This is a genomic window from Azospirillum picis (assembly GCF_017876115.1).
Lineage (GTDB): Bacteria > Pseudomonadota > Alphaproteobacteria > Azospirillales > Azospirillaceae > Azospirillum > Azospirillum picis.
On record NZ_JAGINO010000013.1, the window covers coordinates 1 to 115,343 of the forward strand.

At 69.4% G+C, this 115,343-nt stretch carries 79 protein-coding genes, 3 tRNA genes and 2 pseudogenes (1 of these 84 running past the window's edge); 49 read left to right on the top strand and 35 right to left on the bottom strand.

Features of this window, described 5'->3' with window-relative positions; genetic code table 11:
- Positions 1-37: 37 nt before the first annotated feature.
- The 6 genes from J2850_RS17505 to J2850_RS17530 all read left to right on the top strand — a co-directional run bounded on the left by J2850_RS17505 (position 38) and on the right by J2850_RS17530 (position 19,233).
- Complete coding sequence (locus J2850_RS17505) at positions 38-157, top strand: hypothetical protein (protein ID WP_370878968.1); 120 nt, start codon at positions 38-40, stop codon at positions 155-157.
- Positions 158-901: 744 nt separating this feature from the next.
- Complete coding sequence (locus tag J2850_RS17510) at positions 902-12,694, top strand: DUF4347 domain-containing protein (protein WP_209983954.1); 11,793 nt, start codon at positions 902-904, stop codon at positions 12,692-12,694.
- Between the two features lie 184 nt (positions 12,695-12,878).
- Positions 12,879-14,741: a TolC family protein gene (locus tag J2850_RS17515; protein ID WP_209983956.1), complete on the top strand. Its 1,863-nt coding sequence runs from the start codon at positions 12,879-12,881 to the stop codon at positions 14,739-14,741.
- The gene (locus J2850_RS17520) at positions 14,741-15,607 is read left to right on the top strand and encodes an efflux RND transporter periplasmic adaptor subunit (protein WP_246513170.1); all 867 of its coding nucleotides are present in this window, start codon (positions 14,741-14,743) and stop codon (positions 15,605-15,607) included. The genes J2850_RS17515 and J2850_RS17520 overlap by 1 nt, the downstream gene beginning before the upstream one ends.
- Positions 15,604-17,007 (top strand): efflux RND transporter periplasmic adaptor subunit, encoded by a 1,404-nt coding sequence (locus J2850_RS17525; RefSeq protein WP_209983958.1) that lies wholly within the window; start codon positions 15,604-15,606, stop codon positions 17,005-17,007. The genes J2850_RS17520 and J2850_RS17525 overlap by 4 nt, the downstream gene beginning before the upstream one ends.
- A 6-nt stretch (positions 17,008-17,013) precedes the next feature.
- Positions 17,014-19,233 carry a site-2 protease family protein gene (locus tag J2850_RS17530; protein WP_209983960.1) on the top strand — a complete coding sequence of 740 codons (2,220 nt, stop codon included), beginning with the start codon at positions 17,014-17,016 and terminating at the stop codon, positions 19,231-19,233.
- A 54-nt stretch (positions 19,234-19,287) separates the two neighbouring features.
- Here the strand turns inward: J2850_RS17530 and J2850_RS17535 are convergent, their stop codons facing one another.
- Both J2850_RS17535 and J2850_RS17540 read right to left on the bottom strand, forming a co-directional pair.
- The gene (locus J2850_RS17535; RefSeq protein ID WP_209983962.1) at positions 19,288-20,760 is read right to left on the bottom strand and encodes a UdgX family uracil-DNA binding protein; all 1,473 of its coding nucleotides are present in this window, start codon (positions 20,758-20,760) and stop codon (positions 19,288-19,290) included.
- A 13-nt stretch (positions 20,761-20,773) separates the two neighbouring features.
- Positions 20,774-21,985: a putative DNA modification/repair radical SAM protein gene (locus J2850_RS17540; protein ID WP_209983964.1), complete on the bottom strand. Its 1,212-nt coding sequence runs from the start codon at positions 21,983-21,985 to the stop codon at positions 20,774-20,776.
- A gap of 448 nt (positions 21,986-22,433) precedes the next feature.
- Between J2850_RS17540 and J2850_RS17545 the strand changes: the two genes are divergently transcribed.
- Positions 22,434-23,117, top strand: coding sequence for a DUF2076 domain-containing protein (locus tag J2850_RS17545; protein ID WP_209983966.1), 684 nt, complete (start codon positions 22,434-22,436; stop codon positions 23,115-23,117).
- 95 nt (positions 23,118-23,212) lie between these two features.
- On the opposite strand, the gene ypfJ is transcribed toward J2850_RS17545, so the two are convergent.
- The gene (gene ypfJ / locus J2850_RS17550; protein ID WP_209983968.1) at positions 23,213-24,130 is read right to left on the bottom strand and encodes a KPN_02809 family neutral zinc metallopeptidase; all 918 of its coding nucleotides are present in this window, start codon (positions 24,128-24,130) and stop codon (positions 23,213-23,215) included.
- Between the two features lie 334 nt (positions 24,131-24,464).
- On the opposite strand from ypfJ, the gene J2850_RS17555 reads away from it, so the two are divergent.
- The 5 genes from J2850_RS17555 (at position 24,465) to J2850_RS17575 (ending at position 30,521) form a co-directional block, all read left to right on the top strand.
- On the top strand, positions 24,465-24,683 hold the full coding sequence (locus J2850_RS17555) for a hypothetical protein (RefSeq protein ID WP_209983969.1): 219 nt from the start codon (positions 24,465-24,467) through the stop codon (positions 24,681-24,683).
- A gap of 40 nt (positions 24,684-24,723) precedes the next feature.
- A complete protein-coding gene (gene infC, locus J2850_RS17560; protein WP_209984208.1) occupies positions 24,724-25,257 on the top strand; it encodes a translation initiation factor IF-3 in 534 nt (177 codons plus the stop codon).
- Between the two features lie 354 nt (positions 25,258-25,611).
- Positions 25,612-27,660, top strand: coding sequence for a hybrid sensor histidine kinase/response regulator (locus tag J2850_RS17565; protein WP_246513171.1), 2,049 nt, complete (start codon positions 25,612-25,614; stop codon positions 27,658-27,660).
- Positions 27,661-27,717: 57 nt separating this feature from the next.
- On the top strand, positions 27,718-28,932 hold the full coding sequence (locus J2850_RS17570; RefSeq protein WP_209983971.1) for a D-alanyl-D-alanine carboxypeptidase family protein: 1,215 nt from the start codon (positions 27,718-27,720) through the stop codon (positions 28,930-28,932).
- Between the two features lie 263 nt (positions 28,933-29,195).
- Positions 29,196-30,521, top strand: coding sequence for a solute carrier family 23 protein (locus J2850_RS17575; RefSeq protein WP_209983973.1), 1,326 nt, complete (start codon positions 29,196-29,198; stop codon positions 30,519-30,521).
- 78 nt (positions 30,522-30,599) lie between these two features.
- On the opposite strand, the gene J2850_RS17580 is transcribed toward J2850_RS17575, so the two are convergent.
- The 3 genes from J2850_RS17580 to J2850_RS17590 all read right to left on the bottom strand — a co-directional run bounded on the left by J2850_RS17580 (position 30,600) and on the right by J2850_RS17590 (position 32,974).
- The gene (locus tag J2850_RS17580; protein WP_209983975.1) at positions 30,600-31,835 is read right to left on the bottom strand and encodes an acyltransferase family protein; all 1,236 of its coding nucleotides are present in this window, start codon (positions 31,833-31,835) and stop codon (positions 30,600-30,602) included.
- Positions 31,836-32,115: 280 nt separating this feature from the next.
- Positions 32,116-32,604 carry a DUF5615 family PIN-like protein gene (locus J2850_RS17585; protein WP_209983976.1) on the bottom strand — a complete coding sequence of 163 codons (489 nt, stop codon included), beginning with the start codon at positions 32,602-32,604 and terminating at the stop codon, positions 32,116-32,118.
- Positions 32,605-32,818: 214 nt separating this feature from the next.
- A complete protein-coding gene (locus J2850_RS17590) occupies positions 32,819-32,974 on the bottom strand; it encodes a hypothetical protein (RefSeq protein WP_209983978.1) in 156 nt (51 codons plus the stop codon).
- A 285-nt stretch (positions 32,975-33,259) separates the two neighbouring features.
- On the opposite strand from J2850_RS17590, the gene J2850_RS17595 reads away from it, so the two are divergent.
- The 9 genes from J2850_RS17595 (at position 33,260) to rfbG (ending at position 44,595) form a co-directional block, all read left to right on the top strand.
- Positions 33,260-33,811, top strand: a complete 552-nt coding sequence (locus tag J2850_RS17595) for a hypothetical protein (protein ID WP_209983979.1) — start codon at positions 33,260-33,262, stop codon at positions 33,809-33,811.
- A gap of 16 nt (positions 33,812-33,827) precedes the next feature.
- The gene (gene dapA / locus J2850_RS17600; RefSeq protein WP_246513172.1) at positions 33,828-34,742 is read left to right on the top strand and encodes a 4-hydroxy-tetrahydrodipicolinate synthase; all 915 of its coding nucleotides are present in this window, start codon (positions 33,828-33,830) and stop codon (positions 34,740-34,742) included.
- A 644-nt stretch (positions 34,743-35,386) separates the two neighbouring features.
- Positions 35,387-35,635: a hypothetical protein gene (locus tag J2850_RS17605; RefSeq protein ID WP_209983981.1), complete on the top strand. Its 249-nt coding sequence runs from the start codon at positions 35,387-35,389 to the stop codon at positions 35,633-35,635.
- A gap of 94 nt (positions 35,636-35,729) precedes the next feature.
- On the top strand, positions 35,730-35,858 hold the full coding sequence (locus tag J2850_RS17610) for a K(+)-transporting ATPase subunit F (protein WP_209983984.1): 129 nt from the start codon (positions 35,730-35,732) through the stop codon (positions 35,856-35,858).
- Between the two features lie 13 nt (positions 35,859-35,871).
- Positions 35,872-37,581 carry a potassium-transporting ATPase subunit KdpA gene (gene kdpA / locus J2850_RS17615; RefSeq protein ID WP_209983986.1) on the top strand — a complete coding sequence of 570 codons (1,710 nt, stop codon included), beginning with the start codon at positions 35,872-35,874 and terminating at the stop codon, positions 37,579-37,581.
- 14 nt (positions 37,582-37,595) lie between these two features.
- Entirely contained in the window at positions 37,596-39,734 is a 2,139-nt protein-coding gene (gene kdpB / locus J2850_RS17620) for a potassium-transporting ATPase subunit KdpB (protein WP_209983987.1), read from the top strand.
- Positions 39,735-39,744: 10 nt separating this feature from the next.
- A complete protein-coding gene (locus tag J2850_RS17625) occupies positions 39,745-40,380 on the top strand; it encodes a K(+)-transporting ATPase subunit C (protein ID WP_209983989.1) in 636 nt (211 codons plus the stop codon).
- Positions 40,381-40,490: 110 nt separating this feature from the next.
- The gene (locus tag J2850_RS17630) at positions 40,491-43,235 is read left to right on the top strand and encodes a sensor histidine kinase (RefSeq protein WP_209983991.1); all 2,745 of its coding nucleotides are present in this window, start codon (positions 40,491-40,493) and stop codon (positions 43,233-43,235) included.
- Positions 43,236-43,479: 244 nt separating this feature from the next.
- Positions 43,480-44,595 (top strand): CDP-glucose 4,6-dehydratase, encoded by a 1,116-nt coding sequence (rfbG, locus tag J2850_RS17635; RefSeq protein WP_209983993.1) that lies wholly within the window; start codon positions 43,480-43,482, stop codon positions 44,593-44,595.
- Between the two features lie 93 nt (positions 44,596-44,688).
- Here the strand turns inward: rfbG and J2850_RS17640 are convergent, their stop codons facing one another.
- From J2850_RS17640 to J2850_RS17655, 4 genes are all read right to left on the bottom strand, one after another.
- Positions 44,689-45,360 (bottom strand): PIG-L deacetylase family protein, encoded by a 672-nt coding sequence (locus tag J2850_RS17640; protein ID WP_246513173.1) that lies wholly within the window; start codon positions 45,358-45,360, stop codon positions 44,689-44,691.
- Positions 45,357-46,160 carry a glucose-1-phosphate cytidylyltransferase gene (locus J2850_RS17645; RefSeq protein ID WP_209983995.1) on the bottom strand — a complete coding sequence of 268 codons (804 nt, stop codon included), beginning with the start codon at positions 46,158-46,160 and terminating at the stop codon, positions 45,357-45,359. Before J2850_RS17645 ends, J2850_RS17640 begins: the two co-directional genes overlap by 4 nt.
- On the bottom strand, positions 46,157-47,479 hold the full coding sequence (locus tag J2850_RS17650; RefSeq protein WP_209983997.1) for a class I SAM-dependent methyltransferase: 1,323 nt from the start codon (positions 47,477-47,479) through the stop codon (positions 46,157-46,159). The genes J2850_RS17645 and J2850_RS17650 overlap by 4 nt, the downstream gene beginning before the upstream one ends.
- A 197-nt stretch (positions 47,480-47,676) precedes the next feature.
- A complete protein-coding gene (locus J2850_RS17655) occupies positions 47,677-49,167 on the bottom strand; it encodes an oligosaccharide flippase family protein (protein ID WP_209983999.1) in 1,491 nt (496 codons plus the stop codon).
- 258 nt (positions 49,168-49,425) lie between these two features.
- On the opposite strand from J2850_RS17655, the gene J2850_RS17660 reads away from it, so the two are divergent.
- Positions 49,426-50,427, top strand: a complete 1,002-nt coding sequence (locus J2850_RS17660; RefSeq protein WP_209984001.1) for a glycosyltransferase family 2 protein — start codon at positions 49,426-49,428, stop codon at positions 50,425-50,427.
- A gap of 38 nt (positions 50,428-50,465) precedes the next feature.
- On the top strand, positions 50,466-51,017 hold the full coding sequence (rfbC, locus tag J2850_RS17665; RefSeq protein WP_209984003.1) for a dTDP-4-dehydrorhamnose 3,5-epimerase: 552 nt from the start codon (positions 50,466-50,468) through the stop codon (positions 51,015-51,017).
- Positions 51,018-51,084: 67 nt separating this feature from the next.
- Here the strand turns inward: rfbC and J2850_RS17670 are convergent.
- The 6 genes and pseudogenes from J2850_RS17670 to J2850_RS17695 all read right to left on the bottom strand — a co-directional run.
- Positions 51,085-51,247: pseudogene (locus tag J2850_RS17670) on the bottom strand (IS5/IS1182 family transposase); the annotation flags it as partial.
- A 150-nt stretch (positions 51,248-51,397) separates the two neighbouring features.
- Positions 51,398-52,759 (bottom strand): DUF4910 domain-containing protein, encoded by a 1,362-nt coding sequence (locus tag J2850_RS17675; RefSeq protein WP_209984005.1) that lies wholly within the window; start codon positions 52,757-52,759, stop codon positions 51,398-51,400.
- A complete protein-coding gene (locus tag J2850_RS17680) occupies positions 52,756-54,060 on the bottom strand; it encodes a polysaccharide pyruvyl transferase family protein (protein ID WP_209984007.1) in 1,305 nt (434 codons plus the stop codon). The genes J2850_RS17675 and J2850_RS17680 overlap by 4 nt, the downstream gene beginning before the upstream one ends.
- Positions 54,057-55,529: a glycoside hydrolase family 140 protein gene (locus J2850_RS17685; RefSeq protein WP_209984009.1), complete on the bottom strand. Its 1,473-nt coding sequence runs from the start codon at positions 55,527-55,529 to the stop codon at positions 54,057-54,059. The genes J2850_RS17680 and J2850_RS17685 overlap by 4 nt, the downstream gene beginning before the upstream one ends.
- A 20-nt stretch (positions 55,530-55,549) precedes the next feature.
- On the bottom strand, positions 55,550-56,872 hold the full coding sequence (locus tag J2850_RS17690; protein WP_246513175.1) for a glutamate-1-semialdehyde 2,1-aminomutase: 1,323 nt from the start codon (positions 56,870-56,872) through the stop codon (positions 55,550-55,552).
- Positions 56,873-56,976: 104 nt separating this feature from the next.
- Positions 56,977-57,723 (bottom strand): XrtA/PEP-CTERM system exopolysaccharide export protein, encoded by a 747-nt coding sequence (locus tag J2850_RS17695; RefSeq protein WP_246513176.1) that lies wholly within the window; start codon positions 57,721-57,723, stop codon positions 56,977-56,979.
- A gap of 369 nt (positions 57,724-58,092) precedes the next feature.
- On the opposite strand from J2850_RS17695, the gene J2850_RS17700 reads away from it, so the two are divergent.
- The 7 genes from J2850_RS17700 to J2850_RS17730 all read left to right on the top strand — a co-directional run bounded on the left by J2850_RS17700 (position 58,093) and on the right by J2850_RS17730 (position 65,751).
- Positions 58,093-59,529 (top strand): glycosyltransferase family 4 protein, encoded by a 1,437-nt coding sequence (locus J2850_RS17700; protein ID WP_209984011.1) that lies wholly within the window; start codon positions 58,093-58,095, stop codon positions 59,527-59,529.
- Positions 59,526-60,590 (top strand): GDP-mannose 4,6-dehydratase, encoded by a 1,065-nt coding sequence (gmd, locus tag J2850_RS17705; RefSeq protein WP_209984013.1) that lies wholly within the window; start codon positions 59,526-59,528, stop codon positions 60,588-60,590. Before J2850_RS17700 ends, gmd begins: the two co-directional genes overlap by 4 nt.
- A complete protein-coding gene (locus J2850_RS17710; RefSeq protein ID WP_370878966.1) occupies positions 60,577-61,551 on the top strand; it encodes a GDP-L-fucose synthase family protein in 975 nt (324 codons plus the stop codon). Before gmd ends, J2850_RS17710 begins: the two co-directional genes overlap by 14 nt.
- Before the next feature lie 83 nt (positions 61,552-61,634).
- Entirely contained in the window at positions 61,635-62,984 is a 1,350-nt protein-coding gene (locus tag J2850_RS17715; protein ID WP_209984014.1) for a glycosyltransferase family 4 protein, read from the top strand.
- Between the two features lie 8 nt (positions 62,985-62,992).
- Complete coding sequence (locus J2850_RS17720) at positions 62,993-64,159, top strand: glycosyltransferase (RefSeq protein WP_209984017.1); 1,167 nt, start codon at positions 62,993-62,995, stop codon at positions 64,157-64,159.
- 81 nt (positions 64,160-64,240) lie between these two features.
- Complete coding sequence (locus J2850_RS17725) at positions 64,241-65,323, top strand: acyltransferase family protein (protein ID WP_209984019.1); 1,083 nt, start codon at positions 64,241-64,243, stop codon at positions 65,321-65,323.
- 104 nt (positions 65,324-65,427) lie between these two features.
- Positions 65,428-65,751, top strand: a complete 324-nt coding sequence (locus tag J2850_RS17730; RefSeq protein WP_209984021.1) for a hypothetical protein — start codon at positions 65,428-65,430, stop codon at positions 65,749-65,751.
- On the opposite strand, the gene J2850_RS17735 is transcribed toward J2850_RS17730, so the two are convergent.
- The 7 genes from J2850_RS17735 to J2850_RS17765 all read right to left on the bottom strand — a co-directional run bounded on the left by J2850_RS17735 (position 65,741) and on the right by J2850_RS17765 (position 71,858).
- On the bottom strand, positions 65,741-66,019 hold the full coding sequence (locus tag J2850_RS17735; protein ID WP_209984022.1) for a hypothetical protein: 279 nt from the start codon (positions 66,017-66,019) through the stop codon (positions 65,741-65,743). The two genes, J2850_RS17730 and J2850_RS17735, sit on opposite strands and share 11 nt — an antisense overlap.
- Complete coding sequence (locus J2850_RS17740; RefSeq protein WP_209984024.1) at positions 66,016-67,257, bottom strand: hypothetical protein; 1,242 nt, start codon at positions 67,255-67,257, stop codon at positions 66,016-66,018. Before J2850_RS17740 ends, J2850_RS17735 begins: the two co-directional genes overlap by 4 nt.
- Positions 67,258-67,335: 78 nt before the next feature.
- A complete protein-coding gene (locus tag J2850_RS17745) occupies positions 67,336-67,956 on the bottom strand; it encodes a YdcF family protein (protein ID WP_209984026.1) in 621 nt (206 codons plus the stop codon).
- Positions 67,953-68,783, bottom strand: a complete 831-nt coding sequence (locus J2850_RS17750) for a glycosyltransferase family 2 protein (protein WP_209984028.1) — start codon at positions 68,781-68,783, stop codon at positions 67,953-67,955. Before J2850_RS17750 ends, J2850_RS17745 begins: the two co-directional genes overlap by 4 nt.
- An 11-nt stretch (positions 68,784-68,794) precedes the next feature.
- Positions 68,795-69,430, bottom strand: coding sequence for an LbetaH domain-containing protein (locus J2850_RS17755; protein WP_209984031.1), 636 nt, complete (start codon positions 69,428-69,430; stop codon positions 68,795-68,797).
- Positions 69,427-70,695 (bottom strand): glycosyltransferase family 4 protein, encoded by a 1,269-nt coding sequence (locus J2850_RS17760; protein WP_209984032.1) that lies wholly within the window; start codon positions 70,693-70,695, stop codon positions 69,427-69,429. Before J2850_RS17760 ends, J2850_RS17755 begins: the two co-directional genes overlap by 4 nt.
- A gap of 77 nt (positions 70,696-70,772) precedes the next feature.
- Positions 70,773-71,858, bottom strand: coding sequence for an MraY family glycosyltransferase (locus J2850_RS17765; RefSeq protein WP_209984034.1), 1,086 nt, complete (start codon positions 71,856-71,858; stop codon positions 70,773-70,775).
- An 880-nt stretch (positions 71,859-72,738) separates the two neighbouring features.
- Between J2850_RS17765 and J2850_RS17770 the strand changes: the two genes are divergently transcribed.
- From J2850_RS17770 to J2850_RS17780, 3 genes are read left to right on the top strand one after another with little or no spacing between them, the layout of a single operon-like run.
- Positions 72,739-73,548 (top strand): response regulator transcription factor, encoded by an 810-nt coding sequence (locus J2850_RS17770; protein ID WP_209984037.1) that lies wholly within the window; start codon positions 72,739-72,741, stop codon positions 73,546-73,548.
- Between the two features lie 58 nt (positions 73,549-73,606).
- Positions 73,607-75,856 carry a GumC family protein gene (locus J2850_RS17775; protein ID WP_209984039.1) on the top strand — a complete coding sequence of 750 codons (2,250 nt, stop codon included), beginning with the start codon at positions 73,607-73,609 and terminating at the stop codon, positions 75,854-75,856.
- An 8-nt stretch (positions 75,857-75,864) separates the two neighbouring features.
- A complete protein-coding gene (locus J2850_RS17780) occupies positions 75,865-77,331 on the top strand; it encodes a TIGR03016 family PEP-CTERM system-associated outer membrane protein (RefSeq protein ID WP_209984040.1) in 1,467 nt (488 codons plus the stop codon).
- 42 nt (positions 77,332-77,373) lie between these two features.
- Here the strand turns inward: J2850_RS17780 and J2850_RS17785 are convergent, their stop codons facing one another.
- Positions 77,374-79,356: a sensor histidine kinase gene (locus tag J2850_RS17785; RefSeq protein ID WP_209984041.1), complete on the bottom strand. Its 1,983-nt coding sequence runs from the start codon at positions 79,354-79,356 to the stop codon at positions 77,374-77,376.
- A 180-nt stretch (positions 79,357-79,536) separates the two neighbouring features.
- On the opposite strand from J2850_RS17785, the gene J2850_RS17790 reads away from it, so the two are divergent.
- From J2850_RS17790 to adhE, 8 genes are all read left to right on the top strand, one after another.
- The gene (locus J2850_RS17790) at positions 79,537-80,244 is read left to right on the top strand and encodes a response regulator transcription factor (RefSeq protein WP_209984043.1); all 708 of its coding nucleotides are present in this window, start codon (positions 79,537-79,539) and stop codon (positions 80,242-80,244) included.
- Positions 80,245-80,782: 538 nt separating this feature from the next.
- The gene (locus J2850_RS31810; RefSeq protein WP_246513177.1) at positions 80,783-80,965 is read left to right on the top strand and encodes a hypothetical protein; all 183 of its coding nucleotides are present in this window, start codon (positions 80,783-80,785) and stop codon (positions 80,963-80,965) included.
- Entirely contained in the window at positions 80,881-83,841 is a 2,961-nt protein-coding gene (locus tag J2850_RS17795) for a hypothetical protein (RefSeq protein WP_370878969.1), read from the top strand. Before J2850_RS31810 ends, J2850_RS17795 begins: the two co-directional genes overlap by 85 nt.
- Before the next feature lie 422 nt (positions 83,842-84,263).
- Positions 84,264-85,799 carry a PAS domain-containing sensor histidine kinase gene (locus J2850_RS17800; protein WP_307354533.1) on the top strand — a complete coding sequence of 512 codons (1,536 nt, stop codon included), beginning with the start codon at positions 84,264-84,266 and terminating at the stop codon, positions 85,797-85,799.
- Positions 85,789-86,538, top strand: coding sequence for a response regulator transcription factor (locus J2850_RS17805; protein WP_370878967.1), 750 nt, complete (start codon positions 85,789-85,791; stop codon positions 86,536-86,538). Before J2850_RS17800 ends, J2850_RS17805 begins: the two co-directional genes overlap by 11 nt.
- A gap of 124 nt (positions 86,539-86,662) precedes the next feature.
- Positions 86,663-87,070, top strand: a complete 408-nt coding sequence (locus J2850_RS17810) for a response regulator transcription factor (protein ID WP_209984047.1) — start codon at positions 86,663-86,665, stop codon at positions 87,068-87,070.
- 188 nt (positions 87,071-87,258) lie between these two features.
- Positions 87,259-87,987, top strand: coding sequence for a helix-turn-helix domain-containing protein (locus tag J2850_RS17815; RefSeq protein ID WP_209984049.1), 729 nt, complete (start codon positions 87,259-87,261; stop codon positions 87,985-87,987).
- Positions 87,988-88,156: 169 nt separating this feature from the next.
- On the top strand, positions 88,157-90,817 hold the full coding sequence (gene adhE / locus J2850_RS17820) for a bifunctional acetaldehyde-CoA/alcohol dehydrogenase (RefSeq protein WP_246513179.1): 2,661 nt from the start codon (positions 88,157-88,159) through the stop codon (positions 90,815-90,817).
- 123 nt (positions 90,818-90,940) lie between these two features.
- Here the strand turns inward: adhE and J2850_RS17825 are convergent, their stop codons facing one another.
- From J2850_RS17825 to J2850_RS17835, 3 genes are all read right to left on the bottom strand, one after another.
- On the bottom strand, positions 90,941-92,164 hold the full coding sequence (locus tag J2850_RS17825) for a tyrosine-type recombinase/integrase (RefSeq protein WP_209984053.1): 1,224 nt from the start codon (positions 92,162-92,164) through the stop codon (positions 90,941-90,943).
- A 90-nt stretch (positions 92,165-92,254) separates the two neighbouring features.
- The gene (locus tag J2850_RS17830) at positions 92,255-93,523 is read right to left on the bottom strand and encodes an extracellular catalytic domain type 1 short-chain-length polyhydroxyalkanoate depolymerase (protein ID WP_209984055.1); all 1,269 of its coding nucleotides are present in this window, start codon (positions 93,521-93,523) and stop codon (positions 92,255-92,257) included.
- A 64-nt stretch (positions 93,524-93,587) separates the two neighbouring features.
- Positions 93,588-94,007, bottom strand: a complete 420-nt coding sequence (locus J2850_RS17835; protein WP_209984057.1) for a CopG family transcriptional regulator — start codon at positions 94,005-94,007, stop codon at positions 93,588-93,590.
- Positions 94,008-94,403: 396 nt separating this feature from the next.
- On the opposite strand from J2850_RS17835, the gene J2850_RS17840 reads away from it, so the two are divergent.
- On the top strand, positions 94,404-94,775 hold the full coding sequence (locus J2850_RS17840; RefSeq protein ID WP_209984058.1) for a nuclear transport factor 2 family protein: 372 nt from the start codon (positions 94,404-94,406) through the stop codon (positions 94,773-94,775).
- A 132-nt stretch (positions 94,776-94,907) separates the two neighbouring features.
- On the opposite strand, the gene J2850_RS17845 is transcribed toward J2850_RS17840, so the two are convergent.
- Positions 94,908-95,120: a BrnA antitoxin family protein gene (locus J2850_RS17845; RefSeq protein WP_246513180.1), complete on the bottom strand. Its 213-nt coding sequence runs from the start codon at positions 95,118-95,120 to the stop codon at positions 94,908-94,910.
- Positions 95,121-95,415: 295 nt separating this feature from the next.
- Here J2850_RS17845 and J2850_RS17850 point away from each other — a divergent pair, with 295 nt between their 5' ends.
- On the top strand, positions 95,416-96,990 hold the full coding sequence (locus J2850_RS17850) for a hypothetical protein (RefSeq protein ID WP_209984060.1): 1,575 nt from the start codon (positions 95,416-95,418) through the stop codon (positions 96,988-96,990).
- Here J2850_RS17850 and J2850_RS17855 read toward each other — a convergent pair.
- Positions 96,987-97,907, bottom strand: a complete 921-nt coding sequence (locus J2850_RS17855; RefSeq protein ID WP_246513181.1) for a LysR family transcriptional regulator — start codon at positions 97,905-97,907, stop codon at positions 96,987-96,989. The two genes, J2850_RS17850 and J2850_RS17855, sit on opposite strands and share 4 nt — an antisense overlap.
- Positions 97,908-98,009: 102 nt before the next feature.
- Here J2850_RS17855 and J2850_RS17860 point away from each other — a divergent pair, with 102 nt between their 5' ends.
- From J2850_RS17860 to J2850_RS17870, 3 genes are all read left to right on the top strand, one after another.
- Complete coding sequence (locus tag J2850_RS17860) at positions 98,010-99,041, top strand: NADP-dependent oxidoreductase (protein ID WP_209984065.1); 1,032 nt, start codon at positions 98,010-98,012, stop codon at positions 99,039-99,041.
- Entirely contained in the window at positions 99,038-99,460 is a 423-nt protein-coding gene (locus tag J2850_RS17865) for a hypothetical protein (RefSeq protein ID WP_209984067.1), read from the top strand. The genes J2850_RS17860 and J2850_RS17865 overlap by 4 nt, the downstream gene beginning before the upstream one ends.
- 202 nt (positions 99,461-99,662) lie before the next feature.
- Positions 99,663-100,079, top strand: coding sequence for a nuclear transport factor 2 family protein (locus J2850_RS17870; protein ID WP_209984069.1), 417 nt, complete (start codon positions 99,663-99,665; stop codon positions 100,077-100,079).
- Between the two features lie 77 nt (positions 100,080-100,156).
- Here J2850_RS17870 and J2850_RS17875 read toward each other — a convergent pair.
- The 5 genes from J2850_RS17875 to rpoH all read right to left on the bottom strand — a co-directional run bounded on the left by J2850_RS17875 (position 100,157) and on the right by rpoH (position 103,111).
- Positions 100,157-100,231: transfer RNA gene (locus J2850_RS17875), tRNA-Gly, on the bottom strand.
- Between the two features lie 4 nt (positions 100,232-100,235).
- Positions 100,236-100,312, bottom strand: a tRNA-Asp gene (locus J2850_RS17880).
- Positions 100,313-100,316: 4 nt separating this feature from the next.
- Positions 100,317-100,392 (bottom strand) — tRNA-Asn (locus J2850_RS17885).
- A 445-nt stretch (positions 100,393-100,837) separates the two neighbouring features.
- A complete protein-coding gene (gene hflX / locus J2850_RS17890) occupies positions 100,838-102,187 on the bottom strand; it encodes a GTPase HflX (RefSeq protein WP_209984071.1) in 1,350 nt (449 codons plus the stop codon).
- Between the two features lie 27 nt (positions 102,188-102,214).
- Positions 102,215-103,111, bottom strand: a complete 897-nt coding sequence (gene rpoH, locus J2850_RS17895; protein WP_209984073.1) for an RNA polymerase sigma factor RpoH — start codon at positions 103,109-103,111, stop codon at positions 102,215-102,217.
- A gap of 949 nt (positions 103,112-104,060) precedes the next feature.
- Here rpoH and J2850_RS17900 point away from each other — a divergent pair.
- From J2850_RS17900 to J2850_RS17905, 3 genes and pseudogenes are all read left to right on the top strand, one after another.
- On the top strand, positions 104,061-109,583 hold the full coding sequence (locus tag J2850_RS17900) for a glycosyltransferase (protein WP_209984075.1): 5,523 nt from the start codon (positions 104,061-104,063) through the stop codon (positions 109,581-109,583).
- A gap of 453 nt (positions 109,584-110,036) precedes the next feature.
- Positions 110,037-110,648 (top strand): annotated as a pseudogene (locus J2850_RS32330) (Ig-like domain-containing domain); the annotation flags it as partial.
- Between the two features lie 30 nt (positions 110,649-110,678).
- Positions 110,679-112,103 carry a calcium-binding protein gene (locus tag J2850_RS17905; protein ID WP_246513184.1) on the top strand — a complete coding sequence of 475 codons (1,425 nt, stop codon included), beginning with the start codon at positions 110,679-110,681 and terminating at the stop codon, positions 112,101-112,103.
- A gap of 67 nt (positions 112,104-112,170) precedes the next feature.
- Here J2850_RS17905 and J2850_RS17910 read toward each other — a convergent pair whose 3' ends face one another.
- Positions 112,171-115,343 carry the 3' portion of a beta strand repeat-containing protein gene (locus J2850_RS17910; RefSeq protein WP_209984079.1) on the bottom strand. It continues 13,006 nt past the right edge of the window, so 3,173 of the gene's 16,179 nt are visible here — the last part of the coding sequence; its start codon lies beyond the right edge, outside the window; it ends in the stop codon at positions 112,171-112,173.

A 115,343-nucleotide genomic window follows, 5' to 3' on the forward strand; every position in this document is an offset into this window, starting at 1 on the left:
GAAGGCGCGTGCCGGCCAGCTTCCCAACTTCACCGGCATCGACAGCGCCTACGAGCCGCCTGAAGCTCCCGAGATCACGCTGAAGGGCGCCGAGCGGAGCCCCGATGAAATGGTCGCGGCCATGATCGAGGAGCTGCGAAACCGTGGCATAATCTGATCGCGATCTTCCGCGTCGTTTTGAAAGGTCCCGGCTCCGGCCGGGACTTTTTTTATCCGGTACGGATGAGGCTGGGAAACTCCATTTCACGCATTGAGCAGACAGTATCGTGTTTTTATCAGCTCTTCGACCGAGGCGGATTGTGTCCGCTGCAATGCTTGAAGGGGATGATCAGATCGCCGCTTTTTCTAAAGTCCCTCAATTTTCATACCATGCGGCTGATTTTTTCTTGATGATTACGCCATAATGAGGCCAGAGATATTTTTGTATTTATCATAAAACGCTTTATGGCAATAAATTAACTCACTTTTGTTATTAAAGCGCGCGATGATATTTGATGATTTAATCTAGTATTATTATTGAATATCGCAAAAAGGCGATAGTTGTTACATTTTGCCGTAATATCCGTTGTTTTCATGCGATTCCCGCAACCATTGCTACAAGCCTATAACAGACCTGCGGTTGACCAACTGCGTTCGCTGATCGTCCATAGCGTTTACTGTTGATAAACTTTCTCGGCTTAGAGACGTTCTGATGGGCTTGGTTTCATCCATACCCGCAAGTTTTTCTGTCAGAACCACTACTATCCGGGGCGCGGCGACGGCGATGCGACAGACACGGTCGGGAATGGGCAAGCGGCGGAACACCACCTCGACGGCCCCTGCCAGCGATTCCTCCTCCGATCGTCCAAAGCGCAGCCATAGCGCACCGGCCTCATTGGGATGGGCGCTGGAGCCCCGTTACATGTTCGACGGCGCCGCCGCCGTAACGGCAGCGCATACGGTAGCCGATGCGGCCGCCCACGCCGATTCGGGATCGCCTGCCGCCCCTGCGGCAGCCGATCCGTTGGCGGCGGCCCTGGCCAACTTCGCCGCCCTGCCGGCGACGCCCGGTCCCACCGAAGTGCGGGCGGTCGATCCCGCGCAGAACAACGGCCGCAAGGAGGTGGTGTTCGTCGACACCGCCACCCCGAACTACCGGCAGATCGCGGAAGGGGTGAAGGCGGGCATCGAGGTCGAGGTGATCGACGCCAGCCGCGACGGGCTGGCCCAGATCGCCCAATGGGCGGAAACCCACAAGGGCTACGACGCCATCCACGTCGTCGCCCATGGCGCCGAAGCCAGCCTGCGGCTGGGAAGCGCGGAGGTGACCGAGGGGACCCTGGCCACCGAGGCGGGGCGGGCGGAGGCGGCGATCATCGGCAGCGCCCTGACCGAGAACGGCGATCTGATGATCTACGGCTGCGGCGTCGCCAAGGGCACGGACGGCCAGCGTTTCGTCACCTCCCTGGCGGCCGCGACGGGAGCGGACGTCGCCGCGTCCGACAGTCGCGTCGGCAGCGCCCGCCTTGGTGGGAGCTGGGCTCTGGATGTGGACGCCGGCAGCATCGAGACGGCCGGCGCCCTGACCGATGCCGCCATGGCCGCTTACGACCATGTGCTGGCTCCGGCCCACGATGCCCCCGATGCCGATGTGCTGGCAGCGGCGATCGACGGCGTGTCGACGCCGCAAGAGCTGCGTGCCGCCGATCCGTCCCTGAGCGGCGGCACGCGGGACGTGGCGTTCATCGACACGGCGGTCGCCGACTACCAGTCGCTGGTCGACGGCATGCGGCCCGGGACCGAAATCCGGCTGATCGACAGCGACCAGAGCGGCTTTGCCCAGATCGCCGTCTGGGCGCAGACCCACAGCGGCTACGATTCCATCCATATCCTGTCCCATGGCAGCGAGGGGAGGTTGTTCCTCGGCACGGACATGATCAATGACAGCGGTCTGTCATCGCCCTTCCTTCAGGCGGAAATGGCCGCCATCGGCACGTCGCTGAACGCGGGCGGCGATCTTCTGCTCTATGGCTGCGACATCGCCAAGGGCGCGGGCGGCATCCGCTTCCTCCAGGACCTGTCGGCGGCCACCGGCGCCGATGTCGCCGCGTCGGCCGACCAGACCGGCGACCGCGGCCTGGGCGGGAACTGGACCCTGGAGGAGGCGGTCGGGCGGATCGACCCGTCGAGCGCAAGCCTGTTCGCCGAGGCCCCCGCCTACCGGGACCTGCTGGCGACCGCTCCCCTCAACGGCGTCACGACCTTCAACTTCACATCGACCGTCGGCCTTGCCGGCGGCAACGGCACATCGGTCGTCACGGCGACGAACGTCCTGAATTCCGGCTGGGACATCTCCGCCACCTTCACCGCGAACACATCGACCACCAACCTGCTCAGAGGCAGCAACAATGCCGGCATCGGCCAGGCGCCAAGCTATTCCGGCACCTTCCAGGCCGGTGCCGCGACCGTGGACAAAGTGTCGAGCGTGACCTTCACGGCCAACGACGGGTCGGCCTTCGACGCGAAGGAAATCTACATCGCAAGCACGGAAGCCGCCGTCACGGCGACCATCACGGGCTACAGGAACGGCAGCGCCGTCACGGGAGCGGTGGCAACCGTTTTCCTGCCGAGGGTATTGTATACTTCACATTCCTTCACCTTGGCGAACATGGATGGCAACGACGCGTTCAACAATGTCGATAAGTTCGTCATCTCCTTCGATACTGCGCAGTCCCGCTTCTATTTCGACAACCTGAAGATCGGGCCGGCGAACACATCGGCCTCCAACAGCGCCCCGGTCCTCAGCGACACCTCGCCGGTTCTCACGGCGCAGAGCCAGAGCGACACCGCCAATCCCAGCGGCGCGGTCGGCACCCTGGTGTCGCAGTTGGTGAACGGCACCGGCATCGCGAATTACACCGACGCGGACTCCAACGCCCCCGGCATGGCGCTCACCGCCACCAACGCCTCCGGCGGCACATGGTATTACACCACCGACGGCGGCAGCACCTGGACCGCCGTGGGCAGCGTTTCCACCGGCAGCGCCCTGCTCCTGAAGGCCGACGCCAGCACGCGGCTCTATCTGAAGAGCAATGGAACCTACAGCGGCACGCTGAACGACGCCGTCACCTTCCGGGCCTGGGACGGCACCGCGGGCACCGTTGGCAGCAGGGCGGACACCAGCACCAACGGCGGCAGTACGGCCTTCTCGTCCGCCACCGACACCGCCAGCCTGACCGTCAACACCGTCAACCATGCGCCGGTGCTGGACGCCACCAAGTCGCCGGCGCTCACCCCGGAGAGCAAGACCGATCAGGCCATCCCGACCGGGGCGGTCGGCACCCTGGTGTCGCAGATCATTGGCACGACGGGCATCGCCAACTACGCCGATTCCGACGGCAACGCCGCCGGCATCGCGCTGACCGGCACCGACACCGCCACCGCCCCCGGCGGCTCCTGGTACTACACCACCGACGGCGGCGCCAACTGGTACAGCGTGGGGACGGTGTCCGACAGTTCGGCACTGCTCCTGAAGGCGGATGCCGGCACACGGCTGTATTTCGTCAACAACGGCACCTATACCGGCACGATGGCCAGCGCCCTCACCTTCCGGGCCTGGGACCAGACCTCCGGCACCGCCGGCAGCCGGCTGAGCGCCGCGGGCAACGGCGGCAACACGGCCTTTTCCGCCACATCGGACACCGCCAGCCTGGTCATCAATGCCACCAACACGGCCCCCACCTTCACCAGCGCCACCACGACGCTGACGGTGGATGCGGGCAGCAGCAACAACAGCTACGCCCCCCTGGTGACGGTCAGCGACACCGACAGCGGGCAGGTGGAAAGCTGGACCGTGCTGACCGGTCCCAGCCACGGCACGTTGGCACTGTCATCGGGCGCGGCCACCGCGGCTTCCGGCGGCACCAGCATCGCCGCGGCGTCGGGCCTGACCTACACCCCCGGCACCGGCTATGCCGGAACCGACAGCTTCACCATCCAGGTGTCGGACGGCACCAGCACCATCAGCAAAACCATCACCGTCACGGTGACGCCGGGGGCGCCGTCCACGCCCGACCTGGTGGCGGCAAGCGACGCCGGCTCCTCCAGCACCGACGACAGGACCAACGCCACGGTGCTGAAGTTTTCCGGCACCGGCGCCGCCTACGGCACCGGCGCCACCGACGGCAGCGACGTCATCGTCTTCATCTCCAGCAGCTCGACGCTGACCGGCAACGGGGCGGCGGCACTCGGCAGCAACCCGCACACCACCATCGGCGCCAATCTGTCGGGCGTGTGGGACGGCTCGTCCGGCACCGGCATCGACGTCTCCGGCCTGGGCAACGGCACCTATTACGTCTATGCCTACACCCGGTCGCTGATCGGCGGCGTCACCGGCAACCTCAGCGCGGCCCTGGCCGTCACCATCGACCGCACGGCGCCGACGCTGGCCGGCAGCAGCCCGGCGCTGGACGCCACCGCGGTGGCCACCGGCAGCAGCATCCAGGCGACCTTCTCCGAAGCCGTGCAGAAGGGAACCGGCACCCTCGTCCTCTACAACGTCACCACCGGCAGCACCGTCGAGACCTTCGACGTCGCCAACAGCGGCCGGATCACCGGCTGGGGGACGACGACCCTGACGGTCGCGCCGACCAGCGCGCTGGCGGGCGGCAACGTCTACAGCCTGCGCGTCGACTCCACCGCGGTGACGGACACCGCCGGCAACGCCTATGCCGGCATCAGCAACGACACCGTCATCAAGTTCACCACCGCCAACACCGCGCCCACCTTCAGCGATCCCGGCACCGCCACCCTGACGGTGAACAAGAACTCCGCCACCGCGGTGGATCTCGCCAGCTACCTTCAGGTGTCGGACACCGATCCCAACCAGACCCTGACCTGGACGGTCATCACCCCGCCGTCCAACAGCGGAACGCTGACCATCTCCGGCGCCACCCACGCCTCGGGCGGCACGGCGCTCTCGCCCGGCGGCACGATCACCTACAAGCCCGCCCCCGGCTTCTCGGGGACGGAGACCTTCACCATCCAGGTGTCGGACGGCATCAGCACGGCGACCCGCAGCGTCACCGTCACCGTCAACGCACCGCCGACGGCCACCGCGGCAGTCGGCTCGACCAGCTACACGGAGCAGGGGGCGGCCACAGCGGTGGACACGGCGTTCACCGTCACCGACGCCGAAGGCAAATGGACCAACGGCAGCGTCTCGGTCTCCATCACCGCGGGGGCGCACGGCGCCGACACGCTGGCCATCGCCACCAGCAATGGCGGCGGCATCTGGTATGACACCGGCACCAACGAGCTGAAGAACAACACCACGGTGATCGGCACGGGCACGGCCGCCTCGACCACCGGTTCGACGGTCCTGACCTTCACCCTGAACGCCAACGCCACCACCGCCGATGTGCAGGCGCTGGCCCGCGCCGTCACCTTTGCCAATGCCAGCACCGATCCCAGCCCCGGCAACCGCACCGTCACCTTCACCATCGCCGATGCCGGCGGCGCGACCTCTTCGGCCGTCGCCACGCGCACCGTCGCCTTCGCGCTGAAGAATGACGCTCCGACCCTGACGGCAACCGCCGCCACCACCCCCACCTTCAGCGAGGGCTCGGCCACCGGCGTCGCGCTGTTCACCGCCGCCACCGCCAGCACGGTGGAGGGCGGGCAGACCTTCTCGAGGCTGGTGCTGACGGTTTCGGGCCTTGCGGACGGGGCGAACGAGACGCTCGCCATCGACGGCAGCGACGTGGCCCTGACCAACGGCAACACCGTCACCACCGGCGGCAGTGCCAGCGTCGCGGTGTCGGTCGCCGGCACCACCGCCACCGTCACCATCACCAAGTCGGGCCTGTCGGCCGGCGACCTGCAGACCCTGATCACCGCGCTGGCGTACAAGAACACCGCCGGCACCGTCACTGCCGGAAACCGGACCGTCACCCTGACCTCGGTGCAGGACAGCGGCGGCACCGGGAACGGCGGCAGCGACACCGCCACCGTCAGCCTGGCCTCCACCATCGGCGTGACGGCTCCCAACCATGCGCCGACCGTCAGCGGCCTGACCGCCACCAGCCCGACCTTCACCGAAAAGGGAAACGCTGTCGCACTGTTCAGCGGCGCCTCCCTCACCAGCGGGACCGGCGACAGCGGACAGTCGATCAAGGCCGTGACCCTCACCGTCGGCACCCTGGCCGACGGAGCCAGCGAAATCCTGGTGGTGGACGGCACCAGCGTGGCGCTGACCAACGGCAACAGCGTCACCACCGGCACCAACGGCTACAGCGTGGGCGTGAGCATCACGGCCGGCGTCGCCACCGTCACCATCACCAAGACCGGCGACTATTCCGTCACGGCGGCGGCGGCGCTGATCAACGGCCTCGCCTACAAGAACACCAGCAACAACCCCGCCGACGGCGCCAGCCGGACGGTGACGCTGGTGTCGGTACAGGACAACGGCGGCACGGGCGGCAGCGGCAACGACACGCTGACGCTGTCCGGCGGCAACGCCGCCACCGTCACGCTGTCGGCGGTCAACGACGCCCCCATCCTGACGGTGCCCTCCACCATGAGCGTCATCGACAGCAACATCTATGTCGCCATCGGCGGAGTCTCGGCGACCGATGCCGACGTGGGTGGCAATACGGTTTCGGCGACCCTGTCGGCCAATGCGGGCGGCAACATCAAGCTGACGACGATGACCGGGATAACCGTCGCCAGCGGAGCCAACGATTCCTCGTCGATGACGATCTCCGGGACGCTGGCCGACGTCAACGCCGCCCTGGCCAGCCTGACCTTCAAGACCGGGCTTGGGAGCAACGGCGATGAAACCATCACCGTCACCGTCGACGATGGCGGCCATTCCGGCTCCGGCGGCAACCAGTCGTCCGGCGCCAAGCTCATCACGGTCACGCTGACCCAGAACGACATTCCGGTGGTGACGGTGCCGCCGGCCCAGACCTTCACCACGGCCGGCGCGCATGCCATCGCGGGCATTTCGGTGGGCGACAGCATAAACGACGGTCAATCGGCGATCATGTCCGCCACCGTCAGCGCGACCAAGGGCACGCTCCAGCTCACCACCAGCACGGGCCTGACCTTCACCTTCGGCACCAATGACGGCTCATCAGGCGCGCTGACCTTCACGGGCACGCTGGACGACATCAATGCCGCGCTCGCCACGCTCCATTACACCTACAGCGGCGCCGGCAGCGACACCGACACCATCACCGTTGCCTTCTCCGACACCTACCACAGCGGCGCCGACAACAAGACCGGCTCCAACAGCATCGCCATCACCCTCACCGCCAACAGCGCCGGCACGATCACCGTTCCGGGAAGCCGGAGCGTCACCACCAGCGGTGCCCAGGCGATTACCGGCATTTCGGTGGCGGACGGCGACGCCGGCACCATGGTCACCGCCACGATCGCCGCAAGCAAGGGAACGCTGGCCGTCACCGGCGCCACCAGCGGCAGCGGCAACGGCAACGGCTCGGTGACCATCACCGGCACCCTGGCGCAGGTCAACACCGCCCTCGCGACCCTGACCTACACCTATACCGGCTCGTCGGCCAGCACCGACACCGACACCATCACGGTGGATTTCAGCGACGGCGGCAACACCGCCAACCTGATCGGCGGCACCAAGTCGGCGACGCAGAAGACCATCGCCATCGGCATCACCGCGAACACCGCCCCCTCCTTCACCAGCGCCGTGACGACGCTCAGTGCGACCGACGGCGTCCCCCTCACCGTGGACGGCAGCATGGCGGTCGCCGATGCCGACCTGGGGTCGGGCATCGCCAAGGTGACGGTCAGCGCCGGCCACGGCACGCTGACCATGGGGTCCACCAACCTCGTGCTGGTCGGCGGCGCTCCCGGCAGCGGCAGCCTCAGCTACGCCGGAACGCTCAGCGACATCCAGGCCGCACTGCGGACGCTGGCCTATACCGCCGACCAGTACTATCACGGAACCGACACCATCGCCGTGACCCTCGACGACCAGCAGACCGCGCTGGTCGGCGGCAACAAGACGGCGACGGCGACCATCGCGGTGACCGTGACGCACACCGACCTCGCGCCGGTCGTCACGGTCCCGGGCGCCAAGACCGTGGACTATACCGAGGCCGTCAGCCTGGGTGCCGTGTCGGTGACCGATGCCGACGTCGGGTCCATCGTGATGACGGCGACGGTGTCGGACATCTCGGGCAAGCTGAAGATCGATGCCGCCGGCAGCGGCGTCACCATCACCGGCGGCGCCAACGACGATTCCTCGCTGACCTTCACCGGCACGCTCAGCCAGATCAACGCCGCGCTGGCCAGCCTGACCTACCAGGCGACCAACCTGGGGGCCGGAGGCAGCGACACGGTGACCATCACCGTGAACGATGGCAACACCACCTATGCCGGCGGGGCAAAGACTCATACCCAGACGATCGCCGTCACCGGCGGCGGAGGCTATGGAAGCCCGTCGTTGCTGGGGCCGAGCAACTGGACCGTGAACACCACCACCCAGCACAGCGTCAGCGAGGCCGGCTCGGCGGTTTCGCTCGGGGCCGACGGCTACGCCTCCACCGTCAGCGTCACGGTGTCCACCAACCATGGCGGCAAGCTGGCCATCGACACCACCGGGGTGACGGTCGCCGGCGGCGCCAACGACACCTCCTCGATCACCGTCACCGGCACCAAGGCCCAGGTGAACGCGGCCCTGGCCTCGCTGAAATACACCAGCGTGGCGTCGGCCGCCGGCAGCGAGACGATCACGGTCGCGGCCACCTACACCAACGCCCTCACCGGCCTGTCGACCACCGGCACCAAGGCCATCGCCGTCACCCTCGGCGAGAACGACGCCCCGACCGTGACGGCGCCGTCCTCCGCACCCAGCTATGCCGACACCCTCCAGCACGCCGTCGGCAGCTTCCAGATCACCGACCCCACCGCCGGCGGCACGGTGTCGGCGACGGTCAACGCCCTGCACGGCATCCTCACCCTCACCGCCTCGGGCTCGGCGACGATCCTGGCCAACGACACCGGCACCGTGACCGTCAGCGGCAGCCTGGCCGACGTCAACGCCACGCTCGGCAGCCTGAAATACGCCACCACCGCGACCGCCAGCGGGACCGACACCATCACGGTGACGGTCAACGACGGCGGGACCGGCTACATCGCCGGCGCGAAGACCGGCAGCAACAGCCTGACCATCACCCTGACCCAGAACGACACGCCCGTGCTGAGCGTGCCGGCGGGGACGCCCAGCTTCAGCGACACCAACAGCAACACCGTCTCCGACGGCTATCCGGCGGGGGACAGCTCCAACCACGTGATCTCGATCGCGGACGCCGGCGCGGCCACCTACAGCGTGACCGTGTCGAACCTGCACGGCAACCTGTCCTTCACCCAGCAGGGCGCGGCCAGCCTCACCGGCAACGGCACCACCCAGGTGGTGATCGGCGGCAGCCTGGCCGACGTCAACGCCACCCTGGCCACCCTGCGGTACCAGACGACGGTCGCGGCGACCGGTGTCGAGACCATCAACGTGTCGGTCAGCGACGGCGACACCACCGCCATCGGCGGCGCCAAGACCGCGCAGGGCTCCTTCCAGGTGGCGCTGGTCGGCAACGACACCCCGGTGGTCACCTCTCCCACCGAAAGCATCGTCGTCGGCGACAACCGGGTCCGCACGGTGAGCGGCTTCAGCTTCACCGACACCCGCAGCGGCGCCACGGTGACCGCCACGGTGTCCTCGGCCTTCGGCCTGCTGCACCTGACCGCCGCCACCGGCGCCACCGTGAGCAACAACGACACCGGCACGGTGACGATCAGCGGGTCGACATCGGCCGTCAACGCCACCCTGGCCAGCTTCACCTACCAATCGGCAACCAGCATCGTCGCCGACACCATCCAGTTGTCGGTCAACGACGGCAACGGCACCGCCATCGGCGGTGCCAAGACCGGCCTGGGACAGGTCGCCGTGGTGACCGCTCCCAACGACGCGCCGGTGATGGAGGCGCCGTCGAGCCCGACCTATTACCACACCGCGGGCAACCCGCTGCCGGCCTTCACCTTCACCGACAGCTATGCCGGCGACCAGTACACCGCCACCATCACGGTCGGCAGCGGATCGGTGCACCTGGCCGCCGCGGGCGGCGCCACGATCGCCGCCAACGACGCCGCGACGGTCATCGTCTCCGGCAGCTTCGCCGACGTCACCGCCACCCTGGCGGCGATGACCTACACCACCACGCGGACCACCAGCGGCACCGACACGCTGACCGTCAGCATCGACGACGGCAACGTCCTCGGCTTCGGCGGCAACCAGGTCACGACCCGGTCGGTCACCCTCAACCTGATCGAGAACGACACGCCGACCCTGAGCTCCGGCGGAAGCCGGACCTTCGACCATCATTCCGGCAATCCCGTCCCCGGCTTCGCGATCACCGACGGGCTGAACGACGGCAGCGTCACCGCCACCGTCGGCGCCCTGCACGGCAACCTGTCGGTCTCGGCGGCCGGCGGCGCCACCGTCAGCGCCAACGGCAGCGGCGCCGTCACCATCACCGGCTCCCGCGCGGCGGTCAACGCCACCCTGGAGACCCTGGCCTACGCCACCAGCCTGACCGCCAGCGGCACCGACACCATCACGCTGACCGTCCGCGACAACTCCCCGGCGCGGATCGGCGGCGAGAAGGGCGCCAGCACGTCGGTGGCCATCACCCTGATCGGCAACGACACCCCGGTGCTGAGCAGGCCGGCCGACCGGACCTTCGATCGCCAGTCCGGCAACCCCGTGCCCGGCTTCGCGATCACCGACGGGCTGAACGACGGCAGCGTCACCGCCACCGTCGGCGCCCTGCACGGCAGCCTGTCGGTCTCGGCGGCCGGCGGCGCCACCGTCAGCGCCAACGGCAGCGGCGCCGTCACCATCACCGGCTCCCGCGCGGCGGTCAACGCCACCCTGGAGACCCTGGCCTACACCACCAGCCTGACCGCCAGCGGCACCGACACCATCACGCTGACCGTCCGCGACGACTCCCCGGGCCGGGTCGGCGGCGAGAAGGGCGCCAGCGAGTCGATGGCCATCACCCTGATCGGCAACGACACCCCGGTGCTGAGCAGGCCGGCCGACCAGAGCTTCAGCACCGCCGGCGGCAATGCCATTCCCGGCTTCGCGATCACCGACGGGCTGAACGACGGCAGCGTCACCGCCACCGTCAGGAGCCAGCATGGCAGCCTGTCGGTCTCGGCGGCCGGCGGCGCCACCGTCAGCGCCAACGGCAGCGGTGCTGTCACCATCACCGGCTCCCAGGCGGCGGTCAACGCCACCCTTGCCAGCCTGACCTACGCCACCAGCCTGACCGCCAGCGGCACCGACACCATCACGCTGTCCGTCGACGACGGGGCGGCCAGCCGGGTGGGGGGCGCCAAGGCCGCGACCGTCTCGATGACCGTGGTCCTGACGGCGGATGACGCGGCTTCCCTTTCGGTCGGCGGCAGCGTGACGGCGACGACGGGCATCCCCACCCCGGTTTCCGGCATCGTCCTGGCGGACAGGACCGGAACCGAAATGGCGACGATCACGCTGTCGGCCGGCCACGGCATCCTGTCCATCGGAGGCCGATCGGGCGCAACCATCACCCTGACCGGCAGCATCGCCGACCTGAACGCGCTCCTGGCCGGACTGCGATACACCACCACGCTTGGAACCGGCGGGACGGACGCCATCGCCATCACCCTCCAGGTCGGCAGGGCCGATGGCGTCGGCGGCATCAAGACCACCCGTGGCAGCATCGCCGTCGCCGGCAACACGCCGGACCTGGTCACCCCGCCTGCCGTGGTGCAGACGGCCCCTCCGCCGATCACCGGCGTCGGGACCGTGGGCGGGGTGCTCGTCCTGGGCGGGGGAGTGACCGGCTGGCTTCCGGCGACCAGCGGCGGCATGAACCTGACGGGAAGCAGCGTCAGCGTCGGCGGTGTCGACACCGGGGCGCACACCAGCGACGGCATGCGCTCCATCAGCTTCGGCGGCCCGTCGGGCGGAATGCCGGGCGCCGCTTCGACCGGCGCCAACGGCGCGGGCAATCAGGTCCTGACGGTCAGCAACATGGGCGGTGCCTCCGGTGCCGTCGGCGGGACCGAGATGACCGCCAGTCCGGCCGGGAACCAGGTCCTGACCATCAGCAACATCGGCGGCAGCTCGACCCTTGGAATGGGGATGGGGCCTGGAGCGGACGGCAGGGGCGGCGACAGCGGCTTCGGAGGCTTCCAGGCATTGTCCGCCACCGACGGCTCCGGACGTCCGCAAGGCGCCGGGACCGGGAACACCCCGCGTGGCAACCGGGAGGCCCCCGACTCCTCACGGCAGGAGAAGCCCGGCAATGACCGCGATCCGGATGGCCGCGATCCGAGCGACCGCAATCCGGGGGACCGCGATCCGGATGGCCAGACCCCGCCGGCCGCCGGCCAGGGATCGGAGCCGCAGGCTGCCGCGCCGGCCGAATCGGCACAGCAGCCTGCCGCCGGCGATGGGACGGGAGGCGCCGATGGCGCCGCTCCGGCCGACCGGGGGGATCAGAGCTTTCTGCCGGAGCAGGGGAAGCACGACTTCATGCAGCAGCTCGCCTTCGCGACCGGCAAATTCGAGCGCGGGCGGGCGGACATAGAGCGCGAGTTCCTCGATTTCGCCGCCATCCCGCACAAGGCGGCGTGACGGCATGACCTCTGATCGCAAGAACACTTACAATAATCGCAGGCTCTTCATGATGACGCCCATTTCCCAAGCGATTGCCATGCCGCCTGCAGATGGTGGAAAGGCGCGCTCCTTCAAAATTCTGCTCCTGGCCGGGGCCTGTCTGGCACTGGGTGCCTGCGCGGTCACGCCGGAGCCGCTCAGCATGAGCGAGAGGAAGAGCCAGATCGTTCAGGACAAGGCATTGATGTTCAGTGCCATCGAGCCGGTCGACAAGCCGATCGGGCTCTACGACGCCATGGCCCGGGCCATCAAGTACAACCTCGACCGCCGGGTCGAGCTGTTGAACGAGGTGGTGACCAACAGCCAGCTCGACCTGGCCCATTACGACATGCTGCCCAAGCTGGCGGCCTCGGCCGGCTTCACCGGCCGCAGCAATGAACTGGCGTCGAGCAGCCTGTCCTACGAGCGCCGCGTCCAGTCGCTGGAACCCTCCATTTCGACGGAAAAGCAGACGGAAACGGCCCAGCTTCAGCTCAGTTGGAACGTGCTGGATTTCGGCGTCAGCTACATCCGCGCCAAGCAGATGGCCGACCGCAGCCTGATCGCCCAGGAGCAGCGGCGGAAGGTGGTGCAGAACATCATCCAGGATGTGCGCTACGCCTACTGGCGCGCGGTCATCGCCGAACGCCTGTTGTCGCGGCTGGAGGCCCTGACCAAGCGCACGGAAGCAGCCCTGGCCGACGCCCGGCGCTCGGAAAGCCGCCAGATCCGGGCACCGCTCGAGGATCTGCAGTATCAGCGGGCCCTGCTGGCCACGCTCGAGCGCCTGAAGGAGCTGCGGCGCGATCTGGTGGCCTCCAAGGTCCAGCTCGGGGCGCTGATGAACCTGCCGCCGGGCGCCGACTTCAGGCTGGCCATCCCCCAGGGGGCGCAGGACGCCGCCATTCCCAAGATCCCGGCCGCACCGGAGGAACTGCAGGACGTTGCCCTGCTGAACCGGCCGGAGCTGCTGCAGGCGTCCTACCAGTCGCGCATCAGCGCGGCGGAAACCAAGCGCATCTACCTGGAGATGCTGCCCGGCATCAACCTCGGGGTGGGTGGAAACTACGATTCGAACAAGTACGCCGTCCACAACGCCTGGGCGTCCTACGGGGTCAACGTCACCTGGAACCTGCTGACGCTGGCCTCGACCCCGGCCCGGCTGGATGTGGTGGAGGCGGACCAGAAGCTTCTGGAGATGAAGCGCGCCGCCCTCAGCATGGCCGTGCTCGCCCAGGTCGACGTGGGCGTGCTGCGCTATGAGCAGGCCATCGACGAATACAAGACCGCCCAGGAGCAGGCCGTCGTCGACAGCCGCATCTTCGACCAGCTCCGCGCCGCCGGCAGGGCCGAGCAGGTGGGCGAGCTGGCGGTGATCCAGGCGGAGGCGGAGGACGTGTTCGCGACCCTGCGCCGGGATGTCGCCTACGCCAGCCTGCAGAACGCCTATGGCGCCATCCTGGTGGCCGTGGGAGCGGACCCGATGCCGGACGCGGTCGCCGACCACCGGCTTCCCACCCTGGCCGCCGCCATCGGCTCCACCCAGACCGCCTGGCTCGACGGCTCGGCGCTGCGCAGGGTGTTGAGCTCGCTGAAGACGCCCCAGCAGCCCCAGTCCGCGGAGGCGGCGCCCGCGGCATCTCCGGTCGCCGCTGCCGCGCCCGCTTCCCCTACCCTCTCCCCTGCCCTCCCCCGGGCATCCACGGCCTCCGGCCCGTCGCAGCCCGTCGCCGGGACCATGGGTCCCCAGGCTTCCGCGAAGGGCGGATACCAGGTCTCGCTCGGCACCTATGCCAGCGAGGGGCTGGCGCGCGAAAGCTGGAACAGCATTCCCGGCCGGTCGCGCGCGCTCCTGTCCTCTCCCGACCCGGTCCTGGTGAGCACGGCCCGGCGCACCGACGGCAAGCCCTTCATGCTGCTGCGGACGGCGGCCTTCCCCACCTCGGTGGCGGCGGAGAGTTTCTGCGACATGGTCCGGCAGACCCACAAGGACTGCGCGATAACCGCGCTTACGGACAAGGGCTGATGATGCGCTTCGCGTTTGCTCATGCCATCACATCCGCGGCCAAATCCCTGGTGGCCCGGCCGGCAGGCCGGCTGGCGCTGGGGGTCGCTCTTTGCGCCCTCTCGTCCCAGGCCTTCGCGGCCGATCCGACGGGGGACGATGCGGTCCGCACCCTGATCAGGCCACGGACCCAGGCGGTGCTGTCCAGCGAGATCGCCGGCCGGATCCTCCGGCTGCCCCTGCACGAGGGAGACCGCTTCCGCAGCGGCGAGGTGCTGGTCGAATTCGACTGCAGTTGGGTGACGGCCGCCCAGAGCGCGGCGCAGGCCGGCCTGACCCACGCCCAGGCGCGGCTGTCCGGCCTGGAGGCCCTGGCGTCGATGCGGTCGGCCGGAAGCATGGACGTCGCCCTGGCCCGTGCCGAGGTCGAGCGTGCGCGGGCCGAGCTGAAGACCGCCTCCTTGTCGGTCAAGCATTGCGTCGTGAATGCGCCCTTCAACGGCCGGGTGATCGATCTGCGCGCCCGTGCCTTCGAAAGCGTGCCGGCCAACACCCCGCTGCTGAGCGTCCTCGACGACAGCGATCTGGAGGCGTCCCTGGTGGTGCCGTCCAGTTGGCTGACCTGGCTGAAGCCGGGCAACGCCTTCACCCTCGAGATCGACGAAACCCATCGCCGCTACAGCGGGCGCATCACCCGCCTGGGGGCGTCGGTCGATCCCGTGAGCCAGACGGTGACCGTGTTCGGGTCGCTCAACGACGTCGACCCGTCCGTGGTCGCCGGGATGAGCGGAACCGCCCGCATCCCGCAGTCCGGAACGGCGGAGGCCCCGGCATCCGGGACGGCGCCTGGATCGCCCCGCGCACCCGGCGGGCCGACGCCGCGATGACTGGTCAGCCCGGCGGCCCGCAGCCTTCGGCATCGCCCCGCCAGCCGATGGGCCAGCAGGCGGGACAAGGCGCGGGCATGGAGGTCTTCTCCACCTTCATCCGCATGGAAGAGAGCGCCCGCCACGCCGAGACCGTGGAGGAACTGCGGCATATCATGGTCAACGACCTGCGCCGCCTGTTCCACTTCGAACAGGCGGCGCTGATCATCGGCGACGGCCGCAGCGAGAGCGCGCGCCTCGAAGCGGTATCCGGTGTGGCCCTGGTCGAGGCGGAGGCGCCGTTCGTCGCCTGGATGAACCGGGCGGCCCGCCACCTGATGGCCCGCGAGGACGCCGGCGAGACCCATCCGGTGTCGTCCGACATGCTGCCCGCGCGCGAGCAGGCCGAATGGGCGGAGTGGCTGCACCCGCAGACGCTGTGGTGTCCGCTGAAGACCAAGGACGGCATGGTGCTGGGAGCCCTGCTCCTGACGCGCAACCATCCCTGGCCCCAGGCGGAGACGGTGATGCTGGACCGCATCGCCGATTGCTACGCCTATGCCTGGCGGGCGCTGGCCGGGCCGCGGCGGCGATGGCGGCGGCCAACGGCACGCCGCTGGCTGCTGCTGGCGGTCCTGGCGGTTCTGGTGGCGGCCCTGGCCGCCCCCATCCGCCAGTCGGCGCTGGCCCCGGCGGAAATCGTCGCCATCGCGCCGCTGGCGGTCAGCGCGCCGCTCGACGGCGTCATCGCCCGCTTCAAGGTCAGGCCCAACCAGCCGGTCATCGCCGGACAGGTTCTGTTCGAGTTCGACGACACCAACCTGCGCAACCAGGTGGCGGTTTCCGAACGGGCCCTGGCGGTCGCCCAGGCCGAGCTGCGGCAGGTCACCCAGGGCGCCATGATCGACCGCAAGCAGGCCGGGCAGGTGGCGCTGTCGGAGAATCAGGTGCGCCTGCGCCAGACCGAGCTGGACTATGCGCGGGCCCTGGCCGCCCGGATCGCCGTCACCGCCGAACGGGACGGGGTGGCGGTGTTCACCGACGAGAACGAATGGATCGGCCGTCCGGTGGTCACCGGCCAGCGGATCCTGCAGATCGCCGACCCGTCCCACACCGAGCTGAGCGTCGCCGTTCCGGTCCGCGACGCCATCGTGCTGACGCCCGGCGCCGCCATCGACCTGTTCCTCGACGTCGAGCCGCTGGTCCGCCGCAGCGCCACCCTGGCCTCCGCCAGCTACGAGGCGGAGATGACGCCGGCCGGCGTCCTGTCCTACCGCGTCCGCGCCGACTTCCCGTCCGATCAGCCGGCGCCGCGCATCGGGCTGCAGGGAACGGCGAAGATCTATGGGGAGCGGGTGCCGCTGGCGCTCTACCTGTTCCGCCGCCCGCTGTCCACGCTCCGCCAGACCATCGGTTTCTAGGGCACCATGCCGCCAACCGCCTTTTCCCACCCGACCGACGGCGCCTCCAGCCACTCCGCCGGCCATGGCGGACCCGCGCCGGGCGAGTGGCTGGAGGCGCCGCTGCCGCGGCTGCGCAACGACCTGAAGCTGTTTCCCGGTCCGGTCGGTGCCGACGGCGCGCCCACCCACACCATCTACGACCCGGTGCGTCACCGCTACTTCCAGGTCGGCCGGGCCGGGACCGAGTTCCTGGCGGCCTGGACCAGCCCCAGCGGCGGTGCCCTGCTGCAGACCATCGCCACGACCACCACCCTGAAGCCCTCCCCCCAGGATCTGGCCCAGTTCATCGCCTTCCTGCGGACGAACAACCTGCTGCATGCCAGCGGCGAGGCCGCGATCCGCGCCCTGACCGAGCAGACGCTGAAGGCCCGCCAGGGCTGGGCGCAATGGCTGCTGCACCATTACCTGTTCATCCGGCTGCCGCTGTGCCGCCCCGACCGGTTCCTGAAGGCGACGCTGCCATGGGCACGGCGCCTGCTGAACCACCGCTTCATCCTGGCGGTGATGGCGCTGGGCGCCGTCGGGGGGCTGCTGGCCCTCCGGCAATGGGACCATTTCCTCCACACCTTCCAGAACTTCTTCAGCCTGGAGGGGGCCGCCGCCTTCGGCATCACCCTGGCGGCCGTCAAGATCTGCCACGAACTGGGGCACGCCTATACCGCGCGCCATTTCGGCTGCCGGGTCCCGACCATGGGGGTCGCCTTCGTGGTGCTGGTGCCGATGCTCTACACCGACGTCAGCGACGCCTGGAGGCTGCCGTCGCGGCGGCAACGGCTGCTGATCGGTGCTGCCGGCGTCCTCACCGAACTGGGGTTGGCGCTGATCGCGACGTTCCTGTGGAGCTTCCTGCCGGAAGGGCCGTTGCGCAGCGCGGCCTTTCTGGTCGCCACCACGACCTGGCTCACCTCGGTCGCCATCAACGCCAGCCCGTTCATGCGGTTCGACGGCTACTACCTGCTGGCCGACTGGCTGGGCATCGCCAACCTGCAGCCGCGCTCCTTCGCCATGGCCCGCTGGCGGCTGCGCGAGGTGCTGTTCGGGTTCGGCGACCCGCCGCCGGAGCCGCTGGCACCGCGGACGCGCCTGATCCTCATCCTCTATGCCTGGGTGACCTGGGCGTACCGGCTGTTCCTGTTCCTGGGCATTGCCCTGCTGGTCTATTATTTCTTCATCAAGGTGGTGGGGATCATTCTGTTCGCAGTCGAAGTCGGATGGTTCATCGCCCTGCCGATCCTGCGGGAACTGGCGGAATGGCGCAGGCGGCGCCGTGATGTCCGCCTCAACCGCCACACCGCCGCGACCTTGGCCGGGCTGGTCCTGCTGATGGCGGCCGCGGTCGTGCCCTGGCAGACCCGCGTGTCCGTTCCGGCGACGCTGCAGGCGGTCGAGCATGCCGCCCTGTTTCCCCCGGCGCCCGCCCGCATCGCGGACATCCTGGCGTCCGCCGGCGACAGCGTCGCCGCCGGCAGCATCCTCTACCGGCTGGAATCGCCGGATCTGGAGTTCCGCCTGCAAGCCGCGCGCGAGCGGCAGCGCCTGCTGGAGCTGCAGATCGACCGCCAGGCCGGCAGCGCCGACGACCTCGCCAACCTCACGGTCCTGCGTGAACAGTTGGCGGCGGCCATCTCCGCCGAGGCCGGCTACCAGGCGGAAAAGGACCGGCTGATCCTGCGCGCGCCGATCGACGGCGTGCTGCGCGACGTGCCGCCGCACCTGCATGCCGGCCTGTGGGTCAAGGCCGACCAGCCGCTCGGCCTCATTCTCGGGCAGAGAGCGGCAGGGGGAACGGCGGAGTTGCGGGGGTATGTCGCCGCCCCCGACCTGGAGCGCATCGCCGTCGGTGCGGCCGGCCGCTTCATTCCCGAGGACGTCGCCCGCCCGGCCCTCGATGCCGTGGTGTCCTCGGTCGCGCAGGTGAACGTCGCTGCCCTCGACACGCCGATGCTGGCCTCCACGCAGGGCGGGCCCGTTGCGGTCCTGGCGCTCAACGACCCCAGGCGGCCGCAGGGGACCCTGGTCCCGGCGACCACCCTTTACCGGGTCACGCTCCGGCCGACGACGGCGCTGCCCACGCCTGCCCAGATCATCCCGGGCACTGTCCTGGTCGAAGGGGAAGCGCAGAACCTGCTGCTGCGGCTGTGGCGCGGCGCGGTCGCGGTGCTGGTCCGGGAAAGCGGGTTCTGACGTCGGCCCCTATCCCCGGCGAGACGCCCCGTCCGCCGCCAACCGGTGCCGGCTTCAAAGCGGTGCCGCTCCGTCCACCATCCCCCGCGCCCGCCGCAGATCGGCGACGAAGGCGGCGTAGGCGTTCTCCTTCTCCGCCGCATCCGGCAGGCGCAGCAGGTAGGACGGGTGGACGGTGACGAAGCCCTGCCGGATGCCGCCCTGCAGGTCGCCGAACCCCATCGGCCCGCGCTCGCGCAGCACCGCCACGCTCCGCCCGGCGAGCGCCAGGGCCGCGGTGGCGCCGAGCGCCACCACCAGCCGGGGCCGGACGAAATCCAGCTCCTTCATCAGCCACCAGCGGTAATGCTTCACCTCGCCGGCGGTGGGGGACTGGTGCAGGCGGCGCTTGCCGCGGGCGACGAACTTGAAATGCTTCACCGCATTGGTCAGGTAGGCGGCCCGGCGGTCGATGCCGGCCTCCTCCAGCGCTCGCGTCAGCAACTGGCCGGCGGGACCGACGAAGGGCCGGCCCTCCAGGTCCTCCTGGTCTCCGGGCTGCTCGCCGACGATGGCGATGGCCGCGCCCTCCGGCCCTTCGCCCAGCACGGCGCGGGTGGCGCCCGGCACCAGCGGTTCCGAGCGGCCGATGACGCGGTTCAGCTCGGCCAGCGTCGCCGGCTCCTGCCGGGCCATGGCGGCGACCGCCTTGTCGGGGTTGCGGTGGCGGGGGGCGGCCGCTTCCGCCGCGATCATCGCCTGGACGCGCGCCGGGGCGGAACGGATCATCCCGGGAATCGCCGCCGCCTCCGGCAGGTTGGCCCAGTATTTCCGGGGCATCTCCGCCCGCATCGCCACCGGATTGACCCGCGCGGGATTGAAGGTGCTCTCGTAATAGCGCTGCCAGCCCTCGGCGAAACGGTCGTCGCGGTCGAGGCCGTCCGGCTTCGCCGCCGCCGGCCCGACCACCAGCGACCGCCGGTCCCAGTGCAGCGATCCGACCGGCGTCAGGATCGACCAGACCAGGCTCTCGAACCGCTCGACGAAGAAGGGGGCGGTGGCCTCGACGATGAAATGGTCGGGCTCGAACCACGCGACATAGCGCTCCGCTCCCGGGCCACCATCGGGACCGTCCGGACCGCGCAGTTCGCGGAAACGCAGGAAGGCGTGCATCTTGTGCAGGTCGCGCCGCACCGCCTTGTCCAGCATCGCCAGTCGGTGCACCAGCGGGTCGGCATGGTGGTCGAGGATGTCGCGCTCGCCGCAGACCACCCGCCACACCATCCGGTGCAGCAGGGCGTAGCGCTCCGGATCGCGGTGGCAGACCACGCTTTCGATCAGCGCTCCGACCAGGCGGGGCAGCGGGACCGGCGGGGCGTCGGCCGGCAGGGCCGCGGTCCCGCCGTCAGGACAGGTCCCGAACAGCGACGGCATCGCCCCGCCGCTCCAGGCCACGTCGTCCGGCTCCACCCCCCCGGCGACCAGCCGGCGCAGGGCGCGGCGGAAGCCGTCGAGGTCGGCGCCGTCCTTCAGTTCGACAGGATGCATGGTTGCAACCGGTTCAGAACAGGCTGAGCTGCTTGGGCGGCGCCACCAGCCGCTGGCGCAGGTCGGCGCGGTCGGTCAGTCCGCCCGGATGATGGTCGGCGGTGACCAGGAAGGCACGGGCCCGCTTCAGCCCCGACGACAGCCGGGCCACGTCCTCCAGCCGCAAGGTGGTGTGGCGCCGCGCCTCGACGATCTTGTCGACCGCCCGCGCCCCCAGCCCCGGCACGCGCAGCAGCATCTCGCGGTCGGCGCGGTTGACGTCGACCGGGAAACGCTCGCGGTTCTTCAGGGCCCAGGCCAGCTTGGGGTCGATGCCGAGGTCGAGCATCCCGCCCTCGCCGCCGCCGGCGATCTCCTCCACCGTGAAGCCGTAGTAGCGCAGCAGCCAGTCGGCCTGGTAGAGCCGGTTCTCGCGCTGGAGCGGCGGCGGCTTGAGCGGCAGGACGGAGCTCGCCTCCGGGATCGGGCTGAAGGCGGAATAATAGACCCGCCGCAGACCGTAGCGGCGGTAGAGCGTGTCGCTGGTCTCCAGCACCGACAGGTCGGTGGACTCGTCGGCGCCGACGATCATCTGGGTGCTCTGCCCGGCCGGCGAGAAGCGGCGGCGCTCCTCCTTCGCCTCGACGATGCGCTCGCCGACCTGCCCCATCACCGCCTTGATCGAGGCGCCGTCCTTCTCCGGCGCGAACGCCTTCAGGCTGCGGTCGGAGGCCAGCTCCAGGTTGATCGACAGCCGGTCGGCCCACAGGCCGGCCTGCTCGATCAGCCAGGGGCTGGCCTCGGGAATGGTCTTCAGGTGGATGTAGCCGGCGAAGCCGTGGTCGCGGCGCAGGCTGCGCGCCACCAGCATCATCTGCTCCATCGTGTAATCGGGCGAGCGGATGATGCCGGAGGACAGGAACAGCCCCTCGATGCAGTTGCGCTTGTAGAAGCCCAGCGTCAACCGGACCACCTCCTCGACGCTGAAGCGGGCACGCCGCACGTTGGAGGAGCGGCGGTTGATGCAGTAGGCGCAGTCGTAGAGACAGTAGTTGGTCAGCAGGATCTTGAGCAGCGAGACGCAGCGCCCGTCCGGGGTGTAGGCATGGCAGATGCCCGCACCGGTGGTCGAGCCGAGGCCGTCGGCCCCACCCGCCCGCCGCTTCGCCCCCGACGAGGCGCAGGACGCGTCGTACTTCGCCGCGTCGGCCAGAACCTCGAGCTTGTCGAGCAGCGTGTCGTCCACCGGAGCAATCCTTTTCCTGCCTGGCGTCCATCCCGAATGTTCGCAATATGTTCTTTTCGGGGAAAAAGACAAGCCGGGCCGTCTTGACAGCAGGGCGGAACGGGGCCACGTGCACGTCACCTGGATCCGGGCCCCTCTGGCGACTTAGACGTGGTCGCGATGTCGGATCTCTTCACCTGCCTTTGCGCCGACGGGCGTGACCGCACTTGGAGGGACACCCTTGCAGAGACCGACGCTGCAGAGATCACCCCTGCAGAGACTGGCAGCCCCGTCCCGGACCCCGCCATTCCCCATCCCGATCCGGTGCCGCCGTCCGCCGGCCCAGCACCTCCCCCCGCGGAGCCATGCCGGCACCGTTCCCCCGGCCCGCCTGCCCGCGCCCGCCGGGGGTTGCCACCGGACAGGACCAGCCTTTTCCTTTCAACCTCCTTCGAGGACGAGCACCGCCATGGACCAGACCGAACGCCAGATCATCGACGACCTGTTCGCCAAGCTGCGCCAGGCCGAGGCGCAATCGGGCCCGCGCGATCCCGAGGCGGAAACCCTGATCCGCGAGGCCATCACCCGCCAGCCCGCCGCCCCATACCTGATGGCGCAGGCGATCGTGATGATGGAACAGGCGCTTGCCGCCAGCCAGGCCCGCAACGAGGAACTGGAGCGCAGCCTGCGCGAGCGCCCGGCGCAGCCCACCGCCCAATCCGGCGGCCAATCCGGCGGCGGCCTGTTCGGCAGCCTGTTCGGTGGCAGCCGGCCCGCCGCTTCCCAGTCTGGCGCCTCCCAGCCGGCGGCCTCCCCGGCGATGGCGCCCCAGCGTCCGGCCGCCATGCCGGCCGGCTCCCCCTGGGGGCAGCCGCCGGGCGGCGTGCCTGGCCAGGACCCGCGGGTCGCCGCCTACGCCCAGCAGCCGCGCGCCGGCGGCGGCTTCATGGCCGGCGCGATGCAGACGGCGGCCGGCGTGGCCGGCGGCATGCTGATCGGCAGCGCCCTGTCCAGCATGTTCTCCGGCGGCGAGGCGCTCGCCCAGGAAGCGAGCAATGCCGCCGGCGAGGCGGCCACCGCAGCCACCGACCAGGTCGACCAGGTGGTGGATGACGGCGGCTGGGGCGATTTCGGCGGCGACGAGGAGTTCTGACCGGGACCCCGATCCCGCGCCGGGGGCCGGCCTGTCCGGGCCGGCCCTCCCCGGCCTCCCATGGATGGTCGCATGCCTTCTTTTGCCGCTCCGGGTTACGGCCGCTCCGCGCTGAAGGTGTCGCAGGCCTCGATCCGCCCGCTCTCCATCCCGGTGCGGAACCAGCGGACGCGCTGGGCGGAACTGCCATGGGTGAAGCTGTCGGGCATGACGGCGCCCCCGGCCTGGCGCTGCAGCCGGTCGTCGCCGATGGCGCTGGCTGCGGTCAGCGCCTCCTCCACGTCGCCGGGCTCCAGCAGCTTGCGGTCGCGGGCGGCGTGGTTGCCCCAGACGCCGGCGAAGCAGTCGGCCTGCAACTCCAGCCGCACCGACAGCCCGTTCGCCTCGGCCCGGCTGCCCGCCCGCTGCTGGGCCGCCTGCACCTTGTCGGAGATGCCCAGCAGGGCCTGCACATGGTGCCCGACCTCGTGCGCGATGACATAGGCCTGGGCGAAGTCGCCGGGCGCCCGGAAGCGGTCGCGCAGCTCCCGGTAGAAGTCGAGGTCGACGTAGAGCTTCTGGTCCATCGGGCAGTAGAAGGGGCCCATCGCCGCCTGGGCACGGCCACAGCCGGACGACACCTTGCCGGTGAACAGCACCAGGGTGGGGTCGCGATACTGGCGGCCCATCTGCTGGAACAGGCCCGTCCAAGTGTCCTCGGTGTCGGCCAGCACGACCGAGACGAAGCGCTTCAGGTCGTCGTCGCCGGCCGGACGCGGGTCCGACTGGCCGACCTGCGTGCGGTTCGCCGGAGAATCGGCGGACGGATCCCCGCCGTTCAGCAGCACCGTCGGATCGATGCCCAGGACCAGGGACACCACCACGAGCAGGATCGCCCCGCCGACCCCCAGTCCGCCCGGCCCGATGCGGATGCCGCCACCCCCCAATCCGCCACCCAGCCCACCGCCGAGCCCGCCGCCAGCACCGCGCCGGTCCTCGACATTCTCGCTTTCCCGTCCGCCTTGCCAACGCATCGCCGCCCTCCCCGCATGCCGCCCGTCTTTCCGGTGAAAGCGAAACCACGCAGCGGCTTGTGCTGTTCCCCATGACGGAAAATCACGGCAAGCCGGGGGGCGGAATGGCACCAGAAGGTGAGATGCTTGAAATTCCACACAAGCCTCGCCATCTGAGGTGGACGAGCGGCGCTTCGGCGGCGCCCTTTCATGCTGCCCGCCCTGCCGTCCGCCCGTTTGAAGGCGGCCTTCCCGCAGGCGGCCTTTTCAACAAGCCACAGGCATAAGAGCCGGCCGGCGCCGCTTTACCCGGTCCGCCCATCCGGCCCCTTTATCCGGTCCCAGGAGTAATTTCATGACGACTTCGATCCATTCGGTTCCGCTTCATTCGTCCGGCACCCCGTTCGCCGCGCATGCCGTAGCATCGGTTGCGGGTGCGGTCACCCCGCAGCACAGCCTGGCCGAGGCGGCCACGCGTTTCGCCCAAGCCGGCGCCCGTCCGGAGGCCGGTCCCCAGCCGTCCGGCCTGACTCGGAACGAGTTGCGACAGATCGTGCTGGACATTCTCGGCTGAAGGTCGTTCCGATACCCGTTCACAGACCCAGGAGAGTACCATAGCCAAGCTCTATGATGCGGACCCCGTCCGCCAAGGCCCGCGCCTCAACCGTGAAATCACTGCCCGCATGGTCCGCCTTGTCGGCGCCGACGGCGAGATGGTCGGCGTGGTGCCGTTGCGCCAAGCGCTCGACGCCGCCGCCGATGCCGAACTCGACCTCGTCGAGGTGGCGCCGCAGGCCGAACCGCCTGTCTGCAAGATCCTCGACTACGGCAAGTTCCGCTTCGAGGAGCAGAAGAAGGCCAACGAGGCGCGCAAGAAGCAAAAGACCGTCGAGCTGAAGGAAATCAAGCTCCGGCCGAACATCGACGATCACGACTATGACGTGAAGATGCGCTCCGCCAGCCGCTTCATCGGCGAGGGCGACAAGGTCAAGATGACCATGCGCTTTCGTGGCCGCGAGATGGCGCACCAGGATCTTGGCCTGAAGGTGCTGGTGCGCGTGCGCGACCAGCTCCAGGACGTCGCCAAGGTCGAGCAGATGCCCAAGGTCGAGGGGCGCATGATGGTGATGGTGCTGGCACCGCGCTGACCCCGGTCCACCGGGGTCCGGCCCGCTGATGCCGGGACCTCCGCCCTCGAAGGGGCTTGCCTGCGGAACGGCCACCCGCCGTCCGCCGGCAAGCCCCTTTCTCGTTCATCAGGTCCGCTCTGCGAAATGGCAGCCCCAGACCGAGTGGATCCACCCTTACCCTCCCGTAAAGCCCCCAAATGCGGCATCCGGGCTCGTGAAATTACCTGCAATTCGATGAATTGATGCGCAGATATACACCCGACTATTCGCATTGTGTTATTGACCGCGCCGCCATAGGGCGCGGATCATCCGCATCCATTTCGCCTGCAGACCAGAATGCTCCCGGGACACCGTTATGATGAAGATGCCGTGATGACCGATAAGCGTGCCGGTTCCGCCACCGAGCCTCCGTCAGGCGAACTGCGGTTCCAGATGCTTGTCGACAGCGTGCGCGATTACGCCATTTGCCTGCTCGACCCGCAGGGGATCGTCAGCAGTTGGAACCCCGGTGCCCGCCGGATGACGGGCTACGAGGCCGATGCGATCATCGGCCGGCATTTCTCCCTGTTCCATCCCGACGAGGATCGCGCCGCGGGGGTGCCGCAACGCGCCCTCGCCACCGCCCTGTCGGAGGGCAAGTTCGAGGCGGAGGGCTGGTGGCTCTGCCAGGACGGCCGGCGATTCTGGGCGCATGTCGTCATCGAGCCGGTGCGCGGCGAGGCGGGCTCGCCGCAGGGATTTGCGCAGGGCTTCGTCATGATCACCCGCGACATCACCGGGCGCAGGCTGGCCGAGGAAACCCTGCGGCGCAGCGAGGAGCAGTTCCGCCTGCTTGTCCAGGGCGTCGTCGACTATGCGATCTTCATGCTCGATCCCGAAGGCCGCGTCAGCAGCTGGAATCCCGGCGCCCACCGGATGAAGGGCTATGAGGCCGATGCGATCATCGGCCGGCACTTCTCCCACTTCTACACCGACGAGGACCGTGCCGCGGGGGTGCCGCAGCGCGCCCTCGCCACCGCCCTGTCGGAGGGCAAGTTCGAGGCGGAGGGCTGGCGGATGCGCCAGGACGGCCAGCGCTTCTGGGCGCATGTCGTCATCCAGCCGATCCGCGACGAGGCCGGCACGCTGCGGGGGTTCGCCAAGATCACCCGCGACGTCACCGAGCGCCGCAAGGCGCAGCAGGCCCTGGAGGAGGCGCAGCAAGCCCTGGCCCAGTCGCAGAAGATGGAGGCGGTCGGCCAGTTGACCGGCGGGGTGGCGCACGACTTCAACAACCTGTTGCAGGCCATCAGCAGCAGCCTGGAACTGATCGAGCAGCGCCTGGCCGCCGGCCGCACCGACATCGCCCCCTTCACCGCCACCGCCCGCGGCGCGGTCGACCGCGCCGCCACCTTGACCCGGCGCCTGCTGGCCTTCGCCCGCCGCCAGCCCCTGAAACCGGAGCGGGCCGATCTCAATGCGCTGGTCAGCGGCCTGTGGGACCTGCTGTCCCGCTCGGTCGGCGAGGCGATCCGGCTGGAACGCCGGCTGGAGGATGGATTGCGGCCGGTTTGGGCGGATGTCGGCCAGATCGAGAACGCCCTGCTGAACCTGGTGATCAACGGCCGCGACGCCATGCCGGACGGCGGCATCCTGGTGGTGGAAACCGCCAATGCCCACTTCGGCCCGGCCGACCTCGCGGGCGAGCCGGAAACCCTCCCCGGCGACTATGTCGTGCTGACGGTGCGCGACAGCGGGGTCGGCATGCCGCCCGACGTGCTGGCCCACGTCTTCGAACCCTTCTTCACCACCAAGCCGATCGGCCAGGGCACCGGTCTGGGGCTGAGCCAGCTCTACGGTTTCGCCCGCCAGTCGGGCGGCTTCGTCCGCATCGACAGCACGGTCGGCCGCGGGACGGCGGTGCGGCTCTGCCTGCCCTGCCGTTGCCCCGACCAGGACCAGGACGGGGTTTCCCCGGAGGATGCCGGGACTGCGGTCCCCGCCCCCGCCTGTGCGGGCGGGCCGGTCACGGCCGGCGGCACGGTGCTGGTGGTGGAGGACGAGGAACTGGTCCGCATGCTGCTGGTGGAGGTGCTGGAGGACGACGGCTACACCACCGTGGAGGCGGCCGACGGCACTGCGGCGCTCGCCCGGCTGGCATCCGCGCAGGTCGACCTGATGGTGACCGATGTCGGGCTGCCCGGACTGAACGGCCGCCAACTGGCGGAGACGGCCTGGGAAAGCCGTCCGGACCTGAAGGTGCTGTTCCTGACCGGCTATGCCTTCCAGGCTCTCGACGAGGCCGGCCGCGATGGTGCGGGCGCCGGGACGAGGATGCCCGGCACCGCCCGGGTTCTGTCCAAGCCGGTGTCGGTCGATGCCTTTCGTGCCACAATCCGGGAGATGATGGCACAACAGCCGGAGGCTTCCAGCACAAGATAGGCCGCCGCCCACTCGTCCGCCCGCCCCCGGGACCTTCCAACCGCCGGAACCCAGACGATGCCCGTGCTCGCCCGCGCTTCGACGGCGCTTCTCCTGTCCATCCTGCTGCCGCTGGCATTGCTGACGGTCCTCCTGTCCGCCACCCTGCCGGCCTCGGCGAAGGCATCGGCCAAGAAGGCCTGGGCTCCCGTCGCCGCCGAGATCCTGATGGATGCGGACAGCGGGAAAATCCTGCAGGCGCGCAACGCCGACACGCCGACCTACCCCGCTTCGCTGACCAAGATGATGACGCTGATGCTGACCTTCGAGGCGCTGGATGGCGGCAGGCTGCGGCTGGCGCAGCCGCTCATGGTGTCGCGGCATGCCGCGTCGATGCCGCCGTCGCGGCTGTGGCTCGCCTCCGGCGGCACCATCACGGTGGAGCAGGCGATCCTGGCGCTGGTCACCCGCTCGGCCAACGACGCCGCGGTGGTGCTGGGGGAGGCGCTCGGCGGCAGCGAGGCCGCCTTCGCCAAGACGATGACCGCCCGCGCCCGTCGGCTCGGCATGCGCCATACGGTCTTCCGCAACGCCTCCGGACTGCCCGACCGCCTCCAGCGGACGACGGCGCGCGACATGGCGGTCCTGTCTCGCGCACTGATCCGCAACCACGCCAGGCATTACGCCTACTTCCAGCGGCGCAGCTTCGACTGGCAGGGCAGGACGGTCTACGGCCACAACCGCCTGATGGCCCGCTATCCCGGCATGGACGGCATCAAGACCGGCTTCATCGCCGCCTCGGGCTTCAACCTCGCCGCCTCGGCCGCACGTGACGGCCGCCGCCTCATCGCCGTGGTGCTCGGCGGCCACAGCGCCAATTCCCGCGACGACCGCGTCGCCGACCTGCTCGACCTCGGGTTCGCCCGCCTGCCCAAGCCGGAGCCCGACCGGGTGATCACCGCCGGCAGCCGGTCGGCGGCGCAGCGCGGCGCGGCGCTGAGCATCGCGACGCCGGCGGTGAAGCCGGAGGATCTGAACGCGCCTGCCGCCGCGGGGGCGGGCGGCTGGAGCGTGCAGGTCGGCGCCTTCAAGAGCCATGCGGCGGCGCAGCGCAGCGCCCAAGCCACGGCCGCAAGGCTGGGCAGGCTCGCCGCCGGCGCCAGCACCGAGGTCGTCCGCTCCGGCGGCTTCTACAAGGCCCGCCTGTCCGGCCTCGCCGCGACGAGCGCCGATGCCGCCTGTGCCGCCCTGAAGGCCAAGGGGCAGGGCTGCTTCGCCGTGCGGGAGCGCTGACACCAGCCCCCCGGGGGGTACCAGATGCGCGCCGAAGCACTCTGCCTCACCGTGGCATCGGGCAGGCCCGCGTCCGCGGAGTGCGGCAGCCTGCATTAAAATGTGGCGTGATTGCGTCGCCGGCCTCAAAAAGCGGGCGTCGTTCTCACGGCGAAGGCACTCTCCTTGCCAATAATTAATCACCTGTTCAAATTTTTGGCTTGGCATGCCTCGTGCAATTCCGGGCACGAGTGCCTTTCCACACAGCTTCGGACAGAACCTCGATGGCAGATTTCTTCCCGCGTTGGCCGCTTGCGGCCGGCACCGTCGTCCAGCCGGACGAGCGCCTTCCCTGGGGCGCGACACTGACGCTCGGCATCCAGCATCTCGTCGCCATGTCCGGCTCGACCATCCTCGGGCCGCTGCTGATGGGATTTGATCCGAATCTCGCAGTCCTGTTCTCCGGCATCGGCACGCTGCTGTTCCTCGTGCTCACCGCCGGGCGCGTGCCGAGCTATCTCGGCTCCTCCTTCTCGTTCATCGCCGTGGTGATCGCGGTGACGGGCTACGGCGGCCAGGGTCCCAACCCGAACATCGGGCCGGCACTCGGTGGCATCATCGCGGCCGGTGCGCTCTATGTGCTCATCGGCCTGCTGGTGACCTACACCAGCACCGGCTGGATCGAGCGCCTGATGCCGCCGGCGGTGACCGGCGCGGTGGGGGCCGCGATCGGCCTCAACCTGTCACCGGTCGCCGTCAAGGGCATCGAGGGGACGGGTCCCCACATCCTCGTCGCCCTGTTCACGCTGGTGGCCACCGCCCTCATCGCGGTCTATGCGCCGCTCGCCATCCGGCGCGTCTCGATCCTTGCCGGCATCGCGGCCGGCTATGCCTTCTATCTCGTCCTGGGCAACGGGGCCGGTCTCCTGCCGCCCGTGAGCTTCGCCGAGCTTGCCGCCGCCCCCTGGTTCGGCATGCCGGCGTTCCGCTCACCGACCTTCGACGCCGGCGCCATGGCGCTGGTGGCCCCCATCGCCTTCATCCTGGTCGCCGAGAATCTCGGCCACATCAAGGCCATCGGCGCCATGACCGGGCGCAACCTGGACCGCTTCATCGGCCGCGGCTTCATCGGCGACGGCATCGCCACCATCGTCTCGGGAAGCGGCGGCGGCACCGGCGTCACGACCTATGTCGAGAACATGGGCGTGATGGCCGTCACCCGCGTCTTCTCGACGCTCATCTTCGTCGTCGCCGCGGTCGCCGCCATCCTGCTCGGCTTCTCGCCGAAGTTCGGCGCCCTGCTGCGGACGATCCCGGCCCCGGTGCTCGGCGGGCTTGCCACCGTGGTCTTCGGCCTGATCGCCGCGGCGATGGTGCGCTTGTGGGTCGACAACCGCGTCGACTTCTCCGACCCGCGCAACCTCATCACGGTCGGCGTGACGCTGGTCCTCGGCGCCGGCAACTTCACCGTCTCCGCCGGCGGCTTCTCCATCGGCGGCATCGGCACGGCGACGATCGCCGCCCTCGCCCTCTACCAGCTTCTCGGCATCGGACGGTCGCGCGAGGCCGCCGGCACGGCTTCACAGGCAGCCCCCACGACACTGCACTGAGGCATGAGGCGGCAGAACGTCCACCCCTTCGGCGAAGCGGGAAGGGGTGGACGGCGTCGCACGCCCCTGCGGGTCCGCTCAGGCCGTCTTGACCTCCGGTTCGGCGGCGGACGGGACCGCCTGGACGGGCATCGAGGCGGACGGCTTGCGCATCCGGACGAGGAGGCGGTTGAAGAAGGCCTGTCCCGGCAGTTCGATGAAGCGGTAGGTGATGGCGGACAGGACGGTCACCACCAGCAGATAGACGACGGCCAGCAGGTCCATCGCCCACAGGTCGCCGAAAAACAGCAGCCGGTCGGTGGTCCCGTCGACGGTCCGTTCGGTGAACAGGGGGCGGCCGAGCATCCCCTGCATCACGGACGCTCCCTTCTGCAGCACGGCCAGCACCAGGGCGTGGACCATGTAGACCGAGTAGGACCAGGTGCCCAGCCGCTGGAAGGGCGTGGTCGCCAGCAGGCGGGACAGCGGCCCGGCTTCGAAGGTGAACACCCACACCACCAGCGCGAACACCAGCGGTGCCGCCAGCGACAGGGCGTTGCCGGCGGACGCCGCGACGAAGGCAATGACCGCGACCAGGCAGAGGATCTCCATCCCGGCGAGGAGCCCGGCCGCCGGCCTGCCCGGCGCCACCCCGCCCGACGATGCCGTGATCCTTGATGCGGCATGCAGCCGGTAGACGAGATGGCCGGTGAAGAAGCCGTAGAGGCAGCGGAAATAGCCGTAGTCGTAGCTGGTGTCGATGTACTGGTCGGAGAAGCCGATGACCACGGCGGCTCCCACAACGGCGAGGAGTGCGGAGACGGCGGTCAGCGCCGCCGTCTGCCCCCGGGCCGTTGCGCGACGCGTCGCCAGGCAGACCGCCGCGAAGGTGACGTAGGCGAAGAACTCGGCGCTGATCGACCAGCTCGGGATGTTCCAGGTCCAGCTCTTCTCCACCCCCAGGGCATGCAGCAGCGCCATGTTGGTGAAGAATGCCGACGGCTCGAACTGCCCGCTGAAGGCGGGCTCCGACGAGCCGCCGACCAGCGCCTTCAGCACCTCCAGCGGGACGAAGGCCAGCAGGACCATCGCGTGCAGTGGCCAGACCCGCCCGAAGCGGCGGACCAGGAAGCCGCCGGCGGAGGGTGCATCGCCGATCCGCCCAAGATAGGCGTGGGTAATGACGAAACCGCTGAGAACGAAGAAGAAATCGACGAACAAATAGCTGCCGCGCACGAAGCCGACATCGTGGAAATGGCCAAGAGCATTTAGGTGGAATAAGGCGACGGACAGGGCGCAGACGCCGCGCCAACCGTCAAGCACCTGAAACCGCATGAGTGAGCCTCCCGTTCTTTGGCCTTGTCCCGGCCGTGTCTCGATGGGTCGGGGTTAGAGCTGCGGTTGAATGACATTGTCGGATAGCAACGAACAGTACGGTCGATCGGGAGGGATGAGAAGAACGCGGGAGGTTTATCCCCAAGGATCCGCAACCTCCCCCGGTATGCGGGGGCCGGTCCTGTTCGTATCTTCCGGATTGAGAAGCAGTCCGTCTCCTTGGACCTATGACCGCGCGTTTTCCGGCGACACGGATCGCGCCGGACGCCGTCGCCGGGGGTCAGGATCGCCCGACAGGACCCGTCCCGTCCGCCAGCCGGCGCAAGCTGGCGGTCAGGCGGCGGACATGGCTTCCCGGCCAATAGAGGCGACCGCAGCAGGGGCAGCCGTTGACGGGACTGGCGGTGAAGGGATTGGGCAGGTCGCGGACGCCGGGCGGGATCTCGCCCATCCGCTCGGGCGGCGCCGGACGCAGGGGGGTGTTGTCGATCAGGCAGCGGGTGAAGGGGGCGTGCAGCCAGTCGACCGGAAAGACGGCAGCGAGCGAGCTGGCCTGCTCCGCCACCGATTGGCCGCGCAGCAGGCAGCCCTGGGACGCGGCGGCTTCGGCCAGCCGGCGGTCGCGGGTCAGCAGGATGCGTCCCTGCGTCCGGGCGCAGGCAAGCAGGGCCTTGTCCGGCATCCCAGGAGTTGCAAGGGCGGTGTCGTGGCCGGCGGCGCGCAGAAGACGCGCCAGCCGTGCCAGCATCTCGTCGCACAGCCAGTCCATGCGCCTCTCAACAGAGCGCGCACGCTCATGGCCCGGCCGCCGCAGGAATGTCCGCCGGAACCATCGGTGCTCAACCCCACCAGGCTTCATGCACAGCCGACCGGCTGGGAAACAGGTCATGATGTCATGAAAAATGATCATAACACGAGGGTTGTCCGTGGAAGGCTGCCCCTGGAAGACGGTGTGCGCCCGGCTTCCACATCCACCCCCTATCCTACTTGGCCGCTTCCGCTTCGATCCGCCGCACGCAATCGCGCAGCGGCCCTTCAAGATTGAGCGGCGGCAGGCCGATATGGGCGGTTTCGAATCCCAGGCCGCGGGCCTGGTCTATCAGCTCCAAGTTGCTTTCGGCGAGAGACAGCAGCAACACCGGCCGGCCAGCCGGCCTCTGCGTGGCGTGGCGTGGCGATCAGCACCGTGCGCAGCCAGTTGCGCAGCAACTTCACCAAGACCGGCACGACGCGCCAGAGCGAACTGATGAACCTGATGAACCGCTGCCTGATGCTGCCGGCGGGACGATAGCGGCGGAGGGGGCGGGCAGAAGGGGGCGGTGTGAGCGGTGTGGGCGGCCCGCGGGCAGGCCCTCCGAGCGACATGGAATTTATATGGGAAGGCGGACAACTCTCGTGGCGGTGTCCACAACGGAGAACCTGCCATGCCCTCGGTGCCGCGCCTCCCGCACAGCCCGCCGCCCACCCGGATCGTCGCCCGGATCGGCCGCCGGCCCGGCGCAACGCTCGTCGATCGCCTGGTCCGGCAATCGCAGGCGCGGGTGGAGGATCGCGTCCTGATCGCCGGGCCCTGCGGGACGGAGATGCTGCTGGACCTCTACCGGCGCGGATTCCATCGGGTCTGCCATGAGATGGGCGACCGGATGCCGGTTCACGACAGCTTCGACGTCGTGTGGCTTCTGCGCTGCGATCCGGTGCAGACGCTGAACCGGATGCTGCTGGGCCTCGGCCGGACGCTGCGCCAAGGCGGCACGGTGGTCGTGCACGCCCGCCACCCGGCACCCTCCCCGACCCCGTCCGCCTTCCCGGCCCCGCATTCGCCGGACGAGGGAATGCCGCGGGTCCAGGAGGTCCGGCGGCAGTTCGTCGCCTGCGGCTTGCTGCCCCTGCTCCAGGTGTCGGATGGGGGAACCGGGTACCTGCTCAGCGCGCACCGTCCGCCGATGGCGGCACGGCCCCTGCCGGCGACGGCGTGATGCGAGGGGCACTCCCATGATCAGCGACGACCGATCTACGGCGGTCCGCATGCTGGGCGGCTATCTGACCGCCCTGCCGACGCCGTTCGCCCAGGGCGGCGGCATCGATGAAGCCGCCTTCTCGTCCTTCTGCGAACTGCAGGTGACCCAGGGCATCTCGGGGCTGGTGGTTTGCGGCACGACCGGAGAGGCACCCGCCCTGTCCAGCCGCGAGCACGAGCGCCTCGTGCGCCTGGCGGTGGAGGCCGCGGCCGGCCGGGTGCCAGTCATCGCCGGTGCGGGATCGAACGTGACCGCCCACGCCGTCGAGCTGGCCCGGCTGTCGCAACGGGCCGGCGCCGACGGCCTGCTGGCCGTCGTCCCCTACTACAACCGGCCGTCCCAGGAAGGGATCTTCCGGCATTTCCAAAGTGTCGCCGCGGCGGTGGACATCCCGACGATCCTCTATGATGTCCCGGCCCGCACCGGCTGCGGGCTTGCCGTGGCGACCATCGCCCGCCTCGCCGACTTTCCCGGCATCGTCGGCCTCAAGGACGCCAGCGGCGACATGACGCGGCCGGCGGCCCTGCGGCGCCTGCTCGGCGACGGCTTCCGGCTGTTCACCGGGGACGACGCGACGGTGCTCGGCTTCCTGGCGCAGGGGGGCGACGGCTGCATATCGGTCACCTCGAACATCGTCCCCGCCCTGTGCGTGCGCATGCATTCCGCGTTCCGCAACGGCGACCTGGCGGAGGCGCAGGCGACCGCCCTGGCGATCACCCCCCTGACCAACGCCCTGTTCGTCGAAAGCAACCCGGTGCCGGTGAAGCATGCCCTGGCCGTCCTGGGGATGATGGCGGGAACGGTCCGCCTGCCCCTGTGCGAGGCCAGCCGGGAAACCCACGGCGCCATCGTCCATGCCCTGGCCCGCCTGGGCCTCGTGGCCCTCTGATCCGCGCGGGGAAGGCCATGTGGACGAACCGCGGGGCCATGAGGCCGGCGGCGCGGCCTTCGGGCCGGCCCGCCGTCCTCGGCACGCTCTGGCGCGACGCCCTCGAAACATGGTTGGGAGGCATGAGGCTGGGAAGAGCCGGGCCGGGCACGGGGCCGAACGGCCAGGGAGGGCCGCGGCATCCCCGCGGGCCTGCGCGGCCGCGCAGGCAGGCCGAAGATCCTCAGTCCTAGGGTTTGATCGTTTCAAGCGGTATCGCTTGAAACGTGCCCCACACGGAAGACCAAAAGCTCAGGGTCTGTCTGGCGCTTCACTAAGCACCAGACAGACTCCAGCCAGGATGGCCGGAAGCGGCCCACGCATGCCCGGCCTCGCTTGCGGGATGCCGCCCCATATAGGGCGCCTATATTCCGCCCCCCCGCACCCCCCATCGTTTTTATACGCCGGGCAGCCGTCTTCTCATGGGACCGCCGGCCATCGGCCGGCCCCAGGGGTGCGAGGCTGCCATGCGAGGAAAATCGGCTCATGCGTTGCTCGGGCGCGATGCCCTGCCGCCGGTACCGGCGGAGGCGGAGCGCGACGGGGAGCCGGCGGACCGCCGTCCCGAGCCCTTCCCTTCGGCCGGTGCGGTGCTGGGCGAGGCGATGACGACCATCGCGGTCTTCCTGCTGATCGCCCTGGCCCTGCATCTGCTGGCCGTCCGGATGGATGCCTGGCAACCGGGAAAGGCCGGCGGCGGCATATATGGCGTCTATATTCTCCGGCCGTCCCGCCCCGCATCGCATTTATACGCGGCTCCGGCGCACCCTTGCAGGATCGGATCCCCCGTCCGGGGCTCCGATCCTGTTTTTCCCGGCCCCGACCATCCCACCGCCGGCAAACCGGCGGACTGAGCGGGGCCGGGGGCGTGCATCCCGGAGACGCGAACCATGCTCGACATCCTGTTCCTGGCGATCACCGTCGGCTTCTTCGCCGCAGCGGTCGCCTATGTCCATGCCTGCGACCGGCTTTGAGGGGGCCAAGGCGATGATCCTCGATTACGCGCTGGCCGGCCTCGTGACCGCCGGGCTGCTGGCCTATCTGGTCTATGCCCTGATCCGCCCCGAACGGTTCTGAGGAGGCCGATCCCATGACCGTCAACGGCTGGATGCAGATCCTGCTTTTCCTCGTCCTGGTGGCCGCGGTGACGCGGCCGCTGGGCGGCTTCATGACGCGCGTCTTCACCGGCGAGCGCACGCTCCTGTCCCCCGTCCTGGAACCCGTCGAGCGCGGACTCTACCGGCTGGCCGGCGTCGACGAGACGACCGAGCAGCATTGGGTGACCTACGCCGTGTCGATGCTGCTGTTCAGCGCCGCCGGCATGCTGCTGCTCTATGCCCTGCAGCGGCTCCAGGCCGTGCTGCCGCTGAATCCGCTGGACATGGCGGCGGTGCCGGCCGACCTCGCCTTCAACACGGCGGCCAGCTTCACCACCAACACCAACTGGCAGAATTACGGCGGCGAGACCACCCTGGGCCATCTGGTGCAGATGGCCGGGCTGACCTTCCACAACTACGTCTCCGCCGCCACCGGGATCGCGCTGGCGGTGGCGCTGGTCCGCGGCTTCGCCCGTGCGTCGGCGCGCACGGTCGGCAACTTCTGGGTCGACCTGACCCGCTGCACCCTCTACGTCCTGCTGCCGCTCTGCCTGGTCTATGCGCTGTTCCTGGTGTGGCAGGGCGTGCCGCAGACGCTGGCCGGGGCGGTCGACGCCACCACGCTGGAAGGGGCAAAGCAGACCATCTCGCTCGGTCCCGTCGCCTCGCAGGAGGCGATCAAGATGCTGGGCACCAACGGCGGCGGCTTCTTCAACGCCAACTCCGCCCATCCCTTCGAGAACCCCAACGCCCTGACCAACCTCGTCCAGATGCTGTCGATCTTCGCACTGGGCGCCGGGCTGACCAACCTGTTCGGCCGCATGGTCGGCGACGAGCGCCAGGGCTGGGCCATCCTCGCCGCCATGGGGCTGCTCTTCGTCGCCGGCGTCACCATCGCCTACTGGGCCGAGGCGCAGGGCAACCCGGCCTTCGCCGCGTTCGGCATCGACGGCAGCGCCGGCAACATGGAGGGCAAGGAGACCCGCTTCGGCATCGCCGCGACGGCGCTGTTCGCCACCGTCACCACCGCCGCCTCCTGCGGGGCGGTGAACGCCATGCACGACAGCTTCATGCCGCTGGGCGGCATGGTGCCGATGATCAACATGATGCTGGGCGAGATCATCGTCGGCGGCGTCGGCGCCGGGCTCTACGGCATGCTGCTGTTCGCCATCGTGGCGCTGTTCGTCGCCGGGCTGATGGTCGGGCGCACGCCGGAATATCTCGGCAAGAAGCTGGAGGCGAAGGAGGTCAAGATGACCATGCTCGCCATCCTCTGCCTGCCACTGATGATGCTGGGCTTCACCGCGGTCGCGGTGGTGCTGGACACCGGCACCGCGTCAATGGCCAACGCCGGCCCGCACGGCTTCTCGGAAGCGCTCTACGCCTATGTCTCGGGAGCCGCCAACAACGGCAGCGCCTTCGGCGGGCTGACCGGCAACACCCCCTGGTACAACGTCACGATCGCCATCGCCATGCTGGTCGGCCGCTTCCTCGTCATCGTGCCGATGATGGCGATCGCCGGCTCGCTGGCCGGCAAGGCGCGGGCGACCGCCTCGGCCGGCACCTTCCCCACCCATGACGGGCTGTTCGTCGGGCTGCTGGTCGGCGTCATCCTGATCGTCGGCGGCCTCACCTTCTTCCCGGCCCTCGCCCTCGGCCCGCTGGTCGAGCATCTGGCGATGACCGCCGGCACCCTCTTCTGATCGGGAACGCTCCCATGGACGTCAAAAGCAAACGCTCCGGCCGCTCCTCGGCCAGCACCCTGCTGGACCCCGCCATCCTGATGCCGGCCGTCGGCGGTGCGGTCCGCAAGCTCGATCCGCGCCAGATGGTCCGCAACCCGGTGATGTTCTGCGTCGAGGTGGTGGCGGTGCTGACCACCCTGCTGGTCCTGCGCGACGCGGTGACCGGCATCGGGGGGGCGGGCACCGCCGTCACCGGCTTCTCGGTGCAGATCGTCGTCTGGCTGTGGTTCACCCTGGTCTTCGCCAACTTCGCCGAGGCGGTGGCGGAGGGGCGCGGCAAGGCCCAGGCCGCCAGCCTGCGCAAGACCCGCACCGAGACCGGCGCCAAGCGGCTGGAGAACGGCACCGTCCACACGGTGCCCGCCACGGCGCTGAAGCCCGGCGACCTGGTGCTGGTGGAGGCCGGCGACATCATCCCGTCGGACGGCGAGGTGGTGGAGGGCGTCGCCTCGGTCAACGAGGCCGCCATCACCGGCGAGTCCGCGCCGGTGATCCGCGAGAGCGGCGGCGACCGTTCCGCCGTCACCGGCGGCACCCAGGTGATCTCCGACCACATCACGGTGCGCATCACCGCCGCCCCCGGCTCGACCTTCCTCGACCGCATGATCTCGCTGGTCGAGGGTGCCCAGCGCCAGAAGACCCCCAACGAGATCGCGCTGAACATCCTGCTGGCCGGCCTGACCATCGTCTTCGTCATCGCGGTGGCGACCATCCCCAGCTTCGCCGCCTATGCCGGCGGCTCGGTCGGCGTGCTGGTGCTGGTGGCGCTGTTCGTCACGCTGATCCCGACCACCATCGGCGCGCTGCTGTCGGCGATCGGCATCGCCGGCATGGACCGCCTGGTCCGCTTCAACGTGCTGGCGATGTCCGGCCGGGCGGTCGAGGCGGCGGGCGACGTCGACACCCTGCTGCTCGACAAGACCGGCACCATCACGCTGGGCAACCGCCAGGCGGCGGAGTTCCTGCCGGTCGCCGGCGTCGGCGAGGAGGAGCTGGCCGACGCCGCCCAGCTCGCCTCGCTGGCCGACGAGACGCCGGAAGGCCGCTCCATCGTCGTGCTGGCCAAGCAGGAGTACGACATCCGCGCCCGCGCCATGGAGGAGATGCACGCCACCTTCGTCCCCTTCACCGCCCAGACCCGCATCAGCGGCATCGACACCGGCGGCACGGTGATCCGCAAGGGGGCGGTGGACGCGGTGCTGGCCCATGTCCGCGGCCCGCAGCCGCGGGTGGCGGCGGCCGGCGGCCGCGGGGTCGTCGCCCTCGGCACCGCCCTGCAGCCGGCCGCCGACCCGGCGGAGCGCGAGCTGCTGGCGATCGCCGAGCGGGTGGCCAAGGCCGGCGGCACGCCGCTGGCGGTGGCGAAGGACGGCCGGCTGCTCGGCATCATCCACCTGAAGGACATCGTCAAGGGCGGCATCCGCGAGCGCTTCGCGGCACTCCGCCAGATGGGCATCCGCACGGTGATGATCACCGGCGACAACCCGATGACCGCCGCCGCCATCGCCGCCGAGGCCGGGGTCGACGATTTCCTGGCCCAGGCGACGCCGGAGGCCAAGCTGCAGTTGATCCGCGACGAGCAGGCCAAGGGCAAGCTGGTCGCCATGTGCGGCGACGGCACCAACGACGCGCCGGCGCTGGCCCAGGCCGACGTCGGGGTGGCGATGAACACCGGCACGGTGGCGGCGCGCGAGGCCGGCAACATGGTCGACCTCGACAGCGACCCGACCAAGCTGATCGAGATCGTCGAGATCGGCAAGCAACTGCTGATGACCCGCGGCGCCCTGACCACCTTCTCCATCGCCAACGACGTGGCGAAGTATTTCGCCATCATCCCGGCGATGTTCCTCGCCTTCTACCCGCAGCTCCAGGCGTTGAACGTGATGGGCCTGCACAGCCCGGAGAGCGCCATCCTGTCGGCGATCATCTTCAACGCGCTGATCATCGTGGCGCTGATCCCGCTGGCGCTGCGCGGCGTGCGCTACCGCGCGGTCGGGGCGGCGTCGCTGCTGCGCCGCAACCTGCTGATCTACGGGCTGGGCGGGCTGGTGGTGCCGTTCGCCGGCATCAAGGCGATCGACCTGGCCGTCACCGCCCTCGGCCTGATTTGAGGAACGTCCCATGCTGAAGGAACTGCGTCCCGCCCTGGTGATGACCGCCGCCCTGACCGTCATCACCGGCCTCGCCTACCCGCTGGCCGTCACCGGCATCGCGCAAGGGCTCTTCCCCTATCAGGCGAACGGCAGCCTGGTCGAGCGGAACGGCGCGATCATCGGCTCCGAACTGATCGGGCAGGACTTCACCGCCGACCGCTATTTCCACCCGCGCCCGTCGGCGACCACCGGGCCCGACCCGGCGGACCCGGCCAAATCGGCCGCCGCTCCCTACAACGCCGCCAACTCGATGGGCTCCAACCTCGGCCCGACATCCAAGGCGCTGGTCGAGCGGGTGCGGGCCGACGCCGAGAAGCTGAAGGCGGAGAATCCCGGCACGCCGGTCCCGGTGGAGTTGGTGACAACGTCGGGCAGCGGCCTCGACCCCGACCTGTCGCCGGCCGCCGCCGACTTCCAGGTGCCGCGCGTCGCCCGGGCGCGCGGCCTCGGCGAGGCGGCGGTGCGCGAGCTGGTCGCCGCCAACACAGCGCCGCGCCCGCTGGGCGTGCTCGGCGAGCCGACCGTCAATGTGCTGGCGCTCAACCTCGCCCTGGACCAGGCGTCCGGCCCGGGCACGCCGGACAAGGGCGCCACGACCCGATAGCGGGCCGGGCAACCGCCGATCCCGGCCCCATTCCGGCCGGGATCGGCTATCGTCTGCACCGGCCAAGCCGGCCGGGCCGGCGGGGACGGGAAGCGGACGGAGACGACGAGATGAGCGGCGAACAGGGCGAGCGCAGCGGCCGGCCCTCCCCCGACGCGCTGCTGCGCCAGGCGGCGCGGGAGGAGCGCGGCCGGCTGAAGATCTTCCTCGGCGCCGCCCCCGGCGTCGGCAAGACCTTCGAGATGCTGCAGACCGCCCAGGCCAGGCGCCGCGACGGCGCCGACATCGTCGTCGGGGTGGTGGAAACCCATGGCCGGCGCGAAACCGAGGCGCTGGTCGCCGGGCTGGAGATCGTGCCGCGCCGCTCGGTCGACCACAAGGGCCATGTCCTGACCGAGATGGACCTGGACGCCATCCTCGCCCGGCGGCCGACGATCGTGCTGGTCGACGAGCTGGCCCACACCAACGCCCCCGGCGGGCGCCACCCCAAGCGCTACCTCGACGTCGAGGAGCTGCTGGCCGCCGGCATCGACGTCTACACCACCTTGAACATCCAGCATGTCGAGAGCCTGAACGACGTCGTCGCCAAGATCACCCGCGTGCGGGTCCGCGAGACGGTGCCGGACTCGATCCTCGACCGGGCCGACGACATCGAGGTCATCGACATCACCCCCGACGACCTGATCCAGCGCCTGCAGCAGGGCAAGGTCTATGTCCCGCGCACCGCCGAGCGGGCGATCCGGCATTACTTCTCCCCCGGCAACCTGACCGCGCTGCGGGAGCTGGCCCTGCGGCGCACGGCGGAGCGCGTCGACGAGCAGTTGCTGACGCACATGCAGGCGCACGCGATCTCCGGGCCGTGGGCGGCCGGCGAACGCCTGCTGGTCTGCATCAACGAGGATGCCAGCGGCGCGTCCCTGGTCCGCTACGCCCGCCGCCAGGCCGAGCGGCTGCGCGCCCGCTGGGGGGCGATCCATGTCGAGACGAGCCGGTCGCTGCGCCTCAGCGAGGCCGCGCGCGACCGCATCGCCGACACGCTGCGCCTGGTCGAGCGGCTGGGCGGCGAGGCGGTCACCGTCCCCGGCGGCGACGTCGCCGATGCCGTCGTCGACTATGCCCTGGCCAACAACGTCACCCACATCGTCATCGCCAAGTCCGGGCGTCCGCGCTGGTCGGAGCTGCTGCACGGCTCGGTGGCGCACAGCCTGATCCGCCGGGCCGGCGACATCAGCGTGCATGTGATCGCCGCCGATTCCGGCGACCCCATTCCGGCCAAGACGGTCACGACCGCGACCGCCGGGCGCCGGCCCTTCGCCTGGCTGCCCTACGCCGCCAGCACCGGCTACGTGGCGGCGGCGCTGGGCGTCGGCCATGTGCTTCACCGGGTGCTGGCCCTCAACAACATCACGCTGGTCTTCCTGACCGCGGTGCTGGCGAGCGCCGTCACCGGCGGGCTGGCGCCGTCGCTCTACGCCTGCATCATCAGCGTGCTCGCCTTCAACTACTTCTTCCTGCCGCCGCTCTACACCTTCACCATCTCCGACCCGGAGAACATCGTGGCCTTGCTGGTCTTCGCCGTCGTCGCGGTGATCGCCAGCAACCTGACCGCCCGCGTCCGCGCCCAGGCGGTGACCGCCAGGCTGCGCGCCAAGACGACCGAGGACCTCTACCAGTTCAGCCGCAAGCTGGCCGGCGTGGTGACCATGGACGACCTGCTGTGGGCCACCGCCTACCAGATCGCCGCCATGCTGAAGGTCCATGTCGTGCTGCTGCTGCCCGAGGGCGGCCCCGGCGAAGGCAGCGTGGTGGTGCGGGCCGGCTACCCGCCGGAGGACGTCATCGCCGACGCCGACCTGGCGGCGGCGGTCTGGGCGTGGGAGAACAACCGCCCGACCGGCCGGGGCGCCGACACGCTGCCGGGCGCGCAATGGCTGTTCCTGCCGATGCGCACCGGCCGCGGCGTCGTCGGCGTCGTCGGCATCGACACCGGGGGCGGCACCGGCGGCCTCCTGACGCCGGACCAGCGGCGGCTGCTCGACGCGCTGATCGACCAGGCCGCCCTGGCCATCGAGCGGGTGACGCTCGCCGAGGATGTCGACCGGGCCAAGCTGGCGGCCGAGACCGAGCGGCTGCGCTCGGCCCTGCTGACCTCCATTTCGCACGACCTGCGCACGCCGCTGGCCTCGATCCTCGGCTCGGCGACCAGCCTCAACGGCTACGGGCCGATGCTCGACGAGGAGGCCCGGCGCGACCTCGTCACCACCATCCAGGAGGAGGCCGAGCGCCTCAACCGCTTCATCGCCAACCTGCTGGACATGACGCGGCTGGAATCCGGAGCCATCCGGCCACGCAGCGGCGCGGTCGACCCGTCGGAGGTGGTCGGCAGCGCCCTGGAGCGGGGCGGCCGCATCCTGGCCAACCACCGTGTGGAGGTCGACCTCGCCGCCGACCTGCCGATGGTCGAGGTCGACGCCGTGCTGTTCGAGCAGGCGCTGTTCAACCTGCTGGACAATGCCGGCAAATACGCCCCGCCCGGCTCGCTGGTCACGGTGCGGGCGCGGCGGGAGGACGGGCCGGAGGGCGGCCGCGTGCGCATCGAGGTGCTGGACGAGGGCGACGGCATCCCGCCCGAGGATGTGGAGCGCATCTTCGACAAGTTCTACCGCGTCCATGCCCAGGACCGGCAGCGCGCCGGCACCGGGCTCGGGCTCGCCATCTGCCGGGGCTTCGTCGAGGCGATGGGCGGGACCATCACCGCCGGCAACCGCCGCGACCGGCACGGCGCCGTCTTCACGCTGGTGCTCCCCCAGGCCGCCGACGCGCCCAGGCTGGAGGAGGAGGCTGCGTGCGGATGAGGCGGCGGCAGGCCGGGCCTGCCGCCGGCCTGTGGCGAGGGGCTCCGAAATGCCGTGGCCGTTTAGGCAATCAGGACAAGAGACGAACAGTCCTTACGTCCTTTGCCCGAGTGTCGCCGGAACCCGCTAAGTCTCTTGTGGAAATTGGAGAGAGGCGAACCCTCTGGCACAGTGTGGAAACCTGCTCCCGACAACGCGTCGACGACTTCAGCGGCACCGGTGACGTGCCATGGAAGGTGTGAAAATGAACGGCGCCGTCTCAACGGAATTTTGGAAAGACAAGCGCGTTTTCCTGACCGGTCACACGGGCTTCAAGGGAAGCTGGCTGTCATTGTGGCTCGCGAGCATGGGCGCCAGGGTCCGCGGCTACGCACTGGCCCCGGACGTGCCCAGCCTGTCGGCGTTGCTCGACATCGGCCGCGACATCGACGCCATCCATGCCGATGTCCGCGACGCAGACGCCCTGGGCCGGGCGATGCGCGGCTTCCGGCCGGACATCGTGCTGCATCTGGCCGCCCAATCCCTTGTCCGCGCGTCCTATGCCGACCCGATCGGCACCTATTCCACCAACGTCATGGGCACCGCCAATCTTCTGGAGGCGGTGCGCGCCTGCGACAGCGTGCGGGCCGTCGTCGTGGTGACGTCCGACAAATGCTACGAGAACCGCGAGTGGCTGTGGGGGTATCGGGAAGACGAGCCGATGGGCGGCTATGACCCCTACAGCAGCAGCAAGGGCTGCGCCGAACTGCTGGTCTCGTCCTGGCGCCGCTCCTATTTCGCCGCTCCCGGCCGGCCCGGCGGCGCTTGCCGACTGGCCAGCGCCCGCGCCGGCAACGTCATCGGCGGCGGCGACTGGAGCCGGGACCGCCTGGTTCCCGACATCCTGAAAGCCTTCGAAGACCACAGGCCCGTGCGCATCCGCTTCCCCAACGCCATCCGCCCCTGGCAGCATGTCCTGGAGCCGCTGCGCGGCTACCTGCTGCTGGCGGAACGCCTGTTCACCCATGGCAGCGCCTTCGCGGAGGGCTGGAACTTCGGCCCCGACGCGGACTGCGAGAGAACGGTGTCCGACATCGCCGACCGGCTGTGCCGGCTGTGGGGAGAGGGGGCGGCGTGGGAGATGGACGAAGGCTCCCAGCCGCACGAAGCGCGCCTGCTCAAGCTCGATTCCGCCAAGGCGCGGGCGCGGCTGGAGTGGCTGCCATGGTGGACGATCGACGACACCTTGGCGGCGATCGCCTCCTGGCACAGGGCGTATCTGGACGGATGCAGCGTCCGCGATGTCACCCTGGCGCAGATCGCCGGCTATCAACCCAAGCCGCAGCCCGAGCGCCGCGAGACCCTGCTGGTCCACGCCTGACGCTCCCCCGGCCCGCGCCCGCGCCGCAAGGCCGGGCGCGGGCGCGCGCGGCCAAGGGATGCCGCCAGAGGATACCGCCGGGGGATGCGCCCGCTACGCGCCGCTGCGCAGGCCGAGCACGGCCTTGCGGACATGGAAGGCCTCGGCGTAATGCCCGGCTGCCCGGCATTCCATGCCGCGCAGGCGGGCGAGGCCGCGGAAGGTCTCGGCGTCGAACCAGTCCTTGGAACGCTGGCTGGCGAAATGCGAGAGCAGGAGGTCGATCTTGCGCTCCAGGACATTGGGCGGCAGCGGCACGTAGAGGTTCGGCCGCCCCAGGTCGCCGTCCCACTTGGGGATCTCGTATTCCAGGATCAGGTGGTCGCGGAACACGGTCCAGGTCAGGCGGTTGAGCTCGCGGTGATCCTGGTGAGCGTCGTCGCTCCGGTGGGTCAGGACGAGGTCCGGCCGCACCCTGGCCCGCAGCTCGCAGAGCCAAGCCTTGATCTCCCGGCTTTCCTCCGGGAACTGGGTGTCGGTGAAGCCGGCCAGCTCGATGTCGGCGCGCGCGGCATCCTGCAGGAAGCCCCCGGCCGAGGCGCGGGCCTCCTCCCGGCGGCTGCCGGCGGTGCTGAGCACGCACCAGCGGACGTCGAGCCTCACGCCGGCGGCGATCCAGCCGAGGATGGTGCCGCCGGCGCCGATCTCGATGTCGTCGGCATGGGCGCCGAGGCAGAGGACCGACAGCGGCTCCCCCGCCCGGGCCGGGGCCAGCGGCAGCATCATGCCACCTCGAGCTTGGCGGCGGCATGCCGATGGCCCGCCTGCCATGGCATCTGGCCCTTCTCGACCATGTCCTCGAGCACCTGGCGGTCGCGCAGCGTGTCCATGCAGCGCCAGAAGCCCTCGTGCCGGTAGGCCATCAGCTGGTTGTCGTCGATCAGGCGCTGGAACGGTTCGAGGACCAGCTCCTCGCCGTCCCGCATGTAGTCGAAGATCTCCTTACGGAACAGGAAGTAGCCGCCGTTGATCCACATCTCGGAGCGCTCCGAGCTGCGGAACTCGCGCACTTCGCCGTCCGGCAGCATGTCGACGAGGTGGTAGGTGAGCGGCGGCCGCACCGCCAGGAAGCAGCCGATCTTGCCGCTCGCCGTGAAGCGCGCCACCATGTCGTCGAGGTCGACGTCGGTCAGGCCGTCGCTGTAGTTGGCCAGGAACATCTCCTCGCCGCGCACATGGTCGCGCACCGCCCACAGCCGCGAGCCGATGTTGCGCCAGATCCCGGTGTCGATCAGCGTGATGCGCCAGTCAGCCGCCTGCTTGTCGAGCACCTCGACGTCGCCGCCGCGGCCCTGCAGCACGCAGTCCGCGAAGGACTGGTGCCGGAAATTCAAGAAGAAGTCCTTGATGATGTTGGCCTTGTAGCCCAGGCACAGCACGAAGTCGTCGTGCCCGTGGTCGGCATAATACTGCATCACATGGCACAAGATCGGCTGATGCCCGATCGGGATCATCGGCTTCGGGATGCTTTCCGAATAGTCGCGGATCCGGGTGCCGAGACCGCCACAGAACAGGACGACCTTCATGGAGAGATCTCCTTATGATCGAGGATGGCCGGATCCAGAACGGCGGGATCGAGGATGGCGGGGTCGGGGATCGGCACGATGAATTTGCCGCCCCAGGCCGCGATGTGGCGCATCTGGCGAAGGATCTCCGTCTTCAGGTTCCAGGGCAGGATGAAGACATAGTCCGGGCGGGCGCGCTCGATCGCCCCGACCGGCAGGATCGGGATGCGCATGCCCGGGGTGAAGCGGCCGTGCTTGTACGGGTTGCGGTCGACGGTGAAGTCGAGGAAGTCGGTGCCGATGCCGCAGTAGTTGAGCAGCGTGTTGCCCTTCCCGGGCGCGCCGTAGCCGCAGATCGACTTGTCCTCGCTCTTGAGCCGGATCAGCAGGCTGAGGATGTTGCGCTTGGTGGCGCGCACCCGCTCGCTGAAGCCGCGGTAGGTGTCGATGCGGCGCAGGCCGAGGACCTCCTCGCGCGCCAGCAGCGCCGCCACGGCGGGCGCCACGGGCCGGGCCGACGCGGCATGGGCCAGATAGACGCGCAGCGACCCGCCATGGGTGGGCAGCTCCTCGACGTCGATGACCTTCAGCGCATGGCGGGCCGCCATGATCTCGACCGTCGTCAGCGAGAAGTACGAGAAGTGCTCATGGTAGATCGTGTCGAACTGGTTGCCCGCCATCAGCCGCTCGAGGTGGGGAAATTCCAGCGTCACCACCCCTTCGGGCTTGAGCAGGCGGGTGATGCCGGCGACGAAGTCGTTGAGGTCGGGCACCTGGGCCAGCACGTTGTTGCCGACGATGAGATCGGCCGCCGTTCCCTCCGCCGCCAGGGTCTCGGCCAGCCGCACGCCGAAGAAGTCGACGCGGGTCGGCACGCCCTGGTCGATGGCGACCGCGGCGACGTTCGCCGCCGGCTCGACGCCGAGCACCGGCACGCCGAGCGGCTTGAAGTGCTGCAGCAGATAGCCGTCGTTGCTCGCCAGCTCGACGACCAGGCTGCCGGACCCGAGGTCCAGCCGCCGCGCGATCATCTCGCAATAGGCCTTGGCATGGGCCACCCAGCTGACCGCATAGGACGAGAAGTAGGCGTATTCGGCGAAGATCGCCCGCGGGCTGACATATTCCCGGAGCTGCACCAGGAAGCACTGGTCGCAGACCATGACGCGCAGCGGGAAATACGCCTCCATCGCGTCGACCCTGTCGGGCGGCAGGAAGCTCTCGCAGGGCGGCGACATGCCGAGATCCACGAAGCCGTGGGTGAGCTCGGCGCCGCACAGGCGGCACTGGCAGCCGCCCTGCGGCCGTGCGGGCCGTGGATCGTTCGTCGGTTGCATGCTCATCCTCGGCACCTCCAACGGCCCCGCGGCATGACCGGGGACCCGGGCTTTACTGTCAAGCCGACCGTGTTCGCCTTGATGCCGCGAAGAGTAACTTTGCCGCCGGTGAGGAGATATTCAGCACTTGGGTGGAGCAACCGGCGGAAGGGGGACCTCAGCCCTGAGAGGTATCCGTCCGGCACACGCCGGAGAGGCCGCGGTCAGCGCGCGGGCACCCGCCGGGCCGGGAAGCGGGCGAGCCGCCGCCCCATCCCGGACCGACCGCCGCGAGCGGCCAGCAGCAGAAGCTCGGCGAAGACGGGATGGCGCGTCAGCCGCAGCCCGGCGATCCAGCCGAGGGCGGCCAGCACCACCGCCAGCAGGGCACCGGGGATCGGCAGCCGCAGGTCGAAGCCGTGCAGGACGACGACGGCCAGCGGCCCGGACAAGGACAGGGCGGTCACCACGGCGCTGCGCCACACGGCTCCGGCGACCTCGCTCCAGGCGAAACCGACATGGCGCCGCACGGCGACCAGCGCGACGGCCATCTGGAACGGGATCGTGATGGCCTGGCTCAGCGCCATCGCTTCGAGGCCCTGGAGACTGGCGGCGCAGAGCACGGCGGCGCACACCGGGATCGCGACGAGCTTCGCCACGAGATTGTCGCGCTGGGCGCCCAGCGCGACGAGGACGGGCTGGGTCAGGATCACCGGGAACCAGAACAGGCAGGCGGCGGACATGATGCGCACCAGCGGCACGATCCCGGCCCATTGCGGCCCCATCAGGATCAGGACGGCCGGATGCGCCAGCACGCCGAGCAGGAGCAGTGCCGGCCAGTGGAACACCGTGATGTGGCTGAGCGCCAGCAGGTAGGCGCGCTTCACGTCGCCGCCCTGGCGGACGGCGGCGGCGAAGGCGGGAAAGGCCACCGAAAACACGCCGGAGAGCACGAGGCGGTCCGGCAGCGTGACGACCATGCCGGCCCGGTTGTAGAAGGCAACGACATCAGCCGACAGGATGCGGCCGAGCACGAGCTGCGGCAGCGCCTCATAGAAGCGGCCCAGCGCCGCGACGGCGCCGTTGCAGCCGCCGAAGCCCACCGCGCTGCGCCACGAGGCCAGTGACGGGACGAACATCCACCAGTGGGGTCGGTACCACAGCGCCAGCGCGGACGTGGTGGCAGCGGCGGCGAGCCAGGCCCAGGCGAAGCTCATGAAGCCGAAGCCGAGGGCCGCCAGCCCGACCGTGGCGGCGGCACCGGCGGCCGCAACCGCCGTGTTGAGCGCCGCGATCACGCCAAACGCCATGTCCCGCCGGAGCAGGGCGAGGATGGGCGAGGACAGGGTTTCGAGCAGGCCGGCGGCGACCACCACCCGGATGTAGCCGGCCAACCCCGGCTCGCCGTAAAAGCCGGCCAGCCGGGGCGCCAGCACGGCCAGCCCGACCGCAACCGGCCCGTACAGCAGCAGCAGGACGGTGAAGGCCGTCCGCACGTCGGGCCGCGACACCGCCGTCCGCTGGATCAGGAAGTCGGGGCTGACGAACTCGCGCAGCGCCAGCGCCAGCGTCATGATGCCCAGGCCGATCACCGACAGGCCGACCTCGCCCGGGGTGAGCAGCCGGGACGTCACCGACACTGTCCCGAAGTTGATCGCCAAGCCGACATAGCGTTCGCAGGCATTGAACAGAAGCGCGCGTCTGACCCCGGCCATGTCCCGTTCCCCTCCCGGATGGGCGGGGCGTCCGCCGCCCCGCCGCAGCGGATGATAGAGGCCGCCGCCCCGCCGCGATCCCTCGTCAAAGGCGTTAGAAGGCGGTGCGCACCCTACTGAAAAGGACTGAAACCCTCGCTTCCGGAAAGGCCGGCTAAGTCCCTTGCCTGAATCGCGGGGCGGCAGTCGCAGACCTATCATGCCACGGGGGTGTCCGGGGCCGTCCGGATGCCCAGAGCCCTATGCTGGAGGCGCGGCGTGGCGAGCGTGGATGTCGTGGTGCCTTCCTACCAGTACGGCCGCTACCTGCGCGGCTGCGTCACCAGCGTGCTGACCCAGGACATCGCCGACCTGCGCGTCCTGATCATCGACAACGCCTCGACCGACGACAGCGTCGAGGTCGCCCGCCGGCTGGCGGCCGAGGACCGCCGGGTCGAGGTCCTGGCGCGCCCGCGCAACCTCGGGCCGCACGCCTCCTTCAACGACGGCATCGACTGGGCGCGCGCCGACTATTTCCTGATCCTGTGCGCCGACGACCTGCTGGCCCCGGGCGCCCTGGCGCGCGCCGCGGCGGTCATGGAGCGGCATCCCGGGGTGCACCTGAGCTACGGCGGGGTGGTGATCGACAGCGCGACCGATCCCCGCCCCTCCCGCCCCGCTCCGGCGACGGCGGCCGGCTGGCGCATCCTGTCCGGGTCCGCCCTGCTGGAGCGGTTTTGCCGGACCGGCCGCAACCACGTCCCGGGACCGACCGCGGTGGTGCGGACCAGCATCCAGAAGCAGGTCGGCCATTACCGGCGCACGCTGCCGCAAACCGACGACCTGGAGGTCTGGATGCGCTTCGCCCTGCGGGGCGACGCGGCGGAGACCGACGTCATCCAGGGCATCGCCAGGGTCCACCCGTTGAGCCAGTCGGCGTCGTCGCGGACCGTCCATGACTGGAACGTCGAGTTCCTGGCCGCCTTCGAGACGTTCTTCGCCGACGACGGCGCCGCGCTGCCGCAAGCCGGGCGGTTGCGCCGGCTGGCCCGGCGGGCGTTGGCCGAGCGGGCCTACTGGTGTGCCGCCTCCCACTTGGCGCGCGGCGACGCCGCCCTGGCGCGCGACCTCCTCCGCTTCTCGGTGCGGCTGGCGCCGTCGACTGCGGTCCTGCCGCCCCTCACCGCCCTCCTGCGCCGCCCCGACACCCTGGAGAGGCTGGGCCGGCTCTCCGCCGACCTGGCCGCACCGCTGCGCCGCCGTTTCGACGGCAGCGCGTGATCGGCCGTCCCCCCGCCGCCACAGCCCTGGAGCCCAGCATGCAGTTCGACCAGACGCCGCTCCCCGGAGCCCATCTCATCCGTCCCGATCCCGTCCATGACGAGCGGGGCTTCTTCGCCCGCAGCTTCTGCGTCCGCGAATTCGCCGCGCATGGGCTGGAGACGGCGTTCGTCCAGCACAGCACCTCCTACAACATCCGGCGCGGCACGCTGCGCGGCCTGCATTTCCAGCGCCCGCCCCACGGCGAGGCCAAGCTGGTGCGTTGCCTGAGCGGCGCGATCTGGGACGTGATCGTCGACCTGCGTCCCGGCTCCGCCGGCTTCGGGCGCTGGCAGGGGTTCGAGCTCACCGCCGGCAACCGGCACCAGCTCTACATCCCCAAGGGCTTCGCCCACGGCTTCCAAACCCTGGCGGACGACAGCGAGGTCGGCTACCTGATTTCCGCGTTCCATGCGCCCGGCGGCGCCCGCGGGATCCGCCACGACGACCCGGCGCTCGCCATCGACTGGCCCCTGGCGCCGGTGGCGGTGAGCGAGCGGGACCGCTCCTGGCCGGACCTCGCCGCCATCGCCGATGGTTTGCCTGCCTGAGGAGGTGCTGGAGGACTTTGGTGCGCAAATGGGCGTGATGGCGGTGTCCACCACGAGGCAGCGGTGATCAGGCGACCTTGCGGGTGACCGGCCTGCCCAATCATGACGTTCATGGCCGTGCAGTCAATGGCCGCTTCGACCTTCTGCGCGGGCAGAGTCCGGGCGCGCAGGCTGCGCCCGATCAGAAGCTTGGATCTGAGCATCGCGACCTCGACCAGCGAGCGGCGTCCGGCTCTCGGTTCCAGCGGGTCCGCCTTCCTATCCGCCAGTTCGCCGCCTGCCAACCTCCGAACGATTTCGCACCAATCCCCTTCCCTCCCCATGCGTAAGGACAGGAGCCTTTCAGGCCGTTCGGTGATGGACTGGCACGGTGTGGAGCGTCACGCCGCCCCGTCGCCGGCGAAGGCGACGAGGCCATGGTCGCGGAGCATCGCCGCCGTGTCGGCGATCGCGGCGAAGGGCATCCCGGCGCGTTCGGCGATGTCGAGCAGGCTGTGGCGCCCGTCGGCCTGGTTGAGCACCCAGAGCATCGCCATGCACCGCGCCGGCGCGTCGCGGTCGCCGCCGACGGCGGTGTAGAGCCCGCGCCGCCCGAGCTGCGGCTCGCATTTCGGCTGGAGGCTCACCGGCGTCGCGTCGCTCTCCAGGACGTCGAGCGCCGCCGTCACCAGGCGGTAGGAGTGGGCCAGATGCTCGGGCCGGATGAAGGCCAGATCGTCGGCCGAGGTGTGGTACTCGGGATAGGTGCCGAACCGGCTGCGCTGGAACGAGCCCACCGGGAGGTCGAAGCCCGGCGAGCAGAACTGTCGCTCGTCGTAGCCGTAGGGAAAGAAGTCGATCACCGCGGCCGAGGGGGAGCCGTGGCGCAGCACATGCGCCATGGCGCGGTCGATGGCGGCGTCGCCCCGGCGGCTCCTCTTGTAGGTCGGGGCGCCGCCGTCGCCGACCCCCGACAGCACCAGCCCGTGCCGGATGCGCTCCAGCCGGTGCTCGTTGCGGGCCAGCCAGGTGATGGCGCCGATGGTGCCCGGCGCGAAGAGGAAGCGGTAGCTGTAGCGCGTCTCCACGCCCTGCAGCCGCTCGGCCAGCAGCGACAGCAGCGCGATGCCGGAGCAGTTGTCGTTGGCAAGCGACGGGTGGCAGACATGGGTGGTCAGCAGGATCTCGTCCTCGCTCCGGCCGCGGTGCAGATACTCGCCGTAGGTCAGGCTGCCGTCCGCCAGCGTGGCGTCGATGCAGACCTCGTAGTCGCCGTCGGGCAGCTCCAGGAGGCGGTCATGCGCCATGCAGAAGCCCCAGGACTCGGCATAGTAGCTGGTGCGGTAGGGGATGAGGCCGGGCTGCTCCGGCAGGGTGACGATGCGCCGGCGCAGTTCGGCGAGCGGCAGGCGGGCCTGCACCGGCGTGCTGTAGCTGACGACATGCAGGCTGTTGCGCCGCACATCGATGACGCGCTCGCCCCGCGCGTTCTTCACATAGGCGTCGCGCAGCGTCCATTCGCGCGGAACGGTCCAGTCGAAGACCGCGGTCCCGCTCGGCACCTCGTGGATCTCGAGGTCGATCCGCCGCCGCAGCCGCTCCAGCGTCTCGCGGACGCCCGGCCCGGTGATGCTGCGGCAGATCGGGAAGAGCTCGGCGGCGATCCCGTGCAGGATCGAGCCCACCGCCGGGTCGTCGAGGCGGTCCGGCAGGCGCCGGTGGCCTGCACGGTGGTCTCTATGTTCGATTGCCGGGGCCATCATGCTCCCTGCTCCTTCCGGCCGGCCAGAGGCAGGCGGGCGGCGAGCAGGGCGTCCTGCTCGTCCAGGCGGCGCCGGTAGACGGCGACGCGCGCGCGGATGCGGCGGCCATGGGCGGCGCGGCCCTGACGCAGCGCCGTGAATTGCCGGATCAGCCGGTCGACATCGAGCGTCTCGATGTGCTGGCAGAAGTCGGCCAGCCCCATCGCGGCGAGCAGGTCGTCGTTCTTGCTGGCATAGCCGATCGACAGCACCGGCCGTCCGAGCTTCAGGGCGGCGACGATGTTGTGGAACCGGGTCGCCACCACGAGGTCGGTGCCGGCGATCTGGCCCATCAGCGCCTGCAGGTCGGCGGTCGGCTCGGCGCTCAGCCGGTCGGCCGCCAGGTCCGGCCGCTCGGCCCGCAGCGCCGCCGCCAGCGCGGCGACGGTGTCGCGGTCGCCGGCGTCGCCGGTCAGCAGCCGCACCCGGCAGCCCTGGTCGAGCAGCCACAGCGTGAAGCGCCGCAGCTTGTCCAGGTAGGTGCGGTGGATGCCGGCGCCGGCCTGCAGGTCGTGGCTCCAGCCGTAATAGCCCATCACCCCGAGCCCGACCGTCAGCCCCGGCCCCGGCGCGGCGGCGACGGGGGGGGTCGGCAGCGCGAAGGCGAGGTCGGGGAAGACGGCGTCGTGCTCCGCGTCCGCCTTGACGTCCACCGTGCCGTCCGCGGCGACGCCCGCCGCGACGCCGATGCCGGCCATGAAGTCGCGCGAGACCGTGTCGCGGTAGGAGCGGTACTGCGCCATGGCGGCGGCCCGCCCCATCAGCCAGCGGCTGAGCGGGTGGTGGATCGGCCCGGCGCCGATGCTGACGAAGGCGATGCGGGCGCCGCCCAGCCGCGCGCCCAGGCACCATCCGAACACGGCGAGCGGCAGGCCGAACGGCCCGGTTCCGAAATCGTCGAGGATGCCGGTGCCGGGAAAGATCAGCGCGTCGGCGCGCGACGCCATTAGGACGGCGCGGCCGAACCCGGCGGCGCGGCGCGGCAGCCCGCCCAGCAGGCGGTCGGCCACCTCGACCAGCCGGCCGCCGGCCGGCCGTGCGCCGATGGCGACGCCGCGGATGCCGTAGCGCGTGGCGACCTGCTCCGGCGCGCTGCAGATGCAGGTGAGCTCGATGCCGGGCCGGCGGCGCAGGAAACCCAGCATGGCCTCGAGCGAGGCGTCGTTGCCGGAATTGCCGCTGCCGAACAGGCCGAACAGGACCACCCGCCGGGCCGGCGCCGCCCCGTGCCGCACCGCCTCGTCACGGCGTGCCGCCATCATCCGCCCCCCTGCGCCTGTCCGAAGCCCCTGCGGAGGTCCTCCCCTGTGCCTGATGCCCCGGGATCGCCGGTGGCCGACTGAAGGATCAGCACCCAGTCCTCCTCGCCGCGGTCGTTGGCGCCGGGGACGGTGAACTCGGCCCGGCCGGAAGTCCGGCGCGCCGGCTCTGCGGCGACCGTGCGGCCGCTCGTCGGGTCGTACCAGCGGGCGGCCGCCAGCGGCCCGGCCAGCCGGCCCGGATCGGCCGCCACCGTCCGTGCCGACGGGATGTAGAGGACGGCCAGCTTGCGGTCGGTGGTGATCGCCGCCCCCGGCCGCTGGCCCCGGGCCTCCGTGCCGCCGGCCCGCAGGATGTCGGCGAGCGAGCCGACGAGACCGCCGCGCTCCTTGATCTGGACCCAGTCGTCCGGCGCCGGCTCCAGCCGCCACCAGGGCAGCGTCTCGAACAGCGCGTGCAGGTGCGCCATGTCGCGCCCCCCCGGGCTGTCGAGTGCCTGCTTCCAGCCGGTCGGCGCCTGATGGATGCCGGGGCCGGCGAAATGCCAGATCGGGTTGTTGCCGAAGATCTGGCCGGCGGCGCCCCCCAGCAGCGCCTGGTAGGCCTGGGCGCGGACGTCGCGCCCGGCGACGCCATGCTCGTCCTCGTAGGCCGTCTCGATCAGGACGAACGGCCGGCCGGTCTGCCGGCGGTGCTGGCGCAGCGCCGCCTCGCGCATCGGGGCGTAGGTGTAGACGGTGTCGATGGCGAGCCACGGCGCCCCCGCCCAGAAGTCCGACACCACGGTGCCCGGACCGCCGTGCACGGTGTGCAGGGCTTGCGGGTCCGCTTCGCGGATGCCGTCGGCGATTGCCTCGGCGAGCCTCCTGTCGGGAGGGTCGTAATCGCCGCCATGGACCCAGACGATGTTGTCCAGCCCCTGGAAGCGGTGGCCGAGATAGCGGCCGTAGTCGCGCAGCTTGGCCGGGCCGTTGCGCTCCATCGCCCGGTACCAGCCCTCGTCGCCGCCGCCGATGCCCATGTAGGACGGGGTCAGCAGCACCAGGATGCCGAGCGCGCGCGCCCGGCGCAGGATCCAGTCGGCATGGGCGAAATAGCGCTCGTTCGGCGTCGCGTAGTCACCGGCCACCAGGAACGGCGGCTCGCGGTAGGCGTTGGCCGGTGCGTTGGTGGCGTATCTGTGCTCGATCAGCGACACCAGGACGGTGTTGAAGCCGCGGGCGGCGCGGTCGCCCAGGTAGAGCGCGGCATCCTCGCGGCTCAGCTCGGCGATCAGCGACCAGGCGGTGTCGCCGTGCAGCAGGAACGGCCGGCCGTCGGCATCCGCCAGATAGCGCGGCGTGGCGGAGAGCGGGAAGCGCGGCTCCTCCGCGGCCAGGGCGGCGCTGGCCAGCACCGTCACCGCCGCCGCGATCATCAGCCGCACCGGCCAGGGCCGCGCGCTGACGGCCGTCGGCGTGGCCGCGCTCATTGCCGCGCTCATTGCCGAGGTCATGCCGGCACCATGTCCGCCCGGTTGTAGCGCCGGTAGACGGTGTCCGACGCCCGCCCGACGAGATGCTGCTCGACGCCGTCGACCAGCGCCCGGGCATAGACCGACAGGGCGCCGTCCACCGCCTCGACGGTGGCGTCGATGTCGGCGGTCTTGTGGGAATAGCTGACCACCAGGGAGGGGGCCAGGATGCCGCGCCGGATCGTCTCCTGCAGGAACAGGGTGCGGAAGGCCTGCGAGCGCCGGCCGTCCTGGTCGAGCGTCTCGTAGAACAGGCAGCACGGCTTGCCGACGATCCGGACGACGTCGTCGAGGCCGCGGCGGTGCACCACCTCGCGCAGGCGGTCGGCCAGCCGCGTGCCCATGCGCCAGAGATGGCCGGTGACGTCCTCGCGCTCATAGACCTTCATGGTCGCGATCGCCGCCGCCAGCGCGTGCGTCTCGGCGCCATGGGTGGTGGACAGCAGGAAGACCCGCGGCCGCTCGCTCTGGTCGAGGCCGCCGAGCTGCATCAGCTCGCGCCGTCCGGCCAGCGCCGAGACGGCGAACCCGTTGCCCAGCGCCTTGCCGAAGCAGGACAGGTCGGGCACCACGCGGTACAGCGCCTGCGCCCCGCCCCGGTTCCAGCGGAAGCCGGTGATCATCTCGTCGAAGACCAGCAGGGTCCCGTTGGCATGGCACAGGCGCTTCAGCTCCTGCAGATAGCCCTCGGGCGGGTCGTCGGTGCGCGCCGGCTCCAGGATGAGGGCGGCGATCCGGCCGGGATGCTGCGCGAACAGCGCCTCCACCGCGCCGAGGTCGCCGTAGGGGAAGCCGAGCGTCAGCCGCTTGACGGCGTCGGGGATGCCGGCGTCCATCGGCGTGGTGCCGATGAACCAGTCGTCGGTCGAGAAGAACGGGTGGTCGGCGCAGCGGGCGATCAGGTCGCGGCCGGTGTAGGCCCGGGCCAGGCGCATCGCGCCGGAGGTGGTGTCGGAGCCGTCCTTGCAGAACTTGACCATCTCGGCGCCGGTGATCAGCGACAGGAACTGCTCGGCGCAGGCGACCTCCAGCGGCGACGGGCGGGTGAAGTTGCAGCCGCCGGTCAGCTCGCGCCGGGCGGCGCGCACCACCTCGGGATAGGCGTGGCCCAGCCCGACCGCGCGGTTGCCCATGCCGTATTCGATGAAGGAGTTGCCGTCGACGTCCCAGACCCGGCAGCCCTCGCCGTAGAGGATGAAGCCCGGCGACAGCACCGGATACTGGTCGTCACCCTTGGCGTAGGTGTGGCAGCCGCCGGGGATGATGCGGTGCGCCCGCTGCCGCAGCTGGTCGGATTTCATGAATTGCAGTGCCGCCTTCACCCTGGCCTCCTGATCGCCGCAGAATGGTCGCCGCAACATGATCACCGTGGATCGGTCGCCTGGAATGGTCCGGACCGGCCCGGTCAGAAATAGGTTTCCGGGATGATCACGATGTCGCCCGGAAGGATGGGCACGTTGGCCTTGACCATGCCGTCCTTGAGCAGGTCGTCGAGGCGGACGCGGTAGCTCCGCTCTCCGCCGCCGAACTGGCGCACCAGCACCGCGCGGTTGCCATCGGCGAACTTGGTCAGCCCGCCGGCCGCGATCATGACGTCGAGCATCCGCATCCGCTGGCGATAGCGGATGGCCGTCGGCTTGACCGCCTCGCCCACCACCTGGACCTGCTGTTCGGAGGCGTCGGCGAAGCTGCTCAGCGTCACCGTCACCAGGGCGTCGGGCATGTAGGCGGTGAGGCTCTTCTTGATGTCGCGGGCGAGCTCCTCCGGCGTCTTGCCGGCCGCCACGACCTCCTGGAGCATCGGCATCGAGATCCGGCCGTCGGGACGCACCGGCGCGGTGGTGGAGAATTCCGGCGCCTGCCAGACCTCGACATGGATGGTGTCGAGCGGGCCGATGCGGTAGTCGGGAGCCCGCCCGCCCTGCTCCACCGTGAGCGGCGCCTCCTCCAGGGCCGCCGAGCCGCAGGCCGCCAGCAGCGGCGCCAGGGCGAGCAGCCCCGCCAGCGTCAGTGCCGGCCCCAGCCGGCGCCGGCCGGGTCCGGCCGGGGTGGGGCCGTTCGCAACGGGACAGTTCGGAACGGGGCAGCTCGGGCGCCGGGGCGCCGCGCGCCTGGCAAAGCGCTTGCCGGTGATCATGGTGCCAGTGATCATGGTGGTTGCCCTGGAAAATGCCCTTGGGACCCTGCCCTGGAAGATGACCGCGTCGGTCACGCGGGGCGCGGGGTGCCGATCGGTTGAGGCTAGCACCGCGCCTGCCGGACCGAAGCTCGGCAATCCTGAGGAAAGCCGGGCGCCGGAGGCCGCTTACCCATTGGGAGGTAGGGCTCCCCGTCTCATCCGCCGTCGGGTCGAGCACGGCATGCCTCCACCGGCGGGGGGCCGCTGGAATGCCGAATCCCGACGGTGCCGAACCTAGGCGGATCGCCTGAGCCCTCGGTTCTTTTCCTGAGTTGCCGGCCCGGTCGCTGCCGGACGAGGGTATCCATGGTTCCCGTGGCACTTGGACAGGACTTCCCGACCATGAACGAGCTGACGCCCCGTGCCGGGGCGATGCATCCCGGCGCGTCTCCTGTCGGGGGCGCGGTCCCGCGTCTCGCGAAGGCCCCGCCGACCGAGGGCGTCCCACCGCCGGGGAGCGGCCCGGCGGCCGGCCGGCGGGGAAGGATCATCCTGATCAACCGCTACTTCTACCCGGACCTGTCGGCGACCAGCCAGATGGTGAGCAGCCTCGCCTTCGAGCTGACGGCCCGGGGCTTCGCCGTGCATGCGATCGCCAGCCGCCAGCGCTACGACGATGCCGCCGCCGCGCTGCCCCGCCACGAAACCATCCGCGGCGTGACCATCCACCGCGTCGGCACCAGCAGCCTCGGCCGCGGCCGGCTGGGCCGGCGGGCGGTGGACTACGCGACCTTCCATCTCGCCGCCGCCGCCGCGGTGGTCTCGGACGCCCGTCCCGGCGACTGCGTGGTCGCCTGCACCGACCCGCCGATGCTGTCGGTGACCGTGCAGTCGGTGCTGCCGCCGGGCACGCTGCTGGTCAACTGGCTGCTCGACCTGTTCCCGGAAGTCGCCTTCTCCTTGCAGGTGAAGGGCGTCCTCGGCATCGCCCCGCTGCTGCGCCGCCTGCGCAACCGCTCGCTGGCCAAGGCGGCGAGGAACGTCGTGATCGGCGGGCGCATGGCGGCGCTGCTGACCGACCAGGGCATCAGCCCGAACGCCATCACGGTCATCCCCAACTGTTCGGACGGCAGCCTGGTGCGGCCGCTGCCGCGCGAGGCGGTGGCCCTGCGCCGCGAGTGGCGGCTGGGGAACCGCTTCGTCGTCGGCTATTCCGGCAACATGGGGCGGGCGCACGAGTTCGGCACGGTGATCGACGCGGCCGACCGGCTGCGGGGCGATCCCGGCATCCTGTTCCTGTTCGTCGGCGACGGCCACCGGCTGGCGGAGATCCGCCGCGCGGTGGCCGAGCGCAATCTGCCCAACGTCCTGTTCCGGCCACTGCAGTCCGAAGAGCGCCTGTGCGAGACGCTGGGCGCCATGGACGTCCATCTGGTGACGCTGCGCCCCGAGCTCGAGGGGCTGATCATCCCGAGCAAGATTTACGGCATCGCCGCCGCCGGACGGCCGGCGCTGTTCGTCGGCGACCGGCAGGGCGAGGTCGGCGCCATGCTGCACGACCATGATTTCGGCTCCGCCTTCGCCATCGGCGATGCCGACGGGCTGGCCGAAGCGATCCATCGGCTCAGCACGTCACCCACGCTGTGCCGGCGGCTCGGAGACAATGCGCGCCGCGCCTTCGACGAGCAGTTCGACCGCCGCCACGTGGTCGAGAAATGGCTGGCCCTGCTGGACGGCCTGCCGGCCGGCACCAGGGCGCCTCCGACCGGCCGAGCGATGAGGGACCGGGTGGCGGCGGAGAGGGCGGCGGCGGAGAGGGCGGTGGGGGGAGCGAAATGACCAAGACGGCACTGATCACCGGTGTCACCGGGCAGGACGGCGCCTATCTGGCCGAGCTGCTGCTCGCCAAGGGCTATCGGGTGCATGGGCTCAAGCGCCGCTCCTCGTCCTTCAACACCGGGCGGGTCGAGCACCTCTACCAGGACCCGCACGAGGCCGACCTGCGCTTCGTCCTGCATTACGGCGACCTCACCGACGCCACCAACCTGATCCGCCTGATGCAGGAGGTCCAACCCGACGAGGTCTACAATCTGGCGGCCCAGAGCCACGTCCAGGTCAGCTTCGAGACGCCGGAATACACCGGCAACGCCGACGGCCTCGGCACGCTGCGCCTGCTGGAAGCGATCCGCCTGCTCGGCATGACCGGGCGCTGCCGCTTCTACCAGGCCTCGACCTCGGAGCTCTACGGCAAGGTGCAGGAGACGCCGCAGCGCGAGACCACGCCGTTCTATCCGCGCAGCCCCTACGCCGCCGCCAAGCTCTACGCCTACTGGATCACGGTGAACTACCGCGAGGCCTACGGGATACACGCCTCCAACGGCATCCTGTTCAATCATGAGGGCCCGACCCGCGGCGAGACCTTCGTCACCCGCAAGATCACCCGCGCCGTCGCCGCCATCGAGCAGGGCCGGCAGGACAGGCTGTATCTCGGCAACCTCGACGCCAGGCGCGACTGGGGCCATGCCCGCGACTATGTCGAGGGGATGTGGCGCATGCTGCAGCAGGACGAGCCGGACGACTATGTGCTGGCCACCGGCGAGACCCATTCGGTGCGCGAGTTCGTCGAGCTGGCCTTCGCCCATGTCGGCCGCGCCATCGCCTGGCGCGGCATCGGCGTCGAGGAGGAGGGCGTCTGCCGGAAGACCGGCCGGACCCTGGTGCGCATCGACCCGCGCTATTTCCGCCCGACCGAGGTCGAGCTGCTGCTCGGCGACCCGTCCAAGGCGCGCGAGCGGCTCGGCTGGCGCCACCGCACCTCCTTCCGCCAGCTCGTCGCCGAGATGATGGCGGCCGACCTGCAATCCGAACAGACCGGAGGGCGTGCCTATGTCGATGCATGAGCTCATCTTCCCGCTCGAGGGCCGGCGGGTCTGGGTGGCGGGCCATCGCGGCATGGTCGGCTCCGCCGTCGTCCGCCGGCTGGCGCGTGAGGGCTGCGAGATCCTGACGGTGCCCCGCGCCGAACTCGACCTGCGCCGGCAGGACGATGTCGAGGCCTGGATGGCCCGGATGCGGCCGGAGGTGGTGGTGGCGGCGGCGGCGACGGTCGGCGGCATCCTGGCCAACGACACCCGGCCGGCGGAGTTCATCTACGACAACCTGGCGATCGGCACCAACCTGATCGAGGCGTCGAAGCGCAACGGCGTCGCCAAGCTGCTCTATCTCAGCTCGTCCTGCGTCTATCCCCGGCTGGCGCCGCAGCCCATCCCCGAAAGCGCCCTGCTGGGCGGGCCGCTGGAGCCGACCAATCAGTGGTACGCCATCGCCAAGATCGCCGGCATCCTGCTGTGCCAGGCCTACCGCCGGCACAACGGCTGCGACTTCATCGCGGCGATGCCGACCAACCTGTACGGCCCCGGCGACAATTTCGACCTCGCCTCCAGCCATGTCCTGCCCGCCCTGATGCGCAAGCTGCACGAGGCCAAGCTGGCCGGCCGCCGCACCGTCGAGGTCTGGGGCAGCGGCAGGCCGCTGCGCGAGTTCCTCCATGTCGACGACCTCGCCGACGGCCTCGTCTTCCTGCTCAACCGCTATTCGGGCGAGGAGCACGTGAATGTCGGTTCCGGCAGCGAGGTCGGTATCGCCGAGTTGGCCCGGCTGATCGCCGAGGTGGTCGGCTGGGACGGCGAGCTGGTGTTCGACGCCGGCAAGCCGGACGGCACGCCGCGCAAGCTGCTGGACAGCGGCAGGCTGACGGCGATGGGCTGGCGCCCGCACATCGACCTGCGCGCGGGGCTGCGCCAGACCTACCGCTGGTTCCTGGAGCAGGACATCGCCGCGGCCGGGACCGTCGCCGCCTGACGGGCGGCAGGAACCATCGCCGCCTGACGGTCGGCTCGCGAAGCCCCAAAAGCTCCCCCCTTTCCTGCTGCGGAGGACCTCCCATGATGCCGCGCGTTCTGGTCGCCCAGATCGGTGCCCGCATGCACTATGCGGTGCCCCGGATCCTGCAAGAGGCCGGTGCCCTCGAACGGTTCTTCACCGACATCTGCGTGACCGGCGACTGGGCCGACACGGTGGCGGCGCTGCCGCCGGACATCACGCCCCCCACCCTGCGCCGTCTGGCCATGCGCCGGCCCACCGCCGTCCCGGCGGCCAAGATCACCAGCTTCCCGCTGTTCGGGCTGACCTTCGGCTTTCGCCGCACCCGCGCGCGCAATGCGGGCGAGGCGGCACGGATGTATCTCGACGGCGGGCGGTCCTTCTGCCGCCGCGTCCTCCGCTGCGGCTTGGGCGGGGCCTCGATGGTCTATGCCTTCGATGGCGCCGCGCTGGAGCTGCTGCGCGAGGCCCGCCGCGCCGGGCTGACGACGGTGCTGGAACAGACGATCGCCTCGGTCCAGCTGCAGGACCGGCTGATGATCGAGCAGGCCGGCCGCTTCCCCGACTGGGAGGCACGGGTCCTGGACCGCAAGACGGCGGCCGCCTTGTGCGCGCATGAGCGTGCGGAGTGGGAGGCCGCCGACCTGATCGTCTGCGGCTCCGAGTTCGTCCGCCAGTCCGTCGCCGACTGCGGCGGTCCCGTCGAGCGCTGCGTCGTCGTCCCCTACGGCGTCGACGACCGCTTCATGCTGCCGGCGCGCGACCCGCGGCAGGGGCCGCTACGCGTGCTGAGCGTCGGAGAGGTCGGCCTGCGCAAGGGCTCGCCCCATGTGATCGAGGCGGCGCGCCGGCTTGCCGGCCGCGCCGAGTTCCGCATGGCCGGCCCCTGCGCGCTGCCGGCGCCGGTCGTCGCCGATACGTCGCCGAACCTGCAAATCCTCGGTCCGGTGCCGCGCGGCGACATCCTGCGCCATTATGCTTGGGCCGACGTCTTCCTGCTGCCCTCGATCTGCGAAGGCTCCGCCACCGCCGTCTACGAGGCGCTCGCCGCCGGGCTGCCGGTGGTCTGCACGCCCAACACGGGCAGCGTCGTCCAGGACGGCGTGCAGGGCTTCATCGTTCCCCCCGGCGACCCCGACGCGATCGTCACCGCCCTGGAAACCCTGGCGGACGACCCTGCCTGGCGGCGCGACATGGCCGAGCGGGCGAGGCTGCGGTTCCGGGAATACGACGTCGACGCCTATGGGATGCGGCTGGTCGCGGCATTGCACGCGGCGGCGAACGGCCTCATGCCCGCCTCGTCCTCCGCCGCCGGCGCCCCGGCGGCCGGTCCCGACGGCCCCTCCCCGTCACGGAAAGGCGGCGCGCATCCGGACGTCAAGGACCGGATCCCGATGCCGGCATCGCGATGAACATCTGCATGCTGACCGCATCGGTCTCCCCCATGGGCGGCGGCGTCTTCTTCGCGCTGCATGGGCTCGCCACGGCGCTTCACCAGCCTCCGGACCTGTCGGTCTCGGTCGTCGGCCTGTGCAACCGGCCCGACGATGGCGACCTGGCCGCCTGGCGGCCACTTCCCATCGCCGCCTGCGGGATTCGCGGTCCGAAATCCTGGGGTTATTCCGGCGGGCTGGCCCCCGCCCTGCGCAGCGCCCGGGCCGATCTCACCCATGTCCATGGCATGTGGATGTATCCGTCGCTCGCCAACCGGCTCCAGGCCCGCGGCGGCCGACCCTATGTGATCAGCCCGCATGGCATGCTCGACCCCTGGGCGGTGGCGAACGCGGGCTGGAAGAAAAAGATCGCGCTGCGGCTCTATGAGGGGGCCCATCTGAACGGGGCCGGCTGCCTGCATGCCCTGTGCGAGTCGGAGCTGCGGTCGCTCCGGGCCTTCGGGCAGAAGAACCCGGTCTGCGTCATTCCCAACGGCGTCGACCTCGCCGGCAACGAACCCGTTCACGACGGCAAGCCAGACTGGTTCGAGGCGGTCCCCCCGGGGGCCCGCACCCTGCTCTTCCTCGGCCGCCTCCATCCCAAGAAAAACCTGCCGGCGCTGCTGCGCGCCTGGGCGCTGCTGCGCCAGCGCAAGGTCCCCGGCGCTGGCGGTTGGCATCTGGTGATCGCCGGCTGGGACCAGAACGACCATCGCCACGACCTGGCGGTCCTCAGCGACGAGCTGGACATCGCCGGGTCCGTCACCTTCGCGGGTCCGCAATTCGGCGTCGGCAAACGGCTGAGCTACGGGGCGGCGGACGCCATGATCCTGCCCTCGCTCAGCGAAGGCTTCCCCATGGCCGTGCTGGAGGCCTGGTGCGCCGGCCTTCCGGTGCTGATGACGCCGGAATGCAACATGCCCATCGGCTTCGAGGCCGGGGCGGCGCTCGAGATCGCCACCGACCCGGCCTCGATCGCCGACGGCCTGGCGGACTTCCTCACGCTCGACGATGGGCAGCGCCGGGCCATCGGCCGGCGTGGCCGCCGGCTCGTCGAGGAGCGCTTCACCTGGCCCAAGGTGGCCGCCGAGATGAGCGCGGTGTACCGCTGGCTGGTCGGCGGCGGAGAACGGCCGGGCTGCGTCCTGCCGTGATGCGCCTGGCGGCGGGGCCGCGCGGCCCCGTCAGCTTCTCGGAAAGATGCGGCGTCAAGAAGATCGACCGTAGGAGGCCGTGTGATCAGGCATCGCCATTCCGAACTCGACGCGCTGCGCGGCTTGGCTGCGTTGAGCGTCGTCCTCCGGCATCTCCTCAACGTCTTTCCACGGGACACCTATCCACTGGCCGACCTGCTCGTGAAGGCGCCGACACGCATCTTGTTCGCCGGGCACGAAGCCGTGCTGCTGTTCTTCCTGCTCAGCGGTTTCGTGCTGGCCGCGTCGATCCTGTCGAGCAGGCTCGACTATCCGGCCTTCCTGCGCAGGCGCTTGTGCCGCATCTACCCGCCCTATGCCGCCGCCGTCGGACTCGCCGCGCTCGGCGCCATCTGCTTCGGCGGGCCGAGGGACGGCGTGAGCACCTGGTTCGCGATGACCTGGAACGAGCCCGTCACGCCTGCGATGCTGAGCGAGCAGCTGCTGCTCGTCGGCCGGTTCGACACCGCCCAACTCAACACGGCCTTCTGGTCGCTCGTCTACGAGATGCGGATCTCCCTCATTTTCCCGCTCCTGCTGCTGTTCACGGTTCATGCCCCGGCTTGGGCCGTGGCCGTGGCCGCGGCAGGTGCGACCACCGCCGCCGCAGGCACCTCCCCCTATGAGGCAGACTGGCTGCCGACCCTGCACTATGCCGGCATCTTCGCCGCCGGGGCGGTGATGGTCCGAACCCTGGACAGCCTGCAAGCCGCATATGAAGCGATCGGCGGGCGCAGCCGTGCCATTCTGAGCCTTGCCGCCTTGGCCCTCGTGCTGTACGGCTACGGGCCGCCGTCGGTGCGGGCGCATTTTGGATTCTTCACGGATTGGTTCGTGGTCGCCGGCGATGCCTGGCTGATCATGGCGGCGCTGTCGAGCCGGCGTTTCGGGAGCGCCCTCCGCCTGCCTGCGATCCAGTACCTGGGCAGGGTCTCGTACAGCCTGTATCTCGTCCACGCGACGGTGCTGTTCTCGCTCGTTCACCTGCTGCCCCTGTGGGGTGCGGCGCTGCTCTATCTCCCGCTCACCTTCGGCGTCACCGCCATCTTCCACCGTCTGGTGGAGGCGCCTTCGATCCAGCTCTCCAAGCAGGCCTGGAGACGGGCAGCCAAGGCCGAGGCATGATGCCGGTGCCGGGAGGGTCACCGAATGGCCGATCCCGGGTTTCGAAGGGCCGGGGGCTTGCCTGTCCGGTCGAGGCACTCGATGCGAAGCGGGAGAGGGAGCCGATGGTCCTGTGGCGCGTCCCGGTGGTGACGGCTGAGCGCACCGAGTCCGTCGGCAACAACGGCGTCGCCGACACGCTGAGCGGCAGAGCGGGGGCCGACCTGTTCGTCTTCGCAAGCGGCAGCGGCAGGGACGTGATCACCGACTTCCAGGCCGCCGAGGGCGACCGGCTGCGGCTGGCCGACGGCCAGGGCTACAGCCTGCGCGGCGACGGTGCCGGCAACGTGGTGATCGTCTTCTCCTCCGAGGACGAGGTGGTGCTGCGCGGCATCACCCAAGCCCAGGCCCAGGCCCAGGTCCAGGCCGGTTGGTTCGTCACCGGATAAGGTCCGGTTTTCGAAATCCTGTGACGCGTTTGGCAATGAAAATGAAGAAGACGGCAGCGGTGATGAGCAGGGCGAGTAAGATGCGGCCGAGCCTCCCCTGCCGTCGGTTCAGACGTTTTCTCGCCAGAATCCAAGCGCAACCGGGATCGACGACACACCGGTTCTTGCCGAGCCCGGCGCCGTGCAGCTCGCCCAGCCGGGAAGACGGGACGGGATCGGGCATGGGGCCGGTGGAAAGCAACTGGCGTCTGGCGCCGCCGGCGATCATGCACTGAAAGCCCGGCGTGGGTCCCGGATCGGGCCGGAGCGCCCGAGGGTAGTCGGAGCAAAACGGTCTGCGGGCTTCCGGGACCAGAGCAGGACCGGATAGACAAAAATCGAGAGATGGACCCATATGTTCAAGATGAAGTGGGTATGATGCGTGATCGCCAGCATGCCTGGCGTCAGGAGCAGCATGTAGAGAAACTGTCCCGGGATGGACCGCTGCATCGCTGCGCAGTAAAGCCGCTTCAACACCAGGCCGATGAGAAAGAATTTGATCGCGCCAAAATACCAGAATGAGCCGAACCCGTCGGCCATGCCGGTTTCGGTGCTGCCGGTCGCCGGCGCATGGGCGGTGAACGCATAGGGATTCCTGATCGGGATGAACAGCAGATCCTTGAACTCGGTGCCGGTGACCTGGGCCGGGATATAGTTGAACACCAGGGTGTTCCAGTGGAACGCGCCGAAATCCAGGATCATGTTCTCGTCGATGGCATTGATCTTGTAGACCGCGTTGAGCATCTCCGGGCCGCCGTTGGCCAGCAGATCCTTGAGGTTGCCGACGAAGTCGATCTGCATCACCCGGTCGAGGCTCGGCCCCTCCTCGGCCTTGGCGACCTTGCGATAGTCGCCGGTGCTGTTCATCACCAGCGTTCCGACGAGCACCGCCGCCAGAGCGAGCGCCCGCGGCACCGTCCGCCCCCGTTCGAACCAATAGCTCAGCAGGATGATCAGGACGAATTCGGAGGTGTCTCCCCGCCGCCCGGCGAAGATGATCCGCTCCAGATAGAACATCGCCCCGAACAGGGCGATCACCAGCGCCAAGCGCGACCCGGTCCGTACGAAGCAGATCGTCGCCAAGGTGAAGCCGTATCCGAGCATCTTGGCAAAAAAATTATAGGCGACCGGCAATCCGGTCGGCAGGCTGAGATCCCTGACCTCCACGGGCAGGTGGCTGATCTTGAAGTAGAAGAACGCGCCGGCCGCCGACAGCGCCGCAGCGGCGGTGATCAGGCGCTGTTCGCTCATCTCGTAGGCGAAGGCGCGCATCGGCCGGTTGGTGACGGCCCAGCCCAGCCAGAGCATCACCGCGCAGGACAGCGTCACCACCATGGTCTTGGCAAAAGCGCCTTCCGGAAGATACGGGTCGCCGGCCAGCCCGGGCAACTGCGGCAGGACGAAGCTGAAGAACATCGCCCCGGCGAAGAACGGGTATTCGTAGATGCGCCCCTTGCGGCCCAGCACCGTCACCAGCAGGGCAAAGGTGAGGGCCGCCAGGGCGAGGAGCAGGATCCAGTTGATCGTTTCCATCCCCGGCCTCCTTCAGCACCGGTTCACGCCGGGCAGACGGTAGAGGAACGTCTTGAGGTATTCCTGCCTGACATGCTCGCCGTCGGGCTGCCAGCCCAGGATCTCCCCCGGGATCTCACGGGCCGGTGGCGGTCCGGCGCTTGGCGCCATCATCACCACCATGTCCCGGGCGCTCCGCTCGAAGCAGCGCAGCGCCCGTGCCGTGTGCCACCAGGAGGTCACGACGATGACGCTGCGCGCACCGAGCGCACGCAGGATCTGGCTGGAAAAGGCGGCGTTCTCGGCGGTGTTGCCGGAGCGGCACTCGACCAGGATGGCGTCCGGGGCGACGCCGCCGGCGCGCAGCCGGGCCGCCGCCTCCCGGCAGTCGCCGTCGCCGCTGACGATGACGCGTGGCGCCAGCCCAGCGCGGTAGAGCGCGGCGGCCCGATCCGGCCGCCCTTCGGCCTCGCCGCCGAGGACGACGATGGCGTCGGCCGGATTGAGCGGCGTCCGCACGGTGAGGAGATGGCGCGCCCCCACATGCAGTCCGACATAGACCGCCACCAACAGCAGGGCACCCGAAATCGACAGGAGCAGGAAGCGCCACGGCGAGGTTCGCCGGGCACGGTTCGACGGCGGAAGGGTGGTCACACCGAGAGCCCCCGCTCGCGCCGCTCGATCTCCATGACCTTCAGCTCGATCATGTATTCGTAGATCGCCAGCATCCGGCAGTAGGTGTAGCCCTGCCAGCCATCGAGGAAGCCGAGCCGCAGCAGGTACATGTAGACGAAGCGCAGCAGCGACCGGCAGGGCAGCCGGAAACTCAGCTCCTTCAGCAGCCGGCGGCGCGCCACGGCGTTGCCGGCCAGGGCGCGCCAGTCGAGGGGCGACCCGCGCAGGCTGCGCAGGGATTCGATCGCCTCCTGCTGGGAGTAGCGGTTGTGCTTGTCGAACCAGGCCTGGAGGCCGTTGTTGAAGGAGTAGTGGTGGAAATGGCCGTCCAGACGCCCCTCCTCACCGTCGACCACGGCGACCGGGTTGACGATGCGTTCGAAGCGGACCTTGTCCGGCTGGTAGAAGCGCAGGACCCAGACCGGGTAGATGCCGCAATGGCGCAGCCAGCGGCCGCAGAAGAAGTTGCGGTAGCGCAGCCGGTAGGCGACCGGCGCCAGCGCCGGATCGCCGGCGATGCGCAGCAGCTCGTCGCGCAGCTCCGGCGTGACGATCTCGTCGGCGTCGGAGTAGTAGACCCACTTGTTCTTGAACGGGATCTCCTTCGATGCCCAGTTCTGGTGCGAGGACCAGGTATCGAACCGGCGCTGGACCACCCGCGCGCCGAACGACCTGGCGATCTCCACCGTGCGGTCCGAACTGAACGAGTCGAGCACGACGATGTCGTCGCTCCACCTGACCGCCTCGAGGCAGGCCGGGAGGTTGCGCTCCTCGTTCAGGGTCAGGATGAGTACGGAAACGCCCATGCTTCGGGTCCTCACCAGGTTGGAAGCTCTCCGACCATCACCCGCTCGGCGATCGCCCGGGCCGGGTGGCCACCGGCGATCGTCCAGTCCGCCACGTCCTCCAGGACGGTCGAGCGCGCCTGGACCATCGCGCCTTCGCCGATCCTGACGCCGGGGGCGACGAACACGTCGGCGGCGACCCAGGCCAGCGCGCCGATCTCGACCGGCTTGGTGACCAGCGGCATCTGGAATTGGCGGAAATCGTGGCTCGCCGAGCATAGGAAGCTGTACTGGCTGACCGTCGCGTAGGCGCCCACCGAGATGCGGTCGACGCAGTAGCAGTCGACGAAGTGCGAGAGCGAGGCGTGCTCGCCCATCTCCAGGTTCCAGGGCGCGAAGACCCGGACCGAGGCATGGACGATGGCCCCCCGCCCCAGCCGGGCACCGAACAGGCGGAGCAGGAAGCGCCGCCAGCCATGACAGACTTTGGGCGAGGGGCGGAACAGCAGGAGCCAGACCAGCCCCCACAGCGCCCGACCGAGCCGGTTGCGCAGCGACAGCGAGCTTGGGCGGATTCGGCCGCCCAAGGAGGCGGAGAGAATGGCAGAGGAGATGGCGGGGTGGAAGCCGCCGGCGACGGGCGTCGAGGGTTCGGGATGGGCGGTCATGGTCGTTCTCCAGGACGTCCGGAACCGGCCGCAGCGAGCGCCAGCGCGGAGCGCTCGCGCAGCATGCGCAGCAGGTTCTTGATCGGGTGCGGAACGAAGCGGCGCAGCCCGCCGTCACCCAGGCCGCCTGGGTAGCGCCACCGGGCCAGCGGCAGGGGGTCGGCGATGGCCGGCGGATGGCGGCGCAGGTCCTGCAGCAGGTCGGCATAGGCACCGGCGGCGGCGGCGGCGTCGAACCGCCGTGCAGCCTCCAGCCGGGCCGCCGAAGACAGGCGCTCCAGCCGGCCGGGCTCCATGATCAGGCGCTGGATCGCCAATGCTGCCCGCTCCGGCGCACCGACGGGAAACAGCAGGCCGGTACGCCCATCGTCGACCACCGCATCGGTGACGCCACGGATCGCCGAGGCCACGGGCACGCAGCCGGCCGCCATCGCCTCGGCGAGCGTCAGGCCGAACCCCTCGAAGCGCGACGGGAAGACCAGCACGTCGTGCTCGGCCATGACGGCCGCCACCCGCTCCGCCGGAACGGCGCCGAGGAAGCGCACCTGCCGGCCAAAACGGGCGCAGTCCCGGCGTAGGTTCTCGAGATCGGGGCCGTCGCCGCCCACCGTCAGCACACAGGGCAACCCGTCCAGCCTCCGCAGGATGCGGGGGAGCCAGAGCACGCCCTTGGAGGCGTCCTCGACCCGCCCCAGGCTGAGCAGCCGCAGCGGCGCCTGGGTGGTGATCGGCGGGCGGGCGCCGCGCGGCGCCTCCGGCTTCGCCATGGGAGGCAGGATGGCGTTCAGAATGACATGCGTCCGCTCGGGCGCAAAGCCGTGCCGGGCCACCAGATCATCGCGGATGCGCGGCGAGACGCAGACGGTGGCATGCACCCAGTCGCGGATCGCGGTGGCGGCGGCATAGGTGGCGGGCGTGATGTTGTGGACCACCATGACCCGGAGCACGCGCCGGTCCAGGTAGCGCACCGCATTGGTCTGGACCCGGTCGGCCAGGACGTTCACGAACACCGCGTCGTAGCCGCCATGCCCGATGTGGTCGAGAAGGGCGGCGGCCTGGCTGCGCTCCTCGCTCTCCTGCGGCGCCACGACCGTGCCCCGGGCCATCTCGGAGGCCCAAGGGCTGCGGAGCAGTGCCCGGGACGCCGGCGCGCCGGTTCCGATCCAACGCAACCCGATGCCGCGGGCCGCCAGCCCTGGGCGCAGGGTGCGGAACACCGAGTAGGTACCGCCGAGGTGGGGCAGGCCGAAGAAGCCAGTGGTCATGCCGCCGGCATTCCCCAGGGCGGCATTCCCCAGAGGGGCATTCCCCAGGGCGGCAGTCCTTCGGCCGGCCGGTGCGCTCACGACACGCGCTCCCGCAGGGCGATGGTGCTGCGGGCGGGGAGGCGGACGCCCTTCCACCCGGCCAGCACGAACCAGGAATGGGCGGCCATCGGCAGAGCGAGGCCCCAGAACATCAAGTAGTCGGGGATCCTCAAGGCGACGCCGAGCAGGCCGCAGCCGCCGAGGAGGAACGCCAGCGCAATCAGGAGGAAGGTCACCGCGCAGGGCGAGAAGCCGCAGTCGAGCAGCACATGGTGCAGGTGGATGCGGTCGGCCGCGAATGGCGAGCGCCGTCGGGCGATCCGGCGGGCGGTCACGCTGACCATGTCGATCCCGGGCAGCGCCACGGTCCACAGCAGGGCGGCCGGTGCCGCTGCCACCCCTTCCGGCCCCTGCGACAGGCGCACCGCCAGGAAGGCGAGGATGGCGCCGACCATCATGCTGCCGGCGTCGCCGAGGAACACCTCGGCGCGGCTGCGCCAGCGATGGCGCAGGTTGAACAGCAGGAAACCGGAGATCGCGCAGGCCAGGGTGAGCGCCAGGGTCATCAACTCCATCCGGCCTTCCAGCACCGCCACCGCGGCGAGCCAGAGCAGGCCGACACCGGCGACGCCGCCGGCGACGCCGTCGAGCCCGTCGATCATGTTGAATGCGTTGATCGAAGCGACCACGAAGAGGACGGTCAACGGCACCGCAGCGCCCTCCAGCGCGATGGCGCCCCAGCCGAGCAGGTCGCCGAGATGGGCAACCGTGGTGGTCTGGTCCGGCATGATCATGACCAGCGTCGCGACGATCTGCCCGAGCAGCTTGGTCCGCGCGTCCATGCCGTTGCGGTCGTCGATGACGCCAAGCGCCACCAGCAGCGCCACGCCGGTGAAGAACGGCACCAGCGCCCCCTCGAACTTCGGGCCAAGCAGGATGGAGAGCGTGAGGGCGACGAAGATGGCGATGCCGCCCACCATCGGAACGGCTTCCTCGTGCTGCTTGCGGCCGGACGGGATGTCGAGGAGACCAAGCCGCGGCGCAAGACGTTGCAGGCAGGCGATCATGCCGACGCAGATCAGGAAGGAGTTGAGCAGGATCATCATGGGCAAGGTCATCATCGATCGACTCCCGTCGCCCGCGCCGGCCGGTGGCGGAAACAGCCGCCGGCCGCGCTCAGGGGCCTTGTTCCGGTAAGGGCTATGGCGCCCGCGGTTCGCCTGGGCGGGGCGTCCGGACGGCACGCTCCGCCGACCGGCATGCGGGTCCGGCAGAGCTTAGTCGCCGCGGCGCCGACCGGCGATTTGGCGCTTTGCCTGAAGGCCATGACGTTTTCGACGTAGGCGACCACCGCACTGCCGGAAGGCGTATAAGGCGTCCTGCGTATCGGCATCCGCCTGCGGTCGGAGAGGCGGAACAGCCGCCGCTGCCGCACCCCACAGGAGGAAACGGCGGCGCATGGACGCCGCACCCCGGCCGGGTGGCGCAGGCCCGGGCCGGGGTGGCCGACCTCAACCCAAAGCTGCCTGCGGCTCCATCTCTTGGGTTCCGGCTTGGTGGTCGCAGCCACCACTTACGAAGGGTATGATCATTCAATATTTCTTCTCAGCCCCTACTCATCCGAGGGGATGAACCGCTTTCTCGCGAATTCGGTATCCGGCTACGTTCGAAAAGAACCGCAAGACTAGCCCTCAGAAAATGAAAACCCTGCGACGCTTATTGGTACTGTTTGTTTGAAATTCGATGCAACCTCGGGTTTTGACCCAGCCCCCCGAAAATTGCCGAAGCGCTTTTGCAGAAATGCGCCCGGGCGTCCATGGCGGGACGGCCTGTCATATGGGAAATCGCGGAAAGTCACAGGACGGCCATGGAGGAGCGCCGGCGATGGCGGGCGCCTCCATGGGACAGCCGATCGTTGCGGAGCGATCGGCCGGATGAGAACGGAGCGCCTACCGCTTGACAACAGGGAGGTCCGGGATGAATACGCTAAGAGAAGCCGTCATGCGGGTCCAACCAGGAACCGGGGAAGAGCTGCGGAGCGACGCCTATTCGGTCGACCTGCATGACGCACCGCGCGAAGCGGGCGGCGTCCCGCCGGTGGTGCGGCGGCAGCCTCTTCCCGGCTCTCTGCCCGGTAAGGCGCACCGGTCGGTCCTCCTGGTCGACGGCCGTCAGCTGACCCTCGAATGCTTCGCCTCCTGGCTCGAGCCCAGGGTTCTGGAGCTGTCGATCACCCCATGCGCCTCGGTGGAGAAGGCGGCCCGGCGGCCCGACCTGACCAGTGCGACCGTCGCCCTGGTCCTCCTCAATTTGGGAAGCCGGCTGGTATCCGATCCCCGGTCGGCCGATGAGCTCAGCATGCTCGAGGAGCTGCTGCCGGGCGTGCCGGTGATCATCATCTCTGATCATGAGGACACCCAGCACATCGTCGACGCGTTCGAATGCGGCGCCCGCGGCTACATCCCGACCAGCACCGCGATCTCGGTGGTGGTCGGCGCCATCCGGCTGGTCGAATCCGGCGGCGTCTTCATCCCGGCCAGCGCGCTGACCACGCTCGCCCGCCACCAGAAGGCGCGGTTGCCGGCAGCGGGCGGGGGGACCGCGGACAAGGTTCCCCGCAGCTTCACCCACCGCCAGGGCCAGGTCCTCGCCTGCCTGCGGGAAGGCAAGCCGAACAAGCTGATCGCCCATGAGCTCAGCATGTGCGAGAGCACGGTCAAGGTCCATGTCCGGCACATCATGAAGAAGCTGGGCGCGACCAATCGGACGCAGGTCGCCTACCTGACCAACAATCTCTTCCACGAAAAGTGAACCCCGCTTTCCCGCAAGGGTGCCCGGTCCGCCATGGTCAAGAAGGGGTTTTCCCGCGATGGCTGAGAGCTATGCGAGTTCGAAGGACGGCGGCGTCTTCGACATCTTGGGGATGCTGCGCCGGCGCAAGATCGTCATCGCCCTCCCGATCCTGCTCGGGGCGGCGACCGGCTGGGTGGCGACCCGCAACCAGATCGCGACCTACCAGGCCAGCGCCGTGGTGATGGTCGACACCCGCAAGATCGAGGTCATCAACATCAACTCGGTGATGTCGCACCTGCCCCAGGACAACACGGTGCTCCGCAGCGAGCTCGACCTGATCTCCTCGCGCCTGCTCGCCGGGCGCATCGTCGACCGGCTCGACCTGATGCATGATCCCCATCTGCTGGCCGAGCGCACCCAGGCTCCGCCCTGGGCGGCGGCGTTGCACGACCTGCAGGCCGTCCTGGCCGACCGCGTGCCGGAGGGCGGCCGCCTGCTCGCGGCGGTCCTGCCCGAACCCGCCGCCGCGCTAGCCGCGCCGACGCGCGACCAAGCGATCGACCACGTGCTTGCCGGGCTGCGCGTCAGCAACGACGGGCGGTCCTACACCATCATCATCAGCTTCAGCTCGCCCGACCCGTCCTATGCGACCCTGGTCGCCAACAGCGTCGCCGAGCAGTATCTCGTCCTCCAGACCGAGATGAAGTCCATCGCCACGCGCCAGGCCAACGCCTGGCTCAGCCAGCGGCTGGGCGAGCTGCGCCAGAGCCTGGAGGCGTCGGAGCAGGCGGTCGAGGAGTACCGGCAGAAGGAAGGACTGTTCGAAACCGAGGGCAAGCTGATCGACACCAACCGCCTTGCCGCCTTGATCCAGCGGCGTGACGAAGCCCGCCTGCGCCGGCTCGAGGCCGAGGCGCGCCTCGCCTCGGCCCAGGCGCTGATCAGCCGCGGGCCGGCGGCGGGGGACGTCAGCGAGACCGCGGGGTCGGAGATCCTGCGCGGCCTGCGCCAGCAGGAGATCGAGCTGCGCCGCAGGATCGCCGATCTGGCCAGCCGCGCCAACGACCGCCACCCGGCGATGATCGCGCTCAACAACGATCTGGCGGTGCTCCGCCAGCGCGCCCGGGAGGAGGAGGCCCGCACCGTCAAGACGCTGAGCAACGAGGTCGAGATCACCCGCACGCAGGAGGCGAACCTGGAGGAGGCGCTGTCCGGACTGAAGGAGAACCAGGGCAGGACCGGAAACGGGACGCTGGTCCTGCGCCAGCTCGTCCGCGAAGCCGAGGCGAACCGCGCCATCTACGAGGTCGTGCTCAACCGCTACAAGGAGACCGCCGAGCAGATCGACCTGCAGCGCCCCGACGCCAGCATCATCTCCCCGGCGGCGATGCCGACCGAGCCTGTCCCGTCGCGCCGGCTGCCCGTCATCGTGATCGGCGGCATCGGCGGAGCACTGCTCGGCGTGCTGCTGGCGCTGCTGCGCGAGCGGCGCGACCAGCCGGTGCGCAGCATACCGGACCTCGAGCGTGCCACCGGCATCCCGGTGATCGGGCTGGTGCCGGACCTCGGGCGCCTCTGGAGGCGCGGCTGGCTGCAGCACCCGGAGGACAGCATCGGCCAGGGGACCGGCGGCGCCTTGCGCGATGCGCTGTGCGTCACCCAGATCGCCATCCGCCCGCAAGCGCCCGGCCGCTCCAGGACCATCGCAGCGCGGCCCCAGGTGCTCCTGGTCACCTCGGCCCTGGCGCATGAGGGCAAGACGACCTTCTGCATCTCAATGGCGCGGATGCTCGCCATGGACGGCAAACGGGTCATGCTGATCGATGCCGACCTCCGCCGTCCCCGCGTCGGATCGGCCCTGGGGGCCGGCAAGGCCGGGGCCGGGCTGGTCGACCTGCTGACCGGCAACCGGCCGCTGGAGGAGGCCGTCGCCGTCGACGCGAAGACCGGGCTCCACTACCTGTCGGCGCACCGCTGCCTCGACAACCCGCAGGCCGCCCTGGCGGGGGAGGCGTTCCAGCAGCTGATCCGCGACGGCTCGCGCCTCTACGACGTCATCATCATCGACACGCCGCCGGTCATGGTGGCGCCCGATGCCGCCGTCGTCGCCCCGCTGGCCGATGCCTGCGTCTTCATGGCCCGCTGGGGACGCACCCCGGTGGAGAGCGTGCTGGCCGGGCTCCGCCTGCTCCATCTCTGCAGGGTCGCGGTGAGCGGGATCGTGCTCAACCGCGTCTGCCAGACGCGCCACTCGGCATACGCCCCCTACCGCGGACAGGACATCTATCCGCCGCTCCGGCCGGCCGCCTCGCAGATCGACGGCTAGGTGCGACCATGCCGGCTTCCCGCTTATCCATCCGCCCGGCCCGGGCGGTGCCGGGACTGCTGTCCCTGACCCTGGGGCTGGTCCTGGCGCTGCAGCCCGCCGCCGGCCAGGCCGCCGACGTGACCTTCACCGGATCGGTCGGCAGCGCGATCACGCTCAGCGACAACATCGACCTCGATCCCAAGGGCCGGGAATCGTCGGGGCTGGTGTGGACGCAGGACGCCGACATCGCGCTGCGCGCGCTGGGCGCGCGCAGCGACATCGCGGTGAACGGCAACGTCAAGCTGGACACCACCCTTGCCGACGAGAACAGCGTGGAGCTGCGGCCGGCCCTGTTCGCCCTGGGCCAGACCGAGCTGCTCGACGGCTTCCTGGTGATGGACGGCGGGCTGTCGTGGCAGCGCCTGCCGATCACGCCAAGCGCCCGGCTGTCGGCGGCCACGGGCTTCGACCGCGAGGAGACCGCCCAGGTGGTCAACCTCACCCTCAGCCCGACCTTGCGCGCCCGGCTCGGCGACGACACCCGCGGAGAGCTGCGCTACCGCTACGCCCGCAACTTCATCGGCTCCGACGCCGTCAGCGAAACCGAGCTCAACCAGCAGGTCGCCGTCGTGCAGATCGGCAGCCAGCTCCACCCCTTCCGCTTCACCCTGACCGGCGAGCACACCGACGCCAACATGCTGGCCGGCGACGAGGATTTGCGGATGCTCAGCGGCTCGCTGCGCTCCGAATACGCCCTGACGCGCTCCACCGCCCTGATCGGCGTGCTCGGCTACGACAGCATCGGCGGCAGGGCGCTGGAGTCCGGCAAGGACGGCCCGTTCGCGGCGGTCGGCCTGCGCTATCGCCCCACCCCGCGGACGGAGCTGGAGGCCTCGGTCGGCCGCCGCTTCGGCCAACTCGACGTGCAGGCGCTGGCACGCACGGACCTCACCAGGCGCATCCGCGCGGTCGCGAGCTATTCCAGCTTTCTGGAATTGCCGCTCGACGCCGGCAGCGGCGGCGACCTGATCATCGACCCGGAGAGCGGGCGGATCGTCAATGCGATCACCCGGCTGCCGCTCAGCTTCAGTCTGCCCGGCCTGGACCTGGAGGAGGCCGCGTCGCTGACAAACCGCTTCGACGCGGTGCTGGTCGGCGATTTCGGCCGCACCACCGCGACGGTGGGGGGCCGCTGGCAGAGCCGCGACTTCGCCAGGAAGCCGGACGAGAGAACGGCGTCCATCCTGCTGCGCCTCGACCGCAAGCTGAGCGAACGCCTGGGGGTTTCGCTGGAAGGCAACGTCCGGCGCACGGTCAGCGCCGACTCCCCCGACCCGAGCGTCTCGCTCCTGCTGCGCACCACGCTGACCTACGAGTTCGGGCGCTCGCTCTTCGGCTATGCGGCCCTCGTCCGCACCCAGGGTTTCTCCGATACGGCGGCCGACAGGTACCGCGAGAACGCGGTGGTGTTCGGCCTGCGGATGGCGTTCTGACACCGCCCCCCGCTTCGCCCCATCACATGGACGGCGGGCTGTTCAGCCGCGCCCGCCTGACGGAGTGCTGCCGGGCAGGGTCACGGTGAAGACCGTGCCGCCACCCTCGCGATCCGTGAAGGACAGGGACCCCGCATGGCGGGCGATGATGGAGCGGGCCAGGTAGAGGCCGAGGCCGGTGCCCGGCACCGATGCCACGTTCGAGGCGCGGTAATAGCGGGAAAACAGCTCCGCACGATCACTCTTCGGTATGCCGCGGCCGCGGTCCAGGACATGGACGCGCAGGCCGCCATCCGCCCCGGCGATCTCCACCTCGATGACGCTCTTCGCGGGCGCATACTTGGCGGCATTGTCGATGAGCGCGCTGAACGCCATCCGCAGCAGGTCCAGGTCGCCGTCGATGGCAGGGAGGCGCGCGTCCGCACGGATGCGGATCTCGCAGGAGTGGAGAAGCTTCTGGTGATGCGCAACCTCCTCGATCATCGCCAGTGGATTAATCGGCTTCCTGTTCAGCACCAGCCCCTGTTCATCGAGCCGGTCCTCGGCGAAGCAGGACTCGATCAGGGCCAGCAGCCGCCGGACGTTCGCCTGGATGTTGTCGAGCCGGCGGCGGACATCGTCGGTCATCGTGCCGACGAGCAGGGGAAGGACCTGGGCAGCCGAGTCGATCACCGCCAACGGGTTCTTGAACTCGTGCGCCGCCATCCGGATGAACTGCCGCAGATGCTGCCGGGCCGCCTGTTCGGCGATCAGGGCCTCTTCGGTCTCGGCGTTCGCCTCCATCAGCTGCCGCGTCCGCTGCGCGACCAGCTTGCCCAGGCGGAAGCGGAACTGGTCGGCCACCGCCAGGCTGAAGCCCATCAGCAGGGTGGCCAGCCCGATCGTGAACAGCTCCTTGAACCAGCCGCGCCAGGGCAGAAGCTCGGGTGCCCAGCGGTTGAACGCCACCAGATGGACGCAGTTCAGCACCAGGAACGGGCTCATGGCCAGCAGCAGGGAGCGGCGGTCCCGCCGTCCGAGGCCGGGCTGGATGAACATCAGCCAGAGCGAGACCGCCGAGATGGCGAAGAAGCTGGCGGTCAGCCCGGTGAGGAGCCGGTGCGGCAGGAGCAGCATCAGGCCGAGGTTGATCGCCGTCATGACCAGGGCGCCCCGGCACAGCGCCCGGTGCAGGGCCGGGCGATGGCTGGACAGGTCCAGATAGGTGGCGATGAACAGGGGCAGGCAGTACAGGGCGAGGATGCCGCCGCCTTCCAGGATCCACCAGTCGACGTTGTTTCCCCAGGCGAGGCCGTAGATCCGGTTGACGCCGGATCCGAGGAAGCCGGTGATCAGGATGCCGAGCGCGGCCCCGAAGGCGTAGGCGTAAAGCCGGCTGCGCAGGAGCAGCCACTGCGCCCCGAAGAGCAGCGCCATGGTGGCGATCGCCCCCATCAGCGGGGTCTGGAGGCGTGTCATCTCGGCTTCATGCCGCAACTGGGCGGCGGTGGTGCGCAGGACCGGCGCCATCACCAGGGCAAAGCGCGACTGGATGCGCAGATACAGCGTGACCGCCTGGCCGAGATAGGGCGTCAGTCCGACCGCATACTGGATCTCGCCGGCCGGCACCGCCTCCATCATCAGCCCCCGCACCGCGTGCAACAGCACCCGGCCGTCGGCGGCGACCAGATGGATGTCGGCCCGGGCGATCAGCAGGGTGTCGATGGCGAGCAGCCAGCGGTCGGCGGCCTTGGCGTCGGTCAGGTCCAGCCGCACCCGGCCCCAGAGCGCCCCGGTGCTCTGCCCGAACGAGGCCGGCCCGGCCGCCAGCGGGTGGAACGCGCGGCCCCGCCCCGACGCGACGTCGTCGAGCGTCAGGGCCGCGCCGGGATCGAACAGCACCTCGATGACGGGGGTGAGCGGCACAACCGCGGCATCCCCCAGCGTGACGGCCGGAAGCATTCCGGATGGTGCGGAGGCGGCCACGGGATGAGCGACGGCCAGCACGGCGGTGGCCATGAGTCCCACGAGAACGGCAAACCTCACGCGATCCATCCTGCGCTGCCGGGAGCCGCGGCGGAGAAGAAGCCAAACACCGGCGCCGGTCAAGCGACCGGAACGAAAGCTTCCAGACGCTCCGAAGCCTCCAGGATATCACTTTGACGAGACCACCCCGATGGCCCATACGTCGCCACTCAGTCTCGGCGACCGCGGCGGGCAGAGGAAATGGCGCGCATTGCCATCGTTGAAGATGAAGCGGCCCTTCGCGAGGACATCGCGCTGTACTTGCGCGCGGAGGGGCATGACGTGCTCCAGGCGGGGAGCGGCGCGGAACTCGACGCCCTGGCGACGGATGGTGCCGACATCGTCGTGCTGGACGTGAACCTGCCCGGCGAGAGCGGCTTCGCCATCGCCGCCCGCCTGCGGCGATCCTCCAACATGGGCATCATCATGCTCACCGCCCGCCGGCTGGAGGACGACCGGCTCACCGGGTTGGACGCCGGTGCCGACATCTACCTGGCAAAGCCGGTGAGCCTGCGCGAGTTGGCCGCCCATGTCCGCGCGCTCGACCGCCGGCTGAGCCGCGAGGCGCCGCTGGTAGAAACGCCGCCGTCCTGGCAGCTCGATCGCACGGCCTGGCGCCTCCTAGCCCCATCGGGTTCCGAAATCCGCCTTTCAAATCTGGAGTTGCGTTTTCTTGTCCGCCTTGCCGAGAGTCCCGACGCGCCGGTGAGCCGCAACCAGATGGCACTGGCCATCTATGGGACCTGCCTCGACCACGACAGCCGGGCTCTGGATGCGCTGATCCGTCGTCTCAAGAACAAGGTCGAGCGACTGTGCGGTGCGCCGCTGCCGGTACAGGTGCTCTATGCGTCCGGCTATGTCTTCTCCGCGCCGTTGCGCGTCGTCCCGGCAAGCACCGCAACCGAGTAGGCGCGGAAGCCGGCGGAGGCTAGGCAGCCGCAAGCCGGGACGGCAAAGTACAGGCAAGATCCGTTGCGGCCAATGGCGATGGCATCCCCCGGTCAATCCCCTCACCAAGCCGCCAGCCGGCACAGCATGCCAAATCCGATGGCATGCGTTCCAATCAGTTCCATTTGCAACTTTGACAAAACCACAATTTAATTGATAGTATATTTTGGAATTTTATATCAGTCAACAATAACTACCGCTCACCCTGGCAATTGACCGCAGCGGCGATGCCTGGCTCTGCTTGTGATGGAGATAACGATGTCCGGCGTTTTCAAGTGGTCTTCTCCAGTTTCCGGGGGTTATGACATATTATCCGCGCTGAATCTCTCCACATATATTTTGACACCTGGAAACGCCGAGAGAGTCGATGTCAGTGACATCGCAGAATCAGAGCATAGTGTTGCGGTATTTAAGACTTCTAATTACTACCAGATAAAAATTTCCGGCGGAGAGCCAACGACACTATTTACGGCGGACACCATTCCGGCCGGAGATCAGAATGCTTATTATTTTGATTGGCGCGAAAAATCAGGAAAAGCGTTTTTTAGCGGTGGGATGTTTGGGGATCGCCTTTATGGAGGAAATTCCGACGATTTTCTGTCTGGACTTGATGGTGATGACCTTCTTGTTGGCTGGACCGGCAATGACTCTCTTGCCGGTGGCGATGGTGCCGATACGGTGATGGGTAATGACGGTGCTGACACCCTCGACGGCGGCGGCGGCAGCGATCGGCTGATCGGTGGTCTCGGCAGCGACGTCTTCGTGGCTGCTTCCTGGTCGGACTTCGACGGCGACACCATCACCGATTTCAGCGCCGGCGATTCCCTGCTCATCCGCAGCGCCGACCTCACAAGTGAGTTCAATGGGCTGAACGCAACGGGCACACTTGCGTCCAATGGCACGACATTGACCTTCGAGGGCGTGATGTCCGGCGTTTGGAGGGCATCCTTCGACGGTACGGACACCACTCTGATGCTGTCCCCCTCCGATGCCACGTCGACCGTGACAGCCGGTGCCGGAGTGACGGAGCCGGTGGCCCTGGCGACGACGGCTGACACGGCCGAAGAGGCGGTAAGCGTCTTCGACTTCACCATCGCCGACGTGGGCACCGCGGATGGTCTGGCCACAACGGTGAGCCAGGTGGTGGTGTCGGCGGCCGGCAGCACGGGCGACCCGTCCAAGGTGGTGTGGCGCCTTGATGGTCCGGACGCCCGCAACGTCACCGGAGCCTACAATGCCAACGCCAAGACCATCACTTTCTCTGGCCTGAACATCTCTGTCACCGATCACACGGGCGAGACCTACACGGTCAAGGCTCACTACAACGACAACTCAGGTCTGACCGAAGGGCAACTGTTCAAGCTGTCGGTGAACGGCAGCAGCAGCTTCACCGTGGGCGAGACCGGCTCGCAGATGGCGAGTGGCCAAGCGGCGGTGGACAACGGCACCGGCACGGCCGTGGACGTGACGGCGACGACGCTGGTGTTCGGGAGCGAACCGACGGCCTCGACCAGCGGACAGAGCTTCAGCCAGCAGCCGGTGGTGCGCGCGGTCGACGTGGCCGGCAACATCGACACCGACTTCACCGGAACCGTCACGATCGGCGAGGATGCGGCTGGCAGCCTGTCCGGGACGACCTCGGTGAATGCCGTCGCCGGGGTGGCGACCTTCAGCGATCTTGCCTACGCCGCGACCGTCGACCGGGAGAGCTTCACGCTTTCGGCCAATGCGGCCGGACTGACTGGCGCCAACTCGGGGGCCGTCACCTCCGATGTGGTCGGAACCCGCCTGGTGTTCGACCCGCAGCCGGTGCCGACCGCAGCGACAACCGGGACGGCGATGACCTTCATGACCGCACCGGTGGTGAAGGTGGTGAATGCCGCCGGGATCGTCGATACCGACTTCAATGACGCGGTGACGCTGCGCGTGACGGCGGCGGGTGGCGGTGCGGTGCCGGGAACGGTGACGGCGCTGGGTGGCGTGGCGGGGGACCGGAACAGTGCCGACACCCTGGTCGAGCTGAGAGCCGTCAACGGCATCGCCACCTTCACCGGCCTGGGCCTGACCTACACGGTGACCGACGGCAACCCGGACAGCGTGGTGCTGCACGCCACCGCGGACGACATCACCGCCGGTGAAAGCAGCAGCATCACCGTCAACACCATCCCATCGCCACCGCCGGCGAGCAGCGATGACGGCGGCGGCAGCATGGTGGACGGCGTTCCTGTACAGACCGGCACGCAGAGCAACGGCGACGGTACGACCTCGACCATCATCACTGTCCCGGTGGTGACGGCCGGGCGCACCGAGTCCGTCGGCAACAACGGCGTCGCCGACATCCCGCTGGCGAGCAGCGGCGACAGCACGGTGCTGGCGGCGGAACTGCCGACCGGCTACGGCCTGACCGCCAGCGGCTCGTCCACGCCCAAGGCGGCCGGCAACTCCCTCACCGACCTGATCCGCGAGATCAAGGCCCACACCACCGCCGGCTCGAGCGACCAGGCCCAGCTCACCGGCGGCGGTGGTGGCTTCCTCCAGGGGCTGCCGGTCGACACCCCGCTGCTCGTCCAGACCATCTCGCCGAGCGTCGCCTTCGGCAGTACGACGGCCCCCGAAGCCCCACTGGTCATCAGCGGCACCCCGGCCGCGGCTGGCGGCCCGCAGACCGCCCTGGTGATCGATGGCCGCGGCCTACCGACCGGCAGCGCCATCCAGTTGCAGAACGTCACCTTCGCCGCGGTGATCGGCGCGGTGACGGTGACCGGCGGCGACGGCTCGCAGATGGTGTGGGGCGACGGCGCCAACCAGACCATCCTCCTGGGCGCCGACGACGACACCCTGCACGGTGGCGGCGGCGACGACTTCGTCGGCTCCAAGACCGGCAACGACGTGCTCTACGGCGACGACGGCAACGACACGGTGCAGGGCGGCGAGGAGCAGGACCGGCTCTTTGGCAACACCGGCAGCGACCTGTTGTTCGGCAACACCGGCGCCGACACGCTGTTCGGCGGCCGGGGCGAGGACCTGCTCCACGGCGGCCGCGACGACGACCGGCTGTCGGGCGACTTCGGGGCCGACACGCTGAACGGCGACCAAGGCAATGACGTGCTCACCGGCGGGCTGTCCGACGGCGGCTTGGCCGATCTCAGCGGCGACCTGCTGTTCGGCAACAGCGGTGCGGACCTGCTGTTCGGCAATGCCGGGGCCGACACGCTCTATGGCGGGCAGGATGCCGACACGCTGTTCGGCGGTCTGGACAACGACCTGCTGTTCGGCGACTTCGGCGACGACGTGCTGGCCGGCGACCGCGGCGCCGACACGCTGAGCGGCGGGGCGGGGGCCGACCTGTTCGTCTTCGCAAGTGGCAGCGGCAAGGACGTGATCACCGACTTCCAGGCCGCCGAGGGCGACCGGCTGCGACTGGCCGACGGCCAGGGCTACAGCCTGCGCAGCGACGGTGCCGGCAATGCGGTGATCGTCTTCTCCACCGAGGACGAGGTGCTGCTGCGCGGCGTCAGCCAAGCCCAGGTCCAGGCCGGCTGGTTCGTTACCGGATAAGCAGGTTTTCCGAACTCCGCCCACACATGGACGGGCTCGGAAAGCCTGACGAACCATAGAGTCCGCAGGTTTCTCCAGGCCGGGCCTGCGGCCCGATCCGGAGAAACCTGCTTAGGCGGTGGGCTCGGCCGGCATGCAGAACCGCGCCCGGCAAGCATGGAGGATGGCGTCCAGGGATGGGGGATCGTGATGGCTGCGTGGCGCCATCCATTGCCCGACCGGCTGTCTGTCTGCATCGGTCACATCGGGGCATGCGCATTTCCGATGTGATTGATCGCTCAGCCAAAGGAGGGGGCCGAGGTGCGGGCGCCCGCCAACATGAGCGGGGCCCGGGCCACAGCCTCTCCTGATCGACAGCCTTGACCACAGGTTGTCCTCAACTACTCTGTCGCTGGAGATGGACAAGAGTTCGAGGGTGGGACGTGGCCGACATCCGGGATGAAAACCTGGACGCGCTTTCGCAGTTGCAGGCAATGCTGGACACCGTACCCGACGGGATCGTCGTCATTGACGCGCAGGGGCGGATAAAGACCTTCAACCCTGCCTGCGAGCGCCTGTTCGGCTGGACCGCCGGGGAGGTGGTCGGCCACAACGTCAGGATGCTGATGCCCTCGCCCTACCAGGAGCAGCACGACGGCTACCTGGAGCGCTATCACCGCACGGGGGAGCGGCGGATCATCGGCATCGGGCGCGAGGTGACCGGGCTGCGCAAGGACGGCTCCCACTTTCCCATGGACCTGTCGATCGGCGAGGCGAGCCAGGACGGCGCCCCGGTCTATATCGGCATCATCCGCGACCTTACCGAGGCCAGGCAGGCCGAGGCGGCGCTGCGCGAGCGCGAGGCCCGCCTGGCCTCCATCCTGGAAACGGTGCCCGAAGCCATCATCGTCATCGACGGGAAGGGGCTGATCGAATCCTTCAGCCCGGCGGCCGAGAGGCTGTTCGGCTATGCGGCGGCGGAGGTGATCGGCAGCAACATCAGCATGCTGATGCCCTCTCCCTACCGCGAGCAGCATGACGGCTATCTGGAGCGCTATGGCCGGACCGGCGAGCGCCGCATCATCGGCATCGGCCGCATCGTCTCCGGCCAGCGGCGCGACGGGTCGGTGTTCCCGATGGAGCTGGCGGTCGGAGAGGTGCTGCTGGCGGGCCAGCGCCGCTTCACCGGCTTCGTGCGCGACCTGACCGAGCGGCAGGCGACCGAACGGCGGCTGCAGGAGCTCCAGTCGGAACTGCTGCACGTCAGCCGGGTCAGCGCCATGGGCCAGATGGCCTCCACGCTCGCCCATGAGCTGAACCAGCCGCTGACCGCGGTGATCAACTATGCCAAGGCCGCCAAGCGCCTGATGGAGCGCCCGGAAACCGTCGCCAAGGCGATGGACATGGTCGACAAGGCCAGCGCCCAGGCCACCCGCGCCGGCCAGATCATCCGCCATCTGCGCAGCTTCATCGAGAAGGGCAAGACCCACCGTTCCGTCGAGCCCCTCAACAAGGTGGTGGAGGAGGCGGGCGCCCTCGCCCTGGTCGGCGCCAAGGAGCGCGAGCTGCATGTGCGCTTCGACTTCGACACCGAAGACCCCCAGGTCCTCATCGACAAGGTCCAGGTCCAGCAGGTGATCCTCAACCTCGTCCGCAACGCGATGGAAGCCATGGTGCAGGGAGCGCAGGAGGGGAGCCAGCGGGTGCTGACCGTCCACACCGGCTCCGAGCCGGGCGAGCCCGCCTTCCGCCGCGTCACCGTCAGCGATACCGGCCCGGGCGTGCCGGAGACGGTGCGCGCCCAGTTGTTCCAGCCCTTCGTCACCACCAAGAGCAGCGGCATGGGGCTGGGCCTGTCGATCTGCCGCTCGATCATCGAGGCCCATGGCGGGCGCTTGTGGCTGGAGCCGTCGGCTTCGGGCAGCAGCTTCGCCTTCACCGTCCCTCTGTCCGCATCGGATACCGGCGATGCCCGCTGACACCACGCCCGATACGGCGCCCCACACCGCGCCCGATTCGGCGCCCGGCATGGGGGCCGACAGGACGGCCGACCTGACCGTTTTCATCGTCGACGACGACGAGGCCATCCGCGACTCCCTGCAGGTCCTGCTGGACTGTGCCGGCTTCCGGGCGGAATGCTTCTCCACCCCGCTCGCCTTCCTGGACTCCGGGGCGCCGTCGCGTCCGGGCTGCCTGCTGGTCGATGTGCGGATGCCGCAGATGAGCGGCCTGGACGTGCAGGAGCGGCTGGCGCGCGGCGGCCACGCCATGCCGGTGGTGGTGATGACCGGCCACGGCGACGTCCCGCTCGCCGTGCGCGCCATGAAGGCGGGGGCGGTCGACTTCGTGGAGAAGCCGTTCGAGGAGGAGACGCTGCTCGCCGCGGTGCGTTCCGCCCTTGCCCGTGCCGCCGACAGCCGCAGGCCGGAGGACGGGCGGAAGGCGGCCGCGGCGGAAGCGCCGGCTCCCCCGCCGGCCACGGCATCGCCGCCGCCGGAAATCCTGGCCCGCATCGCCGCCCTGACGCCACGGGAGCTCGATGTCCTGCGCTGGCTGGTGGCCGGCAAGTCGAACAAGGTCATCGCCTTCGAGCTGTCGATCAGCGCGCGCACCGTCGAAATCCATCGCGCGCGCGTGATGGAGAAGATGCAGGCCGACAGCCTGCCAGCCCTGGTGCGTATGGCGATCGCCGCGGGCGTGGTCCCCGGCGGCGGGTGATCTGCATCAAAAGCGTGCGCCATACGCAATGGTCCTTATATCGGCGCCTCTCCCCGCATTTTATGTTCCATGACGCGCCGCACCACCGGCGCCGTCATGTCTGCATGGAAGGTCGGAGGCCGTCATGGATCATTTGGGCAGCGGGCCGGGCGGGGAGCCCGGGGCCGGGATCGTCCACATCGTCGACGACGATGAGCCGGTCCGCGACTCCCTGAAGGCACTGCTGGAGGCCTTCGCCTTCGATGTGCGGGATTTCTCGTCCTGTCGGGATTTCCTCGACCGCTTCGACGGCAATCCGCGCGGCTGCCTGGTGCTGGACCTGCACATGCCGGTGATGAGCGGGCTGGAGCTCCTGGAGCGCCACCGCGATGATCTGCACGGGATGCCGGTGATCATGGTGTCCGGACGCGGCGACCCCGCGACCTTCGCCCGCGCGAGGGAGGCCGGCGTGGTGGCCGTGCTGGAGAAGCCCTTCGACGAGGACCAACTGCTCGGCATGCTGAACCGCCTGCTGCCGCCGGCCGCCGCGTGAAGGCCCATCTGGCCGGCCCCCACTGCGGCCGGATCGCAGGGCCGGATACGTATAAGTACACTTACGTACGCAAACTTCCTTAGGTACATCACCGCACTGCACAGGATGGCAGGGGATCGGTAGGGTCGGCCCATCAAGTGCACCCCGGAACACGCCGGATCGCACCGCACCGAAGGCCGAGACCAGCCATGTCCACGCACGCCGCCATCGCCGCCAACGCCAGCCGCGCCGTTCCTGGTTATCTGGTCTCCGCCCTGGCGATCTCCCCCGCCTCCGGCACGGGTGCCGCCATCCAGCCGCGCAATCCCGCCGACCCCCTCGCCGGCCTGGGCCACACCAAGGTCCATGAGCGCGAGACGACGGTGTTCGGCGAAGGCGACGCGGCGGGGTCGGTGTTCCGCGTGCTGAGCGGCATGGTGCGCCTGTACAAGATGCTGCCGGACGGCCGGCGCCAGATCATCGGCTTCCTGCAGGCGGGCGACATGATGGGGCTGGCCTTCGCCGCCCAGTACCTCTACACCGCCGAGACCGTGACGGCGACCACGATCCAGCGCATCCCGCGCCTGGAGCTGGACGCCCTGATGGACGCGCAGCCGGCCTTCGCCCGCAAGCTGCTGTCGACCACGACCTCCGAGCTGATGGCCGCGCAGGACCAGATGGTGCTGCTGGGCCGCAAGACCGCCGCCGAGAAGGTCGCGAGCTTCCTGCTGCGCCTCAGCGACCGCAAGGGGGGCGAGCGCACCATCGACCTGCCGATGGGCCGCAGCGACATCGCCGACCATCTCGGGCTGACCACCGAAACCGTGTCGCGCACCCTGACCAAGCTGAAGTCGGGCCGCCTGATCCGCATCCTCGCCGGCGGCAAGCTGGAGCTGCTGGACCGCGACGCCTTGTCCGATCTCGCCTGCGGCTTCTGACCCTTATCGTTTCATTTCGAAGGAATCGGCCGGCTCCCGGGCGCACCGGCGCCCGGAACCGCAGCGGCATGCCTGCCCGGCACGCCCGCAGCGCTTCCGACGGCCCTTCCGCACACACCACCGCGACGGCGTCAAGGCGTGCTTCGCGGACAGCAAGTGGATGACTGCCATGACCGTCACGACCCTTTCCGACCTCGACGCCCTCGTCTCCCGCGTGAAGGCGGCGCAACGCCTCTTCGCCGACTACCCGCAGGAGACGGTGGACCTGATCTTCCGCAGCGCGGCACTCGCCGCCGCCGACGCCCGCATCCCGCTCGCCAAGATGGCGGTCGAGGAGACCGGCATGGGCGTGATGGAGGACAAGGTCATCAAGAACCACTTCGCCGCCGAGTACATCTACAACAAGTACAAGGACGAGAAGACCTGCGGCATCCTGTCGGAGGACCGTGACGCCGGCATCCTCACCATCGCCGAGCCCGTCGGCCTGATCTGCGGCATCGTCCCCACCACCAACCCGACCTCCACCGCCATCTTCAAGGCGCTGATCGCGCTGAAGACCCGCAACGGGCTGGTCATCTCCCCCCATCCCCGCGCCCGCAAGTCGACCTGCGAGGCCGCCCGCCTGGTGCTGGCCGCCGCGGTCGAGGCCGGCGCGCCGGCGGACATCATCGGCTGGATCGACGAGCCCTCGCTGGAGCTCTCCAACGCCGTCATGCACCATCCCGACATCGCCCTGATCCTCGCCACCGGCGGGCCGGGCATGGTCAAGGCCGCCTATTCGTCGGGCAAGCCCGCCATCGGCGTCGGCGCCGGCAACACGCCCGCCGTCATCGACGAATTCGCCGACATCAAGCGCGCCGTCGCCTCGATCCTGATGTCCAAGACCTTCGACAATGGCGTGGTCTGCGCGTCGGAGCAGTCGGCTGTGGTGGTCGATGCCGTCTATGACGCCGTGCGCGACCGCTTCGCCCATCACGGCGGCTACATCCTCTCGCCCGGCGAGGCCGACGCCGTGCGCAAGGTCCTGCTGGTCGACGGCCACCTGAACGCCGACATCGTCGGCCAGCCGGCCCACGCCATCGCCGCCATGGCCGGCCTCACCGTCCCGCACGCCACCAAGGTGCTGATCGCCGAGGTCACCGACATCGACGAGGCCGAACCCTTCGCCCACGAAAAGCTGTCCCCCACCCTGGCGCTCTACCGCGCCGGGGACTTCGCCGAGGCCTGCGACAAGGCGGCCGCCCTGGTGGCGCTGGGCGGCATCGGCCACACCTCCGCGCTCTACACCGACCAGGACCAGCAGGGCGGGCGCATCCGCCATTTCGGCGACCGGATGAAGACCGCCCGCATCCTGATCAACACGCCGTCCTCGCATGGCGGCATCGGCGACCTCTACAACTTCCGCCTGGCGCCCTCGCTGACGCTCGGCTGCGGGTCGTGGGGCGGCAACTCGATCTCCGAGAATGTCGGGCCGCAGCACCTGATCAACAAGAAGACGGTGGCGAAGCGGGCGGAAAACATGCTGTGGCACAAGCTTCCCAAGTCGATCTACTTCCGCCGCGGCTGCCTGCCCTTCGCATTGGAGGACCTGCGCGGCAGGAAGCGCTGCCTGATCGTCACCGACCGCTTCCTGTTCGAGAACGGCCATGTCAACGACACCGTTCGCATGCTCAAGGCGCTGGGGCTGGAGGTGGAAACCTTCTTCGAGGTCAGCGCCGACCCGACGCTGGCGGTGGTGCGCAAGGGCGTGGCGCTGGCCAACGCCTTCCAGCCCGATGTGATCCTGGCGCTGGGCGGCGGGTCGCCGATGGATGCGGCCAAGATCATCTGGGTGATGTACGAGGCGCCGGAGGTGGCGTTCGAGGATCTGGCGCTGCGCTTCATGGACATCCGCAAGCGCATCTACACCTTCCCCAAGCTGGGCGTGAAGGCGCAACTGGTGGCGGTGCCGACCACGTCGGGCACGGGATCGGAGGTGACGCCCTTCGCGGTGGTGACCGACGAGCGCACCGGGACCAAATACCCGATCGCCGACTATGAGCTGACGCCGACGCTGGCGATCATCGACGCCAACCTGGTGATGGACATGCCCAAGGGCCTGACCGCGGCGGGCGGCATCGATGCGGTGACGCATGCGCTGGAGGCCTACGTCTCGGTGGTGGCGAGCGAGTATTCCGACGGGCAGGCGCTGCAGGCGCTGAAGCTCCTGAAGGAGAACCTGCCGTCGGCCTACCGCAATGGCGCCCGCGACCCCAAGGCGCGGGAACTGGTGCACAACGCGGCGACGCTGGCCGGCATCGCCTTCGCCAATGCCTTCCTCGGCGTGTGCCACTCGATGGCGCACAAGCTGGGCGCCGAGTTCCACCTGCCGCACGGCATCGCCAACGCCCTGCTGATCGCCAACGTGATCCGCTACAACGCGGCGGACATCCCGACCAAGCAGACGGCGTTCAGCCAGTACGACCGCCCGAAGGGGGTGGCACGCTACGCCCAGATCGCCCGGCACCTGGAGCTGGGCGGCAACCGCGACCATGAGCGGGTGGAGAAGCTGATCGGGTGGGTCGAGGAGATGAAGCAGGCCCTGGAGATCCCGGCCTCGATCCAGGCGGCGGGGGTGCCGGAAGCGGCGTTCCTGGCGCGGGTCGACGCGATCGCCGAGGCCGCCTTCGACGACCAGTGCACCGGCGCCAACCCCCGCTATCCACTGGTGGCCGAGATCCGGCAGTTGCTGATCGACAGCTACTATGGCCGTGCCTATGTCGAGCCGGAGAGCGACCGCACCGCGACGGCGCTGAGCGTCGTCGGCCGGACGAGGACCGCCGCCGAATGATCTGTGCCGGGTGATCTGTGCCGAGTGATCGCTGGCGAGTGATCGCCGGCTTCCCGGACCGGGGACCGTCAGGGTGGAGCGAAGGCTCCGATCATGGCGGTCCCCGCCTGCGTCCGGCGCGCCTCACCCCTCCTCTCCCTCCTGGATCCTGGCGAGACGCGCCATGGCGCCCTGGGCGGCGTCCAGCGCCCGGGTGTAGCGGCCGGGCATGCGCGGATCGCGCCACCCCCCCTCGGCCTGCAGGTCGAGCACGCTGGCCCCGGCCTGCCGCAGGTCCTGGGCGGCACCGACCCGGGTGGAGTGGCCGGACAGCCCGGCGACCGCCTCCGGCTCCAGCCCGGCCGCCGCCGCCAGCCGCTTGAGGATCACCGGCAGCGCACTGGCGGGAAGGGCGGCCTCCCGCACCCGGCCGGAACGGTGGATCGAGCGGAACAGCGGCCCCTTCGCCGCCACCGACGGTGCGGCCTCCACGGCCGCGCGCGCCTGCCCCTGCCCCAGCAGCCTCTCGCGCTCGCTCCAGTCCATCGCGGCCAGCCAGGCGTCGATGGCGGCGACCGTGCGCGGGCGCAGCGGCCGGTGGCGCCCCTCCCCTTCCTGGTCCGTCTTGGCCCGCTCGACGAACACCGTCACGCCGTCGGGCGTGCGCTGGATGTTCTCGATGCACAGCGCCACCAGTTCGGCGCGCCGGCACAGCGTCTCGTAGGCCACCAGCAGCAGGGCACGGTCACGCAGGCTGGCGAGCCAATGCAGGCGGCAGTCCGCCTTGCGCCGCCCGCGCTCCTCGCCATGAAGACGCTCCCAGAACGGATCGTAGGGCGGCTGCCGCGGCTGCTCGGGCGGCAGCAGGCGCAGAAGCTCGTCCCAGCGCAGGCCGCGGGCCTGGCGCTGGCGGACGCCGAGCCGGCGCTTGGCGCCGCGCAGCCGCTGGCGGATCTCCGGATGGGTGCGGTCGAACCCCAGTCCGGCGGCACGATGGAGATGGGCGATGGAGGCGAGGTAGCGCTCGATGGTGGCGGGACGGCGTACGCCGGCCAGGCGGCGGATGCGGGAACGGCCATGGCGGTCGCGGCTCTCGACCTCGACCGCCTCGCCGGCGGCCATCGCCGCCACGAAATCGCCGACGGTGCGGGGGTCGGCCGGCAGCGAACAGTGGCCATGGCCGGCACACCAGGCCTGGAACAGCCGGATGTCCCCGTCGAGCGCACGCTTGGTGTTCCTGGCGTAGCTGTCGGCGCTGATCTCGGCATGGCGGCGCAGGTTGCGGGCGATCGCAGCCTGCCGGCCGGCATCGGCGTCCTCGTCATGGGCTGCTGGCAGGGGGGCGGGCAGGTCGGGCGGCGGCATCATCGGCGTCGGCTTTCCCGACGACCTTACCCCGCATGCCGCACGGAGCCAACCTCCCAACCCGGTCGCCTCCCGCTTCATGCCGGTGGGGGCTCAGTCCGCCGCCGCCGACAACCGGTGATCGAGGAAGAAGCGCATCATCTCCATGGTGGCGTCCGGCCCCTGCGGGTCGGTGTAGGAGCCGGCGGGGCTTCCGCCGGCCCAGGCATGTCCGGCGCCATGGATGGTCCACTGCTCGCACAGGGTCCGGCCGGCGGGATCGGTGTGCAGGGTCCGGCTGTAGGCCCGCCGGCCGGGCGCCTCGCCGTGCTGCACCTCGGTGCCGAGGCCGCTGGCCGCAGCGATGGCCTGGGCCGCAACCCGGTCGCCGTTTTGCGGGTGGACCACCGTGTCCCGGTCGCCGTGGAAGATGATGGTCGGCGGCCTGCGGTCCGTCCGCGGGGTGTCCGGCAGCGCACGGCTGCCCTGGCGCATGGCGGCGAGGGCCGAGGGAAGGTCGTGGGCGGCTCCGGCCGGCAGGCCGGAATGCACGCCGACCGCGGCATAGAGATCGGGATAGGCGGCTCCCATGATCGCCGCCGCGGCACCGCCGGCGGACAGGCCGGCGATGTAGACCCGGTCGGGATCGACGGGATGGTCGCGCATGATCCGGCGGGTGATGCCGGCCAGCAGGTCGGGCTCCCCATGGCCTCGGCGCTGGTCTTCGGGCTTGAACCAGTTCCAGCAGCGCTGGGCATTGGCCGTGGCCGGCTGCTCCGGATAGGCGACGAACACGCCGTGCCGCTCGGCAAGGGCGTTCATCCGGGTGCCCGCGGCGAAATCGTCGGGCGACTGGGTGCAGCCGTGCAGCATCACGACCAGCGGGCGCAATCCGTCGCCGCGGTTGGCCGGCACATAGAGCTTATAGGCGCGCGTTCCCGCTGGTCCCGTGTAGGAAGCCGCCGTGAAGGATGCGCCGTCCGGCAGAGGCTCGGCAGGCGGCCCGGCGTGCCGGCCGCCCTGCAGCCCGGCCGGCCGCAGCCGCGCGGCAAGGCCGCGCAGGGTCTGGCCCAAACCAGTTCTGGGCAAACCAGTTCTGGGCAAACCAGTCTTGGACGAACCGGTGGCCGGGCCACGGCCCGGGGCGTCGCTTCGATGAGCCGGCTCATGGGAGGCCGGCTCATGCGGAGCTGGATCGAGCCGCTCGAACTCGCCTTCCAGGACGGTCGGGTCCGGCGAGTTTGGGGGCGGGGAAGCGGCCGCATCCTCGCCCCGCAACAGGCGCTGGATGAGGCCGGTCGCTTCGGCGAGCCGGCCGGCCCGGGTCAGGCGGGCGACCTCGCCCATGCCGGGCGGAAAGCCGGTTTGGCGTGAGTGGGGCATATGGATGCTTTCTCGGTTCGGGCTCTGTTCGGGGATAACGCCGGCACCGGCGGTGCCGGTCACATCAGCGGATACGGTCGGCGAGCGCCGCCTTGACGGCGGCCGGCGCGTGCAGCGCGCCAAGAACGGACAGCGAGGCGATGGCTGCGCGGGCAAGTTCGGGGGAAACGTCCTGGGCGATTGTGGCGAGCCCGAGGACGCGGATGTCCAGCATCCGCCCTTCGGCGCAGGCAGCCTCCAGGTCGGCACGGCTGAAATGGCGCAGGCCCAAATCGACGCTCTTGCGCGTCACGGTCTGGCGGATCACGTCGGCATGCCGGTCGACCTGGTTGCGGATGGCGGTGCGGATGAAGTCCGTACGGTTCGAATAGAAGCCTTCGTCGACCAGCAGGTCGATATGGCCAAGGTCGACATAGCCGAGATTGATCGTGATCTTCTCGCTGTCGCCGGCTTTCGGCCGCAGGTCACGAACCGCGTCGCTCATGGCGTTCCATCCTTATGCCATCCATGTGGATGGTATATGGAGGGCCCAGCGAGGCCGTTCAAGACGGACAGGCCTGCTCCCGCATGCTTCCCGCCTGGAGAGGATCAGCAGCAGGAAGGCAGAGGCCGGCTGTGCCGGCAGGACGCGGAACCGCAGCACGCGACAAGACACCAAGCATGTTGGCCGTTCGGCGCTCTTCACCGCTGCTGCGAAGGGCATGGGGTCACTATACGAAAGTGTGCAGATTGTCCGGGATGTAGGAACAGCCTAAGAACGCGCGCTCATACCCCTGCGGGGTCGGCTTGTCATAACGCCCGGACCCTGCTTTACAGCACTGTGCTAAAAACGATCGTCAGTGCCGACAATCGAAGATCTGAAAGGGGGACCTTTATACAAATGATAGTGGAACAGTATATCGCTGGCTGGCGCGCACAGGACACGAACGCGATTCTCGAAACGCTCACTCGGGATTGCGTCGTCATTGAGAGTTTCGGACCAATCTATCGTGGTCACGCTTCGGTGGAACGATGGGTTGCGACGTGGATTGCCGAGGACGGTCGTGTCCTCGACTGGAAAATCCGCGATTTGCAGTCGCTCCGCGACCTGGAAATTGCCGAATGGACATTCCACTACACTTTGCGCGGTGAAGAGAGGACCTTCGATGGCGCAACCATTGCAAAGTTGTGCGGCGGGAAAATCTCGTATTTGCGCGAGTATGCCACGACTGCCGCGCTCTATGATTGGCAAGGTGAGTGGAAGACAATCTAGAGCTTCCCATGAGCGCCATGTCTATTTTTCGGCCACTCGGTCAGGCAACCGCTGCCTGCGGTGACCATGGGCCTCGAACGCAACGACGGCGCCTCTGGTTGCCCAAGGCGCCGCTGCCGGGTGGGTAGGAGGTTAGGGGCGCTTCTTGGCGCGCTCGTGCTCCATGTAGGCCCGGAGCACGGCGTTGATCTTGCTCTGGTAGCGGTCGCTGTTGGTGCGGAACCACTCCAGCACATCCGCATCCAGGCGGATGCTGATGGCCTGCTTGGCCGGCGGCTCGACGATGCGGGCCGTCTCGAACCAAGCCTCGTCGGCCAGCTGCGCCGCATCGGCGTCGCTGCGCATCGCAGCCTCGTTGAAACCCGCCAAAGCGAACCTTGGTCAGTGGGTGCGCCTGCGCTCTCACCGTGTTCCCACACCCCGGACAATCTGATCACTTTCGTGTAGAGACCCCGGCATGGGCGACATGGAAGCCAAGCCAGCGGAAGGATGCCGCCCGTTGCCTGGGTATATGTGAACGAGCGATAAAGGCCCTTGTCGCTCGTTGGCCCTCATCGAAGCATCGCTCTGTAGGAAGGCTCTGAAAAGAGCCTTCTATCTTTGTTTTCTCAAGGGGATAGAGGATGTATCCTCCGCTCCCATGCTGCCCGCCCGCTTCCAATCCAGCCTCGCCACCGCCGAGCGCGCCCTTGGCCGGCTCGAAGCCGCGCTTGCCGATCCTGCCATCCGCCGCCGCCACGCGGCTGATGCCCGGACGCGGTCGGTCCGCGCGGTCCTGCGCCTTGACGGCCACAGCGTCGCCGCCGATGACCTCCACCTGATCGGGACCGCCCCCGATGCCGTCGCACCCGGCGCCCGCGCCGACGCCGCACTGGGAGCCGCCCTGCAGCGCTGGGCGGCGGCACTCGACGGCGGGCGGGCGCCCGGCGATCCCACTCCCGGCATCGCCCCCGCCCCGCCCCCGTCCCATCCGACCGGCCTGGCTGCCGATGGCCTGCGCGCCGCCCTGGAAGGGCTGGCGCTGCTGGTCGACGGGGAGGACACAGGCGCCAATCCCGCCCCTGCCGCCACCGGGCCGGCGGTGGACAAGACTCCAAGCCTGTTCCCCTGGACCGTGCCCTGGGCGATGGCGGCCCTGGCCGGCTGGTCCGAGATCCGGGGACTGCCGGAACCGGGGGCTGAGGCCGCCGACGCGATCGCCGCCGGGCTGGCAACGGTGGCGCGCACGCTTGCCGCCTCCCCCGGCCTGGACGGGGCGCTGCGGGCAATGGTGCAACTCCACCACCGCGACGATCCTCCCCTGCCCCGCCGCCGCGGCAGCGACGACCCGTTCGAGAACCCGCTGGCGCGCCACCTGCGCCGGCAGGCGCAGGCCCGCAGCGGCAGCGGGTTCTGGAGCACGCTCGCCCGTCTGGCGGCACCGGCGCTGCTGCGCCGTGCCTGCGGCCTGACGCAGGCCGAACTGCCGCTGGTGGCGAGCCTCGCCGCCAGCCCGGCTCCGTTCCGGGCGATGCTCGTTGCGGCGGAGGAGGAGGCGGTGGGCTGGCTGCTCGGCCAAGTCTCCCGCCAGGCCGAGGCCGAGTTGCAGCGGCTGGCCGAGCTGGAGCGCCGAGCCGCCGCCCACCGGGCCGCCCTGCGGGGACGGCGCCGCGATGCCGGCGTCTGGGCGCTGCTCGACCAGCTGGAGGAGGAGCCGGCCCTCACCGTCCGTCAGGCCGCCCGGCGGCTCGGCTGCAGCGAGCGCGCCGCCCGCACGACGCTGGCCCTGCTGGCGGAGGCCGGGATCCTGCGGCCGCTGCCGGCCTGGCGGGATGTGGAGGAGACGCCCCGGCGGACCGTCCGGCCGCTGGTTTGGCTCGCGGCCGACATCATGCCGGTCCTCCCTGCGGTCGCCAAGCCGGCCCGTCGGCGCACCACGGCGCTGCGCGAGCCTGGTGCGGCCATGCATTGGCAACCGATCGCCGGCGCACCTCAGGACGGCAAGCGCTGCCTGGTGTGGGCCGGCCGCCCGGCCTGGGCCGCCTATGTCGCGCAGGCCGATGGCGGCGGCCAGTGGCGGGAGGGCCGCCGCGTGTTGCAGCCGACCCACTGGCTGCCCTTGGCGCCGCCGGAGCAGGCCGATGCGAAAGCGTCCGGACGCAAGGACGATTCCAGCCGCGAAGAGCACACGGGGCCGGGCCGGCCGATCGCCCCGCGGCCTGGAAACGCTACCTAGCTGGGCGGCGTGGCCGTGATCATGCGGTCCGCGGCCTTGCGCAGATGATCGACAAAAGCCCGCACGGCTGGATTGGTACGCCGGCTGGAGGGCCATAGTGCAGCGATGGTCTCACGCTCCACGGCAAAGCTGCCGAGCACCGGGACCAACTCGCCACGCGCGACATACGGGGCGGCAATGAAGGACGCGCTGATGCCGATGCCGCCGCCCGCGACCAGCGCCGCCACGACCGCTTCGCTGGCGTCGACGACGATGCCCGATGCGGGCACGATCTCGATCTCGCGCTCGCCGATCCGGAACGGCCAGCGGAAGATCTGACCGCTGCTCTGGTACCTCAGATTGACGGTCTTGTGCGCAACCAGCTCGTCCGGATGGGTGGGCGCACCATGCGCGGACAGATAGGCCGGCGATGCGAAGGCGCAGAGCCGCAACGGGGCGAGCCGGCGCCACAGCAGGCGCGAGTCCGCAAGGTCGCCGATGCGCACCGCGATGTCGATGCCCTGCTCGACGAGGTCGACCAGCCGGTCGTCGAGCCGCAGGTCGATGGTCACCTTGGGGTGGCGTTCGCAAAATGCCGGCAGGATCGGCGCGATCAGATGGAGCCCGATCGGCAGCGACGCCGCGATGCGCAGGGTGCCGGCCGGCTCGGCGTAGGCGGCCTTCGCGGCCTGCTCGATCTCCTCCGCGTCGCGCAGCAATCTCACCGCCCGCTCATGCAGCTCGCGCCCCTCCGGCGTCAGCGTGAGGGAGCGGGTGGTCCGGGTAAACAGGGAGACGCCCAGTTGCTGTTCGAGGCGTTGCACGCTCTTGCTGACGGCCGACGGCGAAATGGCGAGCGAGCGAGCCGCCGCGGCGAAGCTGCCCAGCGAACCGGCGCGCGCGAAAGCAAGCAATCCGGTCAGCCGTTCCAACGCCATTCGTTCCTTCATGGCACTATTAAACTGATTTGTGGACTGATTATCAAACAGGATTCGACCGCGTACATCGGTGCTCAGGTGTTGCGACCGATGGAGGTTCTGATGAGCACGATGATGAAAGCGGTTCGCCTGCACGCCTTCGGGGGACCCGACATGCTGGTCTATGAAGACGCGCCGCGGCCGGGGCTCAAGGCGGGGGAGGTGCTCGTCCGCGTCCATGCCGTCGGCCTCAACCCGCCCGACTGGTACCTGCGCGAGGGCTACAGGATGCTCCCGCCCGAATGGCAGCCCAAGGTCTCGTTCCCGATCATCCCCGGAACCGACATCTCCGGCACCGTCGAGGCGGTCGCAGCGGACGTCGAGGGCTTCGCCGCCGGCGACGAGGTCTATGCCATGGTCCGCTTCCCCGCCGGCCTGGCCGGCGAAAGCAGCGCCTATGCCGAATACGTCGCCGTGCCGGCGACGGACCTTGCCCGGAAACCGGCCGGCATCGACCATGTGCACGCAGCCGCGGCGCCGATGTCGCTGCTCACCGCGTGGCAGTTCCTCATCGACATCGGGCACGACGAACCGAACCCGCTGCAGCCGCATCGGCATGAGCCAGTGCCGCTCGCGGGGAAGACCGTCCTCGTCAACGGAGCGGCGGGCGGGGTCGGCCATCTTCTGGTGCAACTGGCGAAATGGCAGGGCGCGCAGGTGATCGCGGTCGCGTCCGGGAGCAACGAGGCGTTTCTGCGCGCCCTCGGCGCCGACGAATTCATCGACTACGGCAAGGCCGCTGCCGAGGATGCCGTTCGCGGTCTCGACCTCGTCGTCGACGCGGTCGGCGGCCCGAAGACCGGACGCTTCCTGCCGACGCTGAAACGGGGCGGCGCCCTGTTCCCCATCTTTCCGCTCGGCTTCGACGGCCACGACGAGGCCGGGAGGCTCGGCGTGACCGTCTCCACCACCCAGGTCCGCTCCAGCGGCAAGCAGCTTGCGGAGGTTGCGCCGCTGCTGGACAACGGCACGATCCGCGTCGCCATCGACAGCAGCTTTGCCCTGGAAGAGGCCGGCAAGGCCCATGAGCGCGCTGCCGCCGGCCATATCCGCGGCAAGATCGTGCTCACGGTCGCGCAGGAAGGACAATCGTGAGCGCCGCGGCGACGATCCCCCAGGGCACGGTGGCGTGGTTCGAGATGGTGGGCGCGCTGATGTGCGCCGCCGCCTCCCGGGCCGGTCTCCCGCCGGACCTGAACTGGTCTCTGGTGGAACGCTACGGCGACGGCGCGATCCTGCCGAACGGGCGGCTGCAAGGCATTCGCTTCGTCATCGCACATGGCAGGCCGTCATTCGAGGTCGGCGTGGACGAGGATGCGCGGGGAGACGTCACCATCGAGGTCGCCGCCACCACCGCCCGCGAGCTGAACCTGCTTCACACCGCGGACCCGGCCTATGCCGCTGCGCTCGACCGGGCCACAGGGCTGGGCCGGCTCCGGGTGAACGGCGACGTGTCGCCGATGGCCGGTTGGCTGGCCGCCATCCATGATCCGATCATCGACCTTACAGGCTGAGGCGCCGGCGGCGGCCAGTCGGGCAGCCGATCGGGCGGGTGGGCGGCGGGCGGCGACCATTCGAAGGAATCGCTTCGCCCCCCAACAGGCACGCTCTCCCGGCGGAATGGGCCGCCGGACAACGCTTTTGCCCGGTCATCGCCACGGCCGGCACGGCGTAGCATGGTGACGAAAGCCGCTGCCGCGAGGAAGGGGGCATGCCATGGCGCAGACCGACATCACGCTGCTCCGCAACCTGTACGATCGCTATGCCATGGGCGATGTGGCGCCGTTGTTCGAGCATCTGGCGCCCGGCGTGGAATGGATTTCCTGCGCCCACTCCGCGGTACCGGTCAGCTTCTCCGGAGCCTTCCATGGCCCGGAAGGCGTCCAACGCTACTTCGAGAAGCTGGCGCAGGACTGGACGATCACCCGGCACGAGATGCTGAGCCTTGCGGAGGATGGGGAACAGGTCGTCGCACGCAACACCGTCCAGGCCGTCAACAAGAGCACCGGCAAGCCGGTCGAAGTGGCGACCGAGCATCGGTGGGTTCTGCGCGACGGCATGATCCTGCGCTTCGAGGAGCAATGTGACGATGGCGCGGCCTTGGAGGCAGCCTGCCGGCCGGAAGGCTCGTAATCCGGCTGCATGCCGGCCGGGCTTCCGACCTCCTTGCGGTCCGCAACCGGCTCTGGCTGCGGCCAACGCTCCGAAACTGGAGCGGGCGAAGGGATTCGAACCCTCGACCCCAACCTTGGCAAGGTTGTGCTCTACCCCTGAGCTACGCCCGCAATGTGGCGCGAGTGACGGGACTTGAACCCGCGGCCTCCGGCGTGACAGGCCGGCGCTCTAACCAACTGAGCTACACCCGCATTCTGGCTCCGGATGCTGGACTCGAACCAGCGACACGCGGATTAACAGTCCGCTGCTCTACCGACTGAGCTAATCCGGAACGGAGGCCGGCTTATAAGCCCTGCCCGCGGCAAACACAAGCCTGAACTTTGCAGGATTTGCCGGTCGGGCGGGGGAAGCCCGCCCGTGTCCGGTTGCGGCTTCCGCATGGCTGCGGGTGAGCCATGCCGGGCACCGTCGATGCCCGCCGGCCGGCAGAGGCACGCCCCGCACCGGGCACATAACAAAGAAGGGCTGCCGTTTCCGGCAGCCCTTCCATTGTCAATCCGCAATCCATCGGACCACGGCGCGTCCTTGTCAGACGAGGGAACCCTTCGCAACGAAGGAGAACCCGGTCACAGCGCCCGACGGCAGCAGAGAAAGACAATGAGACACGAGATCACCTCCTTTCGGTTGTTGACGACTGTAGAAGCATATGGCGATGGTCACGGGCGGTCACAAGCCTCTTCAGGACAAGCGGGCCTGTGACCTTTTCCGGGACTGCTTCAGGCCGGAACCCTGTCTTCCTGACGGCGCTCCATCCGGCCGAGCATCGCCGGTTCGATCGCCACCTGCAGGCGGGAATGGCCCTCGCCGTCATGGCGCTCCAGCACCTCGCCATGCGCGTAGAGCCAGGCGAGCGTCGCGCCGTCGGTGTGGGACACGTCCATCTCCACCACCGCCCGGCCGGCGGTCATCCGGCGGTCGAGGATGCCGAACAGGCCGTCCAATCCCTCCCCCGTTGCCGCGGACACCGCGCAGGCACCATCGCAGCGGGCGGTGCGGGCGATGACGGAGGCACGCTCCTCCCCCTCCAGCCGGTCGATCTTGTTGGCGACCTCGATCACGCGCGGGTCGTTCTCCGGATCGATGCCGAGGTCGCGCAGGATGGCCTCCACATCGGCCTTCTGCGCCTCGGCGTCGGGATGCGCGATGTCGCGGACGTGCAGGATGATGTCCGCCGCCTGCACCTCCTCCAGCGTGGCGCGGAAGGCGGCGACCAGATGGGTCGGCAGCGCGGAGATGAAGCCCACCGTGTCCGACAGGATCACCTTGCGCCCCGACGGCAGGGCCACCTGCCGCATGGTCGGGTCGAGCGTGGCGAACAGCAGGTCCCTGGCGAAGACGTCGGCCCCCGCCATCCGGTTGAACAGGGTGGACTTGCCGGCGTTGGTGTAGCCGACCAGCGCCACCACCGGGTACGGCACCTTGGCGCGCGCCTTGCGGTGCAGACCGCGGGTACGCCGCACGTCCTCCAACTCCTTCCGGATCCTGACGATCCGGTCGCCGATCAGGCGGCGGTCCATCTCGAGCTGCGATTCGCCGGGGCCGCCGAGGAAGCCGAAGCCGCCACGCTGGCGCTCAAGGTGGGTCCAGGAGCGGACCAGACGCGATTTCTGGTAGCTCAGCGCCGCCAGTTCGACCTGCAACTGGCCTTCGTGGGTGCGGGCCCGGTCGCCGAAGATCTCCAGGATCAGGCCGGTGCGGTCGATGACCTTCGCCCCGAAGGCCTTCTCAAGATTGCGCTGCTGCACCGGGCTCAGCGCGTGGTCGACGATGACCAGGTCGATGGCCTCGCCGCCCGTGCGCGCCGTCTCCAGCAGTTGCGCGTACTGCTCGACCGCACCGCCGCCCAGCAGGGTGGCCGGGCGCGGCTGGTTGACCTTGACGACGGCGGCATGCGCCACATCGAGATCGATGGCCGACGCCAGCCCCATGGCCTCGTCCAGCGAGGCTTCGGGGCTGCGCTCGGCCCCGGTCCCGCGGAGGACCGGGTGAAGCACGAGGGCGCGGCCCGAGGAGGGCCGCCGGGTATCGACGGCGTACCGGGTGTCGATGGTGTGATGCGTAGCCATAAGGTTCCTTTGCCGCGCCCGCAGCCGTCAGGCGCGGGCCAGTTCGCGGCCCTTGCCGGCCGCAGCGATCTGTTGCTCCCGGGCGCTCGCCACCACGGCCTTCTGGAGCTTCTCGAAGGCGCGGACCTCAAGCTGGCGGACGCGCTCGCGCGAGACGTGGAAGTGCTGGCTCAGCTCCTCCAGCGTCAGCGGCTCCTCGCGCAGGCGGCGGGCGACCAGGATCTGGCGCTCGCGGTCGTCGAGAACCCCCAGCCCCAGCTTGAGGAACTGCTGGCGCTGCTGGCGCTCCTGCGCCCCGGCCAGCGTGGTTTCCTGGTCGGGCCGGTCGTCGGCCAGCAGGTCCTGCCATTCGCTGTCGCCCTCCTCCCCCAGGGCGGTGTTGAGCGACCGGTCCAGGCCGAGGCGCCGGTTCATCTCCACCACCTCGGTCCTGGGCACGCTCAGTTCGGTGGCGATGCTCTCCACCGCTTCCGGGGTAAGGTCGCCGTTCTCCAGGTCCTGCATGCGCGCCTTCAGGCGGCGCAGGCTGAAGAACAGCTTCTTCTGCGCCGCGGTGGTGCCGATCTTCACCAGCGACCAGTTGTGCAGCACATACTCCTGGATCGCCGCGCGGACCCACCAGCCGGCATAGGTGGCGAAGCGGAAGCCCTTTTCGGGCTCGAACTTCTGCGCCGCCTGCATCAGGCCGACGTTGCCCTCGGCGACCAGGTCGGCCAGCGGCAGGCCATAGCCCTGGTAGCCCCGCGCCATCTTGAAGACTAGGCGCAGGTGGCTGCCGACCAGCTTGTCGAGCGCCGCCCGATCCTGCCGCTCCCGCCAGCGGACGGCGAGGTCGCGTTCCTGTTCGGGCGTCAGATATTCGTACTTCCGTGCGTCTTGCAGGTACAACTGCATCGGCTCGGCGGAAGCGACGTGAAGCGTCATCCTTCTGTCTCCCCAAGCCGACGGGAACGGCGCCGTCGGGCCTTCCCTTCGGCGTTCATTCCCCATCGGTCTTCGTTGTCGGTAACGGTTGTCAGCGACGGTGGTCAGTGACGGTCAAGGCCGGCATTCGGCGCTGCCGGTGGGCGTGCATCGCTCGATCGATGCGGAAACCGGAGGGTGGTGGCGGGGCCCCTCTCCAGCTCCGCGGGCGGCGCCATGATCCAGGAGGGGGCATCACGGCAGCCGGCACGCCACGGGGCCGGAGAGGAGGGGATGGGCAGCGCTGCGGTCAGCGCTGCCGAACCAGGAGGCGGTGCCTGTGGAGCGAGGCTTTGAAAAAGCTCGTCATCATGGGGGTGTCGACACACCGTATAGATGGTGCGCTCTTAAATTTCTTCAAGACAGCGGGCAGCCGAATTTTTGGGATCGGCGTCCCTTCAAGAAGACAACAGATATCAGGTGGGAGTCGGAACGATGAATTTCAAGCGCCTGGCGCTTGGAAGGCGGCCATTTTCCATGAGGGAAATCCGCACATGTCTTACACCTGCATCGGCGAGAAGCCGTAAATGGTGATATGATCTGTTCTCCTCAAGAAGGCTCTTCAAAAACTTCCCGGCATTGCCTCACAGCCCCCTCTGTTGCCATGCCCCTGGTGGCGTGCCGAGGACTTGATCCGGACAGGCGCGGCTGGCTGCCCGTGGGGGACGAACGCTCCAGCCCCCCTGATCTTCGCCTTTTCCACCGACTGCTCCGGCTCCGCGATCCTGGCCGCGCCGGGGCCGGACAGGGGCCTGGGCGGGAGCTCGCCATTGCCACGCAACGCCTTGCTCGCTGGTTTCCCAGCGTGCGCGCCTTCATCAGACGAAAACTGTTGCTGGCCATTGCCGGGTCCGCGATGTCATACCGCTGGCCCACTAGAGACCCCAACCCGCCTGGACGGTGTCGCCGCGTGATCCCCAAACTTCTTCACCAGCTCTGGAAGACACCCGAGATCCCGCCACGCTTCGAGGCGTTCCGGCGCAGTTGGCTCGACCGGCACCCGGACTGGAGCTACCGGCTGTGGAGCGACGCCGACATCGCCGCCTTCGTCAGGCAGGAGTTTCCCGACCTCCTACCGGTGTTCGAGGGATATGCGCAACCGATCTGCCGCGCCGATCTCGCCCGCTATCTCATCCTGAAGCGCCACGGCGGGCTGTATGTCGATCTCGATTTCGAGTGCTTCAAGCCGCTCGACGGCCTGCTCGCGGACAGCTCTTTTGCCATCGGCCTCGAGCCAGCCACGCATCTGGAGTTGGACAAAGCCGCCCAGCGCCGGATGGAGCGTGTGCTCTGCCCATCCCTGATCGCCTCCATTCCCGACCATCCCTTCTGGGACCATGTGCTGGACCACATCCGGCGCAACGCCCGCGAACCGGACGTACTCGACGCCACCGGCCCCTTTCTGCTGACACGGGCCTACGAGACATACGGCGGACCCGGCCCCGTCACATTGCTGCCGGCGCAGGCCATCTACCCGGCCGACAAGATGGACTGCTGGGAAGGCCGCCTGTTCGACATCGAGGCCTGGGAGAAGCTCACGCGCGACGCCCATGCGTTGCATCACTGGGACGGCACCTGGTTCCGCGGCCAAGCGGCGCTCGATGCCGGCCGGCCCCGCCGGCTGCGTCTCCAACTCAGCGACGGAACCGGGCCGTCGGCCGGGGCGACCGAGCCGACCGACCGCAGGCCGCTGGTCTCCTGCCTGATGGCCACGCGCGACCGCTTCGAGCAGGCCTGCGTAGCAATCGCCTGCTTCCGGCAGCAGAGCTATCCGAACCGCCAGCTCGTCATCGTCGACGACAGCCTCGACGACCGGCTGACCCGGCATGTCGAGGCACTCGGCGACCCGCGCATCCTCATCGACCGCTCCCCCACACCGGCGGCGACGCTGGGTGCCGCGCGCAACCGTGCCGTCGATCTGGCTGCGGGCTCGCACGTCTGCCAGTGGGACGATGACGACCTCTACGACCCGCTGCGCCTGGAGCTGCAGATGTCGGCCCTGCTGGGAGCAAAGGCACGCGCCTGCATCCTCAGCCGCTGGACGATCTGGTGGCCCGAGGCCGCAAGGCTGGCCGTCTCGGTGCGCCGGAACTGGGAGGGCTCCCTGCTGTGCGAGAAGGCGGCTCTGCCCCGCTACCCCGATCTGCCGCGCGGCGAGGACACGCCGGTCGTCGACGCGCTGCTGCGCAGTGTCCGCGTCGCCCATCTCGACGAGCCGCGCCTTTACCTGTATGTCGTCCATGGCCGCAACACCTTCGGCCCCGGCCATTTCGACACCCATTGGCAGCGGGCCTCGCCGCGTTGGCAGGACGATCGCTACCAAGCGGTTCGGACGGAGCTTGCCAAGCGGCTGCCGCTGGACGCCTATGAGCGGCTCGAGCCGCCGGCCGCCGCCATCCCGGCGCCCCCCCTTGCCCGCACTGCGCCAGCGCAATGGGAGCGCATGCTCGCCGACGCGACGGCCGTCCTGCGGGTTGATCCGCAGGATATCGGGGCGAAGGCCAGGCGCGCCGGGGCCCTGATGCACCTCAACCGCTTGGACGAGGCGGAGGCGGCCTTCCGCGCCTTGCGCGACGGCCATCCGGACGCGTCCTTCGGGCTGGACGGGCTTGCCCGCGTGGCAACCCGCCGCCGGCAGTGGCTGCAGGCGCTGGAGCGCTGGGAAGCCACCCTGGCCGCCTTCCCCGGACACTGGCCCGGCATGCTCGGCTACGCGCAAGCCCTGCTCGAGGTTGGACGGTTCGGGGAGGCAGAGGCACAGTATGCCGAGGTGGTGCGCCTGCAGCCGCAGCACCCCCTCGCTCGGATCGGCCTCGCCGAAAGCGCGGCCCGCCGCCGCGACTGGGAGACCGCCGTCCAGCGTTGGCAGCAGGTGATCGCCCACGGTCCCGCCTCGGCCCAGGCCACGATCGGGTTGCTGACCGCGCTGTGCGAGCTCGGGCGTCTTGATGAGGCGGAAGAGCTCCTCGCACGGTCCATGGCGTATCTCGGCAGGGCCGACACGGTCCTGGCCCGCGCCATACTGCTGCAAAGGCGCCACCGGGGGGCGGCCCTGCTTGCCATGCTGAACGAGCATCGCGACGTCGTGGAAGCCAACCCCACCTTGCGCAGCCTGTATTTCCATGCGGTCCAGACCAGCCGCGGCGATACCGTGCAGGCGGTGGCCATGCTCGCCCCCGCGGGAACCGACGGTACCGCGCCGGCCTGGGTCCAGGCCATCGCCTGTGCCCATGCCCCGCAGGAGGCCGGCGGGCAGGCGCGCAGCCGATTGGTCGCGCTGTGGCGCCGGCACGGCGTCTCGATCCTCTCGCCGGACCTGCTCGCCCTCACCGTCGAGGCCGTCATCCATGCCGACGGTCCGGCCGCCGGCAAAGCGCTCCTGCAGGCGGTGGATGCACTGCCGCTCACCGACACCCGCGCGGTGAAACTGCGCCTGCTGGCGGTGTTCGAACGCCTGAAATGGGGCTATGGCGAGGATGCTGTCACGGAGCTGCGCGCCTTGGCCGCGGCCGGCGATCCGCGGGTGCCCCACGGCCATTGGCGCGACGCGGTCCGGGAGCTGACCGGCATCGACCAACGCCTGCGCCGCCTGTACCCGGCCTTCGAGATCGAAACCGGCTGGCGGCGCCCGCCGGCCGAGGCCGTGGTTGCCCGCATCCTGGAGAGCCACGAGGCGCGCCGCCCCTTCAGCCTGATCCGCCTTGGCGATGGCGAAGGCAACTTCCTGCCCTACCCGATCGAACAGGCCCGTTTCACAGCAGCCGACCGCGACGCCACCCAACGCATCTGGTGGGGCGAACCAAAGGTGGCCGGGGCTGCCGCCGAAGCGTTGTCCGACGCCCTGCAGGCGGCCATCCGCGACGCCGACGTCGTCGGCGTGCCCGACCTTTCCCGCCTGTGCTACAGCCTGCCGATCCCGACGGCGGCGGACCTGTTCCAGAGCTGGCACGATTATCGCGGACTGCTGAGCATCCTCCACACTCTGCTGGCCGACGGGGGCGCCCTGTTCACCCCGACGCAGACGATCACCTCCTGCCACATCCATGCCGACCTGTCGGCCTGGGGCCTTTACGAACGCCTGTTCGCCAAGATCCGGCGGGTGGCCGTGGTCACCTGCCATCCGCAACTGCCGGAGCGGTTGACCGAGCGCTTCGGGCTCACCGTCTCCCGCGTCCACCTCATTCCGCATGAAACCAAATATGGCGACGTCTTCGGCTATGGCGATGCCGAGCCGCATTTCCCGGCCGTGTACGAGCGGCTGCTGGAGACCTTGAGCGTCGATGAGCCGGGCGAGGTCGTCCTGGTCGCCGCCGGTTTCCTCGGCAAGATGTACTGCAAGCGCATCAAGGACCAGGGGGGCATCGCCCTCGACCTCGGCAGCGTCGTCGACTACTGGTGCGGCTTCGCGACGCGCAGCCTGCATTTCACCCAGCGCTATGCCGCCCTCCCGGCCGCTGCGGTTGCGCCCGCTGCCCCTGCCCCTGCCCCGGTCCACGCCACTCTCCGCCTGCCGGAAGCCGGTCCGGGGGTAACCGTGCTCGGCCACTTCACCGCCCCGGTGGGGCTGGGCACGGCGGCATGCGGCACGCTGGAGGCCCTGGCCGCGGCCGGCCTGCCGGCGGTGCCGGTGGATCTCGACCGCCCACCTGCGGCCGGCGACGCCATGCCGTCCCACCCGATCACCATCGCCCACACCAACCCCGATGCGCTGCACGAGGCGGGGCACAAGGATCCCACTGGGCCGCTCGCCCGGTCCTTGTTTCCGGACCGGCTGGCCATCGGCTGCTGGGCCTGGGAAAGCGCCACGAGCTTTCCGCCCTCCTGGCAGAGGGCCTACGCGCTGTTCGATGAGGTTTGGGTCCCCAGCCACTTCACCGCCGAAAGCCTGGCAGCCTCCGCACCGGTGCCGGTCGCCGTCGTTCCGCATGTCGTCGCGCCGCCGCTGCCCACGCTGACGCGGCGCGATCTCGGCTTGCCGGAAACGGGATTCCTGTTCGCCTTCGCCTTCGATGAACTGAGCGGCTTCACCCGCAAGAACCCGCTCGCCGTGATCGAAGCCTTCACCCGCGCCTTCCCGCAAGAGGATGGCGGCATCCATCTGGTGATCAAGGCACGCACCCTGTCCGAGCTCAACCGGGACCGTCTGCGGGCCGCCATCGCCGGCCGGTCCTCGATCATCCTGCGCGAGGGCAGCGAGAGCCGGGAGGCCGCGTTGGCCCTGCTGGCGACCTGCGATGCCTATGTTTCCCTGCACCGGGCGGAGGGATTCGGTCTGACCATCGCCGAAGCGATGTTCTTCGCGAAGCCGGTCATCGCCACCGGATATTCCGGCAACCTGGACTTCATGGCACCGGGATGCGCTTATCCGGTGCCTTCCCGCCTCGTCATGGCCGAGGAGGATGAGGACTGCTATCCGAAGGGCACATGGTGGGCCGACCCCGATGTCATGGTCGCAGCGGCGCTGCTGCGCAGCGTCGTCGCGGATCGGCAGGGGGCCGCCGAGGTTGGCCGGCGGGCGGCCGGGCATATTCGGGCGATGCTCTCGCCCGAGGCGGTGGGCAGGCGCATGTCCGAACGCATCACCGAAGCGCTGGAACGCCGGAACGCCGGCCATCGCCCGCAAGCCCGCTCCGCGACACTCGCGGCCACGGCACGGAGCCCGGAAGTGCCAAACGTGCTGGTCCTTACCCCGGTGAGGAATGCGCGCCGGCATCTTCCGGCCTACCTGTCCGCGCTTGGGCGCCTCGATCACCCAGGGGAGCGGTTGTCGCTGGGGATCCTGGAGGGTGACAGCGACGACGGGTCCTTTGCGTATCTCCACGAGCGGTTGCCCGAACTGCGCACGCGTTTTGCTCGCGTCGATCTGCTCCGGCACGATTTCAACGCTTCCTTCGCCGGCCCGCGCTGGCGACCCGAGATCCAGGTGATGCGGCGGTCGACCATCGCGCGGGTCCGGAACCGCCTGCTCACGGGGACCCTGCGTGATGAGGACTGGGTCTTGTGGATCGATGCCGACGTCGTCGACTTTCCTTCCGACGTGCTGGCACGGCTGCTCGCCACAGGACATGATGTCGTTGTCCCGAACTGCGTCACATCCCCTGGCGGCCCCAGCTTCGACCTCAACAGCTTCCAATTCACCGAGGAGGCGGCAATGAGCGAGCAGCGCAACTGGATCGGCGGGCTGATCCAGCCGCCGCCCGGCCTGGGACGGCGCTATCTCCATGAATTGCGCGGCCGGGGACCGGTGCGGCTGGACGGCGTCGGCGGCACCATGCTGCTGGTGCGTGCGGCATTGCACAGGGAAGGGCTGATCTTTCCCACCTTCAGCTACCGTGGATACATCGAAACCGAAGGGCTTGCGATGATGGCCAAGGATATGGGGGTGACATGCTGGGGGCTCCCCGATACCGAAATCCGGCACGCCCGGGCATGACAGGCAGCGCCTCGACCCAGTCTACCAGGGGCCCGCAGCAGCCGAAGGCGCGGAACACCGGGTAGAGAGGCGTTCCGATTCAAGGAATAGGCGCGCATGCCGCGATGACCATCACAGGCAATGTGCTCGGGTGGATTGGCCCCCAGCTTTTACAACTAATTTATAGTGCAAGCCATTGCGATCTCGCAAACCAATAATCAACCGATGAATTTGTTCTCTCATTTCTACAGACTTGTTTCACGAAGGAGAACCGAAGACCTCACAAGCCGTCACAAAGTTGATTTTTGTAGCGAATTTTGACAATAACCACCTCAGAAAAATACCTCTATCTTACGAACAAATCTCTATTTGGCGATTGCTGATTTGATTTTGTTTTAATAACATTTCGGAAACACGCATCCATTAGGATAAAATGCCAGATGCGTAATATCCGACTCCGAAAAGGACGTTAATATGACAATCGGCCCAACAATTCGTTTCTCAACACCGCAAGATGATGAAGATCAAGTGCGGGTAAATTCTGATATTGTTATTTATTTCTCAGAAGATGTTTACGGAAGCGGAGGAAACATAACCCTTAAGAGAATTGATGACGACGCAATTGTCGAGTCCTTTTTTGTTCCAACGTCGAACCAGATAACGATTGATGGAAGCAGCGTAACCATCAATCCGACCATCGATCTTGATTACTCGACACCATACTACCTAGAAATTGACAACCATGCGCTTTACGATGGTTATGGTGAATTTTTCTCTGGTCTGAGTGGAAGCAGCCGCTTCAACTTCACAACCAGAGCCGATGTTGAGCCTCCGGAACTGATGGCGATATCGCTGGCCTCCCCCCCCACTGGCACAACAGTCGGCGCCGATCTGGTCCTCACATTCAGTGAAGCGGTATCCGGCAGCGGCAGCCAGATCAGGTTGCTGCGGGCATCCGACAGTCATGAGGTTGACAGTTTTGAGGCGACAAACAACGCGAAGGTCACGATCAGCGGCAGCACCGTCACGATCAATCCAGACGTAGACCTCGATTATTCGACAGCCTATTACCTGGAAATCGATCCCTTCGCGTTCCATGACCTCCATGGCAACGCCATGAGCGGCAGCACCTACAGCTTCACCACGCCAGCCATGCCACCACCGCCGAGCAGCGATGGCGGCAGCAGCAGCACGGTGGACGGCGTTCCTGTACAGACCAACACGATGTACAACGGCGACGGCACGGCCTCGACCGTCATCACCGTCCCGGTGGTGACGGCCGGGCGCACCGAGTCCGTCGGCAACAACGGCGTCGCCGACATCCCGCTGGCGAGCAGCGGCGGCAGCCCGGTGCTGACGGCGCAGCTGCCGGCCGGCTACGGCCTGACCGCCAGCGGCTCGTCCACGCCCAAGGCGGCCGGCAACTCCCTCACCGACCTGATCCGCGAGATCAAGGCCCACACCACCGCCGGCTCGAGCGACCAGGCCCAGCTCACCGGCGGCGGCGGCGGCTTCCTCCAGGGGCTGCCGGTCGACACCCCGCTGCTCGTCCAGACCATCTCGCCGAGCGTCGCCTTCGGCAGTACGACGGCCCCCGAAGCCCCACTGGTCATCAGCGGCACCCCGGCCGCGGCTGGCGGCCCGCAGACCGCCTTGGTGATCGATGGCCGCGGCCTGCCGACCGGCAGCACCATCCAGTTGCAGAACGTCACCTTCGCCGCGGTGATCGGCGCGGTGACGGTGACCGGCGGCGACGGCTCCCAAACCGTCTGGGGCGACGGCGCCAACCAGACCATCATCCTCGGCGCCGACGACGACACCCTGCATGGCGGCGGCGGCGACGACTTCGTCGGCTCCAAGACCGGCAACGACGTGCTCTACGGCGACGACGGCAACGACACGGTGCAGGGCGGCGAGGAGCACGACCGGCTCTTTGGCAACACCGGCAGCGACGTGCTGTTCGGCAACACCGGCGCCGACACGCTGTTCGGCGGCCGGGGCGAGGACCTGCTCCACGGCGGGCGCGACGACGACCGGCTGTCGGGCGACCTCGGGGCCGACACGCTGAACGGCGACCAAGGCAATGACGTGCTCACCGGCGGGCTGTCCGACGGCGGCTTGGCCGATCTCAGCGGCGACCTGCTGTTCGGCAACAGCGGTGCGGATCTGCTGTTCGGCAATGCCGGGGCGGACACGCTCCATGGCGGCCAGGATGCCGACACGCTGTTCGGCGGGCTGGACGACGACCTGCTGTTCGGTGATCTCGGCGACGACGTGCTCTCCGGCGACCGCGGTGCCGACACGCTGATCGGCGGGGCGGGGGCCGACCTGTTCGTCTTCGCAAGCGGCAGCGGCAAGGACGTGATCACCGACTTCCAAGCCGCCGAGGGCGACCGGCTGCGGCTGGCCGACGGCCAGGGCTACAGCCTGCGCAGCGACGGTGCCGGCAATGCGGTGATCGTCTTCTCCACCGAGGACGAGGTGGTGCTGCGCGGCGTCAGCCAAGCCCAGGTCCAGGCCGGCTGGGTCGTGAAGGGGTGAGACCGTCCGGCTCCGGTGTGCCCCTCGGGGCTGCACCGGAGCCGGCTTGTTCATGCCTTCCGCTTTGTCACGCCGGAACCCGTTCCACCTCCGGCGTGACCGGGGTGAGGATGGCCGGATCATGATGGGTGGTGCCGTCCGCCGCGAGGGGATCGCCGGTGGTCGCGGGATCGGCCGGATGGCTGGACTGACCGATCCAACTGTCGTCCATGGTCGACACGCCACCCCCCCCGAGGGAGCCCGCCCCCGTCCAGTCGCCCGCCCCGCTCATGCTCGGATGGTCGGACAGGCCGAGGAGGGCCATGGACTCGGTGTAGTGCCGGTCCAGGGCCGCCGCCCCCGATGCGGCATCGTCGCTTGATCCCGACGATACCGCACCCGCCTCCGCAGTTCCGGCGTCGGCCCCGGTATTGGCCATGGCGGCGGCCATCGCATGATCGCTGGCGGCCAGACCGTCCCCGGTCTCCGTGGGATCGGCGGACGATACGGCGAACGTCCTGGCGGAGCTTGCCGGAGCGTTCGTGATCTGGTCGCCGACCACCTGGACATCGACCCGCATGGGATTGCTTGCACCCCCTGCCGCGTCGGTGGCCTTTACTTCCAGGGTCCGCATCCCGCTGCCATCCGCGGTCGTCATGGACACATGCTGCAGGATGTCGGTGTAGGTGGCGGTCGAGGCGGTGCCATGCAGCGTCAGTTGATTGGCGGCCGCATCCCAGGAAACCTCGACATCGGTCCCGGCGACGGTGGTGCGATGGGTGGCCGGGTCCTCGACGAGACTCAAGCTGCCGAGCGTCAGGCGATCGCCACTCTCCGCCCCGGAAACGATGCTGATCGTCAGGCGGGACAGCTCGCTGCTGTCGGGATCGGTGACCGAAGCGTGTTCGGCCACCTTGGGATCGGCCGCGCTGATGGTTGCCGAATGGTCGGCGGACAGGACCGGCGCCTGGTTGGCCGGGTCGAGGGTGACGGTCAGGGAGCCCGTCGTCTCGGCCGTGCTGTGGCCATCCGTTGCCTGCGCCGTGACCGACAGCGCAACGCTGCCGGCCGCACCGGCCGGGGCGGTCAAGGCCAGACCGGGCAGATCCTGCGCGCCGAGCGTCCAGGAGCCGTCGGTGTTGTGATGACCGTTGTTCAGGCTGTAGCCGGACGGCAGCGGCGCGATCGTGACGGTCAGCGTTTCCGAGCCGTCGGTGTCCTTCAGCACCGCACCGATGTTCAGCGCGATGGCCGTGCCGACGGTTCCATGCACCGGAGCCAGCGTCAGGTCCGGCTGATCGGCGACGCCATCGACGTGTAGGCTCAGCGTCTGCTCGGTGTGCGAGGTGCTCACCACCTTGCTGTCGGGGTCGGTGGCCTCCGCCGTCAGCGTCGCGCCGATCCGCATGCCGGTGTCGTGCCCGGCGGTGTCATAGTCGCTCCAGTTCTTCGGCGGCTGGAGGTACAGCCCGCCGGAGCGGATCGTCGCCACCTCCTCCGCGCTGAAGCTCCATCTCCCGTTGCCGTCGTCGTGGCCGATCGGATGCCCGTTGCTGCCCGCGAAGAAATGCGAATCAGACGGCACGCCGGTGAGCTCCAGCTTGGTCAGCCGCTCGTTCGGGTCGCTCACCGACAGGCTCAGCTTCAGGTCGATCAGAGTGTCCTCGTTGCCGCGCGCCGCACCCGGCACCAGCAGCGGCGTCTCCGCGATCCCGGTGACCGTCACCGCGATCCGCACCGGGTCGGACACCGCCGTCCCCTGACCCGCCGCCACCTGGCTGCCGCTCTCCGTTGCGTTGGCGACGATGGTCAGCGTGAAGTCGTGAGCATTGTGGGCGCCCGGCAGCAGCTTCAGATCGCCCCACTGCCCGTCCGGCATCGTCCAGCTGCCGTTGTCGTTCCGGCTGCCATGGTTCAGCTTTGCGTCGGTCGGCACGCCGGTGATTGTCAGGCTGGCGACCTCCGAGCCGTCGCTGTCCTTCAGATGCGGGGTGATGTCGAGCGCCAGCCAATTGGCGTCCGCCCCGCTGTCGTCGTTCTGGGTGATGGTCAGCCGGTCATGGAGCACCGACACCGTCGGCTGATCGGCCACCGCATTGATGTGCAGGGTGAAGGTCAGCGTCTTGTCGGCGGTGGTGGTGACGTGGCTGTCGGGATCGGTCTGGCTGGCGGTCAGCGTCGCGGTGATGCTGGCGCCGGCGTTATGGTTGGCGGTGTTCCAGTCGCTCCAGTCCTCGGGCGGCTTGATGTAAAGCCCGTTGCCGGTCTGCTTGAGCGTGGCGATCTCGCCGCTGTCGAAGCTCCAGCTCTTGGTCATGGCGTCATAGTGGCCGATCGCCCCGCCGCTGGCCGAGCTGTAGAAGGTCGAGCCTTCCGGAACCCCGGTCAGCACCAGCCCCAGCGTCTCGTTGCTCCCCTTCACCGCCATGTCGAGGTTCAGCGCGATGCGCGTGTCCTCGTTCCCCGCCGCCGCCGTGCCCTGCGTCAGCGCAGGCGTGTCCGCAACGCCGTTGACCGTGACCCGCAAGTCGGCCGTGGCGGTCGCAGTCCCATCATTTTGCCAATTGTGTGACACCGCCTCGATGTGGAGCGTGAAGTCGGCATCGCTGTTGAGCGGCGGCGTGATCTTCAGACCGTCCACGTCCCCGGGCTTCAGGCTCCAGCTGCCATCGCCATTGCGGGTGCCATGGTTGAGCGACGCTCCCGTCGGAACGCCGGTGATGGTATAGCCGACCAGATACTCAGACCCGGTGGTGTCACCCAGGCTGGCGCGGATGTTGAGGGCGATCGGCTGGTCTTCCGGCGTGGTGACCGGGGAGGCGGTCAGCTTCGGCGCGTCGGCCACACTGTCGACATGGACGGTGAAGGACAGGCTGGTCGACGCCTGGGGCGCGGTTTGGGGGGCATCCGGGTCGTGGTCGGTGGAGGTCAGCGTGGCAACCACCGTCATGCCGGTGGTGTGACCGGCCGAACTCCAGTCGCTCCAGTTGGGCGGTGGCTTGAGATAGAGGCCGTTCGCCTGGATCTTGGCAAGGTCGCTGCCCAACAGGCGCCAAGTGTGGCTGACGGCATCGAAGGTGCCGACCGTCCGCGGGTCGTCCGGATCGCTCGACAGGTAGAGGACAGCGCCGTCCGGAATGCCGGTCAGCGTCATGCTCAGGGTCTCGTTCGCCGCCCCCAGCATGGGGCTGAGGTTGAGGGCGATGCGGCTGTCCTCGTCGCCATGCGCCGGCGCCGACTGGGTGAGGTGCGGCGTGTCGG

Bases quoted from the DNA above. Each gene is read 5' to 3' on its own strand.
- J2850_RS17735 (WP_209984022.1), bottom strand. From the start codon at position 66,019: ATGATCGCCGGCGGCGCCAGACGCCAGTTGCTTTCCACCGGCCCCATG.
- J2850_RS17715 (WP_209984014.1), top strand. From the start codon at position 61,635: ATGATGCCGCGCGTTCTGGTCGCCCAGATCGGTGCCCGCATGCACTAT.
- J2850_RS17760 (WP_209984032.1), bottom strand. From the start codon at position 70,695: ATGACCACTGGCTTCTTCGGCCTGCCCCACCTCGGCGGTACCTACTCG.
- J2850_RS17630 (WP_209983991.1), top strand. From the start codon at position 40,491: ATGAGCGGCGAACAGGGCGAGCGCAGCGGCCGGCCCTCCCCCGACGCG.
- adhE (WP_246513179.1), top strand. From the start codon at position 88,157: ATGACCGTCACGACCCTTTCCGACCTCGACGCCCTCGTCTCCCGCGTG.
- kdpB (WP_209983987.1), top strand. From the start codon at position 37,596: ATGGACGTCAAAAGCAAACGCTCCGGCCGCTCCTCGGCCAGCACCCTG.
- J2850_RS17905 (WP_246513184.1), top strand. From the start codon at position 110,679: ATGAGCGGCAGCACCTACAGCTTCACCACGCCAGCCATGCCACCACCG.
- J2850_RS17535 (WP_209983962.1), bottom strand. From the start codon at position 20,760: ATGCATCCTGTCGAACTGAAGGACGGCGCCGACCTCGACGGCTTCCGC.
- J2850_RS17790 (WP_209984043.1), top strand. From the start codon at position 79,537: ATGGCGCGCATTGCCATCGTTGAAGATGAAGCGGCCCTTCGCGAGGAC.
- dapA (WP_246513172.1), top strand. From the start codon at position 33,828: ATGATCAGCGACGACCGATCTACGGCGGTCCGCATGCTGGGCGGCTAT.
- J2850_RS17870 (WP_209984069.1), top strand. From the start codon at position 99,663: ATGGCGCAGACCGACATCACGCTGCTCCGCAACCTGTACGATCGCTAT.
- J2850_RS17675 (WP_209984005.1), bottom strand. From the start codon at position 52,759: ATGATGGCCCCGGCAATCGAACATAGAGACCACCGTGCAGGCCACCGG.
- J2850_RS17850 (WP_209984060.1), top strand. From the start codon at position 95,416: ATGCTGCCCGCCCGCTTCCAATCCAGCCTCGCCACCGCCGAGCGCGCC.
- J2850_RS17525 (WP_209983958.1), top strand. From the start codon at position 15,604: ATGACTGGTCAGCCCGGCGGCCCGCAGCCTTCGGCATCGCCCCGCCAG.
- hflX (WP_209984071.1), bottom strand. From the start codon at position 102,187: ATGGCTACGCATCACACCATCGACACCCGGTACGCCGTCGATACCCGG.
- J2850_RS17840 (WP_209984058.1), top strand. From the start codon at position 94,404: ATGATAGTGGAACAGTATATCGCTGGCTGGCGCGCACAGGACACGAAC.
- J2850_RS17770 (WP_209984037.1), top strand. From the start codon at position 72,739: ATGCGGGTCCAACCAGGAACCGGGGAAGAGCTGCGGAGCGACGCCTAT.
- J2850_RS17655 (WP_209983999.1), bottom strand. From the start codon at position 49,167: ATGGCCGGGGTCAGACGCGCGCTTCTGTTCAATGCCTGCGAACGCTAT.
- J2850_RS17580 (WP_209983975.1), bottom strand. From the start codon at position 31,835: ATGCGGTTTCAGGTGCTTGACGGTTGGCGCGGCGTCTGCGCCCTGTCC.
- J2850_RS31810 (WP_246513177.1), top strand. From the start codon at position 80,783: ATGCTTATTATTTTGATTGGCGCGAAAAATCAGGAAAAGCGTTTTTTA.
- J2850_RS17595 (WP_209983979.1), top strand. From the start codon at position 33,260: ATGCCCTCGGTGCCGCGCCTCCCGCACAGCCCGCCGCCCACCCGGATC.
- J2850_RS17685 (WP_209984009.1), bottom strand. From the start codon at position 55,529: ATGAGCGCGGCCACGCCGACGGCCGTCAGCGCGCGGCCCTGGCCGGTG.
- J2850_RS17565 (WP_246513171.1), top strand. From the start codon at position 25,612: ATGACCGATAAGCGTGCCGGTTCCGCCACCGAGCCTCCGTCAGGCGAA.
- J2850_RS17520 (WP_246513170.1), top strand. From the start codon at position 14,741: ATGATGCGCTTCGCGTTTGCTCATGCCATCACATCCGCGGCCAAATCC.
- J2850_RS17680 (WP_209984007.1), bottom strand. From the start codon at position 54,060: ATGATGGCGGCACGCCGTGACGAGGCGGTGCGGCACGGGGCGGCGCCG.
- J2850_RS17805 (WP_370878967.1), top strand. From the start codon at position 85,789: ATGCCCGCTGACACCACGCCCGATACGGCGCCCCACACCGCGCCCGAT.
- J2850_RS17810 (WP_209984047.1), top strand. From the start codon at position 86,663: ATGGATCATTTGGGCAGCGGGCCGGGCGGGGAGCCCGGGGCCGGGATC.
- kdpA (WP_209983986.1), top strand. From the start codon at position 35,872: ATGACCGTCAACGGCTGGATGCAGATCCTGCTTTTCCTCGTCCTGGTG.
- J2850_RS17695 (WP_246513176.1), bottom strand. From the start codon at position 57,723: ATGATCACTGGCACCATGATCACCGGCAAGCGCTTTGCCAGGCGCGCG.
- J2850_RS17625 (WP_209983989.1), top strand. From the start codon at position 39,745: ATGCTGAAGGAACTGCGTCCCGCCCTGGTGATGACCGCCGCCCTGACC.
- J2850_RS17610 (WP_209983984.1), top strand. From the start codon at position 35,730: ATGTCCATGCCTGCGACCGGCTTTGAGGGGGCCAAGGCGATGATCCTC.
- J2850_RS17575 (WP_209983973.1), top strand. From the start codon at position 29,196: ATGGCAGATTTCTTCCCGCGTTGGCCGCTTGCGGCCGGCACCGTCGTC.
- J2850_RS17780 (WP_209984040.1), top strand. From the start codon at position 75,865: ATGCCGGCTTCCCGCTTATCCATCCGCCCGGCCCGGGCGGTGCCGGGA.
- rfbG (WP_209983993.1), top strand. From the start codon at position 43,480: ATGAACGGCGCCGTCTCAACGGAATTTTGGAAAGACAAGCGCGTTTTC.
- J2850_RS17515 (WP_209983956.1), top strand. From the start codon at position 12,879: ATGAGCGAGAGGAAGAGCCAGATCGTTCAGGACAAGGCATTGATGTTC.
- J2850_RS17750 (WP_209984028.1), bottom strand. From the start codon at position 68,783: ATGGGCGTTTCCGTACTCATCCTGACCCTGAACGAGGAGCGCAACCTC.
- ypfJ (WP_209983968.1), bottom strand. From the start codon at position 24,130: ATGCGTTGGCAAGGCGGACGGGAAAGCGAGAATGTCGAGGACCGGCGC.
- J2850_RS17775 (WP_209984039.1), top strand. From the start codon at position 73,607: ATGGCTGAGAGCTATGCGAGTTCGAAGGACGGCGGCGTCTTCGACATC.
- J2850_RS17585 (WP_209983976.1), bottom strand. From the start codon at position 32,604: ATGGACTGGCTGTGCGACGAGATGCTGGCACGGCTGGCGCGTCTTCTG.
- J2850_RS17835 (WP_209984057.1), bottom strand. From the start codon at position 94,007: ATGAGCGACGCGGTTCGTGACCTGCGGCCGAAAGCCGGCGACAGCGAG.
- J2850_RS17545 (WP_209983966.1), top strand. From the start codon at position 22,434: ATGGACCAGACCGAACGCCAGATCATCGACGACCTGTTCGCCAAGCTG.
- gmd (WP_209984013.1), top strand. From the start codon at position 59,526: ATGACCAAGACGGCACTGATCACCGGTGTCACCGGGCAGGACGGCGCC.
- J2850_RS17645 (WP_209983995.1), bottom strand. From the start codon at position 46,160: ATGAAGGTCGTCCTGTTCTGTGGCGGTCTCGGCACCCGGATCCGCGAC.
- J2850_RS17845 (WP_246513180.1), bottom strand. From the start codon at position 95,120: ATGCGCAGCGACGCCGATGCGGCGCAGCTGGCCGACGAGGCTTGGTTC.
- J2850_RS17815 (WP_209984049.1), top strand. From the start codon at position 87,259: ATGTCCACGCACGCCGCCATCGCCGCCAACGCCAGCCGCGCCGTTCCT.
- J2850_RS17570 (WP_209983971.1), top strand. From the start codon at position 27,718: ATGCCCGTGCTCGCCCGCGCTTCGACGGCGCTTCTCCTGTCCATCCTG.
- J2850_RS17650 (WP_209983997.1), bottom strand. From the start codon at position 47,479: ATGAGCATGCAACCGACGAACGATCCACGGCCCGCACGGCCGCAGGGC.
- J2850_RS17605 (WP_209983981.1), top strand. From the start codon at position 35,387: ATGACGACCATCGCGGTCTTCCTGCTGATCGCCCTGGCCCTGCATCTG.
- J2850_RS17510 (WP_209983954.1), top strand. From the start codon at position 902: ATGTTCGACGGCGCCGCCGCCGTAACGGCAGCGCATACGGTAGCCGAT.
- J2850_RS17555 (WP_209983969.1), top strand. From the start codon at position 24,465: ATGACGACTTCGATCCATTCGGTTCCGCTTCATTCGTCCGGCACCCCG.
- J2850_RS17720 (WP_209984017.1), top strand. From the start codon at position 62,993: ATGCTGACCGCATCGGTCTCCCCCATGGGCGGCGGCGTCTTCTTCGCG.
- J2850_RS17640 (WP_246513173.1), bottom strand. From the start codon at position 45,360: ATGATGCTGCCGCTGGCCCCGGCCCGGGCGGGGGAGCCGCTGTCGGTC.
- J2850_RS17530 (WP_209983960.1), top strand. From the start codon at position 17,014: ATGCCGCCAACCGCCTTTTCCCACCCGACCGACGGCGCCTCCAGCCAC.
- J2850_RS17690 (WP_246513175.1), bottom strand. From the start codon at position 56,872: ATGAAATCCGACCAGCTGCGGCAGCGGGCGCACCGCATCATCCCCGGC.
- rpoH (WP_209984073.1), bottom strand. From the start codon at position 103,111: ATGACGCTTCACGTCGCTTCCGCCGAGCCGATGCAGTTGTACCTGCAA.
- J2850_RS17830 (WP_209984055.1), bottom strand. From the start codon at position 93,523: ATGCCCCACTCACGCCAAACCGGCTTTCCGCCCGGCATGGGCGAGGTC.
- J2850_RS17730 (WP_209984021.1), top strand. From the start codon at position 65,428: ATGGTCCTGTGGCGCGTCCCGGTGGTGACGGCTGAGCGCACCGAGTCC.
- J2850_RS17710 (WP_370878966.1), top strand. From the start codon at position 60,577: ATGTCGATGCATGAGCTCATCTTCCCGCTCGAGGGCCGGCGGGTCTGG.
- J2850_RS17700 (WP_209984011.1), top strand. From the start codon at position 58,093: ATGAACGAGCTGACGCCCCGTGCCGGGGCGATGCATCCCGGCGCGTCT.
- J2850_RS17765 (WP_209984034.1), bottom strand. From the start codon at position 71,858: ATGATGACCTTGCCCATGATGATCCTGCTCAACTCCTTCCTGATCTGC.
- J2850_RS17860 (WP_209984065.1), top strand. From the start codon at position 98,010: ATGAGCACGATGATGAAAGCGGTTCGCCTGCACGCCTTCGGGGGACCC.
- J2850_RS17825 (WP_209984053.1), bottom strand. From the start codon at position 92,164: ATGATGCCGCCGCCCGACCTGCCCGCCCCCCTGCCAGCAGCCCATGAC.
- J2850_RS17855 (WP_246513181.1), bottom strand. From the start codon at position 97,907: ATGGCGTTGGAACGGCTGACCGGATTGCTTGCTTTCGCGCGCGCCGGT.
- J2850_RS17755 (WP_209984031.1), bottom strand. From the start codon at position 69,430: ATGACCGCCCATCCCGAACCCTCGACGCCCGTCGCCGGCGGCTTCCAC.
- rfbC (WP_209984003.1), top strand. From the start codon at position 50,466: ATGCAGTTCGACCAGACGCCGCTCCCCGGAGCCCATCTCATCCGTCCC.